This window comes from Pseudomonas sp. BC42 (assembly GCF_021560055.1).
In the GTDB taxonomy this organism is placed as follows: Bacteria; Pseudomonadota; Gammaproteobacteria; order Pseudomonadales; family Pseudomonadaceae; genus Aquipseudomonas.
Genome location: NZ_CP091067.1, coordinates 2,082,127 through 2,197,469 on the forward strand (window position 1 = coordinate 2,082,127; position 115,343 = coordinate 2,197,469).

At 65.1% G+C, this 115,343-nt stretch carries 76 protein-coding genes, 2 tRNA genes, 3 rRNA genes and 1 pseudogene (2 of these 82 only partly in view); 35 read left to right on the forward strand and 47 right to left on the reverse strand.

The features are described 5' to 3' along the window. The 3 genes from L1O02_RS09870 to L1O02_RS09880 all read right to left on the reverse strand — a co-directional run. A protein-coding gene (locus L1O02_RS09870) for a thiamine pyrophosphate-binding protein (RefSeq protein ID WP_108546030.1) crosses the window boundary here: on the reverse strand, window positions 1–67 show its 5' portion. It extends 476 nt beyond the left edge of the window; 67 of the gene's 543 nt are visible here — the first part of the coding sequence; the start codon lies at window positions 65–67; its stop codon lies beyond the left edge, outside the window. After that, window positions 64–1,287 carry a PepSY domain-containing protein gene (locus tag L1O02_RS09875; RefSeq protein WP_060840345.1) on the reverse strand — a complete coding sequence of 408 codons (1,224 nt, stop codon included), beginning with the start codon at window positions 1,285–1,287 and terminating at the stop codon, window positions 64–66. The genes L1O02_RS09870 and L1O02_RS09875 overlap by 4 nt, the downstream gene beginning before the upstream one ends. 309 nt (window positions 1,288–1,596) lie before the next feature. Continuing rightward, entirely contained in the window at window positions 1,597–2,064 is a 468-nt protein-coding gene (locus L1O02_RS09880) for a VOC family protein (RefSeq protein WP_060840344.1), read from the reverse strand. Window positions 2,065–2,347: 283 nt separating this feature from the next. Between L1O02_RS09880 and L1O02_RS09885 the strand changes: the two genes are divergently transcribed. The 3 genes from L1O02_RS09885 (at window position 2,348) to L1O02_RS09895 (ending at window position 5,092) form a co-directional block, all read left to right on the forward strand. After that, window positions 2,348–3,571, forward strand: a complete 1,224-nt coding sequence (locus L1O02_RS09885; RefSeq protein ID WP_129406346.1) for an SfnB family sulfur acquisition oxidoreductase — start codon at window positions 2,348–2,350, stop codon at window positions 3,569–3,571. 4 nt (window positions 3,572–3,575) lie between these two features. Next, window positions 3,576–4,241, forward strand: a complete 666-nt coding sequence (locus tag L1O02_RS09890) for a methionine ABC transporter permease (protein WP_060844239.1) — start codon at window positions 3,576–3,578, stop codon at window positions 4,239–4,241. Window positions 4,242–4,321: 80 nt separating this feature from the next. After that, complete coding sequence (locus L1O02_RS09895; protein ID WP_060844238.1) at window positions 4,322–5,092, forward strand: MetQ/NlpA family ABC transporter substrate-binding protein; 771 nt, start codon at window positions 4,322–4,324, stop codon at window positions 5,090–5,092. A gap of 114 nt (window positions 5,093–5,206) precedes the next feature. Here L1O02_RS09895 and L1O02_RS09900 read toward each other — a convergent pair whose 3' ends face one another. From L1O02_RS09900 to soxR, 5 genes are all read right to left on the reverse strand, one after another. Beyond that, a complete protein-coding gene (locus L1O02_RS09900) occupies window positions 5,207–6,541 on the reverse strand; it encodes a hypothetical protein (protein ID WP_235759801.1) in 1,335 nt (444 codons plus the stop codon). Next, a complete protein-coding gene (locus L1O02_RS09905) occupies window positions 6,538–12,858 on the reverse strand; it encodes an AAA domain-containing protein (protein ID WP_235759802.1) in 6,321 nt (2,106 codons plus the stop codon). Before L1O02_RS09905 ends, L1O02_RS09900 begins: the two co-directional genes overlap by 4 nt. A gap of 15 nt (window positions 12,859–12,873) precedes the next feature. Next, the gene (locus L1O02_RS09910; protein WP_235759803.1) at window positions 12,874–13,518 is read right to left on the reverse strand and encodes a 4Fe-4S cluster-binding domain-containing protein; all 645 of its coding nucleotides are present in this window, start codon (window positions 13,516–13,518) and stop codon (window positions 12,874–12,876) included. Beyond that, on the reverse strand, window positions 13,515–15,353 hold the full coding sequence (locus tag L1O02_RS09915) for an AAA family ATPase (protein WP_235759804.1): 1,839 nt from the start codon (window positions 15,351–15,353) through the stop codon (window positions 13,515–13,517). The genes L1O02_RS09910 and L1O02_RS09915 overlap by 4 nt, the downstream gene beginning before the upstream one ends. A 258-nt stretch (window positions 15,354–15,611) precedes the next feature. Then, window positions 15,612–16,085: a redox-sensitive transcriptional activator SoxR gene (soxR, locus tag L1O02_RS09920; protein ID WP_060840336.1), complete on the reverse strand. Its 474-nt coding sequence runs from the start codon at window positions 16,083–16,085 to the stop codon at window positions 15,612–15,614. Window positions 16,086–16,193: 108 nt separating this feature from the next. On the opposite strand from soxR, the gene L1O02_RS09925 reads away from it, so the two are divergent. After that, window positions 16,194–16,559: an antibiotic biosynthesis monooxygenase gene (locus tag L1O02_RS09925; RefSeq protein ID WP_060840335.1), complete on the forward strand. Its 366-nt coding sequence runs from the start codon at window positions 16,194–16,196 to the stop codon at window positions 16,557–16,559. Here the strand turns inward: L1O02_RS09925 and L1O02_RS09930 are convergent. The 4 genes from L1O02_RS09930 to msuE form a co-directional block, all read right to left on the reverse strand. After that, entirely contained in the window at window positions 16,556–17,656 is a 1,101-nt protein-coding gene (locus L1O02_RS09930) for a sigma-54 dependent transcriptional regulator (protein WP_060840334.1), read from the reverse strand. The two genes, L1O02_RS09925 and L1O02_RS09930, sit on opposite strands and share 4 nt — an antisense overlap. Window positions 17,657–17,679: 23 nt before the next feature. Next, window positions 17,680–18,867 carry an acyl-CoA dehydrogenase family protein gene (locus tag L1O02_RS09935; RefSeq protein ID WP_235759805.1) on the reverse strand — a complete coding sequence of 396 codons (1,188 nt, stop codon included), beginning with the start codon at window positions 18,865–18,867 and terminating at the stop codon, window positions 17,680–17,682. Window positions 18,868–18,999: 132 nt separating this feature from the next. Further along, the gene (gene ssuD, locus L1O02_RS09940) at window positions 19,000–20,139 is read right to left on the reverse strand and encodes an FMNH2-dependent alkanesulfonate monooxygenase (protein WP_060840332.1); all 1,140 of its coding nucleotides are present in this window, start codon (window positions 20,137–20,139) and stop codon (window positions 19,000–19,002) included. Window positions 20,140–20,148: 9 nt separating this feature from the next. Next, on the reverse strand, window positions 20,149–20,712 hold the full coding sequence (gene msuE / locus L1O02_RS09945) for an FMN reductase (RefSeq protein WP_060840331.1): 564 nt from the start codon (window positions 20,710–20,712) through the stop codon (window positions 20,149–20,151). A 397-nt stretch (window positions 20,713–21,109) separates the two neighbouring features. Between msuE and L1O02_RS09950 the strand changes: the two genes are divergently transcribed. From L1O02_RS09950 to L1O02_RS09965, 4 genes are all read left to right on the forward strand, one after another. Continuing rightward, entirely contained in the window at window positions 21,110–21,370 is a 261-nt protein-coding gene (locus tag L1O02_RS09950) for a hypothetical protein (protein ID WP_060840330.1), read from the forward strand. Window positions 21,371–21,473: 103 nt separating this feature from the next. Beyond that, a complete protein-coding gene (locus L1O02_RS09955; protein ID WP_060840329.1) occupies window positions 21,474–22,088 on the forward strand; it encodes a LysE family translocator in 615 nt (204 codons plus the stop codon). Window positions 22,089–22,299: 211 nt separating this feature from the next. Then, the gene (locus L1O02_RS09960) at window positions 22,300–23,469 is read left to right on the forward strand and encodes an aminotransferase class V-fold PLP-dependent enzyme (protein WP_235759806.1); all 1,170 of its coding nucleotides are present in this window, start codon (window positions 22,300–22,302) and stop codon (window positions 23,467–23,469) included. A gap of 55 nt (window positions 23,470–23,524) precedes the next feature. Next, complete coding sequence (locus L1O02_RS09965) at window positions 23,525–25,333, forward strand: aminopeptidase P family protein (RefSeq protein ID WP_060840327.1); 1,809 nt, start codon at window positions 23,525–23,527, stop codon at window positions 25,331–25,333. 88 nt (window positions 25,334–25,421) lie between these two features. Here L1O02_RS09965 and L1O02_RS09970 read toward each other — a convergent pair whose 3' ends face one another. Next, on the reverse strand, window positions 25,422–26,018 hold the full coding sequence (locus tag L1O02_RS09970; RefSeq protein ID WP_060840326.1) for a 2-hydroxychromene-2-carboxylate isomerase: 597 nt from the start codon (window positions 26,016–26,018) through the stop codon (window positions 25,422–25,424). Window positions 26,019–26,054: 36 nt separating this feature from the next. Beyond that, a complete protein-coding gene (locus L1O02_RS09975; protein WP_235759807.1) occupies window positions 26,055–26,795 on the reverse strand; it encodes an SDR family oxidoreductase in 741 nt (246 codons plus the stop codon). 92 nt (window positions 26,796–26,887) lie between these two features. On the opposite strand from L1O02_RS09975, the gene L1O02_RS09980 reads away from it, so the two are divergent. After that, window positions 26,888–27,457 carry a TetR/AcrR family transcriptional regulator gene (locus L1O02_RS09980; protein WP_235759808.1) on the forward strand — a complete coding sequence of 190 codons (570 nt, stop codon included), beginning with the start codon at window positions 26,888–26,890 and terminating at the stop codon, window positions 27,455–27,457. Window positions 27,458–27,466: 9 nt separating this feature from the next. Here the strand turns inward: L1O02_RS09980 and L1O02_RS09985 are convergent, their stop codons facing one another. Both L1O02_RS09985 and rhtA read right to left on the reverse strand, forming a co-directional pair. Next, window positions 27,467–27,748 carry a hypothetical protein gene (locus L1O02_RS09985; protein ID WP_060840323.1) on the reverse strand — a complete coding sequence of 94 codons (282 nt, stop codon included), beginning with the start codon at window positions 27,746–27,748 and terminating at the stop codon, window positions 27,467–27,469. Window positions 27,749–27,905: 157 nt separating this feature from the next. Beyond that, complete coding sequence (rhtA, locus tag L1O02_RS09990; protein ID WP_108546017.1) at window positions 27,906–28,793, reverse strand: threonine/homoserine exporter RhtA; 888 nt, start codon at window positions 28,791–28,793, stop codon at window positions 27,906–27,908. Window positions 28,794–29,491: 698 nt separating this feature from the next. On the opposite strand from rhtA, the gene L1O02_RS09995 reads away from it, so the two are divergent. The 10 genes from L1O02_RS09995 to L1O02_RS10040 all read left to right on the forward strand — a co-directional run bounded on the left by L1O02_RS09995 (window position 29,492) and on the right by L1O02_RS10040 (window position 42,836). Continuing rightward, window positions 29,492–31,030 (forward strand): 16S ribosomal RNA (locus L1O02_RS09995). Between the two features lie 123 nt (window positions 31,031–31,153). Continuing rightward, window positions 31,154–31,230 (forward strand) — tRNA-Ile (locus tag L1O02_RS10000). Between the two features lie 10 nt (window positions 31,231–31,240). After that, window positions 31,241–31,316 (forward strand) — tRNA-Ala (locus L1O02_RS10005). Between the two features lie 221 nt (window positions 31,317–31,537). Next, a 23S ribosomal RNA gene (locus L1O02_RS10010) occupies window positions 31,538–34,429 on the forward strand. A 138-nt stretch (window positions 34,430–34,567) separates the two neighbouring features. Then, window positions 34,568–34,683: ribosomal RNA gene (rrf, locus tag L1O02_RS10015) — 5S ribosomal RNA — on the forward strand. The 16S, 23S and 5S rRNA genes sit together here with 2 tRNA genes alongside, the layout of an rRNA operon. A 328-nt stretch (window positions 34,684–35,011) precedes the next feature. After that, on the forward strand, window positions 35,012–36,904 hold the full coding sequence (gene mrdA, locus L1O02_RS10020; RefSeq protein ID WP_060840321.1) for a penicillin-binding protein 2: 1,893 nt from the start codon (window positions 35,012–35,014) through the stop codon (window positions 36,902–36,904). A 332-nt stretch (window positions 36,905–37,236) separates the two neighbouring features. Next, the gene (locus L1O02_RS10025) at window positions 37,237–39,141 is read left to right on the forward strand and encodes a sigma-54-dependent Fis family transcriptional regulator (protein WP_108546246.1); all 1,905 of its coding nucleotides are present in this window, start codon (window positions 37,237–37,239) and stop codon (window positions 39,139–39,141) included. Continuing rightward, a complete protein-coding gene (locus tag L1O02_RS10030) occupies window positions 39,141–40,859 on the forward strand; it encodes an ABC transporter ATP-binding protein (protein ID WP_060844227.1) in 1,719 nt (572 codons plus the stop codon). The genes L1O02_RS10025 and L1O02_RS10030 overlap by 1 nt, the downstream gene beginning before the upstream one ends. Next, window positions 40,849–41,532 (forward strand): S8 family serine peptidase, encoded by a 684-nt coding sequence (locus tag L1O02_RS10035; RefSeq protein ID WP_060844226.1) that lies wholly within the window; start codon window positions 40,849–40,851, stop codon window positions 41,530–41,532. The genes L1O02_RS10030 and L1O02_RS10035 overlap by 11 nt, the downstream gene beginning before the upstream one ends. Continuing rightward, window positions 41,517–42,836 (forward strand): tryptophan 7-halogenase, encoded by a 1,320-nt coding sequence (locus L1O02_RS10040; protein ID WP_108546288.1) that lies wholly within the window; start codon window positions 41,517–41,519, stop codon window positions 42,834–42,836. Before L1O02_RS10035 ends, L1O02_RS10040 begins: the two co-directional genes overlap by 16 nt. Window positions 42,837–42,980: 144 nt before the next feature. On the opposite strand, the gene L1O02_RS10045 is transcribed toward L1O02_RS10040, so the two are convergent. From L1O02_RS10045 to L1O02_RS10065, 5 genes are all read right to left on the reverse strand, one after another. Further along, window positions 42,981–44,900 (reverse strand): amidohydrolase family protein, encoded by a 1,920-nt coding sequence (locus L1O02_RS10045; protein ID WP_108546247.1) that lies wholly within the window; start codon window positions 44,898–44,900, stop codon window positions 42,981–42,983. A 186-nt stretch (window positions 44,901–45,086) separates the two neighbouring features. Further along, the gene (locus L1O02_RS10050) at window positions 45,087–46,577 is read right to left on the reverse strand and encodes an aldehyde dehydrogenase family protein (protein WP_060840316.1); all 1,491 of its coding nucleotides are present in this window, start codon (window positions 46,575–46,577) and stop codon (window positions 45,087–45,089) included. Between the two features lie 202 nt (window positions 46,578–46,779). Then, window positions 46,780–47,358, reverse strand: a complete 579-nt coding sequence (locus L1O02_RS10055) for a DUF4337 domain-containing protein (protein ID WP_060840315.1) — start codon at window positions 47,356–47,358, stop codon at window positions 46,780–46,782. 524 nt (window positions 47,359–47,882) lie between these two features. Continuing rightward, the gene (locus L1O02_RS10060; protein ID WP_060840314.1) at window positions 47,883–48,548 is read right to left on the reverse strand and encodes an HAD-IA family hydrolase; all 666 of its coding nucleotides are present in this window, start codon (window positions 48,546–48,548) and stop codon (window positions 47,883–47,885) included. 101 nt (window positions 48,549–48,649) lie between these two features. Beyond that, on the reverse strand, window positions 48,650–50,305 hold the full coding sequence (locus L1O02_RS10065) for a WG repeat-containing protein (protein WP_060840313.1): 1,656 nt from the start codon (window positions 50,303–50,305) through the stop codon (window positions 48,650–48,652). Between the two features lie 413 nt (window positions 50,306–50,718). Between L1O02_RS10065 and peaA the strand changes: the two genes are divergently transcribed. From peaA to peaD, 4 genes are all read left to right on the forward strand, one after another. Beyond that, window positions 50,719–52,299, forward strand: coding sequence for a quinohemoprotein amine dehydrogenase subunit alpha (gene peaA, locus L1O02_RS10070; RefSeq protein ID WP_060840312.1), 1,581 nt, complete (start codon window positions 50,719–50,721; stop codon window positions 52,297–52,299). 79 nt (window positions 52,300–52,378) lie between these two features. Further along, complete coding sequence (gene peaB / locus L1O02_RS10075) at window positions 52,379–53,812, forward strand: quinohemoprotein amine dehydrogenase maturation protein (RefSeq protein ID WP_235759809.1); 1,434 nt, start codon at window positions 52,379–52,381, stop codon at window positions 53,810–53,812. Between the two features lies 1 nt (window position 53,813). Further along, a complete protein-coding gene (gene qhpC, locus L1O02_RS10080; RefSeq protein WP_060840310.1) occupies window positions 53,814–54,137 on the forward strand; it encodes a quinohemoprotein amine dehydrogenase subunit gamma in 324 nt (107 codons plus the stop codon). Between the two features lie 23 nt (window positions 54,138–54,160). After that, the gene (peaD, locus tag L1O02_RS10085) at window positions 54,161–55,279 is read left to right on the forward strand and encodes a quinohemoprotein amine dehydrogenase subunit beta (RefSeq protein ID WP_060841987.1); all 1,119 of its coding nucleotides are present in this window, start codon (window positions 54,161–54,163) and stop codon (window positions 55,277–55,279) included. Window positions 55,280–55,918: 639 nt separating this feature from the next. On the opposite strand, the gene L1O02_RS10090 is transcribed toward peaD, so the two are convergent. From L1O02_RS10090 to L1O02_RS10100, 3 genes and pseudogenes are all read right to left on the reverse strand, one after another. Then, complete coding sequence (locus L1O02_RS10090; protein WP_047305444.1) at window positions 55,919–56,320, reverse strand: lysozyme inhibitor LprI family protein; 402 nt, start codon at window positions 56,318–56,320, stop codon at window positions 55,919–55,921. 39 nt (window positions 56,321–56,359) lie between these two features. Further along, entirely contained in the window at window positions 56,360–56,731 is a 372-nt protein-coding gene (locus L1O02_RS10095; protein WP_233789353.1) for a GFA family protein, read from the reverse strand. A 36-nt stretch (window positions 56,732–56,767) separates the two neighbouring features. Then, a pseudogene (locus tag L1O02_RS10100) lies at window positions 56,768–57,682 on the reverse strand (ADP-ribosylglycohydrolase family protein); the annotation flags it as partial. Between the two features lie 133 nt (window positions 57,683–57,815). Between L1O02_RS10100 and L1O02_RS10105 the strand changes: the two are divergent. Together L1O02_RS10105 and L1O02_RS10110 are read left to right on the forward strand one after the other, a co-directional pair. Further along, entirely contained in the window at window positions 57,816–58,274 is a 459-nt protein-coding gene (locus tag L1O02_RS10105; protein ID WP_108546254.1) for an SRPBCC family protein, read from the forward strand. Window positions 58,275–58,403: 129 nt separating this feature from the next. Then, a complete protein-coding gene (locus tag L1O02_RS10110; RefSeq protein WP_108546255.1) occupies window positions 58,404–59,207 on the forward strand; it encodes an aminoglycoside phosphotransferase family protein in 804 nt (267 codons plus the stop codon). A gap of 233 nt (window positions 59,208–59,440) precedes the next feature. On the opposite strand, the gene L1O02_RS10115 is transcribed toward L1O02_RS10110, so the two are convergent. Continuing rightward, on the reverse strand, window positions 59,441–60,766 hold the full coding sequence (locus tag L1O02_RS10115; RefSeq protein ID WP_129406731.1) for a PLP-dependent aminotransferase family protein: 1,326 nt from the start codon (window positions 60,764–60,766) through the stop codon (window positions 59,441–59,443). Window positions 60,767–60,855: 89 nt separating this feature from the next. Here L1O02_RS10115 and L1O02_RS10120 point away from each other — a divergent pair, with 89 nt between their 5' ends. Together L1O02_RS10120 and L1O02_RS10125 are read left to right on the forward strand one after the other, a co-directional pair. After that, window positions 60,856–61,488: a LysE family translocator gene (locus L1O02_RS10120; RefSeq protein ID WP_129406732.1), complete on the forward strand. Its 633-nt coding sequence runs from the start codon at window positions 60,856–60,858 to the stop codon at window positions 61,486–61,488. Between the two features lie 26 nt (window positions 61,489–61,514). Then, window positions 61,515–61,859: an antibiotic biosynthesis monooxygenase gene (locus tag L1O02_RS10125; RefSeq protein ID WP_060840303.1), complete on the forward strand. Its 345-nt coding sequence runs from the start codon at window positions 61,515–61,517 to the stop codon at window positions 61,857–61,859. Between the two features lie 15 nt (window positions 61,860–61,874). On the opposite strand, the gene inhA is transcribed toward L1O02_RS10125, so the two are convergent. Continuing rightward, complete coding sequence (inhA, locus tag L1O02_RS10130) at window positions 61,875–62,561, reverse strand: isonitrile hydratase (RefSeq protein WP_129406733.1); 687 nt, start codon at window positions 62,559–62,561, stop codon at window positions 61,875–61,877. 92 nt (window positions 62,562–62,653) lie between these two features. Here inhA and L1O02_RS10135 point away from each other — a divergent pair, with 92 nt between their 5' ends. Beyond that, complete coding sequence (locus L1O02_RS10135) at window positions 62,654–63,637, forward strand: GlxA family transcriptional regulator (RefSeq protein ID WP_060840301.1); 984 nt, start codon at window positions 62,654–62,656, stop codon at window positions 63,635–63,637. Between the two features lie 16 nt (window positions 63,638–63,653). On the opposite strand, the gene L1O02_RS10140 is transcribed toward L1O02_RS10135, so the two are convergent. The 9 genes from L1O02_RS10140 to L1O02_RS10180 form a co-directional block, all read right to left on the reverse strand. Further along, on the reverse strand, window positions 63,654–66,092 hold the full coding sequence (locus tag L1O02_RS10140) for an alpha/beta hydrolase (RefSeq protein WP_129406734.1): 2,439 nt from the start codon (window positions 66,090–66,092) through the stop codon (window positions 63,654–63,656). 14 nt (window positions 66,093–66,106) lie between these two features. Next, entirely contained in the window at window positions 66,107–67,549 is a 1,443-nt protein-coding gene (locus L1O02_RS10145; RefSeq protein ID WP_129406735.1) for a TIGR01777 family oxidoreductase, read from the reverse strand. Between the two features lie 15 nt (window positions 67,550–67,564). Continuing rightward, window positions 67,565–68,038, reverse strand: a complete 474-nt coding sequence (locus L1O02_RS10150; RefSeq protein ID WP_060844214.1) for a hypothetical protein — start codon at window positions 68,036–68,038, stop codon at window positions 67,565–67,567. Between the two features lie 77 nt (window positions 68,039–68,115). Next, entirely contained in the window at window positions 68,116–69,021 is a 906-nt protein-coding gene (locus L1O02_RS10155; RefSeq protein ID WP_108546260.1) for an alpha/beta hydrolase, read from the reverse strand. Window positions 69,022–69,078: 57 nt separating this feature from the next. After that, on the reverse strand, window positions 69,079–69,531 hold the full coding sequence (locus L1O02_RS10160) for a hypothetical protein (protein ID WP_060840296.1): 453 nt from the start codon (window positions 69,529–69,531) through the stop codon (window positions 69,079–69,081). 33 nt (window positions 69,532–69,564) lie between these two features. Continuing rightward, entirely contained in the window at window positions 69,565–69,951 is a 387-nt protein-coding gene (locus L1O02_RS10165) for a hypothetical protein (RefSeq protein WP_129406737.1), read from the reverse strand. Window positions 69,952–70,034: 83 nt separating this feature from the next. Then, window positions 70,035–70,496, reverse strand: a complete 462-nt coding sequence (locus L1O02_RS10170; RefSeq protein ID WP_060840294.1) for a cysteine hydrolase family protein — start codon at window positions 70,494–70,496, stop codon at window positions 70,035–70,037. A gap of 57 nt (window positions 70,497–70,553) precedes the next feature. Beyond that, complete coding sequence (locus L1O02_RS10175) at window positions 70,554–70,922, reverse strand: VOC family protein (RefSeq protein WP_108546262.1); 369 nt, start codon at window positions 70,920–70,922, stop codon at window positions 70,554–70,556. A gap of 142 nt (window positions 70,923–71,064) precedes the next feature. Beyond that, on the reverse strand, window positions 71,065–71,652 hold the full coding sequence (locus tag L1O02_RS10180) for a TetR/AcrR family transcriptional regulator (RefSeq protein ID WP_060840292.1): 588 nt from the start codon (window positions 71,650–71,652) through the stop codon (window positions 71,065–71,067). A gap of 134 nt (window positions 71,653–71,786) precedes the next feature. Between L1O02_RS10180 and L1O02_RS10185 the strand changes: the two genes are divergently transcribed. Together L1O02_RS10185 and L1O02_RS10190 are read left to right on the forward strand one after the other, a co-directional pair. Beyond that, window positions 71,787–72,959 carry an MFS transporter gene (locus tag L1O02_RS10185; protein WP_060844209.1) on the forward strand — a complete coding sequence of 391 codons (1,173 nt, stop codon included), beginning with the start codon at window positions 71,787–71,789 and terminating at the stop codon, window positions 72,957–72,959. Window positions 72,960–73,031: 72 nt separating this feature from the next. Then, window positions 73,032–73,772: an alpha/beta fold hydrolase gene (locus tag L1O02_RS10190; protein ID WP_060844208.1), complete on the forward strand. Its 741-nt coding sequence runs from the start codon at window positions 73,032–73,034 to the stop codon at window positions 73,770–73,772. A gap of 177 nt (window positions 73,773–73,949) precedes the next feature. On the opposite strand, the gene L1O02_RS10195 is transcribed toward L1O02_RS10190, so the two are convergent. Then, window positions 73,950–74,918 (reverse strand): siderophore-interacting protein, encoded by a 969-nt coding sequence (locus L1O02_RS10195; RefSeq protein WP_235759810.1) that lies wholly within the window; start codon window positions 74,916–74,918, stop codon window positions 73,950–73,952. Window positions 74,919–75,093: 175 nt separating this feature from the next. Between L1O02_RS10195 and L1O02_RS10200 the strand changes: the two genes are divergently transcribed. The 4 genes from L1O02_RS10200 to L1O02_RS10215 all read left to right on the forward strand — a co-directional run bounded on the left by L1O02_RS10200 (window position 75,094) and on the right by L1O02_RS10215 (window position 99,167). Then, window positions 75,094–84,390: a non-ribosomal peptide synthetase gene (locus L1O02_RS10200; protein ID WP_235759811.1), complete on the forward strand. Its 9,297-nt coding sequence runs from the start codon at window positions 75,094–75,096 to the stop codon at window positions 84,388–84,390. A 68-nt stretch (window positions 84,391–84,458) separates the two neighbouring features. Next, on the forward strand, window positions 84,459–85,517 hold the full coding sequence (locus L1O02_RS10205) for a TauD/TfdA family dioxygenase (RefSeq protein WP_060840287.1): 1,059 nt from the start codon (window positions 84,459–84,461) through the stop codon (window positions 85,515–85,517). 10 nt (window positions 85,518–85,527) lie between these two features. Then, window positions 85,528–88,599 carry an amino acid adenylation domain-containing protein gene (locus L1O02_RS10210; RefSeq protein ID WP_235759812.1) on the forward strand — a complete coding sequence of 1,024 codons (3,072 nt, stop codon included), beginning with the start codon at window positions 85,528–85,530 and terminating at the stop codon, window positions 88,597–88,599. Then, entirely contained in the window at window positions 88,599–99,167 is a 10,569-nt protein-coding gene (locus L1O02_RS10215; protein WP_235759813.1) for a non-ribosomal peptide synthetase, read from the forward strand. The genes L1O02_RS10210 and L1O02_RS10215 overlap by 1 nt, the downstream gene beginning before the upstream one ends. 664 nt (window positions 99,168–99,831) lie before the next feature. Here the strand turns inward: L1O02_RS10215 and L1O02_RS10220 are convergent. From L1O02_RS10220 to pvdM, 6 genes are all read right to left on the reverse strand, one after another. Beyond that, a complete protein-coding gene (locus L1O02_RS10220) occupies window positions 99,832–102,309 on the reverse strand; it encodes a TonB-dependent siderophore receptor (RefSeq protein ID WP_159426431.1) in 2,478 nt (825 codons plus the stop codon). Window positions 102,310–102,421: 112 nt separating this feature from the next. After that, a complete protein-coding gene (locus tag L1O02_RS10225; RefSeq protein WP_060840283.1) occupies window positions 102,422–104,077 on the reverse strand; it encodes a cyclic peptide export ABC transporter in 1,656 nt (551 codons plus the stop codon). A gap of 323 nt (window positions 104,078–104,400) precedes the next feature. Next, the gene (locus tag L1O02_RS10230) at window positions 104,401–105,420 is read right to left on the reverse strand and encodes a GNAT family N-acetyltransferase (protein WP_060840282.1); all 1,020 of its coding nucleotides are present in this window, start codon (window positions 105,418–105,420) and stop codon (window positions 104,401–104,403) included. Window positions 105,421–105,452: 32 nt separating this feature from the next. Continuing rightward, window positions 105,453–106,343 carry a formylglycine-generating enzyme family protein gene (locus tag L1O02_RS10235; protein WP_235759814.1) on the reverse strand — a complete coding sequence of 297 codons (891 nt, stop codon included), beginning with the start codon at window positions 106,341–106,343 and terminating at the stop codon, window positions 105,453–105,455. Between the two features lie 47 nt (window positions 106,344–106,390). Then, window positions 106,391–107,677: an aminotransferase class V-fold PLP-dependent enzyme gene (locus L1O02_RS10240; RefSeq protein WP_235759815.1), complete on the reverse strand. Its 1,287-nt coding sequence runs from the start codon at window positions 107,675–107,677 to the stop codon at window positions 106,391–106,393. Between the two features lie 32 nt (window positions 107,678–107,709). Further along, entirely contained in the window at window positions 107,710–109,059 is a 1,350-nt protein-coding gene (gene pvdM / locus L1O02_RS10245) for a pyoverdine-tailoring dipeptidase-like protein PvdM (protein ID WP_235759816.1), read from the reverse strand. Window positions 109,060–109,232: 173 nt separating this feature from the next. On the opposite strand from pvdM, the gene L1O02_RS10250 reads away from it, so the two are divergent. Next, window positions 109,233–110,861: a PvdJ/PvdD/PvdP-like protein gene (locus L1O02_RS10250; RefSeq protein WP_235759817.1), complete on the forward strand. Its 1,629-nt coding sequence runs from the start codon at window positions 109,233–109,235 to the stop codon at window positions 110,859–110,861. 52 nt (window positions 110,862–110,913) lie between these two features. Here L1O02_RS10250 and L1O02_RS10255 read toward each other — a convergent pair whose 3' ends face one another. The 5 genes from L1O02_RS10255 to L1O02_RS10275 form a co-directional block, all read right to left on the reverse strand. Continuing rightward, the gene (locus L1O02_RS10255; RefSeq protein WP_235759818.1) at window positions 110,914–111,351 is read right to left on the reverse strand and encodes an SMI1/KNR4 family protein; all 438 of its coding nucleotides are present in this window, start codon (window positions 111,349–111,351) and stop codon (window positions 110,914–110,916) included. 28 nt (window positions 111,352–111,379) lie between these two features. Further along, window positions 111,380–111,661, reverse strand: a complete 282-nt coding sequence (locus L1O02_RS10260; protein WP_235759819.1) for a DUF3349 domain-containing protein — start codon at window positions 111,659–111,661, stop codon at window positions 111,380–111,382. A 134-nt stretch (window positions 111,662–111,795) separates the two neighbouring features. Next, complete coding sequence (locus L1O02_RS10265) at window positions 111,796–113,187, reverse strand: efflux transporter outer membrane subunit (RefSeq protein ID WP_235759820.1); 1,392 nt, start codon at window positions 113,185–113,187, stop codon at window positions 111,796–111,798. 7 nt (window positions 113,188–113,194) lie between these two features. Then, window positions 113,195–115,168, reverse strand: a complete 1,974-nt coding sequence (locus L1O02_RS10270; RefSeq protein WP_060840275.1) for a MacB family efflux pump subunit — start codon at window positions 115,166–115,168, stop codon at window positions 113,195–113,197. Beyond that, window positions 115,169–115,343 carry the 3' end of an efflux RND transporter periplasmic adaptor subunit gene (locus L1O02_RS10275; RefSeq protein ID WP_108546277.1) on the reverse strand. It continues 998 nt past the right edge of the window, so the window shows 175 of its 1,173 coding nt (coding positions 999–1,173); its start codon lies off the right edge, out of view; the stop codon is at window positions 115,169–115,171. It abuts the gene before it with no gap.

The window sequence follows — 115,343 nt, forward strand, 5'->3', positions numbered from 1 at the left end:
GAAAGCGCCATTTATGCCAAAGCCGGCTCAGCTGCGAAGGCGCGGTTGCGCTGTGGGTCTGGCTCACGGGTGGCTCTCCGAAGTTTCGATGCTCATGGCCGGGGTGGGCGTCGGTACGGGTTTGCTCGCGGGACGCGCCCGGGCGGCCTTCTCCTCACGCTTGAGGGCGTTGGCGGTGGCCAGGGCGGTGCGCTTGGTCCAGATCAACAGCCCGCTGAGGACCATCATGCTCAGCACCAGGCCGAAGAAGAACCAGATCAGCTTGACCCAGATCCCGCCAAAATCTCCGGTGTGCAGCGGGCGCATGGACTCGGTGACGAACTCCAGGGTGTTGCGGTCCCCCAGCAGGTGAGAGGTGTCCAGGGAGCCGGTGTAGGGGTTGATGTTGGCGGTCTGGTACATCAGCGGGTACCAGCCACGACCGCCTACGTACAGGTGGCTGTAGGCATTGCTTGGCAGGCTGACGAAGCTGATGTCGAAACCGGGGATCTTCTGGGTGGCGATGCCGATGGCCTGGTCCAGGCCGATCATCGGCGCGGGGCTGCCGTCGGTGGTGGTCGGCACTTGCTCCCGGGCGATGACCGGAACAATGGGTTGGCTGGAAATGCTGATGTGGTTGTCGGCGAGCACGGCCTCGATCAGGAACCAGATGCCGGTGATCGAGATCACCGTGATAAACCAGATGGACCAGATGCCGCTCAGGCGGTGGAAGTCGCCCCAGAAGATCCGTGCCCCATGGCGCAGGCGCAGGGTCGGCTTGAGAAAGCCCTTCCAGAACTTCTTGTAGACCACCAGCCCGGTGATCAACGAAATCAGCAGCGGCAGGCCGAGGAACGACACCAGGTACCAACCCCAGCTGTAGCCGTTGGTGAAGGGCACCAGCCACCAGCCATGCAGGGCCCGGGTGAAGCCCTGGAAGTCGAACACTGGGCTGGTGCCCTGGATGGCCCCGGTATAGGGGTTGACGTAGAGCGTCGGTGAGCGGCCGTCCGGGTAGCTGACGCTGACACTCAGGGCGAAATGGCTTTCGTCCGGGGTCACGATGGTATCGATGCGGGTGCTGGGGTCGGCCTGCTTGATGGCCGCCACGATCTGGTCGTAATTGAGCGGCTGGGCATCATCGCTGGGTTTACTGGCTCGGATATCCGGATTGGCCAGCCACACGATCTCCTGGCTGACCACCGCCAGGGTGCCGGTGACACAGACGATCAGCACGAAGAACCAGATGGGCAGGGCCAGCCAGCTGTGCACCAGAAACCAGATTTTTGAACGGGACTTCTTCGACATGGAGTGGGCGTCTTGATTCGAGGAGTGGAGCGGCACTGGAACCTTCGGCCGGCCCCGGGGCAAAACACCCGGGGCATAGCCGTGGCCAACGCGGCCTGCTGCATCTAATTAAGACGAATGAGAATCGTGAATCCTGAAAGGCGATATGAAAGTAAATGTTACGAAGCTGGGAAAACCTGGTGAAAGCCGCTGTTTTACCGATTTGGCCAATGCCCCTGGCCCTGTAGGAGCGGGCTTGTCCGCGAACGGGCCCGCAAGGGCGCCTTCGCCGGCAAGCCGGCTCCTACAGGCCTTGGCTGGCTAGAGGGCTCAGCCGGCCTGTTGCTGGAACATCTCCCGCGCCCGCCGGGCGATTTCCTCGGCGCTCAGCGTTTCCTTGCGGCTGGCCAGGAACCACACATGGCCGAACGGATCGCGCAGGCTGCCGCTGCGGTCGCCGTAGAACTGGTCCTTGACCGCCGACACCTCGGTGCCGCCGGCGGCAATCGCCCGGGCGAAGCTGCTGTCGACATCTTCCACATACAGGTGCAGTCCGACCGAGGTCTTGTGGGTGTCCGGGCTGTCCATCGGGGTTTGTTCGCAGGGGCTGCCGAGCATGATGGCCGAGCCGCCGATGCGCAGTTCGGCATGGCCGACGCTACCGTCGGGCATGTCCAGGCGCATGCTTTCCTCGGCGCCGAAGGCCTGCTTGTAGAACTCGATGGCCTCGGCGGCGCGCTTGATGCCCAGGTACGGCGTGACGCCGCTGAAGCCTTCGGGAATGGGGTTGACGCTCATCTGGGGTTCTCCTTGATGTTGTCTGGGGCAAACCGGTCCGTCGCCGGATCGAGCCGCTTTCACTCTATACCCGGGTATCCCCGGCACTGGCATGGACCGACGAGGTGTCGTCCGGGCAACAGCATTTCACTGTTGGCCCGGCAACAGTGCTCCAGCAATTTGTCCGGTGGCCCGCTGGGCAATCCCCTGCTACGGCCGGTAAACCCTTGAATTCAAAGGCCCGATTTTTCGGCACAGAAGCTGCAATGACAGCCTGCAACCTTCATCCGCCCGAGAGCGCTGTATGTCTTCTTTGCCTGAATCCGCCTTTTATCCCCTGCACACTCCCGCCGCCCAGGTGATCCGCGATGGTGCCGAGGCCCTTGCCGTGGCCCGGCAAGTGGCGGCGGTCCTGCTGGAGCAGGACGCCGAACGCGACCGCAGTCGCCAGGTGCCGGTGGAGCTGCTTGACCTGTATTCCAACAGTGGCCTGTGGGGCATCAGCGTGCCGCGGGAGTTCGGCGGCGCCCAGGTGTCCTACGCGGTACTGGCCGAGGTGATCGCGATCATTTCCGCCGCCGATCCGTCCCTGGGGCAGATCCCGCAGAACCATTACTGCCTGCTGGAAGACATTCGCCTGCAGGGTACCCCGGAGCAGCAGGCGCACTTTTTCGCCCTGGCCCTGCAAGGCCATCGCTTTGCCAACGCGCTGTCGGAAACCGGCGGCAAGAACGTGCAGGACATCCAGGCCAGCATCCGTCGTTCAGGTGACGGTTATGTGATCAACGGCCGCAAGGGCTACTGCACCGGCTCGCTGTATGCCCACTGGCTGGCGGTACTGGCCCTGGATGAACAGGGCCGGGGTCAGTTGGCCTTCGTGCCCCGGGGCAGCGCGGGGCTGGCGGTGCTCGACGACTGGGACAGCATCGGCCAGCGCACCACCTCCAGCGGCACGGTGCTGGCACAAGACCTCAAGGTGCCGGCCTTCAATCTGTTCCCCACTTACCGCTCCTATGAGCGTCCGACCCTGGCCGGGCCCTTCGCCCAGCTGACCACGGCGGCCATCGACGCCGGGATTGCCCGGGCGGCGCTGCGCGACACCGTCGACTTCGTCACCGAGCACGCCCGGCCATGGATCGATGCCGGGGTGGACAAGGCCGGCGACGATCCGCTGACCATCATTCAGGTGGGGGCCCTGGACATTCGCCTGGAGGCCGCCGAAGCCTTGCTGGAGCGCGCCGGTCTGGCCCTGGACGCGGCGCGTCCGGCCCCCGATGAAGACAATGTCGCCCTGGCTTCCGTGGCGGTGGCCCGGGCCAAGGTGCTGACCACCGAGATCGCCATCGAGGCCAGCAACAAGCTGTTCGAACTGGGCGGCACCCGCTCGACCCTCAAGCGCCACAACTTCGACCGCCACTGGCGCAATGCCCGGGTCCACACCCTGCACGACCCGGTGCGCTGGAAGTACCACGTGGTGGGCAACTGGCTGCTCAATGGCATCAAGCCGCCGCGTCACGACTGGTCCTGACGCCATGGCCGAATGGTTCAAGCACCTCTACTGGGCCGACATCGCCCAGGCCTGTCTCGACACCCTGAGCATGCTCGGGGCGGCCCTGGGCTTCACCGTGTTGCTGGGGCTGCCCCTGGGGGTGTTGCTGTTTCTCACCGGCAAGCGCCAGCTGCACGAAACCCCGGGCCTGTATCGGCTGCTGTCGTTGATCGTCAACGTGCTGCGCTCCTTGCCCTTCATCATCCTGCTGATCGTGCTGATTCCCCTGACCACCCTGCTGGTGGGCACCTCCCTCGGCGTGCCGGGGACCATCCCGCCGCTGGTGGTGGGCTGCACGCCGTTCTTTGCCCGGCTGGTGGAAACCGCCCTGCGGGAAGTGGACCACGGGGTGGTGGAGGCGACCCAGGCCATGGGCGGCAGCACCTGGCAGATCATCCGCCACACCCTGTTGCCCGAAGCCCGGGGCGGCCTGCTGGCGGCGGTCACGGTGACCGCCATCGTGCTGGTGGACTACACCGCCATGGCCGGGGTGATCGGTGGCGGCGGCCTTGGCGACCTGGCGATCCGTTACGGCTACCAGCGCTTCCAGACCGACGTGATGCTGGTCACCGTGATCCTGCTCCTGGTGCTGGTGCAGGGCCTGCAGATGACCGGCGACCGCCTGGTGGCGCACTACAGCCGACGTTGACCCAACGTATTCACAACCTGAAAAAACCGGCCTCACGTGCACCCCACGACGGCTGTCCGTATCTGCCTTAGGAGCAACCCATGAACAAGATCCTGGCCATCCTGGCCGCCGTACTGTCCTTGAGTGTCCACGCCAACGAGAAGCTGGTGGTGGGGGCCACCCCGGTGCCCCACGCCGAGATCCTCGAATTCGTCAAACCCGAGTTGGCCAAGGAAGGCGTGGACCTGGACATCAAGGTCTTCACCGACTTCATCCAGCCCAACCAGCAACTGGCCCTGAAGAACCTCGACGCCAACTACTACCAGTACCGGCCGTTCCTCGATGATTTCAACAAGACCCGGCACACCGACCTGGTGCCGGTGGTGGGGGTGCACATCGAGCCCTTCGGCGCCTATTCCACCAAGATCAAGACCATTGCCGAGCTCAAGGACGGCGCCACGGTGTCGATTCCCAACGACCCGGTGAACACCGGCCGCGCCCTGGTGCTGCTGCACGAAGCCGGGCTGATCAAGCTCAAGGACCCGAGCAACACCCTGGCCACCCAGCGCGACATCCTCGACAACCCCAAGCACCTGAAGATCCGTGAGCTGGAAGGCGCCTTGCTGGCCCGTTCGGTGAGCCAGGTGGACCTGGCGTTCGTGTTCGCCAACTACGCCCTGGAGGCCGGGATCGACACCAACAGCGCGCTGATCGTGGAGAAGGGCAAGGACCTGTACATCGAGTTTTTGGTGGCCCGTGCGGACAACCGCGACGACCCGCGGATCCAGAAACTGGCCAAGGCGCTGAACTCCGACGCCGTGCGCCAATTCATCCTGACTCGCTACAAGGGCCAGATCGCCCCCGGCTTCTGAGCACCGCCCGATCCCCGGTTGCTACGAAGAGGCGGATTGTTGGAGCTGGCTTGCCAGCGAAGAGGCGCGCAAATCGCCTTCGTCGGCAAGCCGGTCCCCACAAGGCGCGGCGGGTCAGGTGCGCTGTTGCGCCTGCTCCCGGTATTCCTGCTGGGCGTCGTCCAGCAGCACTTCCTTGAGCGGCACGGCGCCGACGGCCAGGGCCTTTTCGATGCGCAGGTCGTCGCCCTGGGTGGCCAGCAGGGCTTGCAGCCGCTGGAACTCACCGCACCAGATGGTCTCGATGTCCTTGTCGCGCCGGGTATCGCGCTGGGCGCTGAGGGCGACCGCTCGCACCTGCAGGCGGCCGTTGTCGGCGTTGCCCCCGACTTCCACGCCGTACCCCGGCGTGGCGCTCTTGCGCAGCACCACCCGGCCATCCTTGGCCCAGGCGGTGGCCATGCCCTCGCGGACTTCGTAGCCCAGGCCAGCCAGGCCTTCGAGCACCGCCTGACGACGGGCCAGGGCGGCGCGCTGTTGCAGTTCGGCTTCGATCAGCGTGCTGAAGCGGGCAATCAGCTCATCCACTGGCGCCATGTTGGCCAGGCTGCACTGTTCGGCCCGGGACAGTTCTTCCTCGGCGGCAGCGGGGCACACGCTCGCCACTTCGCTGGCCAGTGCCTGGAGGTGCGCCAGGCGCGCGCGGCGCTCCTGGCTGTCGCGGGTGGCCTGGGCCAGTTCCAGCACCAGGCTGTCCAGCAGCAGGTTGCGCCGTGGCTCGCGGGTTTCGGCGTCGATCAGGCGCAAGGTGGCCAGGTAGGGTTCGGCGCTGGCCTGATCATCGAGGGTCAGCAACTGGGCAATGTGCTGCTCGATGCGTTCCAGCCTGGGTTCCTTTTGTTCATGGGCGGCGCGCCATTGGGCCAGGGTCTGGGAGGGACTGTCGCCTTGCAGGCGTCGGGCCAGTTGCCGCTGTGTCTCGCTCAGGCCCTGTTCTTCGGCTGCGGCACCGAGGCTGGCGAAACCCTGGGCCAGGATCGACTCGACCGCCGCCACGGGCTGGCCTTCGGCAATCGCCTGCAACTGTTGCAGCCACTCGGCTGGAAGGGCTTTGCCTTGCAGCGCGCCCAGCAGGGTGGCGGCGTTTTCCCGCTGACGGCGGGCCAGTTGGCGCTGTTGCGCGACCTGCTGCACGGCGCGGTGTTCCCGTTGTTGCAGATCGTCCTTGAGGAAGTCGATTTCGATCGGCACCTGTTTCTGCAGATCCAGCAGGCGATCGGCTTCGATCAACTGGCGCAACTGTTGAAGACGGCCGTGGGTCGCGGCTCGTTCCTCTTCGCTCAGTTGCCCCAGGCGTTGCGCCTGCGCTTCCCAGCGGGCGATCGCCTGCTCCAGGCGCCGCAGGTGGCCGGCGCAGATGTCGAGGATTTCTTCGCGGGTGACGATTCGCACCACTTTCGGGCCGCTCATGGGGTTTGCTCCGTGTCAGCCAGGGTTTGAGGTGGCGTTGGCGCTGCGCTGCCGGCCAACGGTTGCAGGGCCTGCTCGATGGCGGCCTGCAGGCGTGCGCGTTCGCTGTGGGGGTCCTGGTACCAGGCCTGGGACGAGACCCGGTGCAGGTGGGGAATGGCCCGGCGCAGCACCGACGGGCGCCAGATCTCCCGGGAGCGGGCGCGGGCCAGCAGCCCGTGGCGCGGGGTGTCGCATTCGATGCCCAGGGCATAGAGCCCGGTATCGGGGTGCTCGATGGCAAAGTCCAGGCCGAAGGCATCCCCTTCGTTGGCGCTGACCGGGCTCCAGCCCAGGGAGCGGATGAACGCCGCCACCGCCTGGGTGAAACCGTCGCTGTGGGCGGTGGGCCGGGCCCGGGCGTCCTGGCGCTCGGTAACCAGGCGCTGCAGCAGGTTGTGGCCGCTGGCGAACTCCCCGGACGACAGGGCGCGGGCGTACTCCAGGTAGCCTTGCAGGTAGTCCCGCGGGCTGGCGGGCGGGCGCTGGGTAGTGAGCATGTCGGAGATATCGGCAATCGGCATCGAGGTGATCATCACCACTTTGCGCCGGGCCCGGGTCACCGCCACGTTGAGCCGGCGTTCGCCGCCGGTCTGCCCCAGCACCCCGAAGTTGCGCCGGAAGCTGCCCTGGCTGTTGCGCCCGAAGGTCGAGGAAAACACGATGATGTCGCGCTCGTCGCCCTGGACGTTCTCGACGTTCTTGACGAACACCGACATGTCTTCGCCGTCCTCGCTGCGTTCGCGTTCCTCGCTGTAGGCGGCGCGAAACAGCGGGTCCTGCTCGGCTCGCAGTTCCAGGCGTTCCTCGATCAGGTCGGCCTGCTTGCGGTTGAAGGTCACCACCCCCACCGAAGGCCGTTCGGCGTAGGGCGTCCGCCACAGCTCGGCCAGGTAGTCGACCACCCGTTCCGCTTCGTCAGGGTTGACCTGCTGCTGGTAGACGCCGTCCACGCGGATCAGCTCCAGCGGCTTGATGGCGAGGATATTGGCCTCTGGGTGACGCACCGGAATGCTCAGCCGGTTGCCATAGAACGAAGCGTTGGAAAAACCGATCAGCTCGCGGTAGGCCGAGCGGTAGTGGATCTGCAGGGTGGTGGCGGGCAAGGCGCTGCGGGCCAGTTGCAGCAGGTCCGGGCAGTCCTTGATTTCGCGGCGGTTCCAGGTGTCCTCGAAGGCCTCGCGTTGTTCTTCGTCGGCGTCGGCATCGGGCTGCTCGCCCTCGAACAGTTCGGCCTCGTCGCTTTCCACGCGGCTGGAGAAGAAGGCGGTGGGCGGCATCTGCTTCTCGTCGCCGCTGACCACCGTGACCCGGCCCCGGTACAGGGTCGGCAGGGCGAATTCCACCGGCATCTGCGAGGCTTCGTCGTAGATCACGATATCGAACAGCCCGGGCTTGAGCGGCAGCACCCGGCTGGCCACGTCCGGGTTCATCAGCCACACCGGGCGCAGGCTCATCAGCCCCAGGCTGGCGCCCATTTCCATGAATTCGCGCAAGCGGCGCGAACGCCGTCCGGTGAGGCGGGTCACGTCTTCCCATTGTTTGCGGGTGCCCAGGCGCGAGAGGTCGATGCCTTCGCTGAGCAGCTGGCGGTTGAGGTTGCGCATCTGGGTGTCGGCCTGCCCGAGGCTGGCGATCTTCGCTGCGGTTTCACTGTGCTCCAGCATCAGCTCGGGCTGGCGCTGTTCCATCTGGCGCTTCCAGCCCAGCCGCGCTTCGCGGTTGAGCATGCGCCGGACCACGGCTTCCAGCTGCTCGGCGGGAATGGCGTCGAGGGCGTCCTGGTAATCGCGCAGGATGGCCAGCCATTGCAGGTCGGCCGGTGACAGTTGGCCGGCCCGGGCGCGGAACGCCTGGTAGGCGCTCAGGGTCGGCAAGGCTTCGCGCAGGCGGTTGAGGGGCAACTGATTGCTCTGGTTGAGCTCCACGCGCTGCCGCAGCTGGTCCAGCAGCTCGGGTTGCAGCCACTGATTCAGGCGTTGCAGGGCAGTCAGGCTGTCCTGGCGCACGCTGTGACGGATAAAGGCGGCGTCGTAACCGGCCAGCAGGCTGTCCAACGATTGCCGCTGGCCGGTCAGGACCACCGCGTCCAGCTGTTCCACCCGGGGAGCCTGGGCCAGGGCCAGTGCCAGGGCGCGCATCTCTTGCAGTTGCCCGAGGTCCTGGCGCACCTGCGGCAGCAGGCCCGGGCCGCAATCGTCGGCGACTTGCGCTAGGCCCAGTTGTTGATGCAGTTGCTGCAACTGGTTGCGCAAGGGCCGCCACTGGCTTTCCAGCAGGGCCGCCGCCAGCAGTTCCGGCAGGCGCTGCGGCTCGGCCGCGGCGCCCTGTTCGGCGAGGAAGGCCAGCAACTGGCGCTGGCGGATCAGGCGCAGCGGGTTGAGGCGCGCCAGCCAGGAGCGGCCCTGGATCACGGCGCGGGCGCGGTGCTGAAGGGTGCGCAACTGGGCCGCGGGCAGGGCGCTGAGGCCTGGCGCCAGATCGGCCTGATGGGCCGCCGCGTCGCATTGCTCCAGTTGCTGAGCCAGGGCCTGCAGGGTCTGGATCAGCCCGTCGCCTTGCGCCGCCTGCCCGGGGTGGCCACGGAACAGCGGCAGCCAGCGGGCCAGCCGTTGGCGGCGTTCATCGTCCAGGCCCAGCAGGCTGTGCACGTGTTGTTCGAGCCAGGCCCGGTAGGGCGCCGGGTCGTCCACTTCAAAGTCGGCCGGGTGCGCCTGCAGGGTTTCCAGGCGCTGCTCCTCGCAGCGCCACAGGCGTTCGAAGCCGTCGTTGAAGGCTTGCAGGGTGGCGGCATCGGTGGGAAACGGCTGGAGCTGGGCCAGGGCGCTCTGTTCATAGCGGGCCGGCAGCCACAGGCGGATCAGTGGCGCGCAGGCTTCTTCCAGGCGCGTCAGGTCGGCGATGTCCAGGGCCGCCAGGTGCTGGCGCAACACCGGGACGTCCAGTGCCGCAGGCCCCTGTTCCAGGCCGATCAGCTCACCGATCAACTGGCGGTAGCTCAGGCCACAGTGTTCATCGACGCGGTGCAGGCTCTGGTGGAAACGATCCAGCTCGCCCTCCAGGGCCTCGATGCGCGCCGCCAGGCGTTCGCGCTGGTGCAGCCAGGGCTGCGGGGCGGCATCGTCCTTGAACAGGGCTTCGAGCTGTTCGCGGACACTGCGGATCACCGGTTCGCGGTCACGGTTGATGTCGTTGAGCATCACCACTCGGTTGCCCAGGCCCTCGGCCACCAGGCGCTTGTGCACCACTTCCAGGGCCGCGTGCTTCTGGCAGACGATCAGCAGGCTGCGCTGGCGACCGATGGCGTCGGCTACCATGTTGACGATGGTCTGGCTCTTGCCGGTGCCGGGAGGCCCCTCCACCAGCAGCCCGGGGGCCTGGCGCGCCTGGAGCACCGCGGCTTCCTGGGACGGGTCGCTGGCCACGGTAAAGAAGCGTTGCAGCTCCGGCGCGGGCGCAACCGCCGCGCTGTCGCCGCTGTCCTGCTCCGTCGGGTTCAGGCGCAGGGCGGTTTCCAGCCCGGTGCCGCCGGGCGGCAGGGCCTTGAGCTGGCGCAGGTCTTCGCCAATGGCCTGGCCCATGAAGGCGACATGGAACAGCACGGCAGCGCACGCCAGTTGATCCTGGTAGGGCGGCACTTCGGTGCTGGCCGGCGGCAGGTTGCCCAGTACCCGGGAGCCCGGCGTGGCCAGCATGCCGAAGGCGTCCATGACATCGGCGGCCTTGAGCGCCGAGCGTCCCAGCAACTCGTCGGCGGCCTTGCGCCAGCGCTTGGCGGCCTCGATGCCCAGCAGGGTGTCGAGGCCCGGGTTGAGGCGCACCTCTTCACGCTCGCTGTCGAAGACCAGGGCCACCTTGCCGCGGCTGCCGACTTCCAGCAGCAGCTTGACCGGCCACAGCAGCAACGGCGCGATGCGGGTGCGGGTGGTGCCTCGCGGGTCCCGGGTCAGGAGGAAGGGGAAGCCCAGGTACAGGCCGTCGATCCCGGTGTCGCGCTGGTACAGCGAACTCTGGCGGTACAGGCTGTTGAGCCGCGCATCCAGCAGTGGATGCTCGGCAAAACACGCCGGGTCGAGGTGGATGGGCTGGGCGTTGCGTGCCACCAGGTGATCCAGCAGCGCCGGGGCCGGGCTGCGTTCGGAGTGCAATTCGTTGAGGTCGACCCGGGCGGTGGTCTTGCCGATGCTCATGCGCACCAGCGGGCCGCGCAGCACGCCGCTGGCGACCTTCTTCTCGAAGAAGTCGAGGATCTGCGCAACGTAATGCTGCTTTTGCGGCTCCAGCCACTGTTCGGCAGCGATGGCCAGCAGCACCAGGGCCCTGGCCAGGGGCATGCGCCGTTCCAGGCGGAACTGCTCGGCCCACTCATCGACGCTCGGCACGCCGCAGCGGGCGAAGCCGCTGATGCGTTCGTCGATCTCCCGATACAGGGTCGGGCGCGGCAACCCCAGGAGAGTGCGCGCGCTGTCGGTGTCGAAACTCAGGACCACGGCTTCGCGGGCCAGGATGGCGGCTTCTTCGAGGATCGCGTCCACCGAGCGGAACTGACCGATGGCGGCGCTCAGCAGCACGATCAGGTCTTCTTCGCTGATGGTGCGCCGGTCGGCCAGGGACAGGATGCCGTGGTGCTCGCTGTCCGGCAGCAGGCGCTGACGTACTTCCCATAGCGCGGCCAGATGGGCGCGGGAACTGGAGAGCAGGTAGATGCGCAACTGCTCCTCGTCCAGTTCGATGGCCTGGTGCTGGGCGCGCTGGCGCACCTGCTCGGCCCGCAGCTTGAGCCGCAGCAGCCAGTGGTCGCTCTCCAGGCGTTCCAGCAGGTCCGGGGCCGGGCCGCTGATCAACCGGTAGCCGTCCAGGGGATGTTCCAGCAGCCAGCCCGGGGTGACGATCTCGCCGCGCAGGATCAGCGGCATTTCCGGGTTCAGCAGCTTCAGTGCCAGCATCAGCCGGGTGTCGTCTTCCAGCTCCGGGTGCTGGGCCACCTGGCGCAGGCCGGCCAGGTGCCGGGCGGACACCCCGGCCTGTTCGGCCCAGGTGACGATCACCCCGCGCAACAGGTGATCCAGGGCCTGGGGCCAGTGCTCGACCTCGGCGGCGGCCAGGGCGAACGGCCCCGGGCGGCGGAAGCGCCGGTTGCCCAGGGCAATGCTGGCGCCTTCGTCGGCGTCCTCTTCACGGGTGACCGAGTCCGGGACACTGGGGCTTTCGCCCTGCAGCCAGGCCTGTACCTGGGGCCATTGCCAGCGTTGGTGGCGATCCCGCGCCAGCAGGCCGCGCAGCAGCAACTCCAGGCGCGGGTCGAGGTCGTCCGGCAGCAGCACGCCATTGGCCAGTACGTGGATCAGGTAGGCGTTGGCGTTGATCCCGGCGAAGCACTCGCCCTGGGTCAGCTGTTCCAGCAGGATCATCCCCAGGCTCCACCAGTCGGACGCCGCGGCCACGCCGCCGGCGATGGCTTCGGGGGCCATGTAGCGGCTGGTTTCCAGGGGCGAGACGATGTCCAGGTCGAACTCGGACAGCCGCGCCGAGCCGAAGCCGCTGATCACCAGGTCCAGGGGCTCGCGGCTGCGCACCAGCAAGGTGGCCGGGCGCAGGTCGCGGTGGCGCAGGCCGGCTTCACTGAACGCGTGCAGGGCCTGGCCCAGTTCTCTGACGATGTGTTGGACCGCCGCCCGATCGCTGACCACGATCCCCAGCTCGGCCAGGGTGCCGCCGGTGAGCTCCTCGGCCACTTCGAAGGCGCGTTCGTCCCAGCGGCCGGTGAGGATGATCTCCGGCACGTGTTCCCGGGGCAGGCGCTTGAGGGCTTCGTACACCGAAGGGTCGGGTTCGGCGCCGGCCTGGTAGAGGGTCAGTACCGCCTGGTGGGCGGTTTCACGGTGTTCGGCGATAAAGCGTTCGCGCACGCCACCGCTGCCGATCTGCCGCAGCAGGCGCCAGCCTTCGATCACGGTTTCGCTGTCGGCGGCGGCTGGGGGCGCGGTGGCTGGCTGTTGCTCCGCGGCGAGCGGGTCGGCGCCGCAGACCAGGCACATCAGGTCGCCGTCCGCCATGGCGTGGCCGTTGCTGCAGACCAGGGTTGAGCTGCTGTGTGCTGCGACCTCGGGCTGGGGTTCCAGTGCTTCGGCGGTGATCACCGGCTGCGGGCGCCAGCCCTCGGGGTGAATCGCTTCGGCGGACAGTTCCCAGCCGCAGGCCCGGTGGTCCACCTGGCCTTCGCAGAAGATTTCGGCCAGGGAGCGTTCAGTCTGGCAATTGGGGCAAAAACGTATCATCGGTGGCGGTTCCGGTTAACGGCGGCGTGAGGTGTGGGCGCTGATCTGCAGTTGGTGGCCCTGGGCGTGCAGCAGGTCGCGCAGACGCAGCACGTCGTCACGCCGGGGGATGCCAGCCATCCAGACACTGCCGTCGTCGTCGAACATCACATCCAGCGCGCGGTCGCCTTGGTGCAACGGGCGCTGGTAGCTGGACAGACGCTGGCGGCCCAGCTCGGTCAAGAGGATCAGGCGCTGGTTGTCGCTGCCCCGTAGGACCAGCGTTTGCGCCTGTTGTTGCTCGAAGGGGTCGCAGATCAGTGCATCCAGCAGGCCTTCGGCTTGTTCGAGCAGCGGTTGCAGGTGCTCCAGGGAATGGCCGCTGTAGACCAGGATGTCCACCGCGGTGCGTTCGCGCAGGGCGCGCAGCAGGGCCAGCAGCGCCTCGGGCTGGTCGAAGGGCTCGCCGCCGGACAGGGTGATGCCTTCGGCCCGGGCCAGCCAGGGTTGCAGGTCGTCCAGCACCTGGTGCAACGGCAGTGGTTGCTTGCCCGGGCCCCAGGTATCCGCGGAAATGCAGCCCTGGCAACGAATGCTGCACCCCTGGAACCACAGGCCCAGGCGCTGCCCCGGCCCCAGGGTGGTGACCGGGAAGTGCACCCGCGACAGGCTGATGTTCACGAGGCGCGGGCAAGCAGTTGCAGGCTGCCGGCCTGCAACTGGCGGACTTCGAAGGATTGGCCGGGCTGCGCGTCTTGGTCGAACAGGGCCCGGGCCAGGGGATTGAGCAGGTGCGCTTCCAGCTGGTTGCGAATGCCCCGGCCACCGTTGGACAAATCCTGCAGGCACAGCTGGCGCAGGGTGCCCAGAGAGGCGTCATCGAGCTGCACATGCAGGGCCTGGGCCGCCAGGTCGGCGAGGATGTTGCCGACCATCTGCTGGAAGATCTGCTCGGCGATGTCCGGGCGGATGAAGTCGAAGACGATGATGTTCTCGCCGATCCGGTTGAGGATTTCCGGACGGTTGAGCACCAGCTTGAAGTGGCGCTCGATCTCGCCCTGGACCTTGCTCTGCACGGCCTCGAAGGCTTCGCCGGGCTGCACGTTGGCGACGCGTTCGCCGTGGTCGCCCTGGCGGTAGATGCCCAGGTTGGAGGTGAAGACGATCAGCGCCTCGGAAAAGTACACCCGATCGCCGCGGCCGGAGGTGAGTACACCGTCGTCGAGGATCTGCAGGAACTTGTCGAGGATCCGTGGGTGAGCCTTCTCGATCTCGTCGAACAGCACCACGCTGAAGGGCTTTTCGCGGATCGCGTTGGTCAGTTCGCCGCCAACGTCGTAGCCGACATAGCCGGGCGGGGCACCGACCAGGCGCTGGTCGGCGTGTTCGGCACAAAATTCCGACATATCGAAGCGGATGTAGGCGCTTTCATCGCCAAACAGCAGGCTGGTGATGGTCTTGGCCAGTTCGGTCTTGCCGACCCCGGTGGGCCCGGCGAGAAAGGCCACGCCCCGGGGGCGATTGCCCTTGCGGCTGGTGCCGACCCCGGTCATGGCGCGTTTGACGATATCCAGCATGTGGGTCACCGCGTGGCCCTGGCCCTTGACCCGCTGGCGGATGAAATCGTCGGCCTGTCGGATGCGCTGGCGGTCGATCTTCAACCAGGGGTCTTCGGTGACCCCGACCTTATAGCGGCGCACCGCGTCGCCGATGCGCTCCATGGCCAGGCCTTCGACCCGGGCCAGTTGCACGATCGCATTGAGGTCGAGCAGCAGCAGGCCTTCGGTGTTTTCGACGAAGGCCCGCACCGCCTGGTCGCGGCTTGCGTCGCTGGCTTCCTGGGCCCCGGGCAGGCCGCGCAACAGTGCCGGTGCCAGTGCCTGGCGGGCTTGCTGGTCGGGTTTGGACACCGGAATCGGGCGCAGGCGCGGGTTGTCGATCAGCAGCCAGTCGGGCAGGTCGCCTTCCTTCTCCACCACCCAGAGGATGCTGTTGAAGAACGGCGTGCGCTGTTCCCCGGCCGGTCGGCTGCGGGCCTGATGGGACAGCACCAGGGCCTGGGTGAACAGCTGGTGCTCGGCGGCGCTCAGGGCGTCGTTGCGGACCACCAGGCGGGAGGCGAAATCGACAATCAGGGCCAGGGGCGCGCCTTGGCGTTCCACCAGGCGCGGCAAGGTCGCCGACAGCAGGTCGAGGCCCGCTGGCGCCGCGCCTTCCACCGGGGTCAGGCCCAGTTCGCGCAGCAGGTTGTCGGCCTGGGTCGGCTCGCTGCCCGGGGGCAGCAGCACCCGCAGCCCGCCGAGGGGATCCCAGCTCAGGACCTGGGCATAACCTGCCGCCAGCAGTTCGTCGCGCAGATTGAGATTGAAGGGTTGGGGGGTGATCACCCCGGGGGCGACTTCGCTGGCTTGCAGGTCGCGGACGTTGCCGGACAGTACGAACTGGCTTTTCAGCGGAAGAAAGCGCAGCAGATCACGCAGCCAGCGTGGCTTTTCGAAAGAGGCAGTCCTTGGCATGGAAGTGAAGCTCGTCGTAGGAAGCAGGACGCGACATTAGCATAGGGAAGTTTTTCCTTACGATGCTCCACGGGTTTTCTTACCTGCCAGCGCTGAGTGGGCATCTGCCTTGCGAGGGAAGAGGCCCGTGAGATCGCCTTCGCCGGCAAGCCGGCTCCTACGGGTATGAAGGCGATGTCGCTGTAGGAGCTGGCTTGCCAGCGAAGAGGCCCGAGAGTCAGCCTTGGCCGGCAAGCCGGTTCCTAAGAGGGAAGCCGGCTATGGGGTGTCGGTGGCGGCGTCGGGCGCCAGCAGGCGGGCGCCCGGGCCGGCTTCACCCAGCACGTCCCCTTGGTTGCGCAACGGGCAACCCTCCATGGACAGGCAGCCGCAACCGATGCACTGGTTCAGCCGTTCGCGCAGCAGGCTCAGTTGGCGGATGCGTTCGTCCAATTCGCGGCTCCACTGTTCCGACAGGCGCTGCCAGTCCGCGGCGCTGGGGGCGCGGTCGGCGGGCAGGGTCGCCAGGGCCTGGCCGATCTCCGCCAGGGGAATGCCCAGGCGCTGGGCCACCTTGATCAGGGACACGCGACGCAGCACCGAACGCGGATAGCGCCGCTGGTTGCCGGCGTTGCGGTTGCTCTTGATCAGGCCTTTGCTTTCGTAGAAGTGCAGCGCGGTAACGGCCACGCCGCTGCGGGCCGCGAGCTGGCCCACCGTCAGTTCTTTGTGCAGGGCTTCAGGTTCGATCATGGAGGGGTACCGGAATGAAAAACGTGCTTGACCTTGACTTAACTAGAGGTTTTACCCTGCGGCGCATTCCATCGCAAGATTCTATCCGACCGCCTTAGGGAGCCGTTCATGGCCGCATTTGAGAGAAACCGCAGCTTCACCCAGTTGATCGAGTTCGAGATCGAGCCGCACCAGCAGCAGGCCTTGGTATCGGCCTTGTCCGCGCAGACCGAGCGTCTGGCCCAGGGGTATGGCGGCTTTCTCAGCGCCAGCGTGCAGGTCAGCGATGACGGGCGGCGAGTGCTCAACTACCTGCAGTGGCAGTCGCGGGAGGCGGGCGAGGCGGCCTTCCGGAGTTTCGAGAGCGGCGAGCAGGATTTCTGGCAGTTGATCCTGGCCCATCAGGCCAGGACCGTGACCTTCGGCTCGTTCCAGGTGCTGAGCAGCATTGCCCGCAGTCAGGACAATGCCTTGCATTGCAAGCTGTCGGGCTAGATCGACAGTTGCAGGGTGCGCTCGTTGGGCGCGGCGGCCGGGCGGCGTTTGTTGACCGCCAGTTCGCCGATCTTGATCAGCCGGGTGCGGGTGACGTTGCGGCTCAGGCCCAGCAGATTGGCGGTGTGGACCTGGTTGTAGTGGCTGAAGCGATAGGCCGCGCGCAGCAGGGCGTCCTCGACTTTTTCGTGCAGGGCGCCGGCCTGCTCCTCGAAGAGTTTGTGGAAGGCCCGCTCCAGCAGGGCTTCGGTGGAGTCGTCGTGACTTGGCTGGTTGTCGTCGGCGCGTTCGATGCGCATGTGGGACAGGCGCAGGTCGCCCTGTTCGATCACGCCGTTGCGGCAGATCAGCAGGGTGTGGTGGATGACGTTTTCCAGTTCGCGGATGTTGCCCGGCCAGCTGTAGCTCTTGAGTTTGTGTTCGGCCTCCTTGCTGATGCTGATGTTGCCGTAGCCCAGGCGCTGGCTGTAGGCCTCGATGAAGTGTCGGGTCAGGGGCAGGATGTCGCCGGGACGTTCGCGCAGCGGGCTCAGTTCCAGGCTGACCACGTCCAGGCGGTAATACAGGTCCTCGCGGAAATGCCCGGCATTGATGGCCTTTTCCAGCTGGACGTTGGTGGCCGCCAGGACCCGCACGTCGATGGGGATGCTTTTGCGCGAGCCCAGGCGTACCACTTCCCGTTCCTGCAGCACCCGCAGCAGCTTGACCTGGATGGCCATGGGCAAATCGCCGATCTCGTCGAGGAACAGGGTGCCGCCGTCGGCCTCCTCGAACCAGCCGGCCTTGGCGCTGAGGGCGCCGGTGAAGGCGCCTTTTTCATGGCCGAACAGTTCCGCTTCCACCAGGGATTCGGAGAAGGCGCCGCAGTTCACCGCGACGAACGGCCGGTTGCGCCGGGCGCTGAGGTTGTGGATATGCCGTGCCACCAGCTCTTTGCCGGTCCCGGTTTCACCGATGATCAGTACGCTGGCTTCGCTCGGTGCCACCTGTTGCAGGTGTGCCAGCAGGGCCTGGGATTTCGGGTCCTCGAACACCTGGGCGGTGGCGCGGATCGAGGTCGCCAGGGCGGGCGAGGGGGGTAGGGTCAGCAGCTGCATCGGCACTCTCCGGAAATCGGCAACTAGGAGTAGAAGGTCGGGGTCGGCAGGGACTGGTTCAGTGCCCAGTCGCCCAGTTCGTGGAGCTTGTAGTCCAGCGGGTCATGCAGGGTCTGGGTGCGCAGGTTGCGCCAGTGGCGGTCCAGGCGCAGGGAGGCATGGGTCGAGCGCGCACCGGTGACTTCGAACAGCCGGCTGCACAGGTCCAGGCCCTGGCGGCTGGCGGCGACCTTGGCGGTGGCGATCGCCGTGGCCAGGTGCCCGCGCTCTTCGGCGCTGAGGTTCGGGCCTTTGGCCCAGGCCTGGTCCAGCAGGGCGGCGGCCCGTTCCACCAGCAGGCGGATGCCTTCCAGGGCGACCCAGAACTCGCCGTAGTGGCTGAGGATGTAGGGGTCCTGGCGCACGTCCTGGGCGCTGGACTTATGCCAGACCCGGGTTTCGCTCAAGGTGTACTGCCGGGCTTCCTCGAAGGCGCCTTCGGCGATGCCGAGGAACATGTGGGTGAAGGTCAGTTGGGCGATCAGCGGGCGCAGGCAGGCGAAGGGAGTGCTCAAGGGACCCGGGTCCAGCAGCAGTTCCGATTCCTCGACCCGCACCCGTTCGAAGGTGGCGCTGCCACTGTCGGTCTGGCGCTGGCCCATGTTGTTCCAGTCGTTGTGCAGGGTGATGCCGCTGCGACCGCTGGGGATGGCGGCGATCAGCAACTTGCCGCCGTTGCTTTCATCCACTGCCGAGGCGATGAGCATTTCCGAGTCGCTGGCCCCGGAGCAGAAGCTTTTCTTCCCGGAAAACTCGCGCCAGCCGCCCAGGTTCTTGACCAGGGTGCGGGTGTCCAGAGGGTTGAGGGCGTTGCCCCAGAACCAGTTCTTGCGGGCGGTCTGCTCGAACCAGGGCTGCCACTGCTCGGGTTTGGCGAACAGGCGCACGGTGGCCAGCATCAGGTGATGGAAGCCGAAGACGTGGGCGATGGAACTGTCGACCTTGGCGAATTCGCGGACGATGTTCAGGGTCTCGCTCCAGGGCGCGCCCAGGCCGCCGAACTGGCGGGGAATGCTCAGGGCCAACAGGCCGCTCAGGCGCAGGGCGTCGCGTTCGGCCTTGGGGGTGCCGCCGCGCTCGTCGCGTTCGACGGCGGTCAGGGCAAACTCGGCGGCCAGTTGGCGGGCGGTCTGCAAGGGGGACAACAGGGCGCTTTGCGGTTTGGCAGTCACGCGGTGTTCCTCGTGGGTGGCCGTTTGCGGCGGCCCGGGAAAAGGGGGGCACCTGTCGTAGGTGCTGGCTTGCCAGCGAAGAGCCGCGCAAATCGCCTTCGCCGGCAAGCCGGCTCCTACAGTCACAGGGGGTCAGGAGCGGTTGGGCAGCACGTCGTTGGCGATCATTTCGCCAAACGGTCCGGTGAGGTTGGTCACGCCCCGTCCGGCCAGGCTGGCATAGGGTTCGGGCAACAGCGGGAACACCAGTTCGGCGAAGCGATAGGCCTCTTCCAGGTGCGGGTAGCCGGAGAAGATGAAGCTCTCGATCCCCAGGTCGGCGTATTCCTTGATCCGTTCGGCCACTTGTTGCGGGTTGCCCACCAGGGCGGTGCCGGCACCGCCACGCACCAGGCCGACCCCGGCCCAGAGGTTGGGGGCGATCTGCAGTTGATCGCGGCGACCGCCGTGCAGCGCGGCCATGCGCCGCTGGCCTTCGGAGTCGAAGCGCGCGAAGGATTGCTGGGCGGCGGCGATGGTTTCGTCGCTGATGTGTTCGATCAGCTTGTCCGCGGCTTGCCAGGCTTCGGCCTCGGTCTCGCGCACGATCACGTGCAGGCGGATGCCGAACTTCACCGTGCGGCCCTTGCGTGCCGCGCGTTCGCGCACGTCGGCAAGCTTTTGCGCCACGGCGGCCGGCGGCTCGCCCCAGGTCAGGTAGACGTCTACCTGATCGGCGGCCAGTTCGTGGGCGGCGTCGGAGGAGCCGCCGAAGTACAGCGGCGGGTAGGGCTTCTGCACCGGGGGGTAGAGCGCCTTGGCGTTCTGTACGTGCAGGTGCTTGCCTTCGAAGTCCACGGCTTCGCCCTGCAGCACCCGGCGCCAGATCTGCAGGAATTCGTCGGTGACTTCGTAGCGTTCGCTGTGGCTGAGGAAGCTGCCGTCGCCACGGTTCTCGTCCGGGTCGCCGCCGGTCACCACATTGATCAGCAGGCGGCCGTTGGACAGCCGGTCCAGGGTGGCGGCCATGCGCGCCGAGACGGTGGGGGAAATGATCCCCGGACGGATTGCCACCAGGTAGCGCAGGCGTTCGGTCAGGGGCACCAGGGCCGAGGCGATGACCCAGGAGTCCTCGCAGGAGCGCCCGGTGGGAATCAGCACGCCGTGGTAACCCAGGCTGTCGGCGGCCTGGGCCACTTGCTTGAGGTAGTTGAGGGTGACCGGGCGGGCGCCCTGGGCGGTGCCGAGGAAGTGGCCATCGCCGTGGGTCGGAAGAAACCAGAACACATCCATGACAGTTCCTTAGGCGATTTTCAGCAGGTTGTTCGGTTGCGCGCCAAACAGTGGCGCAGCGCGTTCGGCAGCCAGCTGGATGCGGGCTTTGAGCAGGTCGCTGGTGATCTGGTAGTGGCTGAAGTCGGCTTCGGTGGCGTAGACGCCGATGGGCAGGGTCAGGGCCTGGAAGAAGCTGAACAGCGGACGCAGTTGGTGATCCAGGACCAGGGCGTGGCGTTCGCTGCCGCCGGTGGCGGCCAGCAGCACCGGGGTGTTGATCAGGGCGTTGAGGTCGATCAGGTCGAACAGGTGCTTGAGCAGCCCCGGATAGGAGCCGCGGTACACCGGGGCGGCAACGATCAGCAGGTCGGCGTTCTCGATGGCTTGCAGCTCGGCTTCGACCTCGGCCGGCAGTTCCTGGCGCGACAGGGCGCCGCCCAGGGGACGGGCGATGTCGCCCAGTTCGATCAGGTGGCTGTTGATGGGCAGGTGGTTGGACAGCTCGCTCAACAGGGCTTGGGTCAGTACCAGGGTCCGGGACGGGCGCCAGGTTCCACCGGAGAGGGCAACGACGTTCAGGGGACGGGACATGATCGGTTCCTTTTTAAACAGTGGCTCAACGAGCAATGACAGGTGTACCTGCACGGGAGCAAGAGCTGTACCAACCGGCCGAAGCCCGGTAATCCGGGGGCTTGGCCGGGTGTGCCGGCGCTGGCTGTTGTTGTTCGGACACTGTTTTGTTGATCGGCTGTTGCCTGGCCAACAGTTGCTCCGGCAACAGTTGGGCAACGGGATGTCGCTGTTATAAAGGCTTGTTGTTATTCCTCAAAAGAGCTTGTTTCCATATTTATAGGTCTTTATGGAATATAAGAGGGCTGTCCGAGCCCTCGGAAAAGTCGATAGCGACTATCGAGCGGGATGATTTTTGCCACTGACGGTGCGCGAGTAGCCTGTGTTCATTGTTCGCAACCCGCTTCAGGTGCTCGTCATGAAGGCTTACTCCGTTGTTCTGCTGCTGTTGATTTCCAGCGTGCTGGCCGGCTGTGCCAGCACGGGCGCACCGGAATTGCGTCCCTACACGGCCGAGGAAAGCCGCGAGCTGGCGCTGGAAGCCCTGAACCGGCGTGGTCTGTCGTTCGATGAGTACCAGCAGGAAAAAGCCCGGCTGCTGGCGCGTCCTGCGGCGTTCGACCGTCAGGGCGAGATGAGCGCCCAGCGCAATATCAGTCGTCACCAACCGGCCAGTTGATGAAAACTGTACGGGTCAAAGTTTTCAGCAACTGTCCGTGAGTTCCGGGCCGGTGCTGGGTTAGGGTCGAGGCCTGATCGACCTTGCCCAGGACCTTGCCCCCATGAGCCTTTCCCCTGACCTGCTGTTGGCGTTCGCGCTGTTTGCCCTGGTCACGTCCATCACCCCCGGCCCCAACAACACCATGTTGCTGGCCTCGGGCCTGAACTTCGGTTTCAACCGCTCCATCCCGCATATCCTCGGTATCAGCTGTGGTTTTTTCGTGCTGGTGCTGGCGGTCGGCCTGGGCCTGGGGGCGGTGTTCGAAGCCTATCCGGTGCTGTACCGCGTGCTGCGTTATGTCGGCGCGGCCTACCTGCTGTACCTGGCGTGGAACATCGCTCGTTCCGGGCCCATGAACGACGACCAGCGGGGCCAGGGGCAGCCTTTGGGCTACTGGGGCGCGGCGGCCTTTCAGTGGGTCAATCCCAAGGCCTGGGTCATGGCGGTGGGCGCCATCAGCACTTACACGCCGTTGCAGGGCTATTTCACCAATGTGCTGGTGATTGCGGCGGTCTTCGCCCTGATCAATGCGCCGACGGTGAGTCTCTGGGCGGCGTGCGGCAGCCTGTTGCGCAATGTGCTGCGCAATCCGCGCTGGCTGCGCCTGTTCAATCTGGCCATGGCCGGCCTGCTGGTGATTTCCCTGGCGCCGCTGGTGCTGGAAAACATCAGTTGAGCGGTGCTTCAACGCTTTGCCCCGAGCCTGTTAAGCTGCGCGCCAGGAGCGTTCCTACGCACTTTTAGACGAAGTTGTGCTTCTTTAACTGCATCCGATCGGCCATTGCTCAGTGCCTGCCGTCGACGCGCCGTCCCGGTACGGCGCGTTCCTGCGTTTTGCTCTTTGGGCCAATGCCGATCCTGGAACCAGCTCTGCGGGTCTTTCTGTCATGAACAAACGTCCTCTTTATTTCGACTATGCCGCTACCACGCCGGTGGATGAGCGGGTCATTCAAGTGATGCTGGAGTGCCTGGGGTTCAACGCCAACTTTGGCAACCCGGCCTCCAGTTCCCATGCTTTTGGCCAGGCGGCGCGACGCTGTGTCGAGCAGGCCCGGCAGCAAGTGGCGCAGTTGGTGGGCGCGCAGCCAGAGCAGATCGTCTGGACGTCCGGCGCCACCGAATCCAACAACCTGGCGCTCAAGGGCGTGATGCAGGCCCGGGGGCTGGAGTGTGGGCACATCATCACCAGCCAGATCGAGCACAAGGCCGTGCTGGACACCGCTCGACAGTTGCAGGAAAGCGGTGTGGCGGTGACCTACCTGCTGCCCGATGCTCAGGGGTTGATCAGCGCCCAGGCGGTGAGCGAGGCCTTGAGGGATGACACCGTTCTGGTGTCGCTGATGCTGGTCAACAACGAATTGGGCACCCTCAACGACATTCCGGCGATTGGCCAGGTGGTGCGTGAGCATGGCGCCCTGTTGCATGTGGATGCGGCTCAGGGCGTGGGCAAGGTGGCCATCGATCTTGAGCGCTGGCCGGTGGATCTGATGTCGTTTTCGGCGCACAAGGTGTACGGCCCCAAGGGCATCGGCGCGCTGTATGTCGGACCGCGGGCGCAGCGCCGCTTGCAGGCGCAGATCCATGGTGGCGGGCATGAGGGCGGCTTGCGTTCCGGCACCCTGGCCACTCACCAGATCGCCGCCATGGGCGCAGCCTTTGCGCTGGCCGGTGAGTTGTTCGACGAGGAAACCACCACCATCGTCCGCTTGCGCCAACGCTTGCTGGAGCAACTGGCGGGGGTGGCCGGCCTGCGCTTGAATGGCAGTGCCACCCAGCGCATTCCCCATACCCTGAGCCTGACGTTCAGCGAGGGTGGCTTTGACGCCGCCGCGTTGAGTGCGTCCCTGGCGTTTTCCGCGACCTCGGCCTGCAACTCGGCCAGCAATGCCCCGTCCCATGTGCTGCTGGCCCTGGGGCATGACCCGTTGCAGGCCGGCCGCACCATTCGCCTGAGTCTGGGACGCTTCACCCGCGAAGAGGACGTGGATCGCGCTGCACAATTGATCAAGGCGTCATGCGCCGCTGCTCCGGCATTCTGGGCCGGAGCCCAGTCTTGAGGGGCGAGCGATCTCGACCTTCCATAACAATGATTAAGCCGGTTAAGGAGTCACAATGAGTACCCAGCCAACGCCCCATGGAGTGGTCCCCCAGCGCCTGGCGCATGTGCGTCAGTTGATGAGCCGCGAGGGCATTCATGCCTTGCTGGTGCCTTCGGCCGATCCGCATCTGTCGGAGTACCTGCCGGGTTACTGGCAGGGGCGCCAGTGGCTGTCGGGCTTCCACGGCTCGGTGGGCACCCTGATCGTGACGGCGGAGTTCGCAGGGCTCTGGGCCGACAGCCGCTACTGGGAACAGGCGAGCAAGGAACTCAAGGGCAGCGGCATCGATCTGGTGAAGTTGCAGCCGGGTCAGCCCGGGCCCCTGGACTGGCTGGCGGAACAGACCCCGTCCGGCGCGGTGGTGGCGGTGGACGGCGCGGTCATGGCGCTGGCTTCGGCCCGTACCCTGGGCAGCAGGTTGCAGGAACGCGGGGCCAGCCTGCGCACCGATATCGATCTGCTGCAGCAGGTGTGGAGCGATCGCCCCGGCCTGCCGGATCAACCGGTCTACCCGCACTTGCCGCCCCAGGCCACGCAGAGCCGGGTGGAGAAGCTGGCCAAGCTGCGCGAAACCCTGAGCGAACGTGGCGCGCAGTGGCATTTCATTGCCACCCTCGATGACATCGCCTGGCTGTTCAACCTGCGGGGGGCGGATGTTTCGTTCAACCCGGTGTTTGTCTCTTTCGCCCTGATCAGCCAGCAGCAGGCCACTTTGTTCGTGGCCTTGAACAAGATCGATGAGCCGTTGCGCAGGGTGCTGGAGGCCGACGGCGTCAGCCTGCGGGATTACACGGAGGTGGCGGCGGCCTTGGCCGATGTGCCGGAAGGCGCGACGTTGCAGATCGACCCGGCGCGGGTGACCACCGGATTGCTGAACAACTTGCGTTCGGGGGTGAAGCTGGTGGAGGGGCTCAATCCCACCACCCTGGCCAAGTCGCGCAAGAGCCCGGCGGATGCCGAGCATATTCGTCGGGCCATGGAGCAGGACGGCGCGGCGCTGTGCGAGTTCTTTGCCTGGCTGGAGAGTGCCCTGGGGCGCGAGCGCGTCACCGAACTGACCATTGATGAACACCTGACTGCCGCCCGTGAACGGCGTCCGGGCTATGTGTCCTTGAGCTTCAATACCATCGCGGCCTTCAATGCCAACGGGGCGATGCCTCACTACCACGCCACCCCCGAAGAGCATGCGGTGATCGAGGGCGATGGCCTGCTGCTGATCGACTCGGGCGGTCAGTACCTGGGAGGCACCACCGACATTACCCGGATGGTGCCGATCGGCACCCCGAGCGCCGAGCAGAAGCGTGATTGCACCCGGGTGCTCAAGGGCGTGATCGCCTTGTCTCGGGCGCAGTTCCCGCGGGGCATTCTTTCGCCGTTGCTCGATGCCATCGCCCGGGCGCCGATCTGGGCCGAAGGCGTGGATTACGGACACGGCACCGGGCATGGCGTGGGCTACTTCCTCAATGTGCATGAAGGGCCGCAGGTGATCGCCTATCAGGCCGCGCCGGCACCGCAAACGGCGATGCAGCCGGGGATGATCACGTCCATCGAGCCGGGGACCTATCGTCCCGGGCGTTGGGGGGTACGAATCGAGAACCTGGTGTTGAACCGCGAGGTCGGTAGCAGCGAGTTTGGTGAGTTCCTCGGTTTTGAAACCCTGACCCTGTGCCCGATCGACAGCCGTTGCCTGGAACCCGGATTGCTCACCCAGGAGGAGCGGGACTGGTTCAACGGCTATCACGCGCAGGTGCGCCAGCGTCTCGCTCCGCTGCTGGAAGGCGCCGCGCTGGAGTGGCTGAACCTTCGCACCGCGGCGATCTGAAGCGCTGCACAAAGGCCTGGGTCATGCAATGTGGCCAAGGCCGCAGGCCCTGTCCGTGGCGACTGGCTGGTGCCGCGGAGCAGGGGGGTTAGTCTGCGCTTAAGGCTTCCCGGACAAAATCCAGGCGGTCCTGGCCGAAGAACAACTGGTCCCCCACGAACATGCTGGGGGCCCCGAACACACCCCGTTGCAATGCCTGGTCGGTGTTGTCCTTGAGCCGGGCCTTGACCTGTTCGTCATGGCTCAGGTCGAGGATCTGCTGTGGGTCGAAACCGCCTTGCTCCAGGACCTGGGTGACGGTGGCGGCGTCGTTCAGGTTGCGTTTGTCGACCCAGAGGGCGCGGAACAGGCAGTCGATGAATTCGACGAAGCGCTCCGGCATGTGCCACTGCACCCCGGTCGCGGCGCGCATCAGTAGCAGGGTGTTGATGGGAAAGTGCGGGTTGAAGTTGAGTTCAACCTGATAGCGTCGGGCAAAACGCGCCAGGTCCTGGAGCATGTAGCGGCCCTTGGCGGGAACGCTGATGGGGGAGGCGTTGCCGGTGCTCTTGAAGACCCCGCCCAGCAGCATGGGGTGGTACTCCAGTTGACTGCCGGTCTGGGCGCAGATGTTCGGCAATTGGGTATAGGCCAGGTAGCTGGTCGGGCTGCCCAGGTCGAAGAAGAACTCCACTTTTTGGCTCATGTCGTGAACGCTCTGATTGTTGTGGGGGGCAGTGGCTTACCAGCGCTCGTTCCAGGGGCGCAGGTCCAGTTCGAAAGTCCAGGCATCCCTGGGCTGGCTGTGCAGGTACCAGTAGTTCTCGGCGATGTGTTCGGGGTTGAGGATGCCGTCCTGGTCCTTGAGGGCGTACTTCTCGGGAAAGCTGGTGCGTATGAAATCGGTGTCGATGGCGCCGTCGACGATGATATGGCCGACATGGATGTTCAGCGGCCCCAGTTCCCGGGCCATGCTCTGGGCCAGGGCGCGGATACCGTGCTTGGCACCGGCGAAGGCGGCGAAACCGGCGGCGCCGCGCACCCCGGCGGTGGCGCCGGTGAACAGGATGGTGCCGCGTTGGCGGGTCACCATGCGCTTGGCCACTTCGCGGGCATTGAGGAAGCCGGAGAAACAGGCCATCTCCCAGATCTTGAAGTACTTGCGGGCGGTTTCCTCAAGGATGCTGCAGGGCACGTTGGCGCCGATGTTGAAGACGAATGCCTCGATGGGTCCGATCTGGGTTTCGATCTGTTCGATCAGTGCTACCACGTCCTCTTCTTTGCGCGCGTCGCAGGCAAAGCCATGGGCCTGGCCACCGGTTTGCCGGATGGCATCCACCAGCGGTTGCAGTTTGTCTGCGCTGCGTCGGGTGACGCAGGCGGTGAAACCTTGCGCGGCAAAACGCTTGGCTATGGCACCGCCGGTAGCATCGCCGGCGCCGACCACCAGTACCACTTTGTTGTTGTTCAAGGCTGTAGTCATGGGAGGTTCGCTCTTTGGTAAACGATCGTTAACTAAACGAACGTTATGCTATGATCCTGCGGTCGTCAAGCCGGCAGGGGAGAGCTTCAGCCATGCGTTATTCAGCCAGTCACAAGCAGGAAACCCGCGAACGCCTGTTGCAGAGCAGTGCGATCCAGGCCAAGAACGAGGGGTTTTCTACCGTCGGCGTGGATGCCCTGATGAAGGCCATTGGGCTTAGTGGCGGGGCTTTTTACACTCACTTCGGGTCCAAGGATGAGCTGTTCGGTTCCATCGTCGAGCGCGAGTTGAGCCGGAGCCTGGAGCGTCTGGGAGGGGAAGGCCGGCAGAATCGGGATAAATTGCGCCGTTGCCTGAAGCAATACCTGAGCGTGGCGCATCTGCAGCAGCCAGGAGCCGGGTGTGCATTGCCGGCGTTGGGCGCGGAGATTGCCCGGGGCAGTGTGCCAGTGCGGCAGGAGGCGCAAGACTGGATCTGTCGTCTGCATCGGGCGTGGGCGCAGACCTTGGGCAGTGAGAGCCTGGCCTGGTCGATTCTGTCGCAGTGTGTTGGCGCGCTGGTGGTGGCACGAATGCTGGTGAGCCCGGATATCCAGCAGCAGGTGCTGGCGTCGAGCCATGAGCAGATCATTGGGCAGCTGGAGCTGCTGCCCGAAGAGTGAGCGCTACTGCTACTTGCAGATGACGATCATGCTGCGACTGGTATAACCGGCTGGGTTCAGGCCGAAAGGGTAGTCTCCCGGGTCTTCCACGGTGTCACCGGACTTGGCGATCACCTTGTAGCCTTTGGGGCCGCAGGACTGGGTCGCCTTGGCGTAGCACTTGTCCCAGGAAGAAGACAGACCGGAGCAGTTGATGTGGAGCCCTTTCTTGCCTCGTTTGACTTCGGTTTTCGCGGTCGCAGCGCAGCCTGCAATGGCAAGTACGGCCAACAGTATCAAAAATCGTTTCATCCCCGTCCTTATCGCTAGCCTCGGATCTGACGTCCGAGTGTGACTGCATTACCTATGGTTTTTGCGTTTGCGATATCCCTGTCTGACAACTCCATGGCCGACGTTGAGTAGCCGGCTAAACATGGCCTAATTGAGCGCCAATTACCAGAGTTGAATGTTAATCGGCTGCAACTATGGGCTTGGATTCGCGGCGCATGGTCATGGTTGCTCCGACAGATGCCAGGATGATGCAGGCGATCGCCATCCACTGCGCCAGGGAGAGGTATTCGTGCAGAAACAGCAGGCCGGACAGTGCGCCGACAGCCGGCTCGACACTCATCAGGGTGCCAAAGGTACGGGCGGGCATTCGGGTCAGGGCGACCATTTCCAGGCTGTAAGGCAGGGCGGTGGACAAGATCGCGACGCCCAGGGCGATAGGGATCAGGGATGGGGTGAGTAATGCGGCGCCGGCATGGACGATGCCTATGGGCGCGACGAAGAGCGCGGCGATCATGACGCCCAGGGCGGCGGTCTGGATGCCGTTCTCGGCACCGGCCTTTTGTCCGAACAGAATGTACAGCGCCCAGCAGACACCGGCACCCAGGGCGTAGCCTGCACCGACCAGGTCGATGGCGGTTGCGGTGGCGCCTGTGGGAATCAGCAATAGCAGGCCGATGATGGCCAGGGCGATCCACAGAAAATCGATCGCCTTGCGTGAGGCATAGAGGGCCACTGCCAGTGGGCCGGTGAATTCCAGGGCGACGGCGATTCCCAGGGGCACGCTTCTCAGGGACATATAGAAGAGGAAGTTCATCCCGCCCAGGGCCATTCCATAGACAACCACGGTGCGCAGGGTCTTGGCAGTGAACTTGGCGCGCCAGGGTCTTAGTAGAAGCAGCATGATGATGCTGGCGAAGATCAATCGAAGAGTGGTGGTTCCTTGGGCCCCGACAATGGGGAACATGCTCTTGGCCAATGAGGCGCCCGATTGAATCGAGGCCATGGCGATCAGTAGCAGCCCCACGGGAAACAGGGTCGAGGCAAGGCTGCGCGGTTGGTCGTTCATGCAGGGGATCATCCAGAGTGTGGGGAGGGGCGGACGCTGGAAGCATGATGCTTAAGTAATGAGAAATGAGCAATATAGTGCGCAAAGTCTTTTTGCTTCTCTATATATGAAGCTGCGGGTATGGGATGTGGGTTGGGATCATAGAAAATTCAAATTAAAGGTTGACGGCAGATTCTATAGGTCTATAATTCGCCCCACTTCCGGCGCAGTCGAAACGGAAAACTCCTTGATATTCAACGAGTTACGCGGTTTTCGGCAGCGGTTACGCTTCAGTTCATCGAAGCCAGAAGCAGTTAGTAAGGCAGTGTGTTTTCGCCTTGTTAACGATTCGATCGTCTCGGTCGAAAGCGGTTAAAAAGAGGTGTTGACAGCAGCGTGTAACGCTGTAGAATTCGCCTCCCGCTAACGAGAGATCGAAAGCGCAAGTGGTTGAAGTTGTTGAGGAAATCTTCAAAAACTTCTAAAAAAACCGCTTGACAGCAAATGAGGCTGCTGTAGAATGCGCGCCTCGGTTGAGACGAAAGGTCTTAACCAACCGCTCTTTAACAACTGAATCAAGCAATTCGTGTGGGTGCTTGTGGGGTCAGACTGATAGTCAAAAAGATTATCAGCATCACAAGTTACTCCGCGAGAAATCAAAGATGTAACCAACGATTGCTGAGCCAAGTTTAGGGTTTTCTCAAAACCCAAAGATGTTTGAACTGAAGAGTTTGATCATGGCTCAGATTGAACGCTGGCGGCAGGCCTAACACATGCAAGTCGAGCGGCAGCACGGGTACTTGTACCTGGTGGCGAGCGGCGGACGGGTGAGTAATGCCTAGGAATCTGCCTGGTAGTGGGGGATAACGTCCGGAAACGGGCGCTAATACCGCATACGTCCTACGGGAGAAAGTGGGGGATCTTCGGACCTCACGCTATCAGATGAGCCTAGGTCGGATTAGCTAGTTGGTGAGGTAATGGCTCACCAAGGCTACGATCCGTAACTGGTCTGAGAGGATGATCAGTCACACTGGAACTGAGACACGGTCCAGACTCCTACGGGAGGCAGCAGTGGGGAATATTGGACAATGGGCGAAAGCCTGATCCAGCCATGCCGCGTGTGTGAAGAAGGTCTTCGGATTGTAAAGCACTTTAAGTTGGGAGGAAGGGTACTTACCTAATACGTGAGTATTTTGACGTTACCGACAGAATAAGCACCGGCTAACTCTGTGCCAGCAGCCGCGGTAATACAGAGGGTGCAAGCGTTAATCGGAATTACTGGGCGTAAAGCGCGCGTAGGTGGTTTGTTAAGTTGGATGTGAAAGCCCCGGGCTCAACCTGGGAACTGCATCCAAAACTGGCAAGCTAGAGTATGGTAGAGGGTGGTGGAATTTCCTGTGTAGCGGTGAAATGCGTAGATATAGGAAGGAACACCAGTGGCGAAGGCGACCACCTGGACTGATACTGACACTGAGGTGCGAAAGCGTGGGGAGCAAACAGGATTAGATACCCTGGTAGTCCACGCCGTAAACGATGTCAACTAGCCGTTGGGAGCCTTGAGCTCTTAGTGGCGCAGCTAACGCATTAAGTTGACCGCCTGGGGAGTACGGCCGCAAGGTTAAAACTCAAATGAATTGACGGGGGCCCGCACAAGCGGTGGAGCATGTGGTTTAATTCGAAGCAACGCGAAGAACCTTACCAGGCCTTGACATCCAATGAACTTTCCAGAGATGGATTGGTGCCTTCGGGAACATTGAGACAGGTGCTGCATGGCTGTCGTCAGCTCGTGTCGTGAGATGTTGGGTTAAGTCCCGTAACGAGCGCAACCCTTGTCCTTAGTTACCAGCACGTTATGGTGGGCACTCTAAGGAGACTGCCGGTGACAAACCGGAGGAAGGTGGGGATGACGTCAAGTCATCATGGCCCTTACGGCCTGGGCTACACACGTGCTACAATGGTCGGTACAAAGGGTTGCCAAGCCGCGAGGTGGAGCTAATCCCATAAAACCGATCGTAGTCCGGATCGCAGTCTGCAACTCGACTGCGTGAAGTCGGAATCGCTAGTAATCGCGAATCAGAATGTCGCGGTGAATACGTTCCCGGGCCTTGTACACACCGCCCGTCACACCATGGGAGTGGGTTGCACCAGAAGTAGCTAGTCTAACCTTCGGGGGGACGGTTACCACGGTGTGATTCATGACTGGGGTGAAGTCGTAACAAGGTAGCCGTAGGGGAACCTGCGGCTGGATCACCTCCTTAATCGACGACATCAGCTGCTTCATAAGCTCCCACACGAATTGCTTGATTCATTGAAGAAGACGATAGAAGCAGCTTTAAGCTCCAAGCTGATAGCTCCAAGCTAACAGTTACAAGCTCGAAATTGGGTCTGTAGCTCAGTTGGTTAGAGCGCACCCCTGATAAGGGTGAGGTCGGCAGTTCGAATCTGCCCAGACCCACCAATTTTGTTATGGGGCCATAGCTCAGCTGGGAGAGCGCCTGCCTTGCACGCAGGAGGTCAGCGGTTCGATCCCGCTTGGCTCCACCATAAACTGCTTCTGAAAGCTTAGAAATGAGCATTCACATTGAATGTTGATTTCTAGTCTTTTGATTAGATCGTTCTTTAAAAATTTGGGTATGTGATAGAAAGATAGACTGAACGTTACTTTCACTGGTAACGGATCAGGCTAAGGTAAAATTTGTGAGTTAAATTGCAAATTTTCGGCGAATGTCGTCTTCATAGTATAACCAGATTGCTTGGGGTTATATGGTCAAGTGAAGAAGCGCATACGGTGGATGCCTTGGCAGTCAGAGGCGATGAAAGACGTGGTAGCCTGCGATAAGCTTCGGGGAGTCGGCAAACAGACTTTGATCCGGAGATCTCTGAATGGGGGAACCCAGCCATCATAAGATGGTTATCTTGTACTGAATACATAGGTGCAAGAGGCGAACCAGGGGAACTGAAACATCTAAGTACCCTGAGGAAAAGAAATCAACCGAGATTCCCTTAGTAGTGGCGAGCGAACGGGGACTAGCCCTTAAGTGGCTTTGAGATTAGCGGAACGCTCTGGAAAGTGCGGCCATAGTGGGTGATAGCCCTGTACGCGAAAATCTCTTAGTCATGAAATCGAGTAGGACGGGGCACGAGAAACCTTGTCTGAATATGGGGGGACCATCCTCCAAGGCTAAATACTACTGACTGACCGATAGTGAACTAGTACCGTGAGGGAAAGGCGAAAAGAACCCCGGAGAGGGGAGTGAAATAGATCCTGAAACCGTATGCGTACAAGCAGTGGGAGCAGACTTTGTTCTGTGACTGCGTACCTTTTGTATAATGGGTCAGCGACTTATTTTCAGTGGCGAGCTTAACCGAATAGGGGAGGCGTAGCGAAAGCGAGTCTTAATAGGGCGTCTAGTCGCTGGGAATAGACCCGAAACCGGGCGATCTATCCATGGGCAGGTTGAAGGTTAGGTAACACTGACTGGAGGACCGAACCGACTACCGTTGAAAAGTTAGCGGATGACCTGTGGATCGGAGTGAAAGGCTAATCAAGCTCGGAGATAGCTGGTTCTCCTCGAAAGCTATTTAGGTAGCGCCTCATGTATCACTGTAGGGGGTAGAGCACTGTTTCGGCTAGGGGGTCATCCCGACTTACCAAACCGATGCAAACTCCGAATACCTACAAGTGCCGAGCATGGGAGACACACGGCGGGTGCTAACGTCCGTCGTGAAAAGGGAAACAACCCAGACCGTCAGCTAAGGTCCCAAAGTTATGGTTAAGTGGGAAACGATGTGGGAAGGCTTAGACAGCTAGGAGGTTGGCTTAGAAGCAGCCACCCTTTAAAGAAAGCGTAATAGCTCACTAGTCGAGTCGGCCTGCGCGGAAGATGTAACGGGGCTCAAACCATACACCGAAGCTACGGGTATCACGTAAGTGATGCGGTAGAGGAGCGTTCTGTAAGCCTGTGAAGGTGAGTTGAGAAGCTTGCTGGAGGTATCAGAAGTGCGAATGCTGACATGAGTAACGACAATGGGTGTGAAAAACACCCACGCCGAAAGACCAAGGTTTCCTGCGCAACGTTAATCGACGCAGGGTTAGTCGGTCCCTAAGGCGAGGCTGAAAAGCGTAGTCGATGGAAAACAGGTTAATATTCCTGTACTTCTAGTTATTGCGATGGAGGGACGGAGAAGGCTAGGCCAGCTTGGCGTTGGTTGTCCAAGTTTAAGGTGGTAGGCTGGAATCTTAGGTAAATCCGGGGTTCTAAGGCCGAGAGCTGATGACGAGTTACCTTTTAGGTGACGAAGTGGTTGATGCCATGCTTCCAAGAAAAGCTTCTAAGCTTCAGATAACTAGGAACCGTACCCCAAACCGACACAGGTGGTTGGGTAGAGAATACCAAGGCGCTTGAGAGAACTCGGGTGAAGGAACTAGGCAAAATGGCACCGTAACTTCGGGAGAAGGTGCGCCGGTGAGGGTGAAGGACTTGCTCCGTAAGCTCATGCCGGTCGAAGATACCAGGCCGCTGCGACTGTTTATTAAAAACACAGCACTCTGCAAACACGAAAGTGGACGTATAGGGTGTGACGCCTGCCCGGTGCCGGAAGGTTAATTGATGGGGTTAGCTAACGCGAAGCTCTTGATCGAAGCCCCGGTAAACGGCGGCCGTAACTATAACGGTCCTAAGGTAGCGAAATTCCTTGTCGGGTAAGTTCCGACCTGCACGAATGGCGTAACGATGGCGGCGCTGTCTCCACCCGAGACTCAGTGAAATTGAAATCGCTGTGAAGATGCAGTGTATCCGCGGCTAGACGGAAAGACCCCGTGAACCTTTACTATAGCTTTGCACTGGACTTTGAATTTGCTTGTGTAGGATAGGTGGGAGGCTTTGAAGCGTGAACGCCAGTTTGCGTGGAGCCATCCTTGAAATACCACCCTGGCAACTTTGAGGTTCTAACTCAGGTCCGTTATCCGGATCGAGGACAGTGTATGGTGGGTAGTTTGACTGGGGCGGTCTCCTCCTAAAGAGTAACGGAGGAGTACGAAGGTGCGCTCAGACCGGTCGGAAATCGGTCGTAGAGTATAAAGGCAAAAGCGCGCTTGACTGCGAGACAGACACGTCGAGCAGGTACGAAAGTAGGTCTTAGTGATCCGGTGGTTCTGTATGGAAGGGCCATCGCTCAACGGATAAAAGGTACTCCGGGGATAACAGGCTGATACCGCCCAAGAGTTCATATCGACGGCGGTGTTTGGCACCTCGATGTCGGCTCATCACATCCTGGGGCTGAAGCCGGTCCCAAGGGTATGGCTGTTCGCCATTTAAAGTGGTACGCGAGCTGGGTTTAGAACGTCGTGAGACAGTTCGGTCCCTATCTGCCGTGGACGTTTGAGATTTGAGAGGGGCTGCTCCTAGTACGAGAGGACCGGAGTGGACGAACCTCTGGTGTTCCGGTTGTCACGCCAGTGGCATTGCCGGGTAGCTATGTTCGGAAAAGATAACCGCTGAAAGCATCTAAGCGGGAAACTTGCCTCAAGATGAGATCTCACTGGGATCTTGAATCCCCTAAAGGGCCGTCGAAGACTACGACGTTGATAGGTTGGGTGTGTAAGCGCTGTGAGGCGTTGAGCTAACCAATACTAATTGCCCGTGAGGCTTGACCATATAACACCCAAGCAATTTGCTTAAGAAGCGAGTTGCGGTGTGTGAAGACGAAACGAACCGAAAGTTTGCAAACACACAAGCCTATTACATACCCATTCGCTGGCACGTTGCACAAGCAACGGACTGGCTACCGAATTTCTTGACGACCATAGAGCGTTGGAACCACCTGATCCCATCCCGAACTCAGAAGTGAAACGATGCATCGCCGATGGTAGTGTGGGGTTTCCCCATGTGAGAGTAGGTCATCGTCAAGATTAAATTCCGAAACCCCAATTGCGAAAGCAGTTGGGGTTTTGTTTTTGCGCTGCAGAAAAGCTGCGCTGCTGTGGCCGGCCATGACCGCTCGGCTGCGGCTGCCAGCACCCCGCGACAGTGCCGGGGTTGCGGCCTACCCCCGCTGTAGCGGGCTCTACCGCCATCGGCTTATACCCTGGGGCTGGAGGACCGGCACCACTGATCAGTGACGAGGGAAATCCCCTCAAAATCGATGGGCAGTTTTTGGTATGGTGCAGCTCTTTTTTAGGGACTTGAGTTCATCCGCACGGATCAGCGTCGACCTCTATTCAACGAGAAGCTGTAGCAATGCCCGAAGCGATTCCGATCAAGGACCACGAAAAAGAAAACCGCCTGGTCAATAAGCGCCTGCTGGCCTGCGCTGTGCTGGTGGTGGCCATCACCTGTGCCCTGGTAGGGCGCATGTATTTCCTCCAGGTGGTTGAGTTCGACTATCACTCCACCATCTCGGAAAACAACCGCGTCCACGTGCTGCCGATCACCCCAACCCGCGGGTTGATCTATGACCGCAATGGTGTGGTCCTGGCCGACAACCGCCCCAGCTTCAACCTGACCATCACCCGCGAACGCACCACCGATCTCAAGGGCGAGCTGGACACCGTGGTCGACCTGCTGCACCTGCCGCCAGAAGACCGCACCCTGTTCGACAAGGAAATGAAGCAGGCCCGCCACCCCTTCGTTCCCGTGACCCTGTTCTACGAGCTCACCGAAGAGCAGATCGCCGTATTGGCAGTCAACGAATACCGCCTGCCGGGCCTGGATGTCGAAGCCCAGTTCGTTCGCCACTACCCCATGGGCGCGCACTTTGCCCACTCCATCGGCTACGTCGGACGGATCAACGAAAAGGAAGCCAAGACCCTGGATTCGGTGGAGTACCGTGGCACTCAATCCATCGGCAAGACCGGTATCGAGAAGTTCTACGAGTCCGAACTGCACGGCCACGTGGGCTACGAAGAAGTCGAAACCAACGCCCAGGGCCGGGTGATGCGCGTGCTCAGGCACACCGATCCGATCCCCGGCAAGAACATCGTCCTGAGCCTGGACATCAAGCTCCAGGAAGCCGCCGAAGAAGCCCTCGGGGATCGCCGCGGCTCCGTGGTCGCCCTGGATCCGGCCACCGGTGAAGTGCTGGCCATGGTCAGCAAGCCCAGCTTCGACCCCAACCTGTTCGTCACCGGCATCAGCTTCAAGGAATACGCGGCGCTGCACGATTCCATCGACCGCCCCTTGTTCAACCGGGTGCTGCGCGGCCTCTATGCCCCAGGCTCCACCATCAAGCCGGAAGTGGCGATTGCCGGCCTTGATACCGGCGTAGTCACCGCATCGACCCGCGTCTTCGACCCGGGCTACTACCAACTGCCGGACTTCGACCACAAATACCGCAACTGGAACCACAGCGGCGATGGCTGGGTGGACATGGACGCCGCGATCATGCGCTCCAACGACACCTACTTCTACGACCTGGCGCACAAGCTCGGCATCGACCGCCTGCACGACTACATGGCGATGTTCGGCCTCGGCGAAAAAGTCTCCCTGGACATGTTCGAAGAATCCCCCGGCCTGATGCCGTCCCAGGCCTGGAAGCGCGCCACTCGCCGCCAGCCCTGGTTCCCGGGGGAAACCGTGATCCTCGGCATCGGCCAGGGCTACATGCAGGTCACCCCGCTGCAACTGGCCCAGGCCACCGCGCTGATTGCCAACAAGGGCGTGTGGAACCGCCCGCACCTGGCCAAGACCATCGACGGCGTGGCCCCGGTGGATGAGCACCCGATGCCCAACATCCTGCTGAAGAACCCCCGCGACTGGGATCAGGTCAACCACGGCATGCAAATGGTCATGCACGACCCGCGCGGCATTGCCCGCGCCGCAGCCGCCGGAGCGCAATACCGCATTGCCGGCAAGAGTGGCACCGCCCAGGTGGTGGCGATCAAGCAGGGCGAACGCTACGACCGCCTCAAGACCCGCGAGCGCAATCGCGACAACGCCCTGTTCGTCGGCTTCGCCCCCGCCGAACACCCGCAGATCGTGATCTCGGTGATGATCGAGAATGGCGAAGCCGGCGGCCGGGTCGCCGGCCCCGTGGTGCGACAGATCATGGACGCCTGGCTGCTGGACCAGAACGGCCACCTCAAGCCGCAATACGCCGCCCCGGCCAAGGCCCCGGGTGATCCCCACGTCTGAGTCATTTCACCTCCGGCGATCCGCGATCTGTCGCAAGCTTCCTGTGCCGCTACAGCATCCATGGCATGGCCGTGGCCGGAAGATGGTCGGACCATGCGGTACTTGCCATTTGCTTGACGTAAACGTCAAGATGCCCGAGCGCCAACACCGACTGGCGCAGGTTTTGCTTGATCTTGAAGGAACGGCAGAGCAATGCAGGGCGACCCGCTGATCCGGGTCAGACCCCTTTACTGCCCCCTGAACCCGGTGTAGACATTGACCACGGCTTGCGTGCCTCGCGCAATCCAAGGGAGTGGAGCGGGTACAGCGGGCGGACCGATTCGGAGCGCTTGATGACTCTTATAAAAACAATAAAGGGTGAGCAGCAACACGAAGCCCGGCTGGCCCGGGAGCGGCTGCACCTGGAAGGCGAGATCCCCGACGGGGTCCTGCGTGCGGAAATCGATGCTTCATGGCGGCGCAGCCTGAGCCATGGCGTGCACTTTGGCAGCCAGCATCAACTGACCCTGGAATCTGGCGCCAGCCTCGACGTGCTGCTGGCCAGCAACCGCCTGTTGCTGGACGCGGCGCTCCCGGCCATCGATTACCTGAACCAGCATCAAGGCAAGGACGGCCTGATCATCCTGGCCAATGCCGACGCCACCATCCTGGCCATCGAAGGCCGCGCCGACCGGCTCAAGGACAGCGGCGTGCAGGACATCACCCTCGGCGCCTGCTGGAGCGAGGCCACCCGTGGCACCAACGCCCTGGGCACGGCCCTGGTGGAAGCGCGGCCGACCCTGATCGATTGCGGTGAGCATTACCTGGACCGCCTCAGCCATTTTTCCTGCACCTCGGTGCCGATCCAGTGCCCCCAGGGCGAGATGATCGGGGTGCTCGACCTGACCCGCGAAGGCCCCCTGGGGCGGGCCCAGGACAGCACCGCGTTGTTGTCCATGGCGGTCAGCCAGATCGAGGCGCGGGTGTTCCATGCCTCCTATCCGGAGCAGATCGTCCTGGCCTTCCACAGTCGTCGGCAATACCTCGAATCGCCGTGGCAGGGACTGCTGGCCTTGAGCCTGGGCGGGCAGATCCTCGCGGTCAGCGGCCAGGCCTGCCAGTTGCTCAACACCCCGCGCGCGGCCCTGGTGGGGCGGCGCTGCGAAGAGTTCCTCGGGGTCGATGGCCTGCAATTGCTGGCACGCCTGCAACAAGGGGCGGTAGGTAGCCTGCAGACCGCCAAGGGCGAGCTGTTCTACAAGGCCCTGCGGGCGCCGCAACCGTCGCTGAACCTGCATCGGGCGCCGCGCAGCGCCGCGAAAACCGCGCCGCTGCCCCAGGACCTGGAAGCCCTGGCCGGCGGCAACAGCCGCTACGCCCGCACCTTGCGCATGGCCCGCCAGGGCCTGGCCAATGGCTTGCCGGTGTTGCTGCTGGGCGAGACCGGCACCGGCAAGGAGGTGCTGGCCCGGGCCCTGCACCGCGCCGGCAGCCGGGCTGAAAAACCCTTTGTCGCGGTCAACTGCGCGGCCATCCCCGAAGGCCTGATCGAGTCGGAACTGTTCGGCTACCGCGAAGGCGCCTTTACCGGCTCACGTCGCGGCGGCATGATCGGGCGCCTGCAACAGGCCCATGGCGGCACCCTGTTCCTCGATGAGATCGGCGACATGCCCCTGGCCCTGCAAGCCCGGCTGCTACGGGTCCTGCAAGACCGCAAGGTGGCGCCTCTGGGGGCCGGCGAAGAACAGGACATCGACATCGCGCTGATCTGCGCCACCCACCGTGACCTCAAGCAGCAAGTGCAGGACAAGGCCTTTCGCGAAGACCTGTTCTACCGGGTCAACGGCATCAGCGTGCTGCTGCCGGCCCTGCGTGAACGCGAAGACCTGCAGCCGCTGGTGGACAGCCTGCTGGCCAGGCTCGGCGGCGCCGACGTGAGCCTTAGCGGCGAGCTGCGCCGGTTGCTGGCGGACTACCACTGGCCGGGCAATATCCGTCAGTTGGAGATGGTCCTGCGCACCGCCCTGGCCCTGCGCGAAGAGGGCGAACGGCAGATCGGCCTGGAGCACCTGCCCGACAGCATGCTCGACGACCTCAACGCCCATGCACGACCGCCCACCGGAAGCATCCGCGAGAACGAGCTGGAGCTGATCCGCAGCGCCCTGGACAACCACCAGGGCAATGTCTCGGCGGCGGCGGACGCCCTGGGCATCAGCCGCGCGACCCTGTACCGCAAGCTCAAACAGTTGCGCGCCTGATGCGGCGCCTGATCACCCGGCTGGTGGACAGCCGCGATCCCCAGGCACTGAGTGCGGCCCTGGGCTGGCTCTACGGTTTTGTCCGGCCGCATCGGCTGGCCATTGGCGGGCTGCTGGGGCTGTCGGTGTGCGCCTCCCTGCTGGTGCTGGTGCAACCCTGGCTGACCAAGCTGCTGATCGACGACGGCCTGCTGGCCCGGGACTTTCCCCGGCTGGTGCTGATCGCCGGCCTGATGATCGGCGCCGGGCTGCTGGGCACGCTGCTCTCCGGGGTCAACCGCTACCTGCACACGCGGTTGTCCGGGCGCATCCTGTTCGCCCTGCGCGACGATCTCTACCGGCACTTGCAGCGCCTGTCGCCGGGCTTCTACGGGCAAAGGCGGATCGGTGACCTGATGTCGCGCCTGGACGGTGACGTCGCGGAGATCCAGCGCTTTGCCGTGGACTCGCTGTTCTCCGCGGTGTCCAGCGTGATCGGCCTGGTGGTGGCGCTGGCCATGCTGCTGACCCTGTCCTGGCAACTCTCGCTCCTGGCCCTGCTGCTGATCCCCCTGGACGTGCTCTGGCTGCGCTGGATGCGGCGCAAGGTCGAGCGCGATGTGCGCCAGTTGCGCGAGCGTTCGGCGGACATGTCCTCGTTCCTGGTGGAAACCCTGCCGGTGATGAAATTCATCCAGAGCGCCGGCCAGCAGCAGCGCGAAGCACAGCGCCTGGACCGCCTCGGCCAGGGCTACCTGAACCAGTTGCTGAAGCTGCAAGTCACCGAGTTCTTCACCCAGGCGGTGCCCGGCACCCTGACCTCATTGTCCCGGGCCTGCGCCTTCCTGATCGGCGGCTACTGGGTGGTGCAGGGCACCTGGCAACTGGGGGCGCTGATTGCCTTTTCCACTTACCTGGGCATGGCGGTGGGCCCGGTGCAGAGCCTGCTCGGGCTGTACGTGGCGATCCAGCGCATGACCGTGAGCCTGGGCCGGGTCATGGAGCTGCGCGGTGAAGAGCCGGGCATCACCAACCCCGAGGCGCCGCTGCCGGTGCCGGAGCAGGGCGAGCTGCATTTGCACGCCGTGCACTTTTGCCATCCGGGGCGCGGGATGACCTTGCAGGGCATCGAAGCGCGGATTCCCTACGGCCGCAAAGTGGCGCTCAGCGGCAGCTCGGGGGCGGGCAAGAGCACCCTGATCGACCTGTTGCAGCGCCACCACGACCCGCAATCCGGGCAGGTGCTGCTGGGCGGCATCGACCTGCGCCAACTGGACCTGACGCAACTGCGACGGCGGGTGGCGGTGGTCAGCCAGGACATCGTGCTGTTTCGCGGCAGCCTGGCGGACAACCTGGCCTACAGCGTGCCCGACGCCAGCCGCGAGGCCGTGGCCGAAGTGGCGCGGCTGGCGCAACTGCAGAGCCTGATCGAGGCCCTACCCGAAGGCCTGGACAGCCCCCTGGGCGAGCGCGGCCAGCAGTTGTCCGGCGGGCAGAAACAACGCATCGCCATCGCCCGGGCCCTGCTTCAGGACCCGATGATCCTGGTGCTGGACGAAGCCACTTCGGCGGTGGACGAGGCCACCGAGCGCGAGGTGATCGAGGCCATCGACCGACTGTTCGCCGGGCGCACGCGCATCCTCATCAGCCACCGGCCTTCGACCCTGGCCGACGCCGAGCTGCGATTCGAGTTGCGCGAGGGTGTACTGCACGTGCTGGAGGCAACCCATGAAACCTGAACTGCGCATTGGCGTGATCGACAGCGGCCATGCCGCCCACCAGCGAATAGCGGCCGGGCGCCGATTCTTCCTGCAAGCCGAAGGGGTGGGCGAGGGGCCGTTGCAGGAGGACGCCCTCGGCCACGGCAGCGCGATCATCCAGGCCATCGGCCAGCGCGCGCCGGCGGCCCGGCTCTATGTGGCCCAGGTGTTCGATGCCCGTGGGGTCACCAGCGCCGCGCAGGTCAGCGCCGCCTTGTACTGGCTGCTGGAACAGCAGGTGCGGCTGATCAACCTGAGCCTGGGCCTGCGCCAGGATCGTGACCTGCTGCGCCAGGCCTGTGCCGCGGCCGCAGCCCGTGGAGTGCTGTTGTGCGCGTCCAGCCCGGCCCAGGGCGAACCGGTGTTTCCGGCCAGCTACCCCGGGGTGTGGCGGGTCACGGGCGATGCGCGATGCAGCGCGCAGCAGTGGTCATGGCTGAACACCGCGCAGGCGGATTTTGCCGCCTGCGTGCGTGGCAGCAGCCCGGGGCAATCCGGCGCCAGCCTGGGCTGCGCGGCCCTGAGCGGGCACATCGCCGCCTACCTGGGCGCCCACCCGGACGCCAGTAACACCCAGGTCCAGCAGTGGCTGCAAGACAACGCCCGGTACCAGGGCCCGGAACGGCGGCAGTGGCCATGCACGGCATCCTGATCCTGGGGGCGGGCCCGGCGGGGGCCGCGGTGGCGCTGGGGCTGCGACGCCTCGGCTACCCGGTGACCCTGGTCAGCGACTGGCGGCGCTTTGCGGCCCTGGAAGGGGTTTCGCTGCGGGTGCTGGAAGCACTGCGCGGGGCCGGCCTGGAACAGGCGCTGGCCCAGGCCCTGCAAGCGTCCCAGCGACGGGTGGCGTGGAACGGCGAGGAGCATGCACAGAACATCGAGTACCTGCTGGACCGCCCGGCCTTCGACCGTGGTCTGCGCGAGGCCCTGCGCGAGGCCGGGGTGCAGCTGGTCGAGGGCCGGGTGCTGGGGGTGCAGTCCGGCGAGGCCGGGCACCGGGTCCAGGTGCAGGGACAGGCGGAGCTGGTCGGCGAGTTCCTGGTCGAGGCCCGCGGGCGCCAGGCGCCGGTGCTGGGGAAAACACTGCGCCATGGCGACGGCCAGGCACTGCGCGGGGCGCCAACCCTGAGCCTGCTCAACCGCTGGCAGGGCCCCGGCGGCAGCGCCGCCAGCGCGGTGTACAGCCTGGAAGACGGCTGGGCCTGGATGGCCCGGCGCGAAGATGGCCAGTGCTACTGGCAACTGACCCTGGATGTGGCCAGCGCCGGGCTGCCGGGCAAGGCGCAGTTGCTGGCCTACTGTCGCCAGCGCCGCCAGGCGTCGGCCCTGGCCCGGGAGTTCTTTGCCGGTGGCGAGGAACGGCAACTGCACCTGCATGCCCGCAGCAGCACGGCGATTCTCAGCCCCCAGGTGTGTGGCGCCAACTGGCTGCGGGTCGGCGATGCGGCGATGGCGGTGGACCCCTTGTCCGGCAACGGCATTTTCCAGTCCCTGTCCTCGGCCCTGCAGGCCCCGGCGGTGATCAACACCCTGTTGCAGCGGCCACAGCGTGCAGCGCTGGCGCAGCGCTTCCATGGGCAGCGGGTGGAGCAGCTGTTCCTGCGTTTTGCGCGCATTGGCCGGGACTTCTACGCCGCTGAACAGCGCTGGCCCGAACAGCCGTTCTGGCAGGCCCGGCGATGCTGGCCGGACCCGCAGCCGGCACACGCCGCCGCGGACTTTGCAGCCTTGCGCATCGAGCGCGCCCCGGTATTGCGCGATGGCCTGGTGGATGAAGCCGACGTGGTGATCACCCCGGACCAGCCCCTGGGCATCTGGCATGTGCAGGGCGTGGAACTGGCACCGCTGTTGCGGCGCTTGCAACAGCAACCGGCGGCCCAGGCCCTGGCGGACCTCGGCCCGGAGCAGGGGCGGGGCGTGCGGGGCTGGTTGCTGGCCCAGGGATACCGACCCTAACTGTCCCCAACAGAAACTGTAGGAGCGAGCTTGCTCGCGAACCGCGCAGCGGCCATCCACGACATCAGGCCCTTTTCGCTGGCAAGCCGGCTCCTACAAGGTGCGCCGGGGGCTTGAGCAACCCCCGGCTTGCATTGGCCGCGGTCAGTTTCGGGGGTTGAGGTACACCCGTTGGCCGCCTTTCCAGGTTTCGCGGATCTGGATGTCGCGAATCTGGGGGGCCGGGACCTTCTCGTCCAACGGGTCCTGATCGAGGATCACCAAGTCGGCGAAATTCCCGTCCTGCAGCGACCCGGTCCAGGCCTCGGCATGACACTGCCAGGCGGCGTCGTAGGTGATGGCCTTCAGCGCCTGTTGGCGGGTCAGGCATTCGGCTTCATTGAGGATGGGTTGCAGGCGTGGGTCGTTGACGAACTGCTGGTCGTGATTGCGGATGCCCTCCATCTTGCGGGTCACCGCCTGTTCCATCGAGCGCAGGGGCCCCAGCGGGGTCACCGAATAGTCGCTGTGCAGGGAAATCCGCAGCTTGTGGTCCAGGGCCGACTTGCACAGGTCGAGCATCTTCTGGGCCTTGCTCTCGAAAATGGCTTTATCGAAGGCATAGCCCCAGTAGCCGACATGACCAATCAGGAAGCTCGGTGACAGACCCAGGCGCTGCATGGTTTCCAGGGTGTTCGGGGTGAGCAGGGAGCAGTGTTCGATGCGATGGCGCTTGTCCAGGCCGCTCTGGCCCTGCAGGGCCAGGTCATAGGCTTGCAGAGTGAATTCGATGGCCCGATCGCCGTTGGCATGGATCATCAGCGGCCAACCCTTTTTCACCGCCGCGTGGATGAAGTCCTTGTAGCGATCCGGAAGCTGTTGCGGGCTATCGTTGCCCTCGTCGCAGAGGTTGAAGTTGCCCACGGGGCGGTCTGTCTTGCAGCAGTAGTCCTCGACCTGATAGCCGGTCAGGCCCTGGTTGGACCCGTCCGAGATCACCTTGATCGAGCCCTGATACAGGTGCCTGGCCTCTTCCCGCGTGGCCGGCCGATAGTCCGGCAACCGTTTGAGGGCTTCGAGCGAGTTGTTGCAGGCGGCGGCGTAGCCGATCCGCAGCTTTCTGGGGTGGGTCAGGAAGTAGGCGTTCAAAACCAGTTTTGACAGGGGATCCATCATCGCGTCGTACAGCAGGGTGATCCCGCGGCTGACAGCGGTCTCGAAGAAGGTATCGAGGCGCTTGAAGATCTTCAGCATCTCCAGCTTCTGCTTGGCGGGAATCGACAGGATCCCGGCCACTATCTGGGTTTCCTGCAGAACACCGTTCTCGACCATGATCCCGGTTTTTTCATGCACCAGATCCCTGGCCGCCGTGTTCATGTAGGCAGTGTGCATGGACGCGCTGATCAGCAGCATCGGCCGCTTGGCCTCGATGCTGTCCAGGTAGCCTTCTTCGGGCCCGTCGCCACATTGCAGGGTAATGAGCTGGTTCAGGCCACCCGGCACCACTTTGAAGGGCATCAGCGCCGGATCCACCAGATGCCCGAGAATCCAGCTGGAACTGTCCTCGGGCAGGTTGCTCTGGATGGTTTCCTTCAGCCAGGTCCAGTTGTAGACAGGTCGCAGCCGCTGGCTGCGATGGTCTTGCTGCGGATCGCTGTCGAGCGGGTCGGGCTCGATGGCGCCCAGGTTCAGCCAGCCGTCCATGGCGCAGCTTTGCACGATGTGGGCGTGTGGCTCGACCAGGCCGGGCAGCAGGGTCTTGCCATGCAGCGACTGCTTCTTGTACTCGATGCCCAGGGCCTGCATGCGGGCTTCGACGGCGGCCAGGGTGCCCGACGCAACCACGTCGCCGGCATGGATGCCCAGGGCTTCGACCCGGTCCTCCATGTTGCCGTCGCGCAACGGGTAGATGATGCCGTCATGAAAAACCAGGGACTCGCCGCTCGGATCCTTGGCGGGGCCATGCGCGGCGTTGGCATGGCTGGCGATATAGCTGGCGGGGTCGAGGGTGTCTTTCAGGGCTTCCCAGACGGGATTGTGGCAGCCGCACTGGATGTAATCGTGATCATTTCCATTTGATCCCATGATGCATTCCTCAGGTTTTCGGGGGGGGATGAGGCGTGGTGGGGAAGGCGAGTCCGGGCCCTTGACGCTGGGCCGCGAGCCGGCTCGGGCTCAGCGTAGCAGCGCTTGGCCCGCTGAACAGGGCGGTCGTCGGGGGCGCCGGACCCCCTCCGGCGCCCCGGAGCGGGGCGGTTGGCCGGGTGCGGATCAGAGCTTGATCAGCACCGATTTCAGCTCGGTGTAGTGCTCGATGGCGGCATGGCCCATTTCCCGGCCGACCCCGGACATCTTGTAGCCGCCAAACGGCAGCGCCGGGTCCAAGGCGCTGTGGCAGTTGACCCACACCGAACCGGACTTGATCTTCGGAATCATCCGGTGCACCGCCGCCAGGTCGTTGGACCAGATGCTCGCGCCCAGGCCGTAGGGGCTGTCGTTGGCTAGGCGCAGGGCGTCGGCTTCATCGTCGAAGGGAATCGCCACCAGCACCGGGCCGAAGATTTCTTCCTGAACCAGGGCATGCTGCTGGTCGACATCGGCGATCACCGTCGGCTGGACGAAATACCCCGGGCCGAACTGTTCGCCGCCGCAGGCAATGGTGGCGCCGCTGTCGCGGCCCATCTCGATGTAGCGATAGACCCGCTCCTGCTGGCGCGCGGAAATCAGCGGGCCCATGTCGACGCTGCTGTCCAGGCCGTTGCCCAGCTTCATGGCGTTGGCGATGCCGGCAATGTCGGCCACCACGTTGTCAAAATGCTTGCGCTGCACATACAGCCGCGAACCGGCGCAGCACACCTGGCCCTGGTTGAAGAAGATCGCGCTGGCGGCCCCGGCGGCGGCGCTGGCCAGGTCGGCGTCGGCCATGACGATGGTCGGCGACTTGCCCCCCAGTTCCAGGGTCACCCGGGTCATGGAGTCCATGGCGATCTTGCCGATTTCCTTGCCCACCGCGGTGGAGCCGGTGAAGGTCAGCTTGTCCACCAGGGGGTTGCGGGTCAGGGCGGAGCCGGCGGTGATGCCGGTGCCGGTGACCACGTTGAACACGCCGTCGGGGTAGCCGGCTTCCTGCACCAGTTCCGCCAGCTTCAGGGCGCTGAGCGGGGTTTCGTCGGCCGGCTTGAGCACCAGGGTGCAGCCGGTGGCCAGGGCCGGGCCGAGCTTCCAGCAGGCCAGCAGCAGGGGGAAGTTCCAGGCGACGATGGCACCGACCACGCCCACCGCCTCGCGGCGGATGAAACTGTGGAACTGATCGTTGGGCATCAGCGGCAGCGACACCTCGACGCTGGCGCCTTCGATCTTGGTGGCCCAGCCGGCCATGTAGCGCAGATAGTCGATGGACAGCTGCACGTCCATGGCCTGGGCCACGGCGGCGCTCTTGCCGTTGTTCAGGCATTCCAGCTGGGCCAGCAGTTCGGCGTCGCGCTGCATCAGGTCGGCGAGCTTCCACAGCAGGTTCTGCCGCTCCCGGGGGCGGGTGCGGCTCCAGGGCGAATCATCGAACGCCTGGCGCGCCGCCAATACGGCGCGGTCGACGTCATCCACCGTGGCCCGTGGCACCAGGCACAGCTGTTCGCCGGTGGCGGGGTTGCGCAGGGGCATGGTCTGGCCGTCGGCGGCCTCGACCCAGTGGGCGCCGATCAACATGCGCGGGGCGCGCTGGATAAACGCCGTGGTAGCGGCGAGCAGGGGGGCAATAGCCATGGCGAAGCCTCTTGTTGTAGGTGAGGCAGGGGCTTTCGCAATGGCTGTGCCAGGTCTGCAGAAGTCGTGCAGCCCCGGGATCCGGGGCTCTGGCCGTCGCTGGCGGGATCATCCGGGCCGGACGGTTTCGCAAACTGCGACAGCCGGTGAGAATCCGCGGACGCTGCGACGCAGGGCGCTGCGGGTTGCTGCGCAGGGGGTTCTAGATGTGCAGCCAGGCCAGGGTGCCCAGCAGCACACTGCCGCCGGCCGCGCCGTAGGCGAGTTTCTTCAGCCATTCCTTGCGGGTCAGCAGGGTGATGGCGGCCATCGAGATGGCAATCTGGATCGCCATCATCGCCTGGGCCCAGCGATGGTGCTGGTGCAGCTCGACTTCGGACTGTTCGTCCCAGTCCCGGGCCTCGGCTTCCAGGGCTTCGGCTTTCAGGCGCACGGCTTCCTTCTCTTTCTGGTAGCGCTGGGCCTCGATGCTGTAGTGCCCGGCATCGACCCCGGGAATGTGGGTCGCCAGCTCCGCCAGGTTCTGTCGGCTGGACTTGGCCTGGTAGTAGCTCCACTGGTTGGCGGCTTCGGTCTTCTTCATCGCCGCGTTGTTCTTGTCCATCGCCGCCTGGCTCTCCGTGGAGCCGGCCTGATAGCTCAGGAGCGCCCCCAGGGTGGCCATGATCGCGGTCATCACCGCGATCTTGCTGGCGAAGTTGTCATTGCGGCGGTGGGCGTGTTCGGTCACGTGTTCCAGGTGCTTTTCGTGGGGGCTGGGCACTTCGAAGTCTTCAGTCATGGCGTCGATCTGGAGAGGGGGGGTAAAGGTTTCAAATTGTATCTATGGCCATGGGCGGCGGCAGGGCTGGTGCGACTTCGTTCAGCTGGCCGACAGCCTGGGGCTCGTGCCCCTGCAAGGCGCTTGCTCTGGCAAAAAAAAGCCCGCAACAAGGCGGGCCAAATGGGATTCGTTCAGGAGTGACTATCAATCTAAGGGGGGCGAGGTGAAAGACCTGTGAAAAAAAGGTGGTCCTGAGGAAAAAGCGCAAAGGTATTTGTCCGAATCGCACTGGCTTTTAGGATCTGTCCGATAGGACGGCCCTCGGCAGCCACGTATATTCCTCCCTGCTCGCCCAGCCAAAGGGGGTACTTCGGCTTAGGTGCCACTGCCGAAGTGATGGGCGAGCACTTTTTCCCTTCTGCTGTTTTCTCCCGGTGAGGTTCGCGCCCACCGTCCCGCTGCAATCGCCAGCGACATTCCTTTCAACCCAGGCTGCAACGGTGCTCATGGCCCCGGCGGATCCGCGGCCGGCTTCCGGTGGTTCAGGCTCGCCCGAGCCGGCGCTGGATCTCGGCCCACAGCTGCGGGTCGTCGAAGTCGCGGATCACCCGGTGGGCGCCAGCATCGAGCAGGGTGTGCGGTTGCTGGCTGGTGGCCAGGCCGAAGGTGCTGATGCCGGCGTTGACCGCGGCGGTCAGCCCGGGCACCGAGTCCTCGAAGGCCAGGGCCTGTTCGGCCGTGGCGTGCAGGCATTCCAGGCCGCTGAGGTAGGGCAGGGGATCGGGCTTGGCCCGGGGCAACTCCTCGGCCACCAGCACCGTCTGGAAGCGCTCCTGCAGGCCCAGCGCCTTGAGCATGTGCTCGGCGTTGGCCCGTGGCGCGTTGGTCACCACGCACACGCCGATGCCGTGCTCGGCAGCGAAGTCCAGCAGGCGCGGCAGGCCGGGCAGGGGCTTGAGTTGCGGGGAGAGTTGGCGAAAACGCACTTCCTTGCGTTCGGCAAAGGCCAGATGTTCGGCCACGCTGCGTTCGGGAAACAGGTAGCGGCACATGTGGGCGTTGGCCTGGCCACTGACGTGGGCGGCAAACTCTGCCTCGGTGAAGGTCCGGCGGTCTTCTTCCCACAACAGTTGTTGCAGGGCCAGCAGGTGCAGGGCGTCGGTGTCGGTCAGGGTGCCGTCGAGGTCGAAAAGCAGAGCGTTGAGCATGGGACAGTTCCTGTCGGGCCCCATCCGGGCCGGTTGGCTGAATCGATCAAGCCCGCATCCTAGCAGGCTTGATCGCTACCGTGACCGGCTCGCCCAGGGCCTTAGCCCTGTGCGTTGTCGCCTTCGCCCTGGTCTTCTTCTTCGTCCGGTTGCGGGCAGTGGTCCTGCGGGTTGACCGGCCACAGCACCTTGTCCTGGCCGTCACGCACCTGCTCGGCGCCACATTCCACCTGGCTGACCTGGAAGCTCGGGGTGCCGTCCAGGCGGTACAGGGCCTTGAGGCTGCGGGACTGATCGTCGCCGACGCCTTCCACGGCGTAGCCGAAGATCGCGCCACGGGCTTCGTCCACCACCAGTTCCTGCCACTTGCTGGCAATCAGGCGCTTGCCCTTGAGGTCATACAGCGCCGAGGTGGCCAGGGGCGAAGTGTCGTCGGTGGCCAGCAGGTAGTGGCCGCTGGCATCCAGGCGAATGTCGACGTACTGGCCCGGCTCCAGCAACACCTTGCCGCTGGCGTCCATCAGGCCCACGGTATGCATCTGCGTGGCCTGGCCGAACAGGGTGGCCTGCTTGGTCGGGCTGTTGGCGGTGCTGAACACGAACAGGTCGGCGTTGAGCGCGCCGATCTGCGCGTAGGTCGGCTTGAACAGCTCCACGCCCTTGTCCACATCGAAGATGCCGAAGGTGGCGCTGAACACGTTCTGCAGCACCGCGACCTGGTTCAGCCCCGATACCTGCTTGAACATCCCCAGGGGGCTGAAGCCTGCCGGGTCCGCCGAGTCATAGACCGGCTGCACCTTCCACTGGCCCTGACGGTCAATGAACCCGGCCTTGCCGGAGCTGCCGTCGGCATTCTTGGCGGTGACCAGCGCGCCCTGCTTGCCGAAGACCTGGCAGGTGCCGAACTGGGCCTGGATCACGGTCTTGCCCTGGAAGTCCATGTAGCCGCAGGGACTGTCATATTTTTCGCGGAAGGCCACCAGGCCGTCTCCCGGCTCGCCCATCCAGTTGTAGGTGGCGGCGCTGATCAACTGCGCATTGGCATCGGCCAGGGCCTTGCCCTGTTCGGTGTTGACCACCAGATGCTGGTTGGCAAAGTAGTCGATGCTGTCGAACTCGACCTTCTTCTGCTCGCCGGTCTTGAGGTTGAGCGCCCACTTCTGATCGCCGCGCTCGGCGCCCATCCAGCCGCCGCGCTTGGCGAAGTCGTCGCGCACCACGCTGCTGTCATACAGCGCTTCGGTGATCACCTCGCCCTTGGCGCTGAGGATGCCGCGCTTGCCGCCGATCTCGTAGACGATGAACTCATCGGCGCCGCCGACATACAGGTCGTCGAAGCGCGGGGGCTGAATCTGCTTGCCGCTCTGGTCGATGATGCCCAGCTTTCCGTCCTGGCCGAAGCCGAAATAGCCCGGGGTCAAGAGGCGCAGGTCGTCGGTGAAGGCGGCCTTGAGGATCTGCTTGCCGTCGGCACTGGCGAGGTTCCAGGTGCCGTCCTTGGCGAACAGGAAGGTCTTGTCCAGGGGCAGGGCGACCACGGCGTCGTAGTCGTTGTCGGCGCTGACCAGCACCTTGCCGTCCTGGTCCAGCACGGCGCATTCGCCGTTGGCGCAGATCGGCATGATCATGGCCGCAGGCGCCGGGGCCGGTGCGATGGCGGCCGTCTTGGGGCTGGTTTCTTCCTTGCAACCGACCAGGGTCAGGGCAGACAACGAGAGGATCAGCGAGCCGAGACGGGCACAGGCGCTTCTATCCATGAACTTCAGGTTCCTTGTAATGAGGGGGAGTGCAGAGCGCCCCGCACAGCGGGGTGGGCAAAGCGCGGGTGATTTTGCGGCGGCGCCGGATAAATGCAAGATCCAATTGCAAAGAAAACCACCGATACAGGTGAGGGCGGGCGCCAGCGCGGCGATCTGCGCCCCGCGGTGGGATGTCTCAGACTGAGACGTCTGTCGCGAAATTGAACGTCGGGTAACACCCTGGCGCCGGCCAATGCCCGGGGTTTTCACCTAAGTCATTGATTCGGAGTCTTTTAATAAGCTGGCACGCTCCGTGTATTGCTTACCCTCAGACGTTTCTCCTGCCTCCATGCCCGGTATCCCCGGGCATGGCAGAAACCATAAAAACAACTCGCTAACAATAAGAAAGCACCGAGGGAGGTTCGACCCTGATGAAGAGAAAACTCCGCCTGAGGCTCAGCGCCAGCCTGCTGGCCATCGCCACCTGTACCGCCTTGCACGCGCCATCGAGTTTTGCCGCCCGGGATGCCGGCAGCATCCTCAAGGAAACCTGCCAGGGCTGTCACACCCCCGAGGCCGGGGATGCCCTGAGCCGCATCAGCCACCAGCGCAAGACCCCGGAAGGCTGGCTGATGAGCATTGCCCGCATGCAGACCATGCACGGCCTGAAGATCAGCGATGAGGACCGCCGCACCCTGGTCAAGTACCTGGCCGACACCCAGGGCCTGGCCCCCAGCGAGACCGACGGCGTGCGCTATGCCCTGGAGCGGCGCTTGAACACCGTCGAGCACTTCGACGAGCAGACCACCCAGATGTGCGCCCGGTGCCACTCCGGCGCGCGGATCGCCCTGCAACGCCGCCCGGCCCAGGAATGGGAGCGGCTGGTGAACTTCCACCTCGGGCAATGGCCGTCCCTGGAGTACCAGGCGCTGTCCCGGGACCGCGAATGGCTGCCCACCGCGCTCAAGGACATGGTGCCGCTGCTGGCCCAGCGTTATCCCCTCGACAACCCGGCCTGGAAGGCCTGGCAGCAAGCGCGTCCTTCAGCGGCGTCGCTGGTCGGGGACTGGAGTTTCAGCGGCCACCTGCCGGGCAAGGGCGAGCTGGCCGGGGTGATGAGCGTCAGCGCCGGCGAGGGCGATCAGTTCAAGGTCAGCGTCAAGGGCCAGTACGCCGATGGCAGCCCGTTCAATGGCCAGGGCAGCGCGATTCTCTACAACGGCTATGAATGGCGCGGCAATGTCACGGTCGACGGCGTGGTCATGCGCCAGGTGCTGGCGGCCCAGGGCAACGCCCTGCAAGGGCGGATGTTCGAGGCCGAGCACGATGAGCGCGGCCTGGATTTCATCGCCGCCAAACAGGGCAGCCAGCGTCTGCTGGCGGTGCAGCCGGGTTACCTGAAGGCCGGCGCAGAGGCTGAAGTGACCCTGGTGGGCGCCGGCCTCTCCGGCACCCCGAGCTTCGGCAAGGACGTCGAGGTGCTGCAGGTGCTGGAGCAGAGCCCGGAGCGCATCCGCCTCAAGCTCAAGGCCGCGGCCAGCGCCCAGCCGGGGCTGCGCGAAGTCAGTGTCGGCAGCCTCAAGGGCGCCACGCTGGCGGTGTACCAGCGCATCGCCGAGGTCAAGGTGGTGCCGGCGTTCTCGGTGGCGCGGATTGGCGACGGTGGCGGTTCGACGCCCAAGGTCCAGGGCCGCTTCGATGCCGAAGCCTGGGGCCAGGGCGCCGACGGCAAGGCCTATCGCATCGGCGTGATGCCGGCGCAGTGGAAGGTCGAGGCCTTCGACGAGCAGGCGGCCAAGGATGAAGACGTCAAGTACGCCGGCAGCATGCAGGCCGACAGCGGCGTATTTACCCCGGGCGACGCTGGGCCCAATCCGCAGCGCAAGATGTCCACCAACAACGCCGGCAACCTCAAGGTGATCGCCGCCGTGGATGACGCCGGCAAGGCCCTGACCGGCGAGGGCCAACTGATCGTCACCGTGCAACGCTGGAACAATCCACCCATTCCCTGAGGGGCGTCGAGCGATAGCGACAGACACTTTCAGGCAATGACCGCAGGCCCCGACAGCGGGGCGTGCACAGGAGGTTGTAATGGGCGCAATTCTCAATCTGGTGGAGCGCAACCTGCATGAAGTGCAGGTCGACGCCGACCGCATGCTGTTCCATATCCCCAGCAGTTCGCTGTTCGCCAGCGATGCCCTGACCGGCAGCATCATCGATGCCCTGCGCGGCCCGGGCTGTACCCCGCAAGAGCTGATCCAGCGCCTGGGCGGCCGCTATGACGGTGCCGAAATCAGCGACACCCTGCGCGAGCTGATCGCCCTGGAGCTGGTCAGCGACGGCTCGCCCCTGACCCCGGAAATCGGCGTCAAGCGGGTCGAGCGCACGGCGATCAATACCGTGGTGCTCAACGTCAATACCGGCTGCAACCTGAGCTGCACCTACTGCTACAAGGAAGACCTGGACAAGCCCTCGGCGGGCAAGAAGATGGGCCTGGACACGGCCATCGCCTCGGTGGAAATGCTGCTGCAGGAATCCCCCGACGAGGAGCGCTACACCGTGGTGTTCTTCGGCGGCGAGCCGCTGAGCAACCGGCCGCTGATCGAGGCCATGGTGGACTACTGCGAACAGCGCTTTGCCGCTGCCGGCAAGTTCGTCGAGTTCGTCATGACCACCAACGCCACGCTGTTGACCGAGGAGGTGGTGGACTACCTCAACGCCCACCGCTTCGGGCTCTCGGTGAGCATCGACGGGCCCAAGACCGTGCACGACCGCAACCGCATCACCGTGGGCGGGCAGGGCACCTATGACGTGGTGCGGCGCAAGGCGCAGATGCTCCTGGCGCGCTACAACAGCCGCCCGGTGGGTGCCCGGGTGACCCTGACCACCGGCGTCACCGACCTTGAGACGATCTGGGATCACCTGTTCAACGAGCTGGGGTTTGCCGAGGTGGGGTTCGCCCCGGTGACCTCCGGGGACATCAGCAGCTTCAACCTCAGCAGCGATGAGCTGATCGAAGTCTTCGCCAGCATGAAACGCCTGGGGCGGCGTTACCTGGACGCGGCGCTGGAGCACCGCAACATCGGTTTCTCCAACCTGCACCAGTTGATCACCGACATCCACGAAGGCCACAAGAAAGCGCTGCCCTGCGGCGCCGGGCTGAAGATGCTGGCGGTGGACCACAAGGGCGAGCTGAACCTGTGCCACCGCTTTACCGGCTCGTCCTTGCCGACCTTCGGCAACGTGCATGACGGCGGGGTCAAGCAGGTGCAGCTCAACGACTTCCTGTCCCAACGCCTGGACCGGACCAACACAGGTTGCGACAGCTGCCGCATCCGCAACCTGTGTTCCGGGGGCTGCTACCACGAGAGCTACGCCCGCTACGGCGACCCGGCGCACCCGACCTACCACTACTGCGAACTGATGCGTGACTGGGTGGATTTCGGCATCGAAGTCTACAGCCGGATCATGGCGCACAACCCTGCGTTCATCAGCACTTACATCACTCCGCGCAAGGCTCACTGACATGAAACATCTCAAGCCAATCAACAACAAAGCTCAGAAACTGACCGCGGCGGCCGCCGAGGACCGGATCGAAGAAGTGCTGGCGATGAACTCCGTGGCCGGCTGCGCCTCGACCACCGACCCGGGCTGGGAAATCGACGCCTTTGGCGGCGTCTCGTCGCTGTGCCAGCCGATGGAGGCCGACCTCTACGGCTGCTCCGACCCGTGCTGGTGGCCGGCCCAGGTGCCCGACATGATGAGCACCTACCCCGACTGGAACAAGGACGCCCAGGCCTCCAACGACAACTGGCGCAACCTCGGCACTGTCTTCCCGAAAGACAAGTGATGAACAACAAGAAGGATTCCAGCATGCACAGCATCAAAGCCTGCGGCCTGGTCGCACTCGCGGTTCTCGGCGCCTGCTCGTTCAGCGTTCTGGCCGATGAGGGGCTGGCCCTCAACAGTGGCCACGAGTACCTGGTGACCACCAACTACCCGAACAACCTGCACGTCATCGATCTGGCCAGCGACAGCCTGTACAAGACCTGCAAGATGCCCGACGCCTTCGGCCCCGGCACCGTGCAACTGTCGCCGGACCGCAAGATCGCCTACGTGTTGAACAACCACTACGCGGATGTCTACGGCGTCGAGCTCGACAGCTGCAAGCAGGTGTTCCACGCCAGCATCACCCAGCACCCGGGGGAGAAGGCGCGCTCGATGTTCGCCTTCACCGTCAGCCACGACGGCAAGGAGCTGTACACCGTGGCCAACCCGACCTTGCTGCTCAATGATCGCTACGAGGTCAAGGAGCCGCGGCTGGATGTCTACGCCACCGATGCCGGGCTCGACGCCAGGCCGGTGCGCAGCTTCCCCGCGCCACGCCAGCTGACCATCATGCAGAGCGGCGACGACGGCACCCTGTATGTGGCCGGGCCGGACCTGTACAAGGTCAACGTGCAGACTGGCAAGTTCGACGTGCTGATCCCCAGCCGGCACTGGAAACGCCCCAACTACAGCGCCCCGGACGTGCTCTACATCTGGAACCAGCAGACCTACCGCCACGACTTCTCGCTGCTCTACACCGCGGCGAAATTCAAGGACAAGCAACAGGACCCGGCGACCGCCGAGCCGCTGTACGGGCTGTTTAGCATTGACTTGAAGACCGGCAAGACGGAAACCACCGACTTCGGCCCCCTGACCGAGATCTACTTCAGCGGCATGCGCTCGCCCAAGGACCCGAACCTGATGTTCGGCGTGCTCAACCGCCTGGCCAAGTACGACATCAAGCAGAAGAAACTGCTCCAGGCCGCGACCCTGGACCATTCCTACTACTGCCTGTCGTTCAACAAGGCCGGGAGCAAGATCTACCTGACGGGGACCTTCAACGACGTGGCGATCTTCGACGCCGAGAGCCTCAAGCAGGTGGGCAAGATCACCCTGCCCGGTGGCGACATGGCGGCCACCACGACGCAGATCTTCATCCGCTGACCCGCCTCCATCGGCCTGCCCGGCTCCTTATGCAGGAGCCGGCTTGCCGGCGAACAGGCCGGCAAGCCGTGCAGCGCCCCCGCTTACGCCTTCGCGGCCCCGCCCGCTCCTACAAGTGGGGCAAGCAATACGTATCCGTAGGAGCCGGCTTGCCGGCGAATGGGCCGGCAAGTCAGGCAGCGCCCCCACCAACGCCGTCGCGGGCCATCCCGCTCCTACAAGGGAGGCGAGCAATAGGTATCCGTAGGAGCCGGCTTGCCGACGAATGGGCCGGCAAGCCATGCAGCGCCCCCACTGACGCCTTCGCGGGCCAGCCCGCTCCTACAAGGGAGGCGAGCAATACGTACCCGTAGGAGCCGGCTTGCCGGCGAACAGGCCGGCAAGCCATGCAGCGCCCCAGCTGACGCCTTCGCGGGCCAGCCCGCTCCTACAAGGGTGGCGAGCAATAGGTATCCGTAGGAGCCGGCTTGCCGGCGAATGGGCCGGCAAGCCATGCAGCGCCCCCGCTGACGCCTTCGCGGGCCCGCCTGCTCCTACAAGGGAGGCGAGCAATAGGTATCCGTAGGAGCCGGCTGGCCGGCGAATGGGCCGGCAAGTCAGGCAGCGCCCCCACCAACGCAGTCGCGGGCCCGCCCGTTCCTAGAGGCCCGGTACCGGGCAGCTCAAATCGCCTTCCTGGCATTTGAGGTAGGTCTTGAAGTTTTCCACCCGGGCCTTGGTCAAGGCCGTGGTGCAGTTGCTGTAGACCAGTGGATACACGCTGCCACCTTCGACCCCCGAGGACGAGAACTCGCACTCGGCATCCCGGAACGCCACCCAGGCCCGTTGTGCACTGACCAGCAGTTTCTTGGCCTGTGGCTGGTCTTTCAGGCGCAGGTTGATCTGCTGGTAGAGGTTGTTCAGTTGCTTGTCGGCCGCCTGGAATTGCCGGCCGGCGCACTGGTTCATATCGCTTTGGGTGGTGGCACTGTCGCACTCGTCGGCCTGGGCCAACGGGGCGAGCAGCAGCGGCGCAAGGGCCAGGAACAGGATCGCACGCATGGAACATCTCGCTATCGGGTCAAGGGGTGGACATGCAGTCTAGTCGCGGCTGGGTTGCCATTCGGGCCAGCGCTCCAGCGCCTCGTGGGCCAGCCAGGGCACATCGTGGGCGGTCCAGATATGCACCTGCGGGGTTTGCCCCGGATCATCGTCCAGGGTCGCCACCCGCAGGATCACATGGGGCTGGCCCGGTCGCTCGGCCAGCAGATGAGAGCCGCACACCGAGCAGAAGTGCCGCAGCTTGCCCGGCGACGATTCGAACGAACTGAGCAACTCCTGGCCCCGGGTCCAGCGAAAATGTTCGCGCATGACCCCGGCGGTGGAGGCGAAGGCCGCGGCATGGGCCTTGCGGCAAGTCTGGCAGTGACAATGGCCGATGGGCATGTCCAGGCGCTCGACCTGGTATTGCACGCCCCGGCACAGGCAACTGCCGTTGAGGGGCTGGGCCGGTTGTTGGCGCTGGGCGGCCTGCAGCAATTGATCGGCCATGGCCTGGATCTCCTCGGCCATGTGCAGGCAGGCCAGCCAGTGCGGCGGTATGCCCTGGACCCCGTAGAAGGCGCCTGCCAACTGGCCGACGATGGCCGCGGTGGTGTCGGCGTCCTCCCCCAGGTTGGCGGCGGCGAGCACTGCGTCGGCGAAGCTGTCGCTGTGCTGGAAGCACCACAGCGCCGCCTCCAGGGAGTCGACGCAATAACCGTTGCCACGGATCTGCTCACGGGTTTTGTGCAGATAACCGCCCTGGGCCAGGGCCACGACCTTGCTCTGGCTCAACCCCGTGGTATCGAGCCGTTGCAGTTCAAGCTTGCTGGCGCCGCCCAGGGCCTTGGCGATCAACCCGGCCAGCAACTGGCAGCATTCGACGGCTTCGGCGGCGCCATGGGTGGTGCGCGAACTGGCGCCGGCCAATTCGTGCACCCGCTGCAGATCGGGGTAGTGGAACAGCACCACCGGCGTCAGGCGCATCAACGACCCATTGCCCGCGGTCTGCGGGTCGGTGGAACCGGCAAAGGGCCGGCCGTGCTCCTGAAAATCGATCAGGGCCTGGCGCACGGTCATGCCGATGTCGAAGCATTCGCCGGTGGCGCTCAGGTAGCCCCATTGCCACCAGTTGAGGTAGCGGCCCATCTGGTCGGCCGGGTCGAAGCCGTTCTTGTGCAGCAGGCTCTCACCCAGGCACAGGGCCATGGAGGTGTCGTCGGTCCACTGTCCGGGCTTGAGGTTGAACGGCCCGCCACCCAGCAGATCGGTGAGCGGCGCGAAGCTGCCGCGGGGCTTGAATTCGACGCTGGTGCCGACGGCGTCACCACAGGCCAGGCCCAGGAGGCTGCCGCGGTAGCGGTCGATAAGAGAGAGGGGCATGGCAAATCCTTTGCAGAGACAGGTGCGCCGGCGACAGTAGCATTTTTCATGGCGCGCGATCAGGCGTGCCTTCGGCCGGATAAAGGTTGCGCTCGAAGCAGAGCGGTCTAGTGTTCATCACTGGAGGTGACTTATGAACGCTTCAGATCGCATTGAACGCAAGATCCTGCTGCATGCCCGTCTGGCGCAGGTGTGGGCGGCGCTGAGCGAGGCCGAGCAATTTGGCCGCTGGTTCGGCGTGGCCCTGCAGGGCCAGCATTTCATCCCCGGCCAGCGTGTCCGCGGTGCCGTCACTTACCAAGGCTACGAACACCTGACCTGGGATGCGCAGGTGGAACAGATGCTGCCCGAGGAGTTGTTCTCCTTCCGCTGGCACCCTTACGCCATCGACCCGACGCATGACTACTCGGCCGAGCCCACCACCCTGGTGCAGTTCGAACTGGAGGAGCATGGCGGCGGCACCTTGCTGCGGGTCATCGAGTCGGGCTTCGACGGCATTCCCGGTGAGCGCCGGCTCAAGGCCTTTCGCATGAACAGCCGGGGCTGGGACGAACAGATGGGCAATATCGAGAACTACCTGCAGCAGGGCTGAAGTACAGTCGCATTCAGCCGCAACTGGCGGGTTGCAGATCAGGTCGCGCAGCTTGAAACTTGCCGCTTGCCGCTTGCCGCTTGCCGCTTGCCGCTTGCCGCTTGCCGCTTGCCGCCTGGAGCTGTCCCCTTGTTTGAAACCTATGTAGACCGTTGGCGCCTGACGGCGGATGGCGAGCCCATCGTCACCCCGGGCAGCCGGCTGTTGCCGGTGCGTCTGCAAGACGGTGCGCCGGCCATGTTGAAGATTGCCCTGGACGAAGATGAGCGGGCCGGCAATCGGTTGATGGTCTGGTGGGCCGGGGAGGGTGCGGCGCGGGTCCATGCCCAGGAGGACGATGCACTGTTGATGGAGCGCGCCATGGGCACGGCGTCATTGATGCGCATGGCCCAGGCTGGCCAGCACGATGAGGTCAGCCATATCGTCTGCGCCACCCTGCAGAAGCTGCACCGGCCACGGGCGCAACCCCAGCCATCGCTGGTGCCGCTGGATCGCTGGTTTAGCGACCTGCGCGAGGCGGCGGCGCAGCAGGGCGGGTTGTTCCGGCGCTGCCTGGCGCAAGCCGATCAACTGCTGGCCACGCCCCGGGAACCGGTGGTGCTGCACGGAGATGTACACCACGACAATGTGCTGGATTTCGCCGAGGGCGGCTGGCGGGTGATCGACCCCAAGCGGGTCCATGGCGAACGCACCTTCGATTTCGCCAACCTGATCTGCAACCCGGATTTGCCCAACGCCACCGACCCGGTGCGCTTTGCCCGCCAGGTGCAGGTGATTGCCCGGGCCGCGCAACTGGAGCCGCGACGCCTGGTGCAATGGGTGCTGGCCTTCAGTGGTCTGTCCGCTGCCTGGTTTCTCCAGGACGATCATCAGCCCGGGGCGCAGCACCAGCTCAAGCTCGCGGCGTTGGCCGCACAGGCACTGGAGGGCTGAGCTGGGGGTTTGCGTAGGTGCGGTATAGCGAATTTCCTACACGCGCTGTAATTCAATGCGCCTTCTGCGCCCCCGGCTTTGTGTTTAATCTTCTTTCCCACAACTGCAGCGCAGGAAGCGCTCAGGATCAGGGAAGGTCGACCATTAGCACGGATGCTGCAGACAGGAAGTCATGATGGTCTTGGAAAAAACCCGCTTCGGCGGGTTTTTTTTCGTCCGGCCATTGACGCCCTTCAGCGGGTGATTTCGTTACGGACCTTCTCCAGGGCCTGCTGCAGCAGCGGCAGGCCGATGGAGCCCAGGGCCAGGCGCAACGCCTGGGGCACGTGGGCGGTGGTGGCGAAGGGTTCGGCCGAGGTCACGGTGATTCCCTGCTGCTCCAGGGCCGTCACGACCCCATCGGCCCGCAGCCCTTCCGGCAGTTTCAGCCAGAGAAAATACGATGAAGGGTAGGCCTGGTAGTCGCAGCCCTTGAGCACCCGCGCGGCCAGTTGCTGGCGGCGCCGGGCGTCTTTGCGTTTCTGCTCTTCCAGGCTGTCCACCAGCCCCGACTCGATCCAGCGGCAGCCCAGGGTCACGGTCAGCGATGGCGTGCTCCAGGTCGACACGCGAATCGCTCGCTCCAGGGCCGGGATCATCTCCAGCGGCGCGACGATGAACCCCAGGCGCAATCCCGACGCCACGCTTTTCGACAGCCCGGAAATGTACAGCGTGCGTTCCGGGGCCAGGGTCTGCAGCGGCACCGGCGCCGGTTCTGCGAGAAAGGCATAGGCGCCGTCCTCGATCAGCAGCAGGTCATGCTCGCGAGCCAGTTGCACCAGGCGCCGGCGTTCGGCCAGGGGCATCACCGTGCCCAGCGGGTTGTGCAGGGTCGGCATGCAGTACAGCGCCCGCACCGGGCGCCGGCGGCACAGGGCCTGCAGGGCGTCGAGGTCCATCTGCCCGTTGTGCTGGGGCAGCGGCTCCAGATCCAGGCGCTGGACCTGGGCCAGGGCCTTGAGCCCCGGGTAGGTCAGGGCGTCCACCGCCAGGATGTCCCCGGGCTGCAGCTGCGCCAGCAAGCTCACCGCCAGCCCTTGCTGGGCGCCATTGACGATCAGCACCTGTTCGCCCGCGACACGGATCTCACGGTTGCGCAGGTGGCGCGCGGCGGTCTGCCGTTCGTGGGGGCGACCGCCCTGGGGCGCCGAGTGCAGCAGCGCATCCAGGTCGCCGGAGGCGGCTATCGCCCGCAGCCCCTCGCGCAGGCTTTCTGCCTGGCCGGGCAGGGACGGGTAGTTGAACGCCAGGTCCACCGAGGCGGCGCTGGCCGGGTGCTGCTCCAGGCCCATGCCCCGCGGCAGGCTGGTGTCGCGGACAAAGGTGCCGCGCCCGGGCTCGCCGACCACCAGGCCGATGGCCTCCAGCTCGTGATAGACCCGCAGCGCCGTGGCCAGGGCCACCTGCTCGCTGGCCATCAGCGCACGCACCGTGGGCAGTTGGGTGCCGGGGCACAGCTGACCGCTGCGGATGCGCTGGGCGAAGTGGTCGACGATGGTTTTGTAGCGGGTACGGCGCATGTTCGACCACCTTATGTATCTAGAACACTTTTTTGTTTGTATCAGGTAGGGGCTCTAATCTAGCGACTTTTGCGCAGGAGCACACGGGCATGCCGGACCTGACCACCCTGTCGATCTTCCTGGGCGCGGTGCTGCTGTTGCTGCTGTCGCCGGGACCGAACATGGCGTTTGTCATCAGCCACGGCGTGGCCTACGGCTGGCGCGGTGGCGTGGCTTCGGGGCTGGGCATCGGCGCGGCGGATATCGGCCTGACCCTGCTCACGGCCACCGGGGTGACCGCCGTGGTGGCCAGCTGGCCCCCAGCGTTCGAGCTGATCCGCTATGCCGGGGTCGCCTACCTGCTGTGGCTGGCCTGGAAGACCCTGGGCAAGCGCGGCGCCCTGCACCTGGCCGAGCCGGCGCGGGTGCCGCTGTCCACGGTGTTTGTCCGGGCCCTGTGCAACAGCCTGCTGAACCCCAAGGCGCTGTTGTTCTTCATGGTCTTCCTGCCGCAGTTCGTACGCCCCGAGCGCGGCAGCATCGCCGTGCAACTGGTGGTCCTGGGCTTGCTGCTGACCCTGGTCAGCGGGGTCTTTCACACCAGCCTGGGGATCTTCGGCGCGGCCCTGGGTCGGGGCCTGCCCAGCGGCGATTCGCGGCTGGCCCGCTGGCAATCCTGGCTGCTGGCGGCGGTGCTGCTGGCCCTGGCCCTGCGCCTGGCGCTGCTGGCGCGCCCGGTCTGATCCATCACCCCCCAAGGAGTTTGCCCATGTACATCGCCGCCTTTATCTACCAGCCGGGCCAGCGCGACGAGGAGTTCCACCGCCTCAGCGCGCTGATCGATGAAATTGCCATCAGCCTGCCGGGCTTCGTCGGCGCCCAATCCTGGACCAGCGCCGACCAGGGGCTGATCAACGCCAGCTACTACTGGGAGGACGAAGCCTCGATCCAGGCCTTCGCCAGCCACCCCAGGCACCTCGAAGCCAAGCGCCAGTACCGGCGCTGGTACGCCGGTTATCAGGTGGTGATTTCCAGGGTCGAGCGCACCTATGGCGATGGCGCCATTACCCAGTTGCTCGGCAATGCCCGCCAGGGCCCGGTGCTGCGTGCCTGAGCCGTGCCCGGAGCCTCAGCCGGCGTGCAACCTGGCCGCCGCGCGCAGGGTGATTTCCCGGCGCTTGTGCAGCGAGTCCGTGGTGCGCTGTCGGGCTAGCTGCACCACGCTGGCCGGCGCGGTGTCCGGGCTGCCGGCCTCGAACGGCGGCGCCGGGGCGTATTCCAGTTGCAACTGCACCAGTTGCGCGGTGGCGGCGTCGAACAGTTCGGCGGCCAGGGTCAGGGCGAAGTCGACGCCGGCGGTGATGCCGCCGCCGGTCAGCAGGTTGCCGTCGCGCACCACCCGTTCGCGCACCGGGATCGCCCCCAGCGGCGCCAGCAGGTCGTGGTAGGCCCAGTGGGTGGTGGCGCGCTTGCCCTGCAGCAGGCCGGCGGCGCCGAGCACCAGGGCGCCAGTGCACACCGAGGTCAGGTAGCGCACCCGGGCCGCCTGCTGGCGGATGAAGGCCAGGGTCTGCGGGTCTTCCATCAGCGCCCCGACCCCGGCGCCACCGGGGATGCAGAGCACATCCAGCGGCGGGCAGTCGGCAAAACCGGTGCTGGCCTGCAGCACCAGCCCGGAGCTGGCCACCACCGGCCCCGGCTCCTTCCAGATCAGATGCACCTGCACATCCGGCAGCGAGGCCAGCACGTCGTGGGGACCGGTCAGGTCCAGCTGCTGGACCTCTGGAAACAACAGAAAACCTATCTGTAACGCCATGGCCTGTTCCTTGTGTCGATGAAGTGGACGGCCTGACTCTAGCGCTCTAGGCTTTGGCGTATTCGCCAACCTGCCCTCGATTTACGCCAATCATGTCCACTGCGCCGAAAAACGTATTTGTCCTGGCTTTTGCCAATCACCAGTTGCTGGACGTCACCGGCCCCTTGCAGGTGTTCGCGTCGGCCAATGACCGGGCCCGCGGCCTGGGCCTGCCCTTGCCCTACCATCCGCGGGTGATCGCCAGCCCGGGAGGGGCGACCCTGAGTTCATCGGGGCTGGCGCTGCTGGCCGATGCCTTGCCAGCGCCGGAAGTGGCCTGCGACACCTTGATCGTTGCCGGCGGTTGGGGCGTCTACGAGGCGGCTCGGGACCCGCAGTTGGTGGCCTGGGTCGCTCAGCGCGCGGCGACCTCGCGGCGCGTGGCCTCGGTCTGCACCGGGGCCTTTCTGCTGGCGGCCAGCGGCTGGCTGGACGGGCGCCGGGTGGTCACCCACTGGACCCGCTGCGAGCAGTTGGCCGAGCAATACCCGCAGCTGCAGGTGGAGCCCAACCCGATCTTCATCAACGACGGCCCGGTGTGGACCTCGGCCGGGGTCACCGCCGGCATCGACCTGGCCCTGGCCCTGGTGGAGGCCGACCTGGGCCGCGAGGCGGCGCTGGAGGTGGCCCGGCAACTGGTGGTGTTTCTCAAGCGTCCGGGCGGCCAGTCGCAGTTCAGCGTGACCCTGTCGCTGCAAAACCAGGGCGGGCGTTTCGATGGGCTGCACGCCTGGATCGCCGAGAATCTCGGTCGCGAGCTGACGCTGCCGGTGCTGGCCCAGCAGGCGGGCATGAGCGAGCGCAGTTTCGTTCGCCACTACCGCGCCGACACCGGCCGGACCCCGGCCCGGGCGATTGAGCAGATCCGGGTGGAAACCGCGCGACGCCTGCTGGCTGACACCGGCCTGCCGATCAAACGCATCGCCGCGCAATGCGGTTTTGGCAGTGAAGAAACCCTGCGCCGCAGCCTGCTGCGAGCCCTGGGGGTGACGCCCCAGGCCTACCGCGAACGTTTCGCCGCCACCGAGCAGGCCTGAGCCCGGGGCGCGGGGGTCAGCCTTCGACCAGGCTCAGCTGGCCGTCGCTATACAGCACTTCGCGGCCGACCCAGGCCGGGTCGACCTGGGGCAGCACCGCCGAGGGCTTGCGCAGCTCGCGTAGCAGGGTTGAGCCGTGGGACAGGCGCCCGCCCATGCGCGCGATCACCGCCCGGGCCTGTTGGTAGTGGGCATGGCGCCCGGGGTCGAGGGTGTCTTCCAGGAGAATGTCGACCCCCAATACGCCCTGGACCTGCCCCGGATAGATCATGAAGCCCGCGGCCTGTTCGCTGCCTTCGCGGCCGTCCTGCCAGAAGCTGCCGCCGCGGCTGCGCACCTGCTCGTGGGGGGCGAACCAGTAGTCGCGATCGGCCTCGGGCACGGCGTGGTGCAGGCGGAAGAAGATCCGCATCAGGTTGTCCCGGTACCACTCGCGCACTTGCAGGTAGTAGCCGCGCATGCCCGGCAGGCCCAGGCGGTGGGCCAGGATGATGGCCGGGCTCCAGTGCGGGAAAGCCTGCAGCGGCAACTCGGTGCAGGGCGGGCGTGGGGTGCCGGGGTCGGTTTCCCAGGGCAGGCGATGGGGGCTGTGGTCCAGGTTGTCGTAGGCGGTGGGCGGGCGCCCCAGCAGTGCGCCGCCGCTGCTGGCCAGGGCGGTGGCGATGCACAGGTTGCCCTGCACCACGAACACGTAGAAACGGCTGAACCAGTCCGCCAGTTGCTGGCCGTCGGCAGCACCCTGGTGCAACTGCGCCAACTCGTCATCGAAGCGCCGCAGGCCGCGTTCCAGGGTCAGCAGATGGCCGCGGGCGATGTGCTGCATGCGCAGGAAACGCGGCAGCGAACGCAGCAGTCGCAGCGGGCGCAAAGGCAGCTCCGGGGTGGCGCCACCGACTTCCCCGGCGTAGCTGGAGGAGGGCAGGCCCCAGTCGGCCAGGCGCGCCAGGAACAGGTCGTTGTTGATGTAGGAAGCACCGCCGAACACCGCGGTGAAGGGTTCGTTGTCCTGCAGCACCCGGCTGTCCCAGCGGGCCATGATCGCCGGAATGCTCGCCGCCGCGCGGCGCTGGCCGTACTCGACGAAACGGCTGGGCTGGGGCGGCAGGATCTCGGCGATATTGGCCGCGGTCAGGTGCCGGCGCCAGCCGTAGTCGCTGATCGGGCGGTACTGCAGCAGCCACAGTTGCTGGCCGTCCCAGGCCCATTCGACATCGCCGGGCACGTAGTGAAAGGTCTTCAGCACCCCTTGCAGGAAGTCCCACAAGGCCCTGGCGCTCAGGCCCTGGGTGCTGGCGAAGGCGCCGCTTTCCCAGGCCGGGCCCAGGCGCGAAAGAATCGCCCGCTGCGGGCTGACCTGGCCGTCGGCGAGGCGTTCCAGATGGCCTTCGACCCATTCCAGTTCTACCGAGAGATGGCGCACGAAGGCGATCCCCGAAAGGGTCGGCTGGATGAAACGCTGCACCACCACTTCCTCGACCCCGGCGTCGCGCAGCTCGCTGATGCGCGCCGGCACGTCCGCGCTGGCGACCCGCAGGTAAGTGGTGCTCAGGCCGGCATTGGCCGAGTCGGCCTGATCCTCGCCGTAGCTGGAGGAACGCACCGCCCACAGCGCCGCGGGCTGGCTGGCGAGCAGGGCCGGCAGGCGCGGGTCGCCGGCGCTGTCCAGGGACAGGGCGCAGGGCACCGGCTGGCCGGCCAGTTGCGCCAGGTGCAGGCGGCCGCCCTTGGTGTGGGCGACAAAGCCCGGATCGGCGGACTCCAGCCAGGCGACGAACTGGGCCGGTGCATCGATCCAGGGGTAATGGCCCCAACCCGGCTGCAGGCTGACCCGCAGGTCGGCCCGGGCCAGGATCGCCGACCAGGCCGCGGCCTGGGCCACTCCCAGCAGCCGGTCCTGATCGCCCCAGACCAGGTGCACCGGGTCCTTGATCCACTCCAGCAGCGGCAGCGCGGTGTCGGCCCGCAGCTGTTGCCACAGCGGCACGAACGCCCGGCAGCGGGCATAGCCCGAACCCATGCGCCGGTACTGCTCCTGGGTCCACGGCTGGCGCGAGAACTTGCCGGCGAACAGGGTCGGTTTATGGCTCAGCAGGCCATGAATCAGCAGGCGCGCCGGCAGCGGCGACATCAGCGCCGGCAGGCGCCGTTGCCAGAGAAAGGCCCCCACCGGCGACAGCAGCACGCTGCGGCAGAAATGCCCGGGGCGGCGTTGCAGGGCGTGCAGCACGATCAGCGCGCTGACCCCCACCGCGACAATCGCGTTGCCCGGCGCCGTCATGCCCAGCAGGGCCTCGGCGTATTCACCCAGGTCCTGGCAGGGCGGCAGCGGGTTGTCGCCAAACCCCGGCAGCTCCAGGGGTTGCACCTGATAGCGCTGGAAGTGCGGCAGGGCATCGTCCCACCAGTCGGCGGCGCTGCCATTGCCCGCCAGCAGGTACAACAGGGGCTTGCTCATGGGCATTCCTCAGCTCAGGTCAGGTCGCGCAGGGCCGCGTCCAGGGTCGGGTAACGGAAGCGGTAGCCGGCCTGCAGCAGGCGCGCGGGCACCACCTTCTGGCCGTCGAAGAACAGCTCGGCCATTTCCCCGGCCAGGGCCCGCACCGGCGCGGCTGGCACATGCAGCCACACCGGGCGCTTGAGCACCTTGCCGGCGGTGGCGGCGAAGGTGCCCTGGCTCACCGCTTCCGGCGCCACCATGTTGTAGGTGCCGGACAGCGACGTGTCGTTGATCGCCCGGGCCATCACCTGCAACACGTCGTCGCGGTGCACCCAGCTCATGATCTGCCGACCATCGCCCATGCGTCCGCCAAAGCCGAAATTGAAGGGCAGCAGCAGCGGCTTCAGGGCGCCGCCGGGACCGAACACGATGCCCAGGCGCAGCACCACCTGCCGCACGCCGAAGCGGGTCGCCGGCTCCGCCGAGGATTCCCAGCGCGCGCACAGGTCGGCCATGAAGCCTTCGCCGCGCTCGGCGTTTTCATCCAGGCTCTGGCTGGCGTCGCGCACCCCGTAGAAACCGATGGCCGACGCCTGGATCCACAGCTCCGGCTTGTGCTGGGCGTGCTGCAGCCAGTTGAGCAGGGCTTCGGTGGTGCCGACCCGGCTGGCCAGCAGTTGCGCCTGGCGCTTGGCGGTCCAGCGTGGTCCGGCCACCGGGGCGCCGGCCAGGTTGATGATCACGTCGAAGGCTTCGCCATGGCCCAGCTTGCTCAACGAGCGCAAGCAGCGGGCGCGGCCGTCGAACAGGTAGGCGGCGCGCAGCGGGTCGCGGGCCAGCACGCTGACCGTGTGCCCGGCATCCAGCAGTTGGTTGACCAGGGTTTCACCGATAAAGCCGGTGCCGCCGGTAACCAGCACGCGCTTGCCGCGGCCGCCGGCAAAGGGATTGGCGCCCTGGCCCTGGCGTTGCAGGCGCAACGCCGCCAGGCCGTCACGAATCCCCGAGGCCGTCACACCGACGGCGAACAGGCTCAGGGCCCAGCCTTGCCAACCCAGGTCGATAGGGCTCAAGGCGCTGGGCAGGCGCGACCACTCCAGCAGTTGCAGGCCGTACAGGGCGAAGAAGGCCCCGGCATTGATCGCCAGCACCGTGTGCATGATGCGTTCGATGGCCGGCAGCTTGCGGCTGCGGTCCTCGACCACGAAGTCCCACAGGGTCAGGCCGATTTCCAGGGCGAACAGCACCGCGATCACCAGCGCCCAGATGCCCTGGAACGCCAGGTGGGCGATGCCCATGAACAGCACGCCGTAGAAGCACGAGCGCAGGGCATGGATCGCCAGCTCCTTGCGCGCGCCATGGCGTTGCGGCAGGGCCACGGTGAGTTCGTGATGGTAGATCGTATCCAGGGCGCCGAGCACGCCCTGGGCGAGCAACAGGGCGATGGCCCACTGCAGGATTGGCAAATCAGCCACGATGGTGAAGTCCTTTTACGAGGGAAGACGAGAGGTACGGCGGTCGTGGCGCTGCAGCCACAGTAACGGCGGCAGCAGCACCAGCAGGGCGAAGCTGTCGATCCACAGGTGCGCGGTCATGTTCATCTGCCACGAGAGCCACATGTCCTGGGGCGCCCACAGCACGATCCCGGCCATCAGCCAGGTCCAGGCCGCCGGCGCGCGCAGGCGGTTGCCCAGGTGCACCAGGCCCAGCAGGTACAGCGAGTAGCTTTGCAGGGTGGCGCCGAACAGGCCCAGCCACCAGACCTGCTGGGCCCGGGCCGGTGCCGGCGCGGCGGCGCCCCAGAAGGCCTGTTCGATGCCGCCGAGGTAGTCGTTGAACAGGCCGCTGTGGCCGGCCCAGGTCAGCAGCAGCCCGGCCAGCAAGTGGCCGGTGCCGACGGCGTAGAGCCAGAGCACCAGGGCCCGGCGCAGGCCGGGGCGGGGAGAGGTCGCGGCGGGTAACATTCCATGTCCTGTGGAGGATCAAAGCCGCGGAGTGTACCGATTTTTCCCCCCGCGTGGCGTGCGCCGGTTGCCACTTCTCACCTGTTCTGAAGCAACTCCAGCAGCGCGTCGAGGGTGGCTTGCGGGGCCTCCTGGGGCAGGTTGTGGCCGACCCCGGGCAGGATCCGGCGTTGATAGGGCCCGCTGAACAGGCCGATATCGGGGTCGGGCTCGGTGGCCGGGCCGACCCCGTCGTCGGCGCCACAGAGGGCGATGGTCGGCACCTGGATCGGCGGTTGCGCCTGCAACGCCTGCTCGATGCTTTCCAGGCTGGGGTCGCCGGGTACGTAGCCGAAGCGATGGCGGTAGGAATGGATCACCACGTCGACGAAATCCGGGTTGTCGAAGGACGGCGCGGTAAGGCCATAGCACTGCGGCCCCTGCTTCCAGGTCGGCGACCACTGGCGCCACAACAGCTCGCAGAACGCCCGGCGATTGGCCGTCAGCCCATCCACCCCGCGCTGGGTATTGAAGTAGTACTGGTACCACAACCGGTGCTCGGTCTCCGGCGGCCTGGGTTCGCAGGCCTTGGGGATGTCCTGGATGTTGTAGCCGTCGGCGCTCATCAGGCCCTTGACCCGCTGCGGCCACAGGGCGGCGACGATGCACGCGGCGCGACCGCCCCAGTCGTAGCCAGCGAGAGTGGCCCGGGGCAGGTGCAGCGCGTCCATCAGCTCCAGCAGGTCCTGGGCCAGGGCCGCCTGCTGCCCGGAGCGCATGATCTGCTCGCTGACAAAGCGTGTCGGGCCGTAGCCCCGCAGGTAGGGAACGATGACCCGGTAGCCGCGTTCGGCCAGGGGCGGGGCGATCTCGTCGTAGGCCCGCACGTCGTAGGGAAAACCGTGGAGCAGGATCACCGGCTCGCCAGTGGCCGGGCCCTGTGCTTCATAGGCAAGGTGCAGGCTGGGGGTCGTGACCTGATGCAGGGCGGCTGAGCTGGGCATGGTGGCTCCGGGGTTCGGTGACTTGAAACACCCTAGCTCAAAACGGTTACGGCTGATCTAGAGCGACTCGTACTGGCCGTCCTGGTCGACGTAGAACACTTCGCTGAGGTACCAGCGCTGGCCGCTGAAGATCAGGTGGTAGTGGTAATCGGCGGCAAAGCCCTCGCCGGGGCTGATTGCCCGGGTTTTCACTAGCGCGCGATCCGCGGTTCGGCTGCTGGAGAGGATCTGCTCGTACGCCGTGCCGTGGCTGGCCGGGGAGCTGAAGGCAATGGGCTGGCCCTGAAAGCCCGGCAGGCAGAACTTGGCCAGCAACCGGGCGTACTCCTGCTGTGCCAGATCCATCGATTGCAGCGGCGCGTTGTCCGCTTGGCGGGCGCTGGCCCTGTCGCTCCACTGCTGATAGTCGGCAATGAATTGCCGTACCAGCGCTTCGGGTGAGTCGCTGAACGAGGCGCTCAAGGCCGGGGTGCTGAACAGCAGGGCCAGCAGGGCGAAGAGTTTTTTCATCGGGCTGCAATCACTCCAGTGTGTTTTCGCGGCTCAGGCTTCACACAGTCCGCCAGCATCGCGCCAGTAAAGGGTGGATTCGTATTGGAACGAGAGGATGAATCGCGCCTCGCAGTGCTGGGCGATGGTTTCCAGTAAGCGGCGGATGTCATCCAGAGAGCTATGGTCTTCGGGCTCGGGGCCCTTGATCCGCAGGTAGCAGCGTAGGCCGACTGCGAAGTCGCAGCCCTTGCGGTCTTCGGCGCGGATCTCGGGTTCCAGGTTGGAGTCTTCGCTTTGCAGGCTCAGGCCTGAGGGGAACCAGGCCTGGACCGCGCCGGGCAGGTAGTGCACTTCGGTGCCCGGGAAGCCTTGCAGTAAACGGCCGAGCAGCGCCGAAGTCAGGCATTGGTCGGCTTCAAGGTGCAGGTCCAGGCTCATGGGGTTTCCTTGTCGAGACGATGGGGCGAGGTGCGGATGCTAGCGCAGTGTCGCTCGCAAGATCGCTTCCGGTAAGCCGGCTTCTACAGTTCGTCGCTGCGGATCAGGTGCTTGAAGTGATGCCGCCACAGGTCAATGCCCAGGCCGCCGCTGCGGTCCAGGGATGAGCCCACCGTCAGGTCGGTGAGCAGGGTCGGCTGCAGGCCGGCATCGAACAGGGCAAAACCCGCGGCCAGGACGCAGGTGTCGGTCTGGATGCCGCACACCAGCACCCGCTGGGGACTGAGGCTTTTCAGGTAATCGAGGAGTTCCGTCGTCGGCCCGTAGCCGTGCTTGATAAAGACCTTGTCGGCCGCCACCAGGCTCTGGTCGTCCACCGGCGGTTGCCAACCCAGTTGCCGGGCGAAGGGCGTGCGGCTTTCATCATGGCGTTCCACCGTGGCCACCGAGGGCATGCGCCCGAGCAAGCGGTTGATGCCCTCCACCAGCCATGGCGGCGGGTTGAAGCAGGGTTGTACGTCGATGATCAGCAGCACCTGATGCATGCCGTTTCTCCTTGGGGCTCGGGTGAAAAGCTCGTCAGTGTGCCGCCAGATACCGCGTCAGGCGAGCGTCGCCGGCTGCCGCAGGCCGATGCAGTTGCCCCAGGGGTCCTGCACCTGGCAGATCCATTCGCCGCCTTCGATGGCCAGGGGGCCGCGGTACAGGCGCGCGCCCAGGGCGCTCAGGCGCTGCACTTCGCCGGGCAGGTCGCTGACGTGCCAATACACCACCGTGCCCGCCGGGCCCTGGCCGACCTTGGCGTCACAGGGAACGATTTCCAGGGACAGGCCGTCGAGCTGCAAATGGCCGAAATCATCCGGCTCATGCACGACCCGGCGGGCCCGGGGGAAGGCCTGGGCGTACCACAAGGTGGCGGCGCGCCAGTCGGCGGCGTGGATCATCACGGCAATGATCGGCGAATCGGGCATGGGGCGACTTCCATGGCGGTCAGGCACAAAGGCCCGCAGTCGGCACCGGGGGCGGGCCCAAGGTTGCCAGAGGCTCTTGTCGCCATTCAAGGGTCGTTCAAGCACACGGGCGGTGCGGAGCAGCAGCGGCGGCAAGCGCCGTTCAGTGCCCCGGCCGCAGCCCGCGCAGCAGCAGTTCAAGCCCCTGCAGGGACGCTTGCAGGCGCTGCTCGCCGGGCTCGGCGGCGGCAATCCACAGCGCCGCGTCCACCAGGCTGCCGTTGATCAGGCGCGCCAGGGCATGGCTCGGCGCGGGCTCGATCAGCCCGGCGGCGCTCAGGGCCTGCAAACGTTGGCTCAGGGAGTCGATGCAATGCTCCTGCGCCGGCCGCCGTTCCCCCAGCACTGCCCGGGCATCCTGCAGGACGATGCGCTGGATCTCCGTTTCCTGGGCCATTTCCAGGTAGGCCCGGCAGCGCTGGGCAAAGCCGTGCCACGGGTCGTCGGACGCGGCGGAGATGGCCTCCAGGCGCTCATCCATTTCACTGTCGATCTGCTCCACCACCGCCGCCAGCAATCCCTGCTTGTCACCGAAATGGTGATACAGCGCGCCCCGGGTCAGCCCGGCTTCGGCGGTCAGCTCGTCCATCGAGGTCCGGGCGTAGCCCAGCCGGGCAAAGGCCTGGCGTGCACTGGCAATCAACTTGGCGCGGGTTTCTTCGATCATCTCGGCGCGGGGACGGCTGCTCATGAAGACGCTTCTCCAACAAATGACGGGTTGACATACGCGGCGTATGTTCCCATGCTTTTTAACATACGAGGCGTATGTATTTCTACTGCCTGGCCACTTTATGGCAAGTTGCAGCCCCCCAAGGAGTCGTTTCAATGGCAAACCCCTACCGCGAATTGTTCAAGGCCCCCGGCAGCCGGGCCTTCGTCCTGGCCGGGATGCTGGCGCGCATGCCGATCTCCATGACCGGCATCGGCCTGATCACCATGCTTGCCCAGTTGCACGGCGGCTACGCCCTGGCCGGCTCGGTGGCGGCGACCTTCGCCCTGGCCACGGCGTTTTGCGCGCCCCAGGTTTCGCGGCTGGTGGATCGTTTCGGTCAGGGACGGGTGCTGCCCCTGGCCGCGACCCTGGGGGGCGGTGCATTGCTGGCCCTGTTGCTGTGCACGCGCTTGCAGGCCCCGCACTGGACCCTGTTCATCTGTGCCGCCCTGGCCGGCTGCATGCCCAGCATGTCGGCCATGGTCCGTGCCCGCTGGACCGAGCTGTACCGCGGCCAGCCGCAACTGCAGACCGCCTACGCCCTGGAATCGGTGCTCGACGAAGTCTGCTTCATCATCGGTCCGCCGTTGTCGGTGGGCCTGTGCGTCGGCCTGTTTCCCGAGGCCGGGCCGCTGGGGGCGCTGCTGACGCTGGCCCTGGGGGTGGGGGTGTTCGTCATGCAAAAGAGCACCGAGCCCCCGGTGCATCCCCATGAGCAGGGGGGCGGCGGCTCGATCATCCGCTCCGGGGAGATCCGCCTGCTGATGCTGCTGATGACCGCCATGGGCACCATTGTCGGGGTGGTGGACGTGGTCAGCGTGGCCTTCGCCCAGCAGCAGGGACAGCCGGCGGCGGCGAGCATCGTGCTTTCGGTGTACGCCATTGGTTCGTGCCTGGCAGGCATTGCCTTCGGAGCCCTGAAACTGGCCACGCCCTTGCCCCGGTTGTTCATGTATGGCGGTATCGCCACGGCCCTGGCCACCTTGCCGCTGCTGTGGGCGAGCAACATCTTCGGCCTGTCCCTGGCGGTGTTCGTCGCCGGGCTGTTTTTCTCCCCGACCCTGATCGTCGCCATGGCCCTGGTGGAGCGCATCGTGCCGCCGGCCAAGCTCACCGAGGGCCTGACCTGGCTGGTCACCGGCCTGAGCATCGGCGTGGCCCTGGGGGCCGCCGGCTCCGGTGCGCTGGTGGACCATTTCGGTGCCCGCAGCGGCTTCTGGCTGGCCCTGGCCGGCGGCGCGGTGGTGCTGGGGGCGGCGTTGCAGAGCTATCGACGCCTGCGCTGAGGCCCGTGCCGGACTAATTTCTCCGCCTGCTGCCGCGTTGTTCCTAACAGATGATCTGTCGAGGGATAAACCGTGACTCAGTTGAACCTGCTGTGCCTGCCGTATTCCGGCGCCAGCGCCATGGTCTACAGCCGCTGGCGGCGCAAGCTGCCGAGCTGGCTGCACCTGCAACCGGTGGAGTTGCCCGGACGAGGCAGCCGCTACGCCGAACCCCTGCACACCGACATGCGGGTGCTGGCGATGCAGCTTGCCCGGGAACTCCAGAGCACGTTGCGCGCGCCCTATGCCCTGTTCGGCCACAGCCTGGGGGCCTTGCTGGCCTGCGAACTGGCCCATGCCCTGCGCGCCCTGGGCTGTCCGGAACCGGTGGCGCTGTTCGCTTCCGGGACGGCGGCACCGACCTTGCGCAGCGAATACGACCGAGGGTTTGCCGAGGCCAAGACTGACCCACAGCTGATCGAACAGCTGCGCACCCTCAATGGCACCAGCGAAGAGGTGCTGGCCAACCAGGAACTGATGAGCCTGACCTTGCCGATCCTGCGGGCTGACTTCCTGCTGTGCGGCCGTTTTCGCCCGCTGCAGCGCCCGTTGCTCAATTGCCCGGTGCATGTGCTGGGGGGCACGACCGACCGCGCCACCCGCGAACAACTGATTGGCTGGAGCCAGGAAACCTGCGGCAGCTTCTCCGTGGACATGCTCGCGGGCGGGCACTTCTTCATCCACGAACAGGAAACCAAGGTGCTGAGCCTGATCAAGGGCCACCTGGAAGTGCATCGCCGCCGCCACCTGCAACCGGTAGCCGCGCTTTCCTAGCGGCTACAGACATGCTCCCTGTAGCCGCTGCCGCAGGCTGCGCACGGCCCGCAGGGACGCAAAAAACCTGAGGGCTCCAAAGGTTCGACTGGCGATCGCCAAGCAAGGCCCTTCGGACCTTTGCGCAGCTTCGCGGGCTCGGCAGCGGCTATAGGGAATAGGGGGCGGTTGGTGGGCTCAACCCAGGGACATACCCAGGCGCCAGTAACCCATCAGGGTCAGGTTGCGACGCTCCTGGCCGCGCTCGTTGATCAGGTGGCGGCGGATGCTCATCACCGTCGCGGACTCGCCGGCTACCCAGGCGTAGAAGCGGTTGTCCGCCGGCTTGGCGGTTTCCCAGGGACGTTGCTCAAGGTCGCGATCGGCGACCTTGAGCGGCCGACACCCGGTGCTGGGCGGCGGCAGCTCGGCCAGCTCCCGGGCGGCATGGATCAGCGGTTCGCCATGTTGCGCCCCCAGCACGTCCCGGGGCAGCCAACTGAGCCGGGTCTGCGGATGGCAGCGCAGGTCGATGCAGTCGCTCTCATGGGGCACCTCGATGAACACCTGCACGTCCGGGTAATCCGGGTAATCCTGCAACTCCTCGAGAATCCCGGCGATGGCGGGTAGGGCGGTTTCATCGCCCATCAGCAGCACCTTGCCAATCCCCGCCGGCGGCAGCCACTCATAACCGCCGGGGTCGCCGCTGTAGGCCTTGTTCGGCACCACCATCTGCAGACAGTCGCCGGGCCGGGCATGGGTGGCCCAGGCCGAGGCCGGGCCATTGACCCCGTGCAGGACGAAGTCCACATCCAGCTCCGCCGGATGCAAGCGCAAGGCGCGGATGGTGTAGGTGCGCATCGGCGGCTGGCGCTCGGCCGGCAACTGGCGCCGGGCCGCTTGCCAGTCGCCTTCCACCGGCAATTGCGCAGGCGTGCCGTCGGCCCCGGGAAACAGCAGCTTGATGCGCTGGTCCGGGGCCAGGGTGCGGGCCTGGGCGATGTCGGCGCCGCCGAACACCAGGCGGGTCATGGAGGGGCTGAGGTCGATGCGTTGCTTGAGCTCGACGTTGATCAGCCGGTAACCCCGGGGTGACTGGGCGCCGGCGCCTACCAGTTTGCGCAGGCCTTGGGCCAGGGAGCTGGCCAGAGAAGTGGCTGAGGACATGATCGCGACCTTGTTCAGGAGAAGGTCCTGATTTGACGAGCCGCGGCCTGCGCAATTTACCGTGGCGATGCCCCTGCGTCCGCGCTGGGCGGGGTTAATTTTTCTCCTGGGCCATCCGTTTCGTAGGGATAGCCGAGCCATTGCTCGATACCCAACATGTACGGATGAACCCCCGATGAACGCTGAAAAGTCCCTGAAACTCGCACGCCGGTTTATCGAGCTGCCGCTGGAGAAGCGCCGGTTATTCCTCGATAGCCTGCGAGCGGAAAACATCGACTTTTCGTTGTTTCCAATTCCGGCCGAGGTGGCCGTCGAGGACCGTCAGGAACTGTCCTACGCCCAGCGGCGCATGTGGTTTCTCTGGCAGTTGGACCCGCAGAGCGGCGCCTACAACCTGCCGGGGGCGGTGCGCCTGAACGGAGCGCTGGATCGCCAGGCGCTGGAGCAGGCGTTCGCCGCCCTGGTGGCGCGCCACGAAACCCTGCGCACGGTGTTCAAGCGCCATGCCGACGACCGCCTGGAGCAGGCGCCGGCGACGGGCTCGCTGTCGGTGGAGTTTCTCGATCTGAGCGCCATCGACGCCCCCGGCCGCGAGCAGGCGGTGGCGGCCGAGGCCCAGCGCCAGTCGCTGCTGCCGTTCGACCTGGACCGCGGTCCGCTGCTGCGGGTCAAGCTGCTGCAACTCGATGAGCAGGAGCATGTGTTGCTGCTGACCCTGCACCACATCGTCTCCGACGGCTGGTCGATGAACGTGCTGATCGACGAGTTCATCCGCTGCTACGACGCCTTCGAGCGGGGCGAGGCGCCGCAACTGCCGCCGCTGCCAATCCAGTACAGCGACTACGCCCTGTGGCAGCGCCGCTGGCTGGAAGCGGGGGAGCAGGCGCGGCAGTTGGAGTACTGGCAGGCGCAGTTGGGCGACGAGCACCCGGTGCTGGAACTGCCCACCGATCATCCGCGACCGGCGGTGCCCAGTTACCGCGGCACCCGCTATGACTTTGCCGTGGCGCCGGAGCTGGCCGAACAGTTGCGGACCCTGGCCAGGCAGCACAACGTCACCCTGTTCATGCTGTTGCTCGGCGCCTTCAATGTGCTGCTGCACCGCTACACCGGCCAGGGCGATATCCGCGTCGGCGTGCCCATCGCCAACCGCAATCGCGCCGAAGTCGAAGGGCTGATCGGTTTCTTCGTCAACACTCAAGTACTGCGCACCCGGCTTACCGGCCAGACCCGGGTCGGCGAGCTGCTGCAGGCGGTCAAGGATGCAGCGCTGGGGGCCCAGGCCCACCAGGACCTGCCGTTCGAGCAACTGGTCGAGGCGCTCAAGCTGGAGCGCAACCTGAGCCACACGCCGCTGTTCCAGGTGATGTACAACCACCAGCCGCAAGTGGCGGATATCAGCACGGTGCAGACCGCGTCCGGCCTGGAGCTGGGCCTGGTGCAGTGGCAGAGCCGCACCACCCAGTTCGACCTGACCCTGGACACCTACGAGAAGTCCGGCACGCTGCACGCCGCCCTGACCTACGCCGACGATCTGTTCGAGGCCGCCACCATTGCCCGCATGGCGCGCCACTGGCTCGGCCTGCTGCAGGCCATGCTGGGGGATGCCGAGCAGCGCATAGGCGAGTTGCCGCTGCTCGATGCCCGTGAGCAGCAGACCCTGATGCACGACTGGAACGCCACGGCGCAGGCTTACCCCACCGGGTTGAGCATGCCGCAACTGATCGAAGCTCAGGCCCGGCGTACCCCCGACGCCTGCGCCTTGGTGTTCGGCGAGCAGCAACTGAGCTACGCCGAACTGGATGCCCGAGCCAACCGCCTGGCCCGCTTGCTGCGTGAGCAGGGTGTGGCGGCGGATGTGCTGGTGGGCATCTGCATCGAACGCTCCATCGAAATGGTCGTGGGCCTGCTGGCGATCCACAAGGCCGGTGGCGCTTACGTGCCCCTGGACCCGGAATACCCCCGGGACCGCTTGGCCTACATGATCGAGGACAGCGGCATCCGCCTCTTGCTGAGCCAGCGTTCGCTGCTGCCGCTGCTGGATTTCCAAGCCGATGCGCAGGCGCTCAAGGTCATCGTCCTGGACCAGGATCAGGACGCGCTGCTGGCTTATGACAGCGGCCCGCTGGAGACGCTGGTCGACCCGCTGAACCTGGCCTATGTGATCTACACCTCGGGTTCCACCGGCAAGCCCAAGGGCGCAGGCAACAGCCACGCGGCGCTGGTCAACCGCCTGTACTGGATGCAGCAGGCCTACGGCCTGGACGCCAGTGATGCGGTGCTGCAGAAAACCCCGTTCAGCTTCGACGTCTCGGTCTGGGAGTTTTTCTGGCCGCTGATGACCGGCGCGCGGCTGGTGGTGGCGGCCCCGGGCGCCCACCGGGAACCGGCGCAACTGATCCGCATCATTACCGAACAGCGGATCAGCACCCTGCACTTTGTGCCGTCGATGCTCCAGGCCTTTATCCATGACAGTGGGGTATCGGCCTGCAGCAGCCTCACGCGCATCGTCTGCAGTGGCGAGGCCCTGCCCCTGGAAGCCCAGCAGCAGGTCTTTGCCCGACTGCCCGGTGCGGCCCTGTACAACCTGTACGGCCCGACCGAAGCCGCAATCGATGTCACCCACTGGACCTGTGTCGATGAAGGCGCGAGCAGCGTGCCGATCGGCCGGCCGATCGCCAACCTGCGCACCCATGTGCTGGATGCTCAGTTGCAACCGGTGCCGGCCGGCGTCGCCGGCGAACTCTACCTGGGTGGCAGCGGCCTGGCGCGCAGCTACCACCGGCGCCCGGCCCTGACCGCCGAGCGCTTTGTACCTTGCCCGTTCCACCAGGGCGCGCGGCTGTATCGCACCGGCGACCGGGTGCGCCAGCGCGCCGATGGCGTGATCGAGTACCTGGGGCGCCTGGATCATCAGGTCAAGCTGCGGGGCCTGCGTATCGAGCTGGGTGAAATCGAAGCCCGGCTGATGAAGCACCCGAGCGTGCGCGAGGCCGTGGTGCTGGTGCAGAACGCCAAGCACCTGGTGGCGTATCTGGTGTTGCAAGAGGGCGCCCAGGCCCAGGGGTGGACCGACGAACTCAAGGCCTGGCTGGCCAGCAGCCTGCCGGAGTACATGGTGCCCCATCACCTGCTGGCCCTGGATCGCTTGCCGGTGACCGCCAACGGCAAGCTCGACCGCAAGGCCTTGCCGCTGCCCGAGACGGCGCCGCAACTGGCCTATGTGGCCCCGGAGAACGCCATGCAGAAGGCCCTGGCGGGCATCTGGTGCGATGTGCTGGGGCTCGCTCAGGTAGGCCTGGACGATAACTTTTTCGAGCTTGGCGGTGATTCGATCATCTCGATCCAGGTGGTCAGTCGCGCCCGTCAGGCCGGGGTCCGTCTGGCGCCCCGGGACCTGTTCCAGTACCAGAGCGTGCGCAGCCTGGCCCAGGTCGCGGTCCTCGACGATCAGCCGCAGATCGACCAGGGACCAGTGACCGGTGAGGTGCCGTTGATCCCGGTACAGCACTGGTTCCTGTCTCAGGAGGTGCCTCGACCGGGGCACTGGAACCAGTCGTTGCTGCTGGACCCGCGCCAGCCCTTGCAGCCAGCGCTGTTGCAGGTGGCGTTGTTGCAGGTGGTCAATCATCACGATGCCTTGCGCCTGCGCTTTGTCGGCACGCAGCAGGGTTGGCAGCAGGCCTATGCCGAGCCTGCCAGCCACTTCGACCTGTGGCAGTGCCGGGTCGAGCATGACCAGGCCCTGGCGGCAGTGTGCGACGAGGCCCAGCGCAGCCTGGACCTGCAAGCCGGCCCCCTGGTACGCGCGGTCCTGGTGGAGCACGAGTCGGGTCGCCAGCAACTGTTGCTGGTGATCCACCACCTGGTGGTGGATGGGGTGTCCTGGCGGGTGCTGCTGGAGGACCTGCAACAGGCCTACCGGCAGTTGGCGGAGGCTCAGACGGTGCAACTGCCACCCAAGACCAGTGCCTATCAGGCCTGGGCCCGGCGCTTGCGGGAGCATGCGCCGCAGCGCGAGACCGAACTGCCGTACTGGCTGGCGCAGCAGAGCGGAGCCGGCGACTTGCCCTGTGACAACCCAGCGGGCGGCCTGCAGAACCGTCATGGCCGCAAGATCGAGTCGCGACTGGATGTGGGGCTGACCCGCAAACTGCTGCAACAGGCTGTGAGCGCCTATCGCACCCAGGTCAACGACCTGCTGTTGACCGCCCTGGCTCGCGTACTGTGCCGCTGGACCGGGCAGGCTTCGGCCCTGATCCAGTTGGAAGGGCATGGTCGCGAGGACCTGTTCGACGATCTGGACCTGACCCGCACCCTGGGCTGGTTCACCAGCCTGTACCCGGTGCGCCTGCAGCCGGCCGAGCAAGCTGGGGCTGCAATCAAGGGGATCAAGGAGCAACTGCGCGCGATCCCCGGCAAGGGGCTGGGCTACGGCTTGCTGCGCTACCTGGGCAGCCCGGCCCAGCGTCAGGCGCTGGCGGCATTGCCGCAGCCACGGATCACCTTCAACTACCTGGGCCAGTTCGATCGCCAGTTCGATGAGCAGGCGTTGTGGACGCCGGCCAGCCAGAGCAGCGGGCAGGCTCAGGACCCACAGGCACCCCTGGCCAACTGGCTGACCCTGGAAGGCCAGGTCTATGGCGGCGAACTGGCGTTGCAGTGGGGCTACAGCGAGGAAATGTTCAGCGACTCCAGCATCCAGCGGCTGGCCGATGACTACCTCGCCGAGCTGCGCCTGCTGATCGAGCACTGCTGTGGGCTGGATCAGGCCCAAGCTACGCCTTCGGACTTCCCGCTGGCACGGATCTCCCAGCAACAGCTCGACGCGCTGCCGGTGCTGGCGGCTGCCATCGAGGACCTGTATCCGCTGACGCCGATGCAGCAGGGCATGCTGTTCCATACCCTCTACGAGCCCCAGGAACAGGCCTACATCAACCAGTTGCGCCTGGACATCCACGGCCTTGATCCCCAGCGCTTTGCCGATGCCTGGCAGAGTGCCTTGGATCGCCACCCGATCCTGCGCAGCAGCGTGCACTGGGAAGGGTTGGACAGCGCCCATCAGTTGGTCAGGAACCGGGTCAAGGTGCCGTTGCAGGTACTGGCATCGGCCCCGGCGGATCTCGATCTACTGGCCGCGCAAGAGCGTTCCCGGGGGTTCGAGCTGGATCGGGCGCCCTTGCTGCGCCTGCTGCTGGTGCCCATCGCCGACAACCACTGGCACCTGATCTACACCTGCCACCACCTGCTGCTCGATGGCTGGAGCAATGCCAGCCTGCTGGCCGAAGTGATCCAGTTGTACGGCGGCGCTCGCTTGCCGGCGCCCCAAGGCCGCTATCGCGACTACCTGGGCTGGTTGCAGCAGCAGTCGGCCCCGGCTGCACAACAGTTCTGGAGCGAGCGCCTGCACGCCATGGACTCGCCGACCTTGCTCGCCGACGGGGTGCGCAAGCCGGTGTCGGGCAGCGGCCATGGGCAGCACCTGGAAGGGTTCGACCAGGCGCTGACACAACGCCTGGGCAGCTTTGCCCGGCAGCAGAAGGTCACCCTCAACACCGTGCTGCAAGCCGCCTGGGCACTGTTGCTGCAGCGTTATTGCGCGCAGCAGTGCGTGATCTTCGGTGCCACCGTGGCGGGGCGTTCGGCGCCGCTGCCGGGTATCGAGCAGCAGTTGGGGCTGTTCATCAATACCTTGCCGATCATTTGCCAGCCACGTTCGCAGTGCAGCGTGGGGCAATGGCTGGAGCAGATGCAGGCGCTCAATCTGGGCTTGCGCGAACACGAGCACGTGCCGCTCTACGAGATCCAGGGTTGGGCCGGGCACCAGGGCGCCCCCTTGTTCGACAGCCTGCTGGTGTTCGAGAACTTCCCCGTGGCCCAGGCCCTCAAGGAGGGGGCTCCGGCCGGGCTGCAGTTCTCCGGCCTGGCCAACCACGAGCAGACCAGCTATCCGCTGACCCTGGGCATCGAGTTGGGCGAGCACCTGAGCCTGGACTTCAGCTATGACCGCAGTCGTTTCAGTGCCGATCAGGTCCAGGGCTTCTGTGCCCAGTTGCGGCATTTGCTGCTGCAGTTCATGGCCGATCCCGACGCGGCCCTGGGGGGCTTGCAGTTGTTGAGCGAACAGGCGCGCCAGGACTTGCTGCAGCACAGCCAGCTGGCCGAGGTGGTGCCCGCCCAGGCGCCGCTGGTGCACCAGCGGATCGCCGCGCAGGCGGCGGCCACGCCCGAGGCGCTGGCGCTGGTGGTCGATGGCGAGCAACTGGACTATGGCCAGTTGAACGCCCAGGCCAACCGCCTGGCCCATTGTCTGCAAGCCCAGGGGATTGGCCCGGGGGATCGGGTCGGCCTGGCACTCAAGCGCGGTCCGCAACTGATCGTCAGCCTGCTGGCGGTGCTCAAGAGTGGCGCGGCCTATGTGCCCCTGGACCCGCAATACCCGCAAGAGCGTCTGGCGTTCATGATTGCCGACAGCCGCCTGAGCCTGCTGCTCAGCGACACCGGCATCTGGGCCGCGCCGCTGCTGCCCGACAGCGTGCTGCATTGGGATCTGCCGAGCCTGGCGCAACGCTTGAGCCATTGCTCCAGCGCCGATCCGCAGAACCGCGCCTGCCCGCAAGACCTGGCCTATGTGATCTACACCTCGGGCTCCACCGGGGTCCCCAAGGGCGTGGCCATCGATCACCGGGCCTTGTCGGCGTTCTGCGAAGCGGCGGCGGATTATTCGGCACTCACCGCCACCGACAAGGTGCTGCAATTCGCCACCTTCAGCTTCGACGGTTTCGTCGAGCAGTGTTACCCAACCCTTTGTCTCGGCGCGGCCCTGGTGATGCGCGGCGACGAGCCCTGGGCCGTCGAGCAACTGGCGGCGGTGATCGTCAGCCAGGGCGTGACCCTGGCCGACCTGCCGGCGGCTTACTGGCACTTGCTGGCCAAGAAGTGCATGGCCGACGGTATCCGCAGCCTGGGGCGCCTGCGCCAGGTGCATGTCGGCGGCGAGGCGATGTCGGTGGAGGGCTTGCGCCTGTGGCACGCCGCCGGGCTTGGGGGGGTACGCCTGCTCAATACCTACGGCCCGACCGAGGCCACCGTGGTCTCCAGTGTCCACGACTGCCGGGAGCAGGATGCCAGCGAGGTCTACGGCATCCCGATCGGCCAGCCGATCATCGGCCGCGCCCTGCGGATCATCGACGGCGACCTCAATCTGCTGCCCGAAGGCGGCACCGGAGAGCTGTGCATCGGTTCTGCGTCGAGCCTGGCCCAGGGGTATTTTGACCGGCCGGGACTGACCGCCGAGCGCTTCATTCCCGACCCCTTTGCCGGTCAGCCCGGCGCCCGGCTGTATCGCAGTGGCGACCTGGCGCGTTACAACCCGCAAGGGGCGATCGAGTACATCGGCCGCATCGATCATCAGGTGAAGATCCGCGGCTTCCGCATCGAACTGGGGGAAATCGAGGCGCGCCTGTCGGCTCGGCCAGATGTGCGTGAGGCGGTGGTGCTGGCCGTGCCGGCCAACAACGGCATGCAACTGGTGGCCTATGTGGTGCCCTCTGCGTTGCCTGGGGATACCGACGACGACCTGGGCGATGCTCAGGCACAGGCTGAGCGTTGCGCGCTGATCAAGGCCGGGCTCAAGGAAACGCTGCCGGATTACATGTTGCCCAGCCACGTGCTGCTGTTGCCGCGCCTGCCCCTCAACCCGAACGGCAAGCTGGACCGCAAGGCCCTGCCCAAGCCGGACTTGAGTGCCTTGCAACAAGCCTATGTGGCCCCGCACAGCAAACTGCAGCAGCAGGTGGCGGCGATCTGGCAGAGCGTGCTCGAAGTCGAGCGGGTCGGCCTGCAGGACAACTTCTTCGCCCTGGGCGGGCACTCGTTGCTGGCCACCCAGGTCATCAGCCGGGTGCGGCATGAGCTGGGCTTGCAGGCCGCGCTGCGGACCCTGTTCGATGCGCCCGACCTGCAGGCCTTTGTCGCCGCCCTGGGCGCCACTGAGGCTCCGGAGGCGGCCCCGGCCTTGTGCCGGGTGGATGACTCGCGGCCACAGCCGTTGTCCTTTGCCCAGCAGCGCTTGTGGTTCCTCTGGCAGTTGGAGCCGCAGAGCTCGATGTACAACATCGCCCGGGCCCTGGAGTTGCGTGGCGAGCTGGACATCGAGGCGGTGCGGCAAGCCTTCGAATCGCTGATGCAGCGGCATTCGGTATTGCGTACCACCTACAGCGAGGTCGAAGGCGAGAGCTGGCAGCACGTCCATCGCCACCTGCCGCTGTCGTTCGTGTTCGATGACCTGTGCGCCTTGCCACTGGCCGAGCGCGAGACCATGGCCCAGCAGCAGTTGCAGCAACAGGCCGCGGAGCCCTTCGACCTGATCGCCGGTCCGCCGATGCGTGTACGCCTGCTGCGGCTGGAGCCGCAACGGCATCTGCTGCTCATGACCCTGCACCACATCGTCGCCGACCATTGGTCGTTCGGCATTTTGCCGACCGAGTTCGTAAGCCTGTATCACGCCCATCGGACCGCCACGGCCAGCCCGTTGCCGGAGCCGGCCCTGCATTACGTGGACTTCGCTGTCTGGCAGCGCCAATGGCTCGAAGGTGGTGAACTGCAGCGTCAGCTCGATTACTGGCGTGATGTCCTGGGCGATGACCATCACCTCACGCGCTTGCCCGCCAGTGCCACGGTGCAGCCAGGGCAGGCGCCGTCACCCTTGTGCGATCTCCACGAGTTCCATTTTTCGGCGGCTCAGAGCCAGGCGCTGCGCGCCTTTGCCAGTGCCCAGGGGGTGACCTTGTACATGCTGCTGCTGGCAGGTTTTGCCCTGGTGGTGGGGCAGCGCAGCGACAGTTCGCGGGTGCGTCTGGGGACCGATATCGCTAACCGCAATCACGCCGGCGTTGAAGATCTGGTGGGCTTCTTCGTTAACCAACTGGTATTGCAGATAAGTGTCGAGGAACAACAGTGCGTCAGCGACTTGCTGCAGGTGACACGGAGCACGGTCATCGGTGCTTCGGATCACCAGGACCTGCCTTTCGAGCGCCTGGTGGAGGCGCTGCGGGTGGTCCGGCGCGCCGGTCGTTCACCGTTGTTCAGCATCAAGTTCATCTATCAGGAAAGCCTTGATCAGCCCTTGTCGATCGACGGCCTGGACGTGCAGCCGGTGGCTGCCGGCAGGGCTGCCGCGGAGCTGGACCTGGTGGCCGAGTTCGTCAATGCGCCCCAGGGCATCTACCTCGGCCTGAAGTGCGATGCCGGGCTCTACACCGCCGCGGACATGGCGTGCCTGTTCGAGCAGTTGCAGGCGGTGTTCGAGCTGATGGTGGTCGATACCCAGGCGCCGTTGGCGGCGTTGCTGAACCAGGCACGGGATATCCAATACCTGCGCGAGCGAGACCAGTTGCAACAGCGCCAGGCCCTGCTCAAGCAACAGCACCCGATTCAGCGGCGCCGTCCAGGACGGGTGCCGGTCGAGTGAAGCCATATTGAACAATCATGCAGGCGCGTGCGATTGCCGCGCCTGATACCGCGAATCGGAGGTGGGTCATGTCGAAATTCGAGTCTCAAGCCATACCGGCATTGGGCAAGGGACGGCGCAAGAGCTTGAGCCTGGACCAATCCAGCCTGGTGACGTTCACGCCGCTGTTCGAGAACAGCTCGATTCCCCTGCTGTGCACGCCGAACGTTCCTGGCGTGGGGCTGGCGCAGTGGGCCGGGGAAAACCGCGAGCTGCTCCAGGAAAAGCTCGACCGGCACGCAACGTTGTTGTTCCGCGGCTTCGCGGTGCAGGACATCAACGAATTCAACCAGTGCGTCGATTCGATTTCCGGTGGTGCCCTGGAGTACCTGTTCCGGGCCTCGCCGCGGACCCAGATCACCAAGAAACTCAACGTCTACAGCTCCACCGACTACCCGGCCGTGGAAAAGATCTTTCCCCACAACGAGCACTCCTATTCCCCGGTGTTTCCGCTGCACCTGTATTTCTACTGCGACGTGCCGTCGACCACCGGCGGCGAGACGCCATTTGGCGACACCCGGCATTTGCTGGCGCGGATCGATCCACAGGTGCGCGAAGAGTTCCAGCGCAAGCGCGTGCTCTATGTGCGCAACTATGGCGACGGCATGGGGCTGCCCTGGCAGACCGTGTTCCAGACCGACAACCGCGCCGAGGTCGAGGCCTATTGCGCGAAGATCGGCGTGACCCCGGAGTGGAAGTCCGGCAACCGCCTGCGCACCCGGCAACAGGGCCCGGCCATGGTCCGGCATCCGCGTACCGGCGAGAGCGTGTGGTTCAACCATGCGACGTTCTTCAATGCCCTGACCCTGCCAGAGAGCATCCGCGACAGCCTGCTGGCGGAGTTCGCGCCCGAGGACCTGCCGCAAAACACCTTCTTTGGCGATGGCAGCCCGATCCCCGATGACTACATCACCCATCTGCAACAGCTCTATCGCGAGGTGATGGTGGAGTTTCCCTGGGAGAAGGGCGACGTCGTGATGCTCGACAACATCCTCACCCTGCACGCCCGCAACGAATATTCAGGCCCGCGCAAAATACTCACAGCCATGGCCGTCCCGCTGAAAAGCACCGACGTGGCCATTGGTTAAGGACATCAGCATGACCGACTTTTCCCAAGCAGAGACGTTTCAGATTTCGGCCCAGCAGGCCGCGATTCTTTCCCAGCAGCAGTACCTGGGCCAGCCGCTGGCGGCGCAGGCGCTCCTGTCCTTCGACACGCCGCCCGAGCGTGCTGTGCTGGAGGCCGCACTGAACGAGGTGTGCCAGCGCCACGAAATCCTGCGCACCCGCTACCGGCAGGTGCCCGGCTTCAAGCAACCGGTGCAGGAAATCACCCCCCAGGTGCGCCTGCGCCTGTCGCTGGAAGCGGGACGCAGCCTGCAACAGGCCCGTGCCGAGGATCGCCTGGCCCTGGCCGAAGTGCCCCTGGTGGCCTCGCTGCTGGATCGTCAGTTGCTGATCAGCGTGACCCTGGCCAGCTGTGACCGCCAGTCTCTGGCATTGCTGATGACCGAACTGCAGCAACTGTGTGCGGGACGGCAGTTGCCAGCGTTCGACAGCCTGCAGTACGCCGATTACGCCGCCTGGCAGAGCGAGCTGGGGGAGGAGGCGATCGGTCGCGAAGGCCTGCAGTTCTGGCGCACTCTGTATGCCGGACAGCAGCCGGGCGTGCGCCTGCCGTTCGAGCGCCGCCTGGACTTTGCGCCGCAGTTGCAGGAATGCCGCCTGGACACCGATCTGGCACCGGCATTGCGCCAATTGGCCAGTGCGGCCGAGCTGAGTGTCGAGGACAGCCTGCTGTTCCTCTGGGCCGGTTTCCTCGCCGGGCTGAGCCAGCAGGACTCGCTGTTGGTGGCGCTGACCGTGGACGGTCGCAGCGACCAGTTGCAGCAGACCCTGGGCCATTTCAGCCGGCGCCTGCCCGTGGCCGTCACGTTGCAGCCCCAAGCCACCTTGCAGGACAACCTGCAGGCGTTCCGTCATCAGCTGGACCTGAGCCGCTCTTGGCAGGATTGCCTGAACGAGCTGGAAGCGTTCGGCGCCGAGCAGCCCCGTCCCCTGGACCTGGGTTGCTCCTACAGCGAAGGCGCCGAGGTGCAGGAGCTGCTCCTCGATCGGGCGTACTTCGAGAAGCTGCACCTGCAGGCCCGGGCCGAGGCCGACCAGCTGTCGCTGCAACTGAGCTGGCAGCCCCGTCTGCTGCCCGACGGCCTGCCTGCCGCCTGGCTCGAACAGTTCGCCCAGTGGCTCAAAGCGGCCGCCGCGGACAGCAGCCTGACCCTTGAGCAATTGCCGTTGGTCAGCGCTGATCAGGCGCAGCGCCTGTTGCAGGATTTCGATCGCAGCGCGGACCTGAGCGCCGCCGCTGCACCGCTGCTGCACCAGCTGTTTGAAGAGGCCGCCCGGGCCTTTCCCGAGCGTGCCGCGATCCATGTCGATGGCCGGGAAATCACTTACGCCGAGCTCGACCGTCAGGCCAATCAGCTGGCCCACAGCTTGCGCCAGCAAGGGGTCGACAGCGACGCCATCGTCGGGGTCTATGGGGCGCGTTCCATCGAGATCGTGGTGGCCCTGCTGGGGATTCTCAAGGCCGGTGGCGCCTACCTGCCGCTGGACCCGGCCTATCCCAGCGAGCGCCTGTCCTTCATGCTCGAGGACGCAGCGGTGCGCTGCCTGATCAGCCTGCAACCCCTGCATCCGGACATTGTCCTGCCGGCCGACCTGCCCCAGATCAGCCTGGACCCTCAACTGTTGAGCGGCAACGCCCAAGCGCTGCCTAGCCGCAGCACGGGCGACAACCTGGCGTATGTCATCTATACATCGGGCTCCACCGGCAAACCCAAGGGCGTGATGGTGTCCCACGCCAATGCCAGCACCTCGACCCTGGCCCGCGGCGCGTTCTACCAGGCGCCCCTGGAACGTTTCCTGATGCTGTCCTCGTTCTCCTTCGACAGCTCCGTGGCGGGGATCTTCTGGACCCTGAGCCAGGGCGCGACCTTGTACCTGCCCAGCGAAGAACAGCACAAGGACCCGCAGCAGGTCGCCGAGCTCATCGACGCGCAGCGGATTTCCCACTTTCTGGCCCTGCCATCGTTCTATGCGCAAATCCTCGAAGCCCTGCAGCAGCCGTCACTGCGCTGTGTGATCGTGGCCGGCGAAGCCTGTCCGGTGGAGCTGGCCCTGCGGCACCGGGAACGGCTGCCCGAGACCTTGCTGGTGAATGAATACGGCCCTTCGGAAAGTGCGGTCTGGTGTTCGGCTTTTGCCGTGGAGCAGTCGCCTGTGGATGAGCGGGTGGCCATCGGTGGCGCTATCGCCGGTACGCGACTGCGGGTGCTGGATGAAGAAGCCGGACTGGCCGGTATCGGTCGCGAGGGCGAGCTGTTCATCGGAGGTCCGGGCCTGGCCCGTGGCTACCTCAAGCGTCCGGCCCTGACCGCCAGTCGCTTCCTCCCGGACCCGTTCGCCAGCACCCCCGGCGCGCGCCTGTATCGCACCGGGGACCGGGTCAGCAGCTTGCCCCAGGGCACGCTCGACTACCTCGGTCGGATTGACTTCCAACTGAAGATCCGAGGCTTTCGCATTGAGCTGGGCGAGATCGAAAGCCTGCTCGGGCAAGCTGCCAATGTGCGCGAAGCCGCTGTCGTGGCCCGGGACACGGCGGCCGGCAAACAGTTGGTGGCGTATGTGGTGCTGGCCCAGGTCGACGACCGCGAGGCCCAGGAGCAGGCCCTGCTGGCCCAGCTGCGCGAGCAGTTGCCCGAGTACATGGTGCCGTCGTTCCTCAGTGTCCTGGAGCGTTTCCCCCTGACCCCCAACGGCAAGCTGGACCGTAACGCCCTGAGCGCTCTGGAGCTGCAAGGCAGCGCCTATGTGGCGCCGCGCAACGAGCTGGAGGCCACCCTGGCCGCCATCTGGCAAGAGGCGCTGCAACTGGAGCGGGTCGGTGTGCATGACAACTTCTTTGCCCTGGGCGGCCACTCGCTGCTGGCCACGCGCATTCGCTCCAAGGTGCAAAGCGAGCTCAACCTGTCCTTGCCGCTGCGGGTGTTCTTCGAGGGCGAAACGGTGGAGCTGCTGGCCCGACAGGTCGAGCTGCATCGTGATTCCGGGGTGACAGGGGACAAGGTCGATGCCTTGGAAGCCCTGTTTGCGGAGGCCCAGGAGTGATGAATCCGTTACCCGAGCGCATGCTGGCGCTGTCCAAGCGGTTCGCCGCGTTCAGCCCCCAGGAGCGTAGCGCCTTGCAGCGCAAGATGATCGAGCAGGGGCTGTCCCTGGACCTGTTGCCGATCCCTGGGCGCAGCCAGGACCAGACGCTGATGTGCGCGTCCTATGCCCAGCAGCGCCTGTGGTTTCTCTGGCAACTGGAGCCCACCTCCAGCGCCTACAACCAATTGGCGGTGCTGCGCTTGCAGGGCGACCTGCAGGACGCCGATCTGCAACGCAGTATCCAGTACCTGATCGACCGCCATGAAGTGCTGCGCAGCACCTTCAGCCTGCACGGCCAGCAAGTGATGCAGGTGATTCATCCCCAGCGTGAATTCCTTCTGCAGCGCCTGGATTACAGCCACCTTGAGGAGTCCGGCCCGCAGGTGGCCGAACAGGTGACGGAGCAGGGCGAACGCCCCTTCGACCTGGAGCACGACCTGCTGTTGCGGGCGACCCTGATCAAGCTCGGGCCCCAGGAACATGTGCTGCTGTTCTGTACCCATCACATCATCAGTGATGCCTGGTCGCTGCCGATCCTGGTGGGCGAGGTGACCAGCGCCTATGTGCACTGGCGCCAATACCAGCGCGCGCCGGACCTGGCGCCGCTGGCGGTGCAGTACGCCGACTTCGCCGTTTGGCAGCGCCTGTGGCTGGAAGCCGGTGAAGCCGAGCGGCAGCTGCAGTACTGGCGCGAGCGCCTGGGCAGCGAACCCTTGACCCTGGAACTGCCTCTGGACCGGCCGCGCCCGCCGCTGCGCAGTGCCCGGGGCGGGCGCCACGCCATGGTCTTCGATCAGGACCTGGACCGCGGTGTGCGCGAACTGGCCGCGAGTACCGGCTGCACCCTGTTCATGGTGCTGCTGGCGTCCCTGCAGGTGCTGCTGCAGCGCTACAGCGGTGCCCGCAGCATTCGCGTGGGCACGCCGGTGGCCAACCGCACGCGGGCCGAAGTCGAGGGGCTGATCGGCTTCTTCGTCAACACCCAGGTGCTGCAGGCCGAGATCGACCCGCAGCAGTCATTCAGTGCCTTGCTGGCCCAGGTCAAGACCCGGGTGCTGGAGGCCCAGGCGCATCAGGACTTGCCGTTCGAGCAACTGGTCGATGCCCTGCAGCCTGAGCGCAGCTTGAACCAGAGCCCCTTGTTCCAGGTGCTCTACAACCACCTGGCGGGGGACAACGAAGGCGCGCGGGTGGAGATTCCCGGGCTGAAGATCGAGGCCCTGGCCAGCGACAGCGAATCCGTGCGCTTCGACCTGACCTTCAACACCCATGAAGAAGGCGGGCGCCTGCAGGGAGCGCTGGTCTACGCTAGCGACCTGTTCGACCCGCAGACCATCGAGCAGATGGCCCGGCATTGGCACAACCTGTTGCAGGCGGTGGTGCGCGAACCGCAGCGTCGCCTGGGCGAACTGCCGATGCTCGATGTGGCAGAGCGCACGCAGATACTGGAGCAGTGGAACCTCGGCAGCGCCTTTGAGCGTCCACCCCTGTCGGTACCGGCCTGTGTCGAGGCGCATGCAGTGCGCAGCCCCGATGCGCTGGCCGTGGTCTGCGCCGGGCAGCAACTGACGTATCAACAGCTCAATGCGCAGGCCAACCGCCTGGCGCGTCAGCTGCGCGAGTGCGGCGTGGGGCCGGATGTGCTGGTGGGCATTGCCGCGCAACGCTCGATCGAGATGATCGTGGGCCTGCTGGCGGTGCTCAAGGCCGGCGGCGCCTACGTGCCTCTGGACCCCGAATACCCGCAGGAACGCCTCAACGGCATGATCGAGGACAGCGGGATTACCCAGTTGCTGGCCCAACAGCAGATGATCGGGCGTTTTGCCGATCTGCCCGGGCTCTGTATCGAGCCCCTCGAGGATTCGCCGGCACGCCAGGCCCTGAGTGCCGACAACCTCGAACCCCTGACGGCTCCCGGACACCTGGCGTACGTGATCTTCACGTCCGGCTCAACGGGTCGGGCCAAGGGCGTGACCATCAGCCACGGCGCCCTGGCCAACTACGTGGCGGCCATTCATCAGCGTCTGCCGCTGGCGTCGGCCCGCAGCATGGCGCTGGTGTCCACGCCGGCGGCGGACCTTGGGCACACGGTGCTGTTCGGTGCCCTGTGCGGCGGCCAGGCGCTGCATGTGATCAGCGCCGATCTGGCGGTGGACGGTGCGGGCCTGGGCCAGTACCTGCAACAGCAACAGATCGATGTGCTGAAAATTGTCCCCTCGCACCTGGCGGCGCTGTTGGGTGAGGACAATGGCGCGGTGCTGCCACGTCAGTGCCTGGTGCTGGGTGGCGAAGCCTGCCCGGTGAGCCTGGTTGAGCGCATCCAGCGCCTGGCGCCGCAGTGCCGGATCGTCAACCACTACGGGCCGACCGAAAGCACCGTGGGCGCCCTGACCCAGGCCGTGGAGGGCGACTGGTCCCAGGCTGCGTCGATTCCCTTGGGCCGGCCACTGGCCAATGTCCGCGCCTATGTGCTGGACAGCGAAGGCCAGCCGGCCGCCGTCGGCAGCCTGGGCGAACTGTATCTGGCCGGTGCCGGATTGGCCCGTGATTACCATCGGCGTCCTGAGCTGACCGCTGCCAGCTTCATCCCCGATCCTTTCGACCCGCAGGGCGGCGCCCGCCTGTACCGCACTGGCGATCAGGTGCGCTACCGCCGCGACGGCAGCATCGAGTTCTGCGGGCGCATCGACCAGCAGATCAAGATTCGTGGCTTCCGGGTCGAGCCGGGAGAAATCCAGGCCTGCCTGCACAGTCATCCCTGGGTGCGCGAGTGTGCGGTACTGGCCCTGGATGGACCCCAGGGCAAGCAGTTGGTGGCCTATCTGGTGTGCCAGTCCGGGCTCGACCCGGATCAGTGCAAGGAAGGGCTCAAGCAGCACATGAACGCGCACCTGTCGGCCCATCAGGTGCCCAGCCATCTGATGTTGCTGCCGGCGCTGCCCCTGAGCCCCAACGGCAAGCTGGATCGCCAGGCTTTGCCGCGCCCTGAGCAGGGCCGTCCGCAGGACCTCTACCGTGCGGCACAGAACCCCGTGCAACAGACACTGGTGGATATCTGGCAGGAGGTCTTGAACCAGCCGCGAATCGGTATCAACGACAACTTCTTCGAACTCGGTGGCGACTCGATCATCGCCATCCAGATGGTCAGCCGCGCACGCCAGGCGGGCTTGCAGATTTCCTCCCGGGACGTGTTCCGCAGCCAGAGCATTCTTGAGCTGGCAGCGGTGGCCAAGCAAGGCACGGCCTTGTTCATCGATCAGGGACCGGTGCGTGGCCCGATGCCGCTGACGCCGATCCAGCAGGTGTTTTTTGCCAGCGACATTCCCCAGCGCCAGCACTGGAACCAGTCGCTGCTGCTGACCCCTCGCGAGCCGTTGCAGGTGCCGCTGCTGGAGCGCGCCCTGAACCAACTGCTGGTGCAGCACGATGCGTTGCGCCTGAGGTACCGACAGCACGTCGGCCTCTGGCAGGCCGAACACCAGGAGCATCCCGAGCCGGTCAGCCTCTGGCGGCAGTGGGTGGCGGATGCCGCAGCTATTCAGGCACTGGGCCAACAGGCCCAGAGCAGTCTCGACCTGGAACAGGGGCCGCTGTTGCGCGCGGTGCTGATGGACCTGGACGATGGCAGCCAGCGTTTGCTGCTGGTCATCCATCACCTGGTGGTGGACGGCGTGTCCTGGCGGATTCTGCTGGAGGACCTGCAAAGCCTTTATCGGCAGTTGGCCGAGGGTGCGGTGCCGGTCCTGCCGTCCAAGACCAGTGCTTTCCAGGATTGGGCCGTGCACCTGCAAGACTGGGCGCAGCGCCTTGGGCACACCGACGAACTGGATTACTGGTGCCGGCAACTGGAGCAGGCGCCTCAGGGCCTGCCCCTGGACTATCCCGCCGGGGCGAACCTGGCGTGCCATGGCACGGCGATCAATGCCCGGCTGCCTCGGGAGCTGACCAGCCAGCTGTTGCAGGAAGCCCCCAAGGCCTATCGCACACAGATCAACGACCTGTTGCTGGCCGCCCTGGCGCGCGTGATCTGCCGTTGGACCGGGCATTCGCAGATGCTGGTGCAGTTGGAAGGTCACGGGCGCGAGGAACTGTTTGCCGATGTCGACCTGTCGCGTTCGGTGGGCTGGTTCACCAGTCTCTATCCGCTGTGCCTGACTCCGGCGCAGCCACTCTCGGATTCGATCAAGGCGGTCAAGGAGGACTTGCGTCGGGTCCCGGCCAATGGCCTGGGTTATGGCGCGTTGCGTTACCTGGGGCCGGACGCGGTCCGCGAACGCCTGCAGGGGCTTGCGCAGCCGAGGATCACCTTCAACTACCTGGGGCAGTTCGACCAGAGCTTCGACTCGCAGTCACTCTTGGCTCCGGCGCCGGAAGCGGCCGGTGACGAACGTCACCACGAGGCGCCACTGAGCAATTGGTTGACGGTCAACAGCCAGGTCTATGGGGGCGAACTGTCCCTGAGCTGGAGCTTCAGCCATCAGTTGTTCAAGCCGCAGACGGTTCAGCGCCTGGCCGATGATTACCTGCTGGAACTGCAGGCGCTGATCGAGCATTGCACCCTGGATACCTCGGCGGGCGTCTCGCCATCGGACTTCCCCCTGGCCGGGTTGAACCAGGCTCAGCTGGATGCGCTGCCGGTGGCCCCACGTACCATCGCCGACTTGTACCCCTTGTCGCCGATGCAGCAGGGCATGCTGTTCCACACCCTCTACGAGCAGGCCAGCGACGATTACGTCAATCAGCTCCGGGTGTCGGTGCAGGGCCTGGACCCGCAGCGTTTCCGCCGGGCCTGGGAAGATGCCCTGCAGGCCCACGACATCCTGCGTACCTCTTTCCACTGGCAAGCGGAGCTGGAGCAACCGGTGCAGATTGTCCAGCGTCAGCTGGCGCTGCCGTTCCGGGTGCTCGACTGGTCGGCCGGGCAGGCCAGCGAGCCGGCCCTTGACGCGCTGGCCGGCGAAGAGCGCAGCCTGTGTGCGCATTTCGATCGTGCACCGCTGTTGCGCCTGTGCCTGGTGCAGACCACGGCCCAGGACTACCAGCTGATCTACACCAACCACCACATCCTGATGGATGGCTGGAGCAGTTCGCAGTTGATGAGCGAGGTCCTGCAACGCTACGCCGGGGTGGTGCCGCCACAGGCTCCGGGGCGTTATCGCGACTACATCCAGTGGCTGCAACGCCAGGATCTGAGCGCCTGTGAACGTTTCTGGCGCGAGCAACTGGGGCGTTTGTCGACCCCGACCCGGCTGGCAGGCAGCATCGCCCTGGAAAACCCGGGCGCGGATGCCGGCCATGGCGAGCTCCACCATGATTGGACCCTGCCGTGGACCGAGCGCCTGGTGGCCTTCGCCCGGCAGCAGAAAATCACCGCCAACACCCTGTTGCAGGCGGCCTGGCTCCTGCTGTTGCAGCGCTATACCGGACAGAGCACCGTGGCCTTTGGCGCGACGGTGGCGGGGCGTCCTTCGGAGCTGCCGGGGATCGAGCAGCAGATCGGTCTGTTCATCAATACCTTGCCGGTGATCGCCACCCCCGATGCGCAGATGAGCGTAGCGCAGTGGCTGCACCAGGTGCAGGCGCACAATCTGCAACTGCGCGAATACGAACATACGCCGCTCAACGATATCCAGCGCTGGGCCGGCAGCAGCGGTGAAGCGCTGTTCGATACCCTGCTGGTCTTCGACAACTACCCGGTGGCCCAGGCCCTGGAGCAGGAGGAGGCTTCCAGCGTGCGCTTCGGTGCCGTGCACAGTCGTGAACGCACCAACTATCCGTTGTCGGTGGCGGTGGCGCTGGAGCAGCGCCTGAGCATCAGCTACGGCTATGCCCGGGAGGCCTTCAGCGCGGCGGTGATCGAGCGCCTCAACGGCCATCTGCTACACCTGCTGGCGCAACTGATTGATAACCCCCAGTTGCAACTGGGCGCCATCGAGCTGCTGACCCCGGCCGAGACGGCGAGCCAATGCATAGCGCCCGTCGCGCCGGGGATCGAGCCGGCGGTACACGAGAGCATCGGTGCCCTCGCACAACGCTGGCCGGAGCGTCAGGCGGTGCTGTTTGCCGGGCAGCGCTTCACTTACGCAGAACTGGACCAGCGAGCCAACCGCCTGGCCCATGAACTGGTGGCCCGCGGGGTCGGCCAGGAGGTCCGGGTCGGCGTGGCGTTGCCCCGGGGCGAGGGGCTGCTGGTGGCCTTGCTGGCGGTGCTCAAGGCCGGCGGCGCCTTCGTGCCGCTGGATCTGAGCTACCCAGCCGACCGCCTGGCCTACCTCATGGCGGATTCCGGCATGGCCCTGTTGCTCAGTGACACCGAGTCGTTGCAGCGCCTGCCTTCGGCCGCCGGTCTGGCGGTGCTCGATCTGTCGCGCCTGGAGGTCGGGCAGCATCCGCTGACCGCGCCTGCGGTAACAGTGGCGCCAGAGAGCCTGGCCTATGTGATCTACACCTCGGGTTCCACCGGTCAGCCCAAGGGCGTGACCGTGGCCCATGGTCCGCTGGCGATGCACTGTCGCACCACCGGCGAACGCTATGGCATGACGCCCGAGGACTGTGAACTGCACTTCCTGTCGTTTTCCTTCGACGGCGCTCATGAACGCTGGCTGACCGCCTTTGTCTGCGGCGCCAGCCTGCTGCTGCGTGACGACAGCCTGTGGACCCCGCAGCAGACCTGTGAAGCGATTCGCCGCCATGGCGTGACCATGGCCGGTTTTCCTCCGGCGTACCTGCATCAGTTGGCGGAACATGTGCAGCGGGTCGGCAATCCGCCGCCCATGCGCCTCTACAGCTTTGGCGGCGATGCCATGCCGCAGGCCAGCTTCGAGCTGGTCCAGCAGGTGTTGCGTCCCCAGTACATGATCAACGGTTACGGGCCCACCGAAACCGTGGTCACGCCGCTGGTGTGGAAAACCGCTGCCGGTGAGCCTTGCAAGGCTGCTTATGCGCCCATCGGCCATTGCGTCGGCGAGCGCAGCGCCTATGTCCTGGATGCCGATCTCAATCCCTTGCCAGTGGGGGTCGCCGGAGAGCTGTACATCGGCGGCAATGGCTTGGCGCGAGGTTATCTGCAGCGTTTCGCGCAGACCGCCGAACGCTTTGTTCCCGATCCCTACAGCCCCTTGGGGGGACGTCTGTATCGCACCGGGGATGTGGTGCGCCAGGGCAGTGATGGGGTGTTCGAGTACCTGGGGCGTATCGACAACCAGGTGAAGATCCGTGGCTTCCGCATCGAGCTGGGCGAAATCGAAGCGCGGTTGATGGCCCACGAACAGGTCAGCGAGGCGGTGGTTCTGGCCCAGGACACCGCCCATGGCCGGCGGCTGGTGGCTTATCTGGTGCCGGCCGCGACCGCGCGTGAGGACGAGCAAGACCAGGAAAGGTTGCGTGAAACCCTGCGCCAGACGTTGAAGGCCTGCCTGCCCGACAACATGGTGCCGTCCTATTGGCTGTTTCTCGAACGCTTGCCGCTGTCGCCCAATGGCAAGCTGGATCGCAAGGCGCTGCCCATGCCGGAAATGGTCCAGGCCAGCCACGCCTATGTGGCGCCGCGCAGCGATCTGGAGAAGCGCCTCGCACAGATCTGGCAGGACGTGCTGAAGCTGGCGCAGGTCGGTCTGACCGACAACTTCTTCGAGCTGGGCGGGGACTCGATCATCTCCCTGCAGTTGGTCAGTCGAGCGCGTCAGGCCTCGATCCGCTTTACCCCCAAGGACCTGTTCGAGCAACAGACCATCGGAGGGCTGGCGGCGGTGGCGCAGTGCGGGGTGCAGGACGACATCGACCAGGGACCGGTGAGCGGCGACATGCCGCTGCTGCCGATCCAGCGTCTGTTCTTTGCCGAGCCGATTCCCCAGCGGCACCATTTCAATCAGTCGGTGCTGCTGATTCCGGCCACGCCCTTGAACCCGCTGGCCCTGAAGCAGGGCTTGCGAGCCTTGCTTGAACATCACGACGGATTGCGTCTGCAGTTCCAGCAGGGGAGCGCAGGCTGGAGTGCCAGCCATGGTCCGCTGGATCAGTCCGGGCCCGGTCCGGACCTGTTGTGGCAGGCCGAAGCCGCCAACGCCGCCGAGCTGGAGCAGCTCTGCGAGAAGGTCCAGTGCAGTCTCGACCTGCAGCGCGGGCCTTTGTTGCGGGCGCTGTTGGTGACCCTGGCGGACTCCACTCAGCGCTTGTTGCTGGTGGCCCATCACCTGGTGGTGGATGGCGTGTCCTGGCGCCTGTTGTTCGAGGACCTGCAAAGCGCCTACACCCAGGCGCTGGCCGGGCAAGCGCTGCAGTTGCCTGCCAAGAGCAGTTCTTATCAGGCCTTTGGCCGACGCCTGCAAGCCTATGCCCATGGGCCCGAGGCCCGGGCCGAACTGGCCTACTGGCGCGCGCAACTTGCGGGCGCACAGGCATCGTTGCCTGGGGTCGAACCTGGCACCCAGGCCTTGAGCCGTGACGCTGGCAGCGTGCAGGTCCAGCTCGATGCCGCGACCACCCAACGCTTGCTGCAACGCGCTCCAGCCGCCTACCGGACCCAGGTCAACGACCTGTTGCTGGCGGCCCTGGCCCAGGTCATGGGGCAGTGGACCGGACAGCCTTCGACCCTGATCCAGCTGGAAGGCCACGGGCGTGAGCAACTCTTCGAGGACCTGGACCTGAGCCGCACCGTGGGCTGGTTCACCTCGGTGTTCCCGGTGCGCCTGAGCGCCGGGGATAGCGCCGAGTCTTCGATCAAGCGGATCAAGGAACAGCTGCGGGCCATTCCCAACAAGGGGATCGGCTACGGTGCCCTGCGTTACCTGGGGGATACCGCCAGTCGCGAGGCGTTGCAGGGGCTTGCCCAGCCTCGGGTCACCTTCAACTACCTGGGGCAGTTCGACGGCAGTTTCGATGATCCTCAGGCGCTATTCATTCCGGCGCCCGAGGCCCATGGCGCGGATGCCAGCATCGATGCGCCCCTGGGCAACTGGCTGTCCATCAGCGGCAAGGTGTACGACGGCCAGTTGCGCCTGGACTGGAGCTTCAGTCAGCGCATGTTCGACAGTGCGCAGATCGAGTCTTTGGCCCAGGACTATGTCCAGGCGCTGCAGGCACTGGTGGAGCATTGCTGCCAGGCCCGCGGCGGCGTTACGCCATCGGACTTCCCGCTGGCGCGGCTGACCCAGGAACAGCTCGACGCCCTGACGCTGGTGCCGGCGCAGATCGAGGACATCTACCCATTGGCGCCGATGCAGCAGGCCTTGTTGCAGCATGAGTTGCAGGACCATGAGGCGGGGGATTTCGTCAACCAGATGTGCATGGATGTGCAAGGCGTCGACCCGCAGCGACTGCGTCAGGCCTGGCAGCAGGCCATGGATACCCATGAGATCCTGCGCAGCCGTTTTGTCTGGGGCGGGTCCCTGGTGCAGCCGCTGCAGGTGGTCCACAAGCAGGTCGAGGTGCCGTTCCAGGAGCTCGACGGCACTGTGTTGAGCAGCGCTGCGCTGGAGCGTCTGGCCCTGGCTGACCGGCTCAAGGGCTTCGACCTGTCCCAGGCGCCGTTGCTGCGTCTGCAGGCGATCAAGCTGGGGGAGGGACGCTACCGGCTGATCTGTACCAACCATCACATCCTGTTGGACGGCTGGAGCGGGTTCCAGTTGTTCAACGATGTGTTGGCGGCCTACACCGGGCAGGCCATCAGTCACCGACCGGCTGGCTACCATGACTACATTGCCTGGCTGCAGGCCCGTGACCAGCAGGCCGACGAACGCTTCTGGCGTGAACAGCTCAAGCCACTGAAGGTGCCGACCTTGCTCAGTGCCTGCGCGATGGCCCAGGGCGATCGGCAGCGGGGTGGGCATCGTCAGCATTACTTCGAGTTCGACGAGGCCCAGACCGAGCAACTGACCCGTTTCGCCCGGCAGCAGAAGATCACCGCCAACACCCTGGTGCAGGCGGCCTGGCTGTTGCTCCTGCATGTGCATTGCGGTCAGTCGACGGTGGCCTGCGGCGCCACCATCGCCGGACGCCCGCCACAGCTCAAGGGCATCGAGCAGCAGTTGGGGCTGTACATCAACGATGTGCCGCTGGTGGCCAGTATCGAGCCAGAGCAGAGCGTGGGTGACTGGCTGCAGGCGCTGCAAGGACGCAACCTGCTGATGCGTGAGCATGGCTACAGTGCCTTGAGCGATATCGAACGCTGGGCCGGGTTGCCGGGCGGGGAGTTGAGCGACACGGTGATCGTGTTCGAGAACTATCCGGTCAGTGCGGCGTCGGCGGGTGGGGATGTCGGTGATTTGCGTCTGGAGAGCATGCACAGCTTCGAGCAGACCAGTTCGGCGTTGACTTTGTATGTCGAGCTCAAGGGGCAGTTGCAGTTCCACTATGACCATCGTCTCAATGCCTTCAGCGAGGCGGCGGTAGAGGCGCTGAATCTGCAGTTGGTGCAGATGCTCTGGCTGTTGGCCGATGGTTCGGCGGTGCGGTCGCTGGCGCAGGTGTTGGCGTTGGCGCAGCAGGGCGGGACGCCGGTTAGGCGGGAGGTGCTGTTAGGGGTTTAGGTATCGTTGATTGGTGTGATGGGCGGGAGGACAGGTGACTGTTCTCCCGTTTTTTTTGGATGGGGGAAATCTGGTGGTGGTTGGGCTTTTGCGGCGTGGGTTGGAGTACAGCTCCATTGCTGCGGGGCTGGCCGCTGGCGGTTGGGAGGGGGCATATCCATTGCTGCGGGTGCGGCGGATGGCGGTTTCGCCCTTACGGCGAGTCACTTTGGGGCCCCATAGTAACCAAAGGGCTTTGCCCCTCCACTCGGTGCCTCGCATAGCGAGGCATGCCCGAACTCCGGCATTGATCCGTGGGCTGCCGCCACCGGCCATCCCTGGCCGGGTGGCGGCTAACCCGGCATCCCTGCCGGGTTACCCACGGCTCAATGCCTGCGTTCGGCCATCGTGGTTAACGGGGCGTTCAGATCAAGATCAAAATCAAGAGCCAGACGGCGGCCTTGCGGCCGGCCTGAAGCTGAACGCGCGCACTCATTCCCCTGAAGCTGGCTTGCCAACAAGGCTTTGGCTCGGGCGCTGTATGGCTTGCGGGCCTCTTCGCCGGAGCGCAAATCCAATGACAATGCCGAAGACTGGGGGCGAAACGTCGGGTCGAGGCTGGCGCCTCGGGCAAAAAAATCCCCGCCCCGGTGACCGGGGCAGGGAGGGGTTCAACTAGGGGGAATCAGAAGCTGTATTTGACGTTGAACATGACGTTGCGCGGGTCGCCGTAGTAGATCGAGTTGTAGGTGCCGATACCGCTGTAGTAGTTGCGGTCGAAGACGTTGTTCAGGTTGACCGTGGCCTTGAGGTTCTGGTTGAAGTCGTAGCTGCTCATCAGGCCCACCACGGCGTAGCTGGCACGGGTGAATTTGTGGCTGGGCAGTTGGTTGTAGGCGGCATCGACGAAGCTGTTGTCGACGAAGGAGGTCGAGCTCTGCCATTGCATGTTGCCGCCTACGGTGACTTTGTTCAGTTCGCCAGGCAGGCGATAGGTGGTGGCTACCTTGAACAAGTGCTGTGGCTGGGTGGTGGCCACGCGCTTGTTCTTGGCGTCGTAGGACTCCTGGTAGACGTAGCCGGCGTTGACGTTCCAGTCCGGCAGCACTTCACCGGCCATTTCCAGTTCGACGCCGTTGGTGGTGGCGCCCTTGATCGCACGCATGGCCTCGAAGCCGTCAACGCCCATGACGCCTGTATTCTCGCCCAGGTTGTCCTGCTTGAGCTGGAACAGCGCCAGGCTGGCGTTCAGGCGACGGTCGAAGTATTCACCCTTGACCCCCACTTCGTAGCTCTGACCGGTGAGCGGCTCCAGGGACTTGCCGCTGACGTCCAGGCTGTAGGGCTGCGGTTTGAAGATGTCGGTGTAGCTGGCGTAGACCGTGTGGTAGTCGTCCAGGTCATAGGTGATGCCGGCATAGGGAATGACTTCCCCGGAGTTGGTGGTGGAGATGCTCGGCAGTTGGCGCAGGGCGTTGACCCGATCGATCTGCCAGTCGTAGTCGGTGACCCGGGCACCGAGTATGAAGTTCAGGGCATCGGTGGGCTTGAGGATCACCGCTGCGTAGGAGACTTTCTGGGTGCTCTTGATGTCGAAGGTCGACCACCAGGCCCAGTCGGTCGGGTAGGGCATGCTGTTGTTCCAGTTCAGCACGTCGTCGATGACTCCAGTGGTGGTGCCGTCGATACGCTTGGAGCGGGTGGTGGCGTGGGAATAGTTGTAGCCCAGCACCAGTTCGTGGGTGCGCCCAAACAGCGCGAACGGACCCTTGGCGTAGGCATCGAAGGACTTCTCGTCGCTGTTGGAGCCGAAGTTGGCCACGCCGCCCGGCGGCAGGTAGCCATAGTCCTGGCTGTTGTCGAGATTGACGTGCTCGCTGGACATGCCGGCGATGATTTCCCGCGAGGTGTACTTGCGCGTATTGACTGTCGCCTTGAAGGTCCAGTCGTTGTCGAACTGGTGATCGAGGCCGACAAAGGCGTGCTGGGTTTCCTGGTTGCGGTAGGCGAACTTGTCCGCCGGGTTGGTGGAACGGGAGAACTTGATCCGATTACCGTTCTTGTAGAACACCGGCAAACTGGTGTTGGTCGTGGCGTCGTTGTTGTTCTTCTGGTAGTCGTAGCCGACGCTGAGGGTGGTGGAATCGCTCAGGTCGCCTTCGAGAATGCCGTAGAAGACGTTCTGTTCACCTTTCTGGTAGTCGATGAAGCTGTTGCGCTTGCCGGTGCCGGCCACCATCCGTCCGCGTATCGCACCGCCTTCCACCAGCGGGCCGGAAACGTCCACTTCGCTGGTGTAGCGGTCCCAGGAACCGGCGCCGGCGGCGACGTGGCCCTGGAATTCCCGGGTGGGGCGCTTGCGCACCATGTTGATCACCCCGGACGGATAGCCGATGCCGTTGACCAGGCCGGTAGCGCCCTTGAGCACTTCGATACGGTCGTAGATCAGGGTGTTGCCGATGCTGTAGTTGTCGCGGATGTTGCCGCCGTCGGTGCCCAGGCTGGGAATGCCGTCGTACTGGAAGTTCTGGATTTCAAAGCCCCGCGAGTAATACACGTAGCCTTCGGAGCTCTCGCGGTTGACCGTGATCCCGGGGGTCTGCTGCATGACGTGCGCCAGTTCGGTCAACCCTTGGTCATCCATCTGCTGGCGGGTGATGACGCTCACCGACTGCGGCGTTTCACGCAGCGACAGGTCCATGCGCGTGGCCGAGTTGCTTTGCCCGGTGGTGTAGGAACCGGTCCCCTCAGTGGTGCTCCCCAGCCCCTGAGTGGAAATGTTCATGGTCCCCAGCTCCACAGCCCCACTGCTTTGCACCAGGGTCACGGTGTTGCCTTGGCGCTGATAACTCACCCCGGTCCCGCGCAGCAGTTGCGACAGGGCCTGGTCGGGCTGCAAGGCGCCCTTGATCGCCGTGCTGCGCTTGCCCTGGACGCTGTCCTGGTTGTAGAGCACTTGCAGGTCGGCTTGCTGGCCGAATGTCTGCAAGGCGCTGCCCAGGGACTGTGCAGGAATATCGAAATTAGCTTGCTGGGCTTGTACCTGGGCGGCACAGGGCAGCGCCAATACGGCCCCAAGCAGATAGGGACGCAAGCTCGGCCGCAGCGCATGGCGCATGAGCAGGGCTTTTTTCAGGGGGGTGAGTCCAAGAGGTGCTGGCATGTTCATTTGCTCTTATTAAGCGGCAATGGGAATTCGTTTTAAATGTGAATGTTTCTCAAACTTGTTATGAGACGTTCGACTTCCCGAAAACCGGAAAGCCGATACGAAAAAATCAGGCCGGTTCGAGTTCGCAACTGACCTTGCCCGCTTCCATGCGCACCAACTGGTCGGCAATGTCGAAATAGCGATCGTCGTGGGAGATGACGATGATGGTCTTGCCCAGGCGTTTGAGGTCCGGCAGCAGCTCGGTGTAGAAAATCCGCCGGAAGGTCGGGTCCTGGTCGGCGGCCCATTCGTCGAACACCAGCACCGGGCGTTCCTCGATCCAGGCGTTGACCAGCGCCAGTCGCTTGCGTTGCCCGGTGGACAGATCGGTGGTGGTGAAGGCCCCGTCGCGGATGCTCACCTTGTGCCCGATCTCCAGGCGGCGCAGATACTGTTCGGCCTCTTCGGGCAGTTGTTCGCCACCCTGGACCAGGTCATCGAACAGGTAGTAGTCGGCAAAGATGGTGGTGAACAGTTGTCGATAGTCGTCGCGGGTCTCGGCGGTGACAGGGCGGCCGTTGAGGCGGATCTCGCCTTCCTGGGGTCGGTACAGGCCCAGTAGCAGCTTGATCAGGGTGGTCTTGCCGCAGCCGTTCTCGCCAACGATGAAGACGATGTCGCCCTGCTTGATCCGCAGGTTCACCGGACCCAGGGCAAAGGGCGCGCTGCCTTCGACGGCCGGGAAGGCGTAGCGCACATCGTGCAGTTCCAGGCTGTGCACGGTCTGGGGTTGGCTTGCGGTTTCACTGAGCAGCAGGTGCGGTTCGGGGGAGGAGAAGCGCTCGGACAGTTCGGCGATGCGGCGGAAGGCCACCTGGGCGCGGCTGACAATCGGCAGGTTGCCGATCAGCAATTCCAGGGGGCCCTTCATGTACAGCAGCACCAGGACGAAGCCGCTCATCACTGCGCGGTCGTTGTTGGGCCAGAAGGACTGCAGGGCCAGGGCCAGGCCGATGACCACGAAAAACAGCATGGAGCCGAAGGTCTTGGCGACGATGAAAATGTTCACCGACTCGATCTGTTTGTTGCAGATGTGCTCGGCGCTGTGCTTGATCCGCTGGTTGAACATGCGGTTGCGGCGCGGCCGGTGGATGCGCAGTTCCTTGGCGCCGTCGGCAATGGCGTTGTAGTGCTTTTGCAGGTTGTCCTCTTCATCCCGGGCGTCCATGAAGCCCTTGATGCCCTTGGTTTGCGCAACAAACTGCACGCTGCAACCAATCACGATGGCCACCAGCATCAGCAGGAACATCGGCCATGAGAGCAGGGCCAGGTAACCCAGGCAGCCCAGGGTCACGGTCAGGGAAATGGCCAGTGGCGCAAAGGCGAAGGCGAAGTCGCTGATGGTGTCGATGTCGTGGGTCAGTACCGGGATCAGGCGATGGCTGCGATAGCGTTCGATCTGCTCGATGGGCGCGCTGAGGACTTTTTCCCCCAGGTCTTTGCGCAGCTTGCTGATGATGTGCTGGCCGACGTAGTTGCTGCCGATGTCCGACAGAATCGAACACAGCAGCGCCAGCAGGCACAGCCCGGCGAAGGTCAGGACCACGCCGCGACTGAGGCCGTCGGCGCCGTTCAGGGCCTGGTTGATGGTCGCCAGCAGGACGGTGATGCTCAGGCCGCCGATGATGCCCAGCACGATCGAGACGGCCACGGTGGGCCAGAAAGGTTTGAGCAGGCCCAGCAGGTCACGGATGGCGCTGCGGCTACGCGGAGGGCTGTTCATGATGACTCCTGGTTCAAGCACGGATAAGGGCGGGTGAGAGGCGGTTTGCGTTGGGGCATGGGGGCCGGGGTGCAGCCGTCGGGTTCATCTGGTGCGCTTCCTCTGGAATGGATCGAGATACGGGCAAGGGGCCGGGTGCACAGCGCGACGCGGCGTGCAGTGCGCTGCAATGCCGGGCTTGAGGAGGCTGTCGCGTTCGGGACGGGGCTTGACTCAAGACCGTTGCAGAGAAGACGAAGTGGCACTGGGGGGATTTAGCGCAGGCCTGGCGTCGCGCGGTGCGCCGGTCGCTGCAGGGAGGCTGCAGCGACCGCTGGATCAGCTCACAGTGGCCGATCGAAGAAGAACTCGCGTTCCAGGCGCAGCAGAGCGGCTTTCTTGTGGGCCAGCTGGATGTCCTTCAGGTGACCGAAGCCCTGTGACTTGAGGAAGTCGATCTGCCGGTCATGGTCGATGCGCGGTTCGCCAAGGATGCGCTGGGTACGTGGATCATCCAGGAACATGTAGTGCATCAGCGAATTGAACCAGCCCTTGAGCTTGCCGATGCCCTGGTGCTTGTTCTCGCCCACCACCACGTGCCAGCCGCGGTCGTGGTCCTGCACGTCGTAGTAGGGGGCGATGCGGTCTTCCTTGCACCAGTAGACTTCGAAGTAGGCGAAGGGCTCGTCGTCGTAGCAGCCGATCAGCGGATGGACCCGCGGGTCGGCGAGCATGTCTTGCAGATAGGCGGCGTGCTCGTCGAGGCTACCGGCCTGCTCCCAGAAGAACGCCACCTGTTCCAGGTTCATCCAGCGATTGAAGGCTTGCAGGTCACGGTCCGGATCGATGGTGCGCAGGCTGAACTCGGTGTTGAGCCCCGGCAGACGACGGCGGTACACCTCGCCCTGGGGCAGTGGCGGGCGTTGCGGGTGACGTTTCTCGCCGCTGAACTGGTAGAAGGGCGCGGTGTGGGCGCTGGCCGGAGCGCTGAGCCAGGGCAGCGGGTGCTGCCAGAAGGTACTGCGTCGGCACTGTAGCTCCACCTGGTGGGCATCGACGGCGAGCAAGGTGTCAAAGACCCCCTGGCGGATGGCTGACACGGCAAAGTCGCGGCTGGCACGCAGGCGAACCCGCACCTGGGCGGACTTTTTCTTGTAGCAGAAATGCCCGCCCAACAAGGCCAGCAGCGCGCTGGCCGGGTAGTTGGGGGCAATCTCGCCGGCGATCTCGATCAGTTCGCCATCGCTGCGAAAGGTCAGTGCCGCGAAGCCCTCGGTGTGCAGGCTGCCCTGGTTCTCTTCGGCGTCATGCACGCTGGCGGTGGAACCGTCGCTCAGCGACAGGGTGAACAAAGCTGCTTTCATGGTGTGTCTCCGTCAGTCGATGAGGGGAAGGGTCAAAGGTCGCGGGCAACCCGGAACCCCAGCCAGTCACCACGATCGGTGGGGTAGATGTTGTTGCGGTTGCCTGAGCGGGAAAAAATCGGCGCTTCGGTCCAGTCGTTGCCGCGCATCTGCAGGACGCTGCAGTTGGGCTCGGTCCAGGCGCTGCCGTCGGTGGGGGCGCCGACATAGCTGTCATGCCAGCAGTCGGGGGTGAACTCGTAGACATTGCCGTGCATGTCGTAGACGCCAAAGGCGTTAGGGGGGAAGGAGCCGCCGGGCGAAGTGAAGCTGAAGCCGTCTTCCGGGCCGTAGGTGTTGGCGTGCTTGGCAATGCTGTATTCCTTGCCCTCGTCGAAAGGGAAGGGGAAGGGGCCGGTGCTGCCGGCGCGGGCCGCGTATTCGCGCATGGCTTCGCTGACGATGTAGTAGTGCTGGCCGGTGCGCTTGGACAGCCAGGCGGTGTAGGCCTGGGCTTCGTTGAAGTCCATGCACACCGCCGGTTGGCGCGGGCCGACTGGGTAGCGGGGTTTACCGGCCTTGCATTCGCGACCGGGGCGCGTGTCGCCGTCGGGCATCTGGTAGCCGGTTTCCTTCAGGTAGGTGGCCCATTCGCCGGCCAGGACCTGGAAGCGTCCGATGGCGAATGGCTTGGCGAAGGTCACTTCATGCATCGGACCTTCGTCCTCCTGGCGGCCGACCTCGTCAGCGGGGGTACCCATGGTGAAGGTGCCGGCGGGCAGCACCACCATTTCCGGACAGTCCTTGCAGTCCTTGAACACCTTGCCCGGCTGGGGCGAGGCGGCGGCCTGGGCGGCGGTCGGCAGCAACAGGCTCAGCAGCAAGGCCAGGGAGAGGCTGGCCAGGGGCGGGCGGAGGGCGGTGCTCAGTGAATGCTGTTTCATCATGACTCTCTTTTTAAAAGTGACGCAGGGCGCAAGGAGGAGCGGTTTCAGACCTTTTTGCGCAGCAGGTCCATGAAGCGATCGATCTGTTGTTCGTCGTTGAGCAGGCCAGGCGCGGTACGGATCACCGGACCGACGTCCCGTTCCACGGCGTCGACCACCACCCGATTGGCCATCAGGTAGGCGGCGAACTGGTCGCAGTCCTGATTCTTGATCCGGAAGAAGGTGAAGCCCGCTGACAGCTCGGGGCTCAGGGGGGTGACCAGCTCCACTTGGGGCAGCTCCTGCAGACGTTGCTTGAGGTAGCTGTTGAGGGCGTGGATGCGCGCCTGGACCTGGGCCTTGCCCAGTTGCAAGTGCAGCTTGAAGGCCTCGTTCAGCGCCCAGCGATGCTCGAAGGCGTGGTAGCCGCCGGGGGTCATCGAGGTGGCGAAGTTGTTGTCTTCGGAGAAGGTGGGGACGGTCGGCGTCAGGTCCTTGAGCTCCTCGGAACGGGCGCAGATGATCCCGGTGCCGCGAGGGCCGAACATCCATTTGTGAGTGCCGGAAATGAAGTAGTCGCAGTGCATGTCGGGGAAGTCCAGGTTGTCCACGCCAAACCCGTGGACCCCGTCCACCACATAGATGATTCGGTCTTTGTCGTCGCGGTTGCGGTTGAACTCATCCACCAACTGGCCGATCTCGCCGATCGGCAGCTTCACGCCACTGCCCGACTGCACCCAGGTCATGCCCAGGACTCGGGTATTGGGGCGGATGCTGCGCTTGATCGAGCCCAGGATTTCATCCTTGGACACCCGGTGCGGGTCCTTGAACAGGCTGATCTTGCGCACCTGGGTGCCTTGTTTGGCCACGCGGAAATTCAGGCTGTATTCGGTGGCGTAGTGTTCGTGGACCGTGGTCAGGATCTCTTGATCGGGCCGCACGTGAAGGCCGCCGTAAATCATCGCCAAGCCTTCGCTGGTGCTGCCGGTGAGGGCGATCTGGCCGGGCTTGGCTTGCAGGTAGCGGCCCGCCCATCGACGCACCTCGGCCTCGCGTTTCCAGGGTTCCTGCAGGTCCCAGTCCATGGCCAGCCCCGGGTTGCGGTCGATATTGGCGCGATGCCGTTCGATGGCTTCACGCACGGGCCTTGGGTGCGAGGTCACCAGGAAGTTGGAAAAGTGAATGGAGTCCGGGTCCTGGTCGAACAGCAGGCGCAGTTGCGCCCATGGGTCCTTGGGCGCAGGGGACGGGGCGCTAGTGCTGGTGCCGGACGCGGCCAGGGCGCCGGCGCCCAGAGGCAGGCCGGCGGCGAGGATGCCGGCCTGTTTGAGAAATGTACGGCGATCGGTCATGAGCTCATTTCACTGGTTGGCAAAAGGGGGGATCAGCGATGGGCCAGGGGCTTGGCGGATTTCTGCACCTGCTCCCAGACCCGCAGGAAGTTGCCGCCCCAGAGCTTGGCGATATCCGCTTCGCTGTAGCCGCGCTGCAGCAGTTCGGCGGTGACGTTGCGGCCCTCGCTGACATCCTTCCAGCCGTCCAGGCCGCCCCCGTCGTTGAAGTCCGAACTGATGCCGACGTGGTCGATGCCGATCTTCTTCACGGCGTAGTCGATGGCGTCGCCGAAGTCCTTGAGGGTGGCCTTGGGTTCTGCTTCGACAATGCTGTACAGCTCGCCGGCGTATTCGCCGAAACGCTGTTCGGGCCACACGGTGATGATGGCGTCGCCGGGCATCAGGGCCATTTCCAGCCCGGTCAAGGGTTGCAGGTCGAAACGCGCGCGCAGGGCGTTGAGCTTGTCCCTGGTCGCTTGGCTCAGGGGACGGATGTAGGTGGGGAAACCGACGATCTGCACCACGCCGCCGCTGTCCTTGATCAGCTGCATTTCCTTGTCGCTGAGGTTGCGCGGGATATCCACCAGGGCCCGGGGCGCCGAGTGCGAGGCGACGAAGGGCGCGCGGCTGAGCTGGCTGACCTGCTCCAGGGCCTGGGTCGACATCTGCGAGACGTCGATGATCACCCCCAGGTCGTTGAGTCGGTGCACGGCCTGCCGGCCCAGCTCGGACAGGCCGCCCAGGGCATCCGGGGTGTCGTTGAAGAACGGCAGCGGGCGCGAGGAGTCAGACCAGGCGTTGTTGCCCACGTAGCTGAAGCCGAACATGCGCATGCCCCGGGCCGCCCAGTGATCGAGCTGGTCGAGATCGGTGCCCAGCGGATAGGCGTTGAGCATGCTGAGGAACACCGCGAACTTGCCTTCACCGTTGAGGCGTCGGAAGTCGTCCGGGGTATAGGCAATGCCCACCTGGTTGGGGAAGTCGCGGACCATGCCAGTGAGGATCTTGTAGCGCGCTTCCTGCTCGTTGCGCGCGGCGTCGACAAAGCCCGCCGTGGGGCGATGGGGGGCATTGGGCCCGTTCCAGATTTCCGGCCAGCCGAAGATCGTCAGGGCTGCGCCGGACAGGCGTCCGCGTCCGGCCTTGGCCAGGTCGAACTGGCCGCTGCCGTCCTTGTCGGCCTCGTTGCCGGTGCTGCCGAAATCCAGGGGCACGGTGATGTGGCTGTCGAAGGAGAGGATGCGCTCCTGCAGTTCTTCGGCCTGTTTCATCACCTTGACCGGGTAGCCCGGGTTGTCCCTGAACCAATAGTCCCAGGCCAGGAAACCGGCGCCGGCGCCAATCGCCAGGGCCAGCGGCAGGCCGATGTAAAGAGCCTTCTTCGAACGTGGTTTTGTCATTGCCATCTCAGTCGGATTCGCCGTCAAGGTGCAGGCACGGGGGCCTTTGCTATCTGGGAAGGACGAGCCAGTGGCGAGGAAATTTAAGTCCCCTGCGCGGGCGGTAAATTTCCGCGGGCAATAAACGTTCTAGCTTGGATAAAGCCTGCATCAGGGCTGACACAGGTAGGGCAATGACGATTTCTCGACGAGGGTTCATGGCGGGCTTGGCGCTGACTGGCGCTGCCGTGCCGGCGGCGTTTTATGTGCATCGCGAGTTGACGCGTGAGGAATTCCCGATCACCCCGGGCGAGGCCACGGTGGAGCTGGCGGATACCGCCGGGCAACGCTTGGCGGACCAGTTGCGGGGCATCTGGAGCATTCGCTTTGAAGGCGCCGATGCCGGGCTCGATGGCCTGGGGCGCCAGGACTTGGAAGTGTTTCTCGACATCGCCCAGCGCGGGCGTGGCCTGCGCGGTTACCTGGATACCGCCGAGGGCCTGCGCGGCGCCGCCGAGCCGCGCTACCGGATCGTTGCCGACCTGGTGAGCCCACAGCCGGGTGAGATGTACTGGCGATTGATTCCTGCCACGGCGGTGGACGGTGCCGCCACTTATGAGTTCAAGATGAGCCTGGATGAAGTCTGGGCCGATTTCGCCAACGCCGGCAGCGGCACCCTGAGCGGCCGTGTCGAGCGCCTGGACCGGCCCCTGGCGCTGCCCGCCTTGGACAACCGCTTTGTCGCCACCAAGCAGATGTTTCCCGAGGCTCGCCAGCGTATCGGCCTGAACCCGACGCTGCTGGCCTGGCTGGTGTCGCCCGAGCATCGGTTGTTCCACCAGCTGTGGCACGCGACCCGGGACAAGTGGCACCGGCTTTCCGAAGAGAAGCGTGACGCCCTGCGCGGCATCGGCTGGCAGCCCGGTCCTCGGGGGCAGGAGCGCGATGCGCGCGGTCCGAAGAAGGATCGCAACGGCTCGGGTATCGATTTCTTCTTCATGCATCGGCACATGCTGGGCACGGCGCGTTCCATGCAGGACTTGCCGTCCTGGCAGCATTTCCCCCTGCCGCAGCCGGAACTGCTGCGTGATCGCCTGGGTTTCGCCCGCTATTTCGACAACCATGACGGCGGTTCCCTGCCGCCGACCTGGCTGGCCCATGACGATGACGAGTACAGCCAGTGGGTCAGCGACATCAAGGCCGGTGAGACTTACCACAGCAACTTCCAGGTCTGGGAATCGCAATACCGTGACCCGCGCTACCTGGCGAACCTGACCCTGGGGCAGTTCGGCTCGGAGATTGAACTGGGCCTGCACGACTGGTTGCACATGCGCTGGGCCTCGGTGCCGCGTGATCCTTCCAGTGGTGCGCCGGTGCCCATGGCCCGCGATCCGGCGGATTTTTCCCCGCGCTGGTACCAGCCGGAAAACGACTTTCTCGGCGATCCGTTTTCGTCCCATGTCAGCCCGGTGTTCTGGCGTTTTCATGGCTGGATCGACGACCGCCTGGAGGACTGGTTCCGCGCCCACCAGCGTTTTCACCCGGGCGAACTGCAACGTATGGAAGTCAATGGCGTGCCCTGGTTCGCCCCGGGGCGCTGGGTCGAGGCCGGCGATCCCTGGCTGGGGCCGGTGACCCATGGTTGCAGCACCATCCCCGGATTGCAGCCTGGCAAGACCGTGGAGATGGACCCGGAAACCATGAAGCTGGCCCTGCGCATCACCTTTATCGAGGATGAAAAGCAGTTGGCCGATCTGCTACGCAAGGTGCCGCGCCGGCCCTGGTATGCGCGGCATCTGAAGGTCAGGCAGCGGCTGCTGTAGCGGCGCCGGACTGATCGTGAACTTCGAATCTGGAGGTCGTTGCTAGGGGTGTTCAGATCGAAAGGGCCACCTCGGCCAGGAAACTGAACAGTTCTGGATATCCAGTCTGCTGCCATGCCTGGGTTTCATGATCGAAGAAGCACACCTCTGCCAGGCATTGGTTATTTTCAATCCGGAAGCCGTAGAAGTCGCCGCAGCCGTTTTCTGAAAACAACAGATGACACTTGCCAATCAGTGGGTGTTGTCGATTGATTCTGGCTAGGTTGAAATCGCTGTCTCTGTCCAGTGAGTAAACGATTCCCATGGCAAAGTAGCCGCCCCCATGCTTCTGCAGGAACTGGCTGTACTCGGCAGGAAGTCTCAGATCCAGGTCATTTTGAGCCTCAATGATGTCCTCCTCGGTGGCGGTCCTGTCCGAAGGGAGCTCAAACCAGATCGGATGGAGGCTCTTCTTGGCATCCAGCAGTTGTTCAAATTCACTGAAGTTCATTGTCCTGGTCTTCTTGAGGGGCGAGGCATCAGTTGTCGGCCAGGGTTTCAGGCGCTCCGTGATGATTCAGGAGCCGAGTTAGCGATGCTATCTCCTGAGCTTTCGGTTTCTTGCTGGTCACGGCCTCGTAGATCTCGTTGAGGACCAGATCCGGATCCTTGTGGGTGAGCTGTGAGATGACATTCGCCAGGTTTCGATCTGACAGATGTTCATATAGCGCTGCCAGAAGAGGGCGGTAATCGGTTGGGCTGACTCCGTTCGGGAATGCTCTTTTCAGCATCGACAGTACGTCTGCCAGGGAGGCGTCCAACTCGGTTCCGATGGGCATGGTAGGGGTGTTGCTCGCGTCGTTGGTGGGCGCACGATTCTAGGTCATCAGGACCCTGGCCGTCGCTGCGACGATGGCCAGTGGTGATGCCGCTGGTCATGCGAGCCTTTGGTGATTCAGTGATTCCAGCCGCCACCCAGGGCCTTGTACAGGGCAATGCTCGACTGCAGCCGCGACAGCCGCAGTTGCACGTTCAGATCCTGGGCGGCGTACAGGGTGCGTTGGGTATCGAGCACCGTCAGCAGGTCTTCGGCGCCGGCCTGGTAGCGGCTCTGGGCGATCTCGAAGGCCCGTTGCGCCTGGTTCAATTCCTCGCTCTGCCACTGGCGTTGCTGGTCCAGGCCGCGAATGCTGTTGAGGGCTTTTTCCACGTCGGCAAAACCGTTGATGATCGCCCCGCGATAGCTTTCCAGCAGTTCTGCTTGGCGGGCCGTGGCCTTGTCCCGTTCGGCGCTCAGGCGCCCGGCGTTGAAGATCGGCGCCACCAGCCCGGCGCCGAGGTTGTAGAAGGGACTGCGCAGCAGGTCCGGGGCGTGGCTGGCGCCGGAGCCGAGGCTGGCGGTCAGGGTCACGCTGGGCAGCATCGCTGCGCGCGCCACGTTGATGTCGGCCTGGGCTGCGGCCAGTCTGGCTTCGGCGCTGGCAATGTCCGGGCGCCGGGTCAGCAGGTCGCTGGGGACGCCGGCATTGATGCTCGGCCATTGCAGTTGGGCGAAGTCCTGGTGGCCCAGGTTGAGCCCCTGCACCGGTTGCCCGAGCAGGGCGGCGAGGGTGATCCGGGCTTCCTCGGCCTGTTGTTGCAGCAGGGGCAACTGGCGTTGCTGGGCGGCGACCAGGCTGCGTTGCTGGGCCAGCTCCAGGGCGGTGGCCGAGCCCGAGTCGTAGCGGGTCTGCACCAGCTTGAGCACGTTCAGGGCGTTGTCCAGATTCAGCCGGGCGATGCGGCTTTGTTCGCTCAGCGCCAGGGCCTGGGTGTAGCTGTTGGCGACGCCGCTGAGCAGGGTCAGCTCCACGGTGGCGCGGTCGAGCTCGCTGGCCTTGACGCCCAGCAGGGCGCTGTCGCGGGCGGCTCGCCGGCCGCCCCAGAAGTCGACCTCGTAGCTGGCGCTGAGGCTGGCGTCGAAATAGTCCACGGCCTGGTTGTCGCGGGTGGCGTCCAACTGGCTGTAGCCCTTGCCGCGCAGCAGTTTCTGCCGGTTGGCGTTGAGCCCGCCCTTGAGCTCGGGCAGCAGTGGCGCGCCGGCGATCACCGCGCTGGCCTGGGCCTGGCGCACCCGGGCCACCGCTGCGGCCAGATCGAAGCTGCCCTCGCGGGCCTGGGCGATCAAACGGTCCAGCTCCGGGCTGGCGAACTGGCTCCACCAGTGCCGGTTATCGGCCTGGGCGGCGGGGGTGTCGGGTATTTGCCAGGTGGCGGGGGCTTGCAGCCCGCTGTCCGGGCGTGGCGCGGGGCTGTTGCAGGCGGTCAGCAGGAGGCAGGCGGCCAGGAGGCTCAAGGGTGTTTTCATCGATCGATCATTCACTGGTAAGGGCCGTGACCGGGTCGAGCCGGGCAGCTTTGCGGGCCGGCATGAAGCCGAAGATGACGCCGGTGACCAGGGCGCAGCCGAAGGCGCCGAGGACGGCGACCAGGGAGAAGGCGACCGCTACTTCACTGAGGATCAGCACGCCGCCGATCAGCAGGGCCAGGGCGATGCCGGTCAGGCCACCGACCACCGAGAGCATCACCGCTTCGGTGAGGAACTGGCGCAGGATGTCGCGCTGGCGAGCACCGGTGGCCATGCGGATGCCGATCTCTCGGGTGCGTTCGCGCACGGTCATGAGCATGATGTTCATCACCCCGATACCGCCCACCAGCAGCGAGATCGCGGCGATGGCGCCAAGCATCAAGGACAGGGTGTTCTGGGTGCGGGCCTCGGCCTGGATCATCGCCGCGTTGTTGGTCAGCTCATAGTCGCGCTTGCCGTTGTGCAGGCGCAGCATCAGTTGGTCGATGGCTTGTTCGGTTTCCTTGACCTTGCTCGCGTCCGCCGCGGCGATGGCCACGTACTCCGGATTGCGGCTGCCGAACAGGCGGGTGCTGGCGGCGGAGTAGGGCACGGCGATGCGGTCGTCGCTGTCCTGGTCGCCGGAGCTGGCGCCTTTGCCCATCAGCACGCCGACCACCTGGAACGGCGCGTTTTCGATGAGGATGTATTGGCCGATGGGGTTGGCGACGTCCTTGAGGAGTTTTTCCCGGACCTTCTTGCCGATCACCGCCACCGCGGCGCCGGCCTGTTCGTCGGCCTCGGTGAAGTAGCTGCCTTCGACCACCGGCCAGTTGAAGATGTGCGGGAAGTTGGTGTCGTTGCCGCCCACGTAGCTCATGTGATCGGCGTTGCCGAAGCGCACCACGGCTTCGGCGCCGTTGACCGGCATGATGCGCTTGACCTGGGGCAGGGTGGCCACGGCGGCGACGTCGCTCAGGGTGATGATGCCCAGGGGCGCCCGGGGATTGGGTGCGTGTCCGCTCAGATAAAGAATGTTCGAACCGAACGCCCCCATCTGCGCCATTACCTGGCGCTTGCTGCCTTCGCCCACGGCCAGCATCACCACCACCGAGGCCACGCCGATGACGATGCCCAGCAGGGTCAGGGCGGTGCGGAAGCGGTTGATCCACATCACCCGCCAGGCGGCCTGCACCGCATCCAGCAGTTCGCCTTTCCAGGCGCCGCTGGCGTCGCTGCCGTCGGCCAGGCGCTGGCGCAGGTCCACCGCCTGCAGGGCGCCGGGGTTGGTGCTGGTCTGTACCGACGGGTCGCGCTGGGCGGTGTCGCTGATGATCTCGCCGTCGCGGATCTCGATGATGCGCTTGGCCCGGGCCGCCACTTCGCGGTCGTGGGTGATGAGGATCACCACGTGGCCCTGGCCGGCCAGTTCGTCCAGCAGGGCCATGACTTCGGCGCCGCTCTGGCTGTCCAGGGCGCCAGTGGGTTCGTCGGCGAGGATGATGTGGCCGCCGTTCATCAGGGCGCGGGCGATGGACACCCGCTGCTGCTGGCCGCCGGACAGTTGATGCGGGCGGTTGCCGCTGCGGCTGGCCAGGCCCAGGCGCTCCAGCAGGGCGGCGGCGCGGGCGTGGCGTTCGGCGGTCGGGGTGCCGGCGTAGATGGCCGGCATCTCGACGTTTTCCTGGGCCGAGGCCGAGGGGATCAGGTGGTAGCCCTGGAACACGAAGCCAAAGGCTTCGCGGCGCAGCCAGGCCAGTTCGTCGCTGTCCAGTTGGGCGACGTTCTCCCCGGCGAACAGGTATTCCCCGGACGTCGGGCGGTCCAGGCAGCCGAGGATGTTCATCAGGGTCGACTTGCCGGAGCCGGAGGCGCCGACGATGGCGACGAATTCCCCGGCGTGGATCGACAGGTCGATGCCGCGCAGGACGTCGACTTGCGGGCTGTCGCCGCCACCGTAGGATTTGCGGATGTCTCTGAGGTCGATCAGCGGGGTCTGCATTCAACCCCCGCTGCTGTTGGCCGGGCCGATCAGCAGGTGCTCGCCCTCGTCCAGGCCGTCCAGGACCTGGATGCGCAGGCGGTCGCTGATGCCGACCCGGACCTTGCGCTCGTCGATCGAGCCGTTCTTGGCCACCACCCGGGCAATCTGCCGGTCCGGCTCGCTGCTGCCCTGC

Excerpts from the sequence above, each read along its gene's own strand:
- L1O02_RS09875 (WP_060840345.1), bottom strand. The coding sequence starts at position 1,287 with ATGTCGAAGAAGTCCCGTTCAAAAATCTGGTTTCTGGTGCACAGCTGG.
- L1O02_RS09880 (WP_060840344.1), bottom strand. The coding sequence starts at position 2,064 with ATGAGCGTCAACCCCATTCCCGAAGGCTTCAGCGGCGTCACGCCGTAC.
- L1O02_RS09885 (WP_129406346.1), top strand. The coding sequence starts at position 2,348 with ATGTCTTCTTTGCCTGAATCCGCCTTTTATCCCCTGCACACTCCCGCC.
- L1O02_RS09890 (WP_060844239.1), top strand. The coding sequence starts at position 3,576 with ATGGCCGAATGGTTCAAGCACCTCTACTGGGCCGACATCGCCCAGGCC.
- L1O02_RS09895 (WP_060844238.1), top strand. The coding sequence starts at position 4,322 with ATGAACAAGATCCTGGCCATCCTGGCCGCCGTACTGTCCTTGAGTGTC.
- L1O02_RS09900 (WP_235759801.1), bottom strand. The coding sequence starts at position 6,541 with ATGAGCGGCCCGAAAGTGGTGCGAATCGTCACCCGCGAAGAAATCCTC.
- L1O02_RS09905 (WP_235759802.1), bottom strand. The coding sequence starts at position 12,858 with ATGATACGTTTTTGCCCCAATTGCCAGACTGAACGCTCCCTGGCCGAA.
- L1O02_RS09915 (WP_235759804.1), bottom strand. The coding sequence starts at position 15,353 with ATGCCAAGGACTGCCTCTTTCGAAAAGCCACGCTGGCTGCGTGATCTG.
- soxR (WP_060840336.1), bottom strand. The coding sequence starts at position 16,085 with ATGATCGAACCTGAAGCCCTGCACAAAGAACTGACGGTGGGCCAGCTC.
- L1O02_RS09925 (WP_060840335.1), top strand. The coding sequence starts at position 16,194 with ATGGCCGCATTTGAGAGAAACCGCAGCTTCACCCAGTTGATCGAGTTC.
- L1O02_RS09930 (WP_060840334.1), bottom strand. The coding sequence starts at position 17,656 with ATGCAGCTGCTGACCCTACCCCCCTCGCCCGCCCTGGCGACCTCGATC.
- ssuD (WP_060840332.1), bottom strand. The coding sequence starts at position 20,139 with ATGGATGTGTTCTGGTTTCTTCCGACCCACGGCGATGGCCACTTCCTC.
- msuE (WP_060840331.1), bottom strand. The coding sequence starts at position 20,712 with ATGTCCCGTCCCCTGAACGTCGTTGCCCTCTCCGGTGGAACCTGGCGC.
- L1O02_RS09950 (WP_060840330.1), top strand. The coding sequence starts at position 21,110 with ATGAAGGCTTACTCCGTTGTTCTGCTGCTGTTGATTTCCAGCGTGCTG.
- L1O02_RS09955 (WP_060840329.1), top strand. The coding sequence starts at position 21,474 with ATGAGCCTTTCCCCTGACCTGCTGTTGGCGTTCGCGCTGTTTGCCCTG.
- L1O02_RS09960 (WP_235759806.1), top strand. The coding sequence starts at position 22,300 with ATGAACAAACGTCCTCTTTATTTCGACTATGCCGCTACCACGCCGGTG.
- L1O02_RS09965 (WP_060840327.1), top strand. The coding sequence starts at position 23,525 with ATGAGTACCCAGCCAACGCCCCATGGAGTGGTCCCCCAGCGCCTGGCG.
- L1O02_RS09970 (WP_060840326.1), bottom strand. The coding sequence starts at position 26,018 with ATGAGCCAAAAAGTGGAGTTCTTCTTCGACCTGGGCAGCCCGACCAGC.
- L1O02_RS09975 (WP_235759807.1), bottom strand. The coding sequence starts at position 26,795 with ATGACTACAGCCTTGAACAACAACAAAGTGGTACTGGTGGTCGGCGCC.
- L1O02_RS09980 (WP_235759808.1), top strand. The coding sequence starts at position 26,888 with ATGCGTTATTCAGCCAGTCACAAGCAGGAAACCCGCGAACGCCTGTTG.
- L1O02_RS09985 (WP_060840323.1), bottom strand. The coding sequence starts at position 27,748 with ATGAAACGATTTTTGATACTGTTGGCCGTACTTGCCATTGCAGGCTGC.
- rhtA (WP_108546017.1), bottom strand. The coding sequence starts at position 28,793 with ATGAACGACCAACCGCGCAGCCTTGCCTCGACCCTGTTTCCCGTGGGG.
- mrdA (WP_060840321.1), top strand. The coding sequence starts at position 35,012 with ATGCCCGAAGCGATTCCGATCAAGGACCACGAAAAAGAAAACCGCCTG.
- L1O02_RS10025 (WP_108546246.1), top strand. The coding sequence starts at position 37,237 with ATGACTCTTATAAAAACAATAAAGGGTGAGCAGCAACACGAAGCCCGG.
- L1O02_RS10030 (WP_060844227.1), top strand. The coding sequence starts at position 39,141 with ATGCGGCGCCTGATCACCCGGCTGGTGGACAGCCGCGATCCCCAGGCA.
- L1O02_RS10035 (WP_060844226.1), top strand. The coding sequence starts at position 40,849 with ATGAAACCTGAACTGCGCATTGGCGTGATCGACAGCGGCCATGCCGCC.
- L1O02_RS10040 (WP_108546288.1), top strand. The coding sequence starts at position 41,517 with ATGCACGGCATCCTGATCCTGGGGGCGGGCCCGGCGGGGGCCGCGGTG.
- L1O02_RS10045 (WP_108546247.1), bottom strand. The coding sequence starts at position 44,900 with ATGGGATCAAATGGAAATGATCACGATTACATCCAGTGCGGCTGCCAC.
- L1O02_RS10050 (WP_060840316.1), bottom strand. The coding sequence starts at position 46,577 with ATGGCTATTGCCCCCCTGCTCGCCGCTACCACGGCGTTTATCCAGCGC.
- L1O02_RS10055 (WP_060840315.1), bottom strand. The coding sequence starts at position 47,358 with ATGACTGAAGACTTCGAAGTGCCCAGCCCCCACGAAAAGCACCTGGAA.
- L1O02_RS10060 (WP_060840314.1), bottom strand. The coding sequence starts at position 48,548 with ATGCTCAACGCTCTGCTTTTCGACCTCGACGGCACCCTGACCGACACC.
- L1O02_RS10065 (WP_060840313.1), bottom strand. The coding sequence starts at position 50,305 with ATGGATAGAAGCGCCTGTGCCCGTCTCGGCTCGCTGATCCTCTCGTTG.
- peaA (WP_060840312.1), top strand. The coding sequence starts at position 50,719 with ATGAAGAGAAAACTCCGCCTGAGGCTCAGCGCCAGCCTGCTGGCCATC.
- peaB (WP_235759809.1), top strand. The coding sequence starts at position 52,379 with ATGGGCGCAATTCTCAATCTGGTGGAGCGCAACCTGCATGAAGTGCAG.
- qhpC (WP_060840310.1), top strand. The coding sequence starts at position 53,814 with ATGAAACATCTCAAGCCAATCAACAACAAAGCTCAGAAACTGACCGCG.
- peaD (WP_060841987.1), top strand. The coding sequence starts at position 54,161 with ATGCACAGCATCAAAGCCTGCGGCCTGGTCGCACTCGCGGTTCTCGGC.
- L1O02_RS10090 (WP_047305444.1), bottom strand. The coding sequence starts at position 56,320 with ATGCGTGCGATCCTGTTCCTGGCCCTTGCGCCGCTGCTGCTCGCCCCG.
- L1O02_RS10105 (WP_108546254.1), top strand. The coding sequence starts at position 57,816 with ATGAACGCTTCAGATCGCATTGAACGCAAGATCCTGCTGCATGCCCGT.
- L1O02_RS10115 (WP_129406731.1), bottom strand. The coding sequence starts at position 60,766 with ATGCGCCGTACCCGCTACAAAACCATCGTCGACCACTTCGCCCAGCGC.
- L1O02_RS10120 (WP_129406732.1), top strand. The coding sequence starts at position 60,856 with ATGCCGGACCTGACCACCCTGTCGATCTTCCTGGGCGCGGTGCTGCTG.
- L1O02_RS10125 (WP_060840303.1), top strand. The coding sequence starts at position 61,515 with ATGTACATCGCCGCCTTTATCTACCAGCCGGGCCAGCGCGACGAGGAG.
- inhA (WP_129406733.1), bottom strand. The coding sequence starts at position 62,561 with ATGGCGTTACAGATAGGTTTTCTGTTGTTTCCAGAGGTCCAGCAGCTG.
- L1O02_RS10135 (WP_060840301.1), top strand. The coding sequence starts at position 62,654 with ATGTCCACTGCGCCGAAAAACGTATTTGTCCTGGCTTTTGCCAATCAC.
- L1O02_RS10140 (WP_129406734.1), bottom strand. The coding sequence starts at position 66,092 with ATGAGCAAGCCCCTGTTGTACCTGCTGGCGGGCAATGGCAGCGCCGCC.
- L1O02_RS10150 (WP_060844214.1), bottom strand. The coding sequence starts at position 68,038 with ATGTTACCCGCCGCGACCTCTCCCCGCCCCGGCCTGCGCCGGGCCCTG.
- L1O02_RS10155 (WP_108546260.1), bottom strand. The coding sequence starts at position 69,021 with ATGCCCAGCTCAGCCGCCCTGCATCAGGTCACGACCCCCAGCCTGCAC.
- L1O02_RS10160 (WP_060840296.1), bottom strand. The coding sequence starts at position 69,531 with ATGAAAAAACTCTTCGCCCTGCTGGCCCTGCTGTTCAGCACCCCGGCC.
- L1O02_RS10165 (WP_129406737.1), bottom strand. The coding sequence starts at position 69,951 with ATGAGCCTGGACCTGCACCTTGAAGCCGACCAATGCCTGACTTCGGCG.
- L1O02_RS10170 (WP_060840294.1), bottom strand. The coding sequence starts at position 70,496 with ATGCATCAGGTGCTGCTGATCATCGACGTACAACCCTGCTTCAACCCG.
- L1O02_RS10175 (WP_108546262.1), bottom strand. The coding sequence starts at position 70,922 with ATGCCCGATTCGCCGATCATTGCCGTGATGATCCACGCCGCCGACTGG.
- L1O02_RS10180 (WP_060840292.1), bottom strand. The coding sequence starts at position 71,652 with ATGAGCAGCCGTCCCCGCGCCGAGATGATCGAAGAAACCCGCGCCAAG.
- L1O02_RS10185 (WP_060844209.1), top strand. The coding sequence starts at position 71,787 with ATGGCAAACCCCTACCGCGAATTGTTCAAGGCCCCCGGCAGCCGGGCC.
- L1O02_RS10195 (WP_235759810.1), bottom strand. The coding sequence starts at position 74,918 with ATGTCCTCAGCCACTTCTCTGGCCAGCTCCCTGGCCCAAGGCCTGCGC.
- L1O02_RS10200 (WP_235759811.1), top strand. The coding sequence starts at position 75,094 with ATGAACGCTGAAAAGTCCCTGAAACTCGCACGCCGGTTTATCGAGCTG.
- L1O02_RS10205 (WP_060840287.1), top strand. The coding sequence starts at position 84,459 with ATGTCGAAATTCGAGTCTCAAGCCATACCGGCATTGGGCAAGGGACGG.
- L1O02_RS10210 (WP_235759812.1), top strand. The coding sequence starts at position 85,528 with ATGACCGACTTTTCCCAAGCAGAGACGTTTCAGATTTCGGCCCAGCAG.
- L1O02_RS10215 (WP_235759813.1), top strand. The coding sequence starts at position 88,599 with ATGAATCCGTTACCCGAGCGCATGCTGGCGCTGTCCAAGCGGTTCGCC.
- L1O02_RS10220 (WP_159426431.1), bottom strand. The coding sequence starts at position 102,309 with ATGCCAGCACCTCTTGGACTCACCCCCCTGAAAAAAGCCCTGCTCATG.
- L1O02_RS10225 (WP_060840283.1), bottom strand. The coding sequence starts at position 104,077 with ATGAACAGCCCTCCGCGTAGCCGCAGCGCCATCCGTGACCTGCTGGGC.
- L1O02_RS10230 (WP_060840282.1), bottom strand. The coding sequence starts at position 105,420 with ATGAAAGCAGCTTTGTTCACCCTGTCGCTGAGCGACGGTTCCACCGCC.
- L1O02_RS10235 (WP_235759814.1), bottom strand. The coding sequence starts at position 106,343 with ATGAAACAGCATTCACTGAGCACCGCCCTCCGCCCGCCCCTGGCCAGC.
- L1O02_RS10240 (WP_235759815.1), bottom strand. The coding sequence starts at position 107,677 with ATGACCGATCGCCGTACATTTCTCAAACAGGCCGGCATCCTCGCCGCC.
- pvdM (WP_235759816.1), bottom strand. The coding sequence starts at position 109,059 with ATGACAAAACCACGTTCGAAGAAGGCTCTTTACATCGGCCTGCCGCTG.
- L1O02_RS10250 (WP_235759817.1), top strand. The coding sequence starts at position 109,233 with ATGACGATTTCTCGACGAGGGTTCATGGCGGGCTTGGCGCTGACTGGC.
- L1O02_RS10255 (WP_235759818.1), bottom strand. The coding sequence starts at position 111,351 with ATGAACTTCAGTGAATTTGAACAACTGCTGGATGCCAAGAAGAGCCTC.
- L1O02_RS10265 (WP_235759820.1), bottom strand. The coding sequence starts at position 113,187 with ATGAAAACACCCTTGAGCCTCCTGGCCGCCTGCCTCCTGCTGACCGCC.
- L1O02_RS10270 (WP_060840275.1), bottom strand. The coding sequence starts at position 115,168 with ATGCAGACCCCGCTGATCGACCTCAGAGACATCCGCAAATCCTACGGT.